This window comes from Falsihalocynthiibacter sp. CO-5D18 (assembly GCF_041205445.1).
GTDB classification, from domain to species: domain Bacteria; phylum Pseudomonadota; class Alphaproteobacteria; order Rhodobacterales; family Rhodobacteraceae; genus Falsihalocynthiibacter; species Falsihalocynthiibacter arcticus.
Genome location: NZ_JBGFCF010000007.1, coordinates 1 through 115,343, shown reverse-complemented (window position 1 = coordinate 115,343; position 115,343 = coordinate 1). Strand labels below are relative to the sequence as shown.

Below are 115,343 nucleotides of genomic sequence, written 5' to 3'. Positions count from 1 at the left end.
ACACCGGGGGTGCTGTCCATATCGGGGAAAGTCACGCCGAGGTCGACGAGAATAAGACGTTCGCGACCCTTGGGGCCGTAACCGTATACATAGGCGTTCATACCGATTTCACCGGCGCCGCCAAGGGGGAGGTAGATCAGACGATCTCTGCTCATTTGGATTGGGTATCCTTGTTGTATTTGTGGATGACAGTCAAACCATGCATGGTGAGATCATCTTCGAAGTGGTCAAAGAGCGCGTGGCCCTGTTGAAATAAGGGGGCGAGTCCGCCAGTCGAGATAACTTTCATCTCACGGCCAAACTCGGCTTTAATCTGTTCGCATATCCCGTTCACCAATCCAACGTAACCCCAAAAAATGCCCGACTGCATGCAAGCAACGGTGTTTGTGCCAATAACTTTGGCGGGTTTGGTCACATCCACGTGAGGGAGGGCGGCGGCGGCTTGGGAAAGCGCCTCAAGGCTCAGGTTTACACCTGGCGAAATAACACCGCCGATATAGGCGCCATCTTGGTCAACCACATCAAAGGTGGTCGCGGTGCCAAAGTCCACGATGATCAGGTCGCCGCCATAAAGGTCAAAGCCGGAAACGGTATTCACAAGCCGATCTGGTCCAACGGCGGTTCCCGCATCAACCCGCACGGCGACCGGCAGGAGGCACTCGGGTTTACCCACCACGATCGGGCGGGTGTTGAAATAACGATCCGTGAACACACGCAGGTTAAAAACCACGCGCGGCACGGTGGAGCTGATGATCACATCGGTGATCTCGACCTCAAGTTTGCGCATTTGCATGAGGGTGGCAAGCCACACGTAATATTGGTCCGCCGTGCGTTGATGTTCTGTGGAACAGCGCCACGTCGCGAGGAATTTCTCCCCGTCCCAAATTGAAAAAACCGTGTTTGTATTGCCGCAATCAATCGCAAGAAGCATTGGGCCTCCTAAAAGAATACATCAGCCGCAGGAATAGCGTGCCGCCCTGAAGAGGTCAGGAGTATAAGTTTACCATCGTCATCAATGGTTTCAAATGTGCCGAAAAACTCGTCGTTTGTAGTGCGGGCGCGAATAGGTTCGCCCAAACGCGCGGCCCGCGCCAGCCATGCTTCGCGGGTCGGGGCAAAACCATAGGTCGTAAAACTGTTTTCCCAGCGGGCATAGCTCACAGCGAGTCGTTCAAGGAATTCTTCAGGGGTCACACGTGCGCCCGTTTCACTCAATAGGTCGACGGGTGCGAGAGCCCCCTCCTCGACTTCATCCTTGCTTGGAGCGGCCACAAGGTTGACGCCGATGCCGATAGAAAGCGGTGTTGTTCCATCGGGCTGGGTTGAGCTTTCAAGGAGGATACCCGCGAGTTTTCCCCCATTGAGCAAAACGTCATTCGGCCATTTGAGGGCAAAAGGTTCGGCCCGACCTGTGCAATCAACTAGGGCGTCAAAAAGGGCGAGCGACGCCACAAAACTGCGTAAAGCCACGATTGCCGGAGGCTCGTTCGGGCGCATGGTGAGGGTGGCGGCGAAGTTGCCTTTTGGCATAGACCACGCGCGTCCGCGACGGCCCCGCGCACCGGTTTGTTCATGGGCGAGAATCCATGTGGGGGCTGCGAGTTTTGACGCAAGCCGCGCCGCCTCGTTGAGCGTGCTGTCCACACTTGCGAGGATGTGTCGGCCATAGCCCGCAGGCCAGGCCGACATGGGAGGCGCCTTACTTGACAAGAGCCGCCGCAGCCGCATTTGCGAGGGGTTCGATGCCAAAAAGGTTGACCATTCCAACAACCATAATCGCCGCCGATGCCATCAACAATCCCCAGAGAACGGGCGAAGATACGCGATCAAGCGGATCTACTTCTTCGCCAAAGTACATGTAATAAACGATGCGCAGGTAATAGAACGCGCCAATCACCGAAGCGATCACACCCGCGATTGCAAGCCACGCCATACCCGACGACACCGCCGCTTGAAGCACGGCCAGTTTACCAAAGAAACCAACCATAGGGGGGACGCCTGCGAGGCTGAACATAAGGACCAAAAGTGCAAGGGCGCGCAGTGGCTCTTGAGTGGCATATCGGTTCAGGCTTTTGATGTCCGTCACGGGTTTGCCATCACGTTGCATCATCAAGATAAAGGCGAATGTTCCGACGTTCATGGTGACATAGATGGTCATATAAATGAGCATCGCCTGAACACCTTCAACCGTTCCAGCCGCCAACCCCATAAGGGCAAAACCCATATGTGCGATGGAACTATACGCCATCAGGCGTTTGATATTGGTTTGGCCAATTGCGGCAATCGCGCCGAGGAACATGGAAAGCACCGAGATCAACGCGATGATCTGGCTCCAATCGCCGATGGTATTGCCAAAAGCATCAAAAACCACGCGGGCGAACAGGCCCATTGCCGCCACTTTCGGCGCCGTGGCAAAAAACGCAGTAACAGGAGTGGGCGAACCTTCATAAACATCAGGGGTCCACATGTGGAACGGCACTGCCGAAACTTTGAACGCCAAACCAGACACGATAAACACGAGACCAATAAGCATGCCAATCGGCAAGTGTTCGCCCTGAACCGACGCGAGAATATCGGAGAAAACTGTTGTCCCTGAGAAGCCGTAAACGAGGGACGAGCCATACAGCAGCAACCCCGAGGAGAGCGCGCCAAGCACGAAATACTTCAAGCCAGCTTCGGTGGATTTAACCGAGTCACGGCGCAGCGAAGCCACCACATAAAGCGACAGCGATTGTAGCTCGAGACCGATGTAAAGCGCCATCAGATCGCCCGCAGACACCATCATCATCATGCCCACAGTCGCAAGCGCAATCAAAACTGGATACTCAAAGCGCAGCAGGTCGTTTTTGGTCATGTAGCCCTGCCCCATCACCAAGATGGCGGCGGCGGACCACAGGATCACAACCTTTGCATAGCGCGAGAATGCGTCATCAATAAAGGCTTCGTTGAAGGCCGTGCTTGCCCCCTCGCCTGCTGAAAAAATCCAGAGGCCAAGAACCACCATAACAATGGCCGTCGCCCAAAGGATAGAGGGGCCGGCCTCGTCTTTTTTGGTGAAGACGCCAAACATCAGCGCCCCCATGGCAAAAACGGCCAAGACGATCTCTGGGAGAACTACGGATATATCTGCAGAAAGCATCGGACCCACCTCTAGTGTGTAACTGCTGCGCCAGCTTCCGCCAAAGCAGGCAGAGCAGCGTGGTAATTGGTGACAAGCGCCTCAACGGAGGGGCCAATGAGATCAAGAACAAGGTTTGGATAAACCCCGAGCAAAATCGTCATGGCAACCAGTGGGGCAAAGATCGATTTCTCAAGGCGCGTCATGTCTGTGATCGACTTGAGGCTCTCCTTGAGCAAATCGCCCATAACGACCCGACGATAGAGCCACAAGGCATAAGCCGCCGAGAAGATCACGCCAGAAGCCGCAATCAAAGCTGCCCATGTGTTGACTTGGAACACGCCCACGAGCACGAGGAATTCCCCGATAAAGCCGGATGTCCCAGGAAGGCCAACGTTCGCCATGGTGAAGAACATGAAGATCAACGCATAGGCAGGCATCCGGTTTACAAGGCCGCCATAGGCCGCGATGTCGCGTGTGTGCATGCGGTCATAAATCACGCCCACACAGAGGAAGAGCGCGCCTGAGATAAAGCCGTGCGAGATCATTTGGAAGATCGCGCCATCAATGCCCTGTTGGTTCGCCGCAAAAATCCCCATCGTCACATACCCCATGTGCGCGACCGAGGAATAAGCAATCAGCTTCTTCATGTCGGTTTGCACGAGGGCCACGAGGCTCGTGTAGACAATCGCGATGGCGGAAAGCGTAAAGACAAAATTTGTCATATGCTCGGCACCAACAGGGAACATCGGAAGGCTAAACCGAAGGAAGCCATAGCCGCCCATTTTCAGCAGGATCGCCGCCAGAACAACAGAACCCGCAGTCGGCGCTTGAACGTGTGCGTCAGGAAGCCAAGTGTGCACAGGCCACATCGGCATTTTCACCGCGAAACTGGCAAAGAAGGCAAGGAACAGAAGCGTTTGCATGCCGCCGACAATGCTAAACCCAAGCACTTGGATGGTTTCTGACGCGAAATCATGGGTCAGAAGCTGCACGATATCCGTTGTGCCTGCATCCAGATACATGGCGATCATCGCGACCAGCATGAGAACAGACCCAAAGAACGTATAGAGGAAGAATTTAAACGCCGCATAAATGCGATCCTTGCCACCCCAAATCCCCACGATTAGGAACATCGGGATAAGACCCGCCTCAAAGAAGACGTAGAACAGGATCAGGTCAAGCGCCATGAACACACCGAGCATCAGCGTTTCAAGGAGCAAGAAAGCGATCATATAGTCTTTAACTTTAGTAGTTACACTCCAGCAGGACAGGATCACCAAAGGCATCAGGAACGTGGTCAGCATCACGAAGAGAAGCGAAATACCATCCACACCCATTTTATAGGATAGGCCCATAATCCATTGAGATTCCTCAACGAATTGGAAACCTGTGTTTGAAGCATCAAATCCAGTCAGGACACCGAGGGACAACAGGAACGTCGCAGTGGTTGTGGCCAGCGCCACCAATTTCGCATTGCGTTGGGCAAAGGCGTCGTCACCCCGAAGGAACAACGCCAAAACGAGCGCGCCCAAAAGCGGAACAAAAGTGACGATGGAAAGAAGGTTTTCCATAATTATTCAGCCCCTCCGCTGATTGTCATCCAAGTAATTAACACCACCAAACCGAGCACCATGGCCAGCGCGTAGTGGAACAGGTAACCCGACTGGGCACGCCCTGCGAGGCGGGTAAAGAAGGGGATGATCCCCATGGCGAGTCCGTTGAGACCCCCGTCGATAATTTTCATATCGCCCACCTTCCAGAAGAAACGGCCAATTGCTTTGCTGCTGCGCACAAAGAGCACGTCGTAAATTTCGTCAAAGTACCATTTGTTGAGCAAGAACAGATAGATAGGCTGGTTTGTTTTTGCCAAACTTACTGGAAGCTTTGGATTTACGATGTAGAACAAATACGCCAATCCAAGGCCGAGCATCATCGCGATAAAGGGCGAAACTTTGACCCATTTAGGTGCGTGGTGTGCGTTGTCCACCACATGATTGTCGGGGCTAACGTAAAGTGCGCCCTGCCCTTTGGTCCAACCTGTCGCAACAACATGTTCAGCTTCAGGAGCAGCCTCGGTTGCGGGTTCTGCATGTGTATCCGCTTCTTCTGCGTGGCCCTCAGTTGCGACAACTTCATGCGTTGGCACACCCCAGAACTTATTGACCTGATCGTGGTCGCCAAAGAAGCTACCAAACCAAATCATCCCCGAGAACACCGCCCCAAGAGCGAGTACACCGAGTGGAATCAACATCACCATCGGGCTTTCATGCGCATGCTCATGCGTGTGGTTGTCGCCACGTGCTTCCCCAAAGAAGGTCATGAACATCAAACGCCAGCTGTAGAAGCTTGTCATAAAGGCCGCAATAACAAGCATCCAGAAGGCATACATGCCAACGCCGTTTTGCGCGCCCCATGCGCTTTCGATGATCGCATCCTTGGACAGGAACCCAGCGAAACCGATAGTAGTAAGGGGAACGCCGACACCGGTAATGGCCAGAGTGCCGATCAACATCGCGTAATAGGTCATCGGGATCTTCTTACGAAGACCGCCAAAGTTGCGCATGTCTTGTTCGTGGTGCATCGCGTGGATCACCGACCCCGCACCAAGGAACAACATCGCTTTAAAGAACGCGTGTGTAAACAAGTGGAACATCGCCGCCGAGTAAGCGCCAACACCCGCCGCCACAAACATATAGCCAAGCTGCGAACAGGTGGAATAAGCGATGACGCGTTTGATATCGTTTTGCACAAGGCCAACGGTCGCCGCAAAGAACGCCGTGGTTGCCCCAATGATAACGATAAATGTGGTGGCGTCGGGTGCAAATTCCATCAACGGAGACATGCGACACACAAGGAAAACACCGGCGGTAACCATCGTCGCCGCGTGGATCAGCGCCGAAACAGGTGTCGGACCTTCCATCGCGTCGGGAAGCCATGTGTGCAGGAACAACTGGGCCGATTTACCCATCGCACCAATGAACAAGAGGAATGCCAACAGGTTAGCAGCGTTCCATTCTGTCCAGAGGAAATGAAGCTGTGTTTCAGCGAGCTTAGGCGCCGCGGTGAAGATTTCGTCAAACGAGATACTATCTGTCAGATAAAACAGACCGAAAATCCCAAGCAGGAAGCCAAAGTCCCCCACTCGGTTGACGATAAAGGCTTTCATCGCCGCCGCATTTGCCGAAGGCTTGCGGTAGTAGAAACCAATAAGCAAATAGGAGGCAACCCCAACGCCTTCCCAACCAAAGAACATTTGGAGAAGGTTGTTGGCTGTCACCAACATGAGCATGGTGAAGGTAAAGAAGCTCAAATAGGCAAAGAACCGTGGCTTGTAGCTTTCGCCAACTTTCCACGCCGGATCATTGTCCATATAGCCAATGGAATAAAGGTGAACGACGCTCGAAACCGTTGTCACAACGATCAACATCAACGCGGTGAGGCGATCCAGACGAATGGCCCAGGCCACATCAAGGCTGCCAGACTGAACCCAGTCGAGAATGTGGATATAGCGCGTTTCGCCATCAAACGTGAAGAAAACGATCCAACTGAGGAAGGCCGCAAGAAACAACAGACCCGTTGTCAAATATTGCGCGCCCTTCTCGCCGATATAACGCCAGCCAAAACCCGCGATTAGCGCGCTGACGAGCGGTGCAAAAAGAATGATTTTTTCCATGATGCGCTAGCCCTTCATCACGTTGACATCTTCGACCGCGATCGTGCCGCGGTTGCGGAAGAAGCAAACAAGGATCGCAAGGCCGATCGCGGCCTCTGCGGCGGCAACCGTCAGGACAAACAGGGTAAACACCTGCCCGACAAGATCGCCCAAATAGCTTGAGAACGCGACAAAGTTGATGTTGACCGCAAGCAGCATAAGCTCAATCGACATCAAAATGACGATGACGTTCTTGCGATTCAGGAAAAGCCCGAAAATACCGATGACGAATAACGCCGCCGCCACCGCGAGATAATGTTCAAGTCCGACCATATTTCAGTCCTCGTCTTTCTCGTTCTTCTTGCGATACCAACGCACCGCCAGTCCAAAGGCAATCATCGCAACACCGATAACCAGCCATAAATTCACAGCAAACCCTGCCCCGGTTTCACGTCGACAACTTTCATTGCCTTCGCCGGATCACGATGCATCTGTTCCAACACGTTTTGGCGTTTCACATCCGGACGATGGCGCATCGTCAGCACAATCGCGCCAATCATCGCCACCAGCAAAATCAGGCCCGAGGCCTGAAACAGGTAGATGTAATCGTCATAGATAAGTTGCCCCAAAGCGGCCGTATTTTGCACGTCGCTTGGGTTGGGCGTCACGGCGGCGCGCGCGGCCTCAGCGGTGTCCGCTGCATTCCAAACGCCAATCGCAAGTCCGAGTTCCATCAACAAAACAACGCCAATCAGCAAAGCAAACGGCACAAACTTGGCCATCCCCCCCCGCAACTCAGCAAAGTCCACATCAAGCATCATCACCACAAAGAGGAACAGCACAGCAACCGCGCCGACGTAAACGATCACCAAAAGCATCGCTACGAATTCCGCGCCAAGGATCACGAAAAGCCCTGCCGTCGACAGGAACGCAAGGATCAGCCAAAGCACCGAGTGCACAGGGTTGCGCGACACAACCACAAACAGCCCCGCCGCAACAGTTGTTATGGCAAAGACATAAAAGGCGAAATCAACAATGCCCATTTTACTGTCCTTCTTCCTGTCCCCATTCGGGACTTTGATGTGCCCTCAAGGGGCGGTGTCGTGGGACGGCCTAGCGGTAAGGCGCGTCAATTTCGAGGTTGCGAGCAATTTCAGCTTCCCAACGGTCCCCATTCGCGAGCAGTTTCTCTTTGTCGTAAAACAGCTCTTCGCGGGTTTCGGTCGAGAATTCGAAATTCGGCCCTTCAACAACCGCATCGACGGGGCACGCCTCTTGGCAGAAGCCGCAATAGATGCATTTGGTCATATCAATGTCATAGCGCGTGGTGCGGCGGCTGCCGTCCTCGCGTGGTTCGGCGTCGATAGTGATCGCTTGCGCGGGACAGACCGCCTCGCATAATTTACACGCGATGCAGCGCTCTTCGCCATTGGGATAGCGGCGCAAAACATGCTCGCCACGAAAACGCGGGCTCAAAGGGCCTTTCTCGTGCGGGTAGTTCAACGTCGCTTTGGGCGCGAAAAAGTATTTCAGGCCAAGGGCCATCCCCTTGGCGAAATCCGCCAAGAAGAAATATTTGACCGCGCGGGTATAATCCATAGCCATCGACTTAGCCCCCTACTGCCCAGCGGGCATACGCGCCGCCAAAGGCTCCAAATTGTGCCAAGAAGGCAACGATTACGACCCAAGCGAGCGACATGGGAAGGAACACTTTCCAGCCAATGCGCATCAATTGGTCATAGCGGTAACGTGGCGTGATCGCCTTCACCATCGCGAAGAGGAAGAAGAAGAACGCCATTTTGCCAACCATCCAAAGCACGCCATCAGGGATGCCAGGGATCGGGGACAACCAGCCGCCAAAGAACAACAGAGTAATCAGCGCGCACATCAAGAAGATCGCGATGTATTCACCCGCCATAAACAAAAGGAACGGTGTCGCGGAATATTCCACTTGATAGCCAGCAACCAGTTCGGATTCCGCTTCGGGAAGGTCGAACGGTGGGCGGTTGGTTTCCGCCAAGGCACTGATGAAGAACAAGAAGACCATCGGGAAGTGTGGCAACCAATACCAGTTGAACAACCCAAGATCGCCAGATTGCGCATTCACGATATCGCTAAAGTTCAAGCTACCGGTCGAGATGATGATGGACATGATGATCAGGCCAAGCGAGACCTCATAGGAAATCATCTGGGCCGCAGACCGCAAACTGCCCAAGAACGGGTATTTGGAGTTCGACGCCCAGCCACCCATGATCACGCCGTAAACCTCAAGCGAGGAGACCGCGAACACAAACAACACCGCGACGTTGATATTGGAAAGCACCCAACCGTCGTTGAACGGGATCACCGCCCAAGCCACCATCGCCAAAACAAAGCTGGTTAGGGGCGCGAGGAAGAAGACCGTTTTATCCGCACCCGCAGGCACAACAACCTCTTTGACCACGTATTTCAACGCATCGGCCACCGATTGCAAAAGGCCAAATGCCCCCACAACATTGGGACCGCGACGCATCTGCACCGCCGCCCAAATTTTCCGGTCGCCATAGACCAAAAACAGCAAGGAAATCATCACGAAAGCCAATACGCCAAGGCATTGTGCTATGATGAGGAGGAAAGTCCCCCAAGGGGTTGATAGAAATTCAGCCATAGATCCTCACACCGTCGGTATCCCAGTTTCTTTGCAGTCCGCAACGACGACTTCAGCGTCGATCGTAATCAGACCATCGGGTAACGCGTTTGAGATGGTGTAAACAGCATCCCCACGCCAAATGCCACCCTCTTCGTTCACGTTTGTGCGCACATGTCGCGCAAAACCATATCCACGGATCACAGCATATTGCGCCGCAGCACATTTTCCATAATCCGCAACGTCTTGGTTGTCGCGCGCGCCCTCCATTTCCACAATAAAGCTCACCAAATCCCCGTCCAAAAGGCGGGTTTCGATGCCATTATATGTGGGCGTGAAAGGCAATTCCGCACGCGGTACGTCATTTCCCTCACACCCCACCAAAACACCGCCCGCAAGAGCGAGGGTCAAGGCCGTTTTATGTGTGAAGAAACCCGTCATTATTCCGCAGCCACCGCAGTTTCATTGCGAGCTTTTGCATTTGCCGAAAGTTCGGCCATCAACTGGCTGGCGCGGGCAATCGGATTGGTCAGGTAGAAATCCTTCACCGCATTGCGCAGATCCGCCTTCGCAGGTTTGCGTAGCGGCACGCGCTTCCACGCATTTTCCGCAACCACGTCGATATTCCCAAGGTGCGGTACGTCCGCAATCAAAGCGGTCCGCAGGGCAGCAAGGCTATCATAGGGCAATGTTGCGCCCAATTCCGCCGACAAAGCCCGCAAGATCGCCCAGTTTTCTTTGGCTTCCCCCGGTGCAAATCCGGCGCGATGGGCCAATTGTGGACGCCCTTCTGTATTCACAAACAGGCCGCCTTCTTCCGTATAGGCCGCACTTGGCAGGATCACATCGGCGCGGTGTGCGCCGCGATCGCCGTGCGAACCTTGGTAGATAACAAAGGCCCCTTTTGCGATTTCAACTTCGTCGGCGCCCAAATTATAAACAGCTTCCGCCCCATCAAGCGCCGCCGTCAGGCCGCCGTCCGTCACAGCCCCCACGTCCATCGCACCCACACGCGCGGCAGCGGTGTGAAGTACCATGAACTTGCTTTCGGTCGCTTCGGCAAATTTCATCGCTTGGGAAAGAACCGCTTCGCCATCCGCTTCCTGCAACGCGCCTTGGCCGATAACCACAATCGATTTGCGGCTCAAAGCGTCAGAATGATCGCCTTCGTTGAGTTTGACCAAATCCGCGCGGCTGGTGCCGAGGTGGAAATATTCATACGTCAGATCAACCGCTTCGCCGATGACGCCAACTTTGGCCCCTGCGGTCCAAGCCTTGCGAATACGTGCGTTCAAAACTGGTGACTCAACACGAGGGTTGGTGCCGATCAACATGATCGCTTCGGCTGTATCCAAGTCCTCAATCGTCGCCGTTCCCACATAACCGGCGCGATTGCCCTCTGGCAATTTCGCATTATCGGTCCGACATTCCATGTTGCCACCAAGTCCGTCCACAATCCCCTTGAGGGCATACACAGCCTCAACAGGCGCAAGATCGCCAACGATACCGGCAATTTTTTTGCCTTTAAGACCCGCCGCGGCGGCCGCAAGGGCCTCACCCCAACTCGCTTTACGCAGCTTGCCGTTTTCACGAATATAAGGCGTATCAAGGCGTTGACGACGCAAACCATCCCACACAAAACGGGTTTTGTCGGAAATCCACTCTTCATTCACGCCATCATGGTTGCGCGGCAAAATGCGCATCACTTCGCGGCCTTTTGTGTCCACGCGGATGTTGCTACCAAGCGCGTCCATCACGTCGATGGTTTCGGTTTTGGTCAACTCCCAAGGCCGGGCAGTAAAGGCATAGGGCTTGGAGGTCAGCGCGCCAACAGGGCACAAATCAATGATGTTACCTTGCAAGTTGCTGTCGAGGGTTTCGTTCAAATAGCTTGTGATTTCAGCATCTTCGCCACGGCCCGTTTGGCCCATCTGCGAGATACCCGCGACTTCGGATGTGAAGCGCACACAACGCGTGCAGGAAATACAACGGGTCATTGTGGTCGCCACAAGCGGCCCCAAGTCCAAGTCATCCGAGGCGCGTTTTGGTTCGTTATAGCGGTTTTGCGAAATGCCATAGGCCATCGCTTGGTCTTGCAAATCGCACTCGCCGCCTTGGTCGCAAATCGGGCAATCCAGCGGGTGGTTGATCAGCATGAATTCCATCACGCCTTCGCGGGCCTTTTTGACCATCGGCGAGTTGGTGCGTACAACGGGCGGCTGACCCTCTGGACCGGGGCGCAAATCTTTAACTTGCATCGCACAAGAGGCGGTTGGTTTGGGCGGACCGCCCACAACTTCCACCAGACACATGCGACAGTTGCCCGCAATCGTCAGGCGCTCGTGATAGCAAAAACGCGGAATTTCCACGCCAGCTTGTTCGCACGCCTGAATGAGCGTCATCGCGGGATCGACTTCAACTTCTGTTTCGTCGATGATGATTTTGCGTAATTCAGTCATGCTCTTACTCCGCCGCCACTGCCGAAACACGGCCGGTTTTTTGGTGTTTGATGCGATCTTCGATCTCGTTGCGGAAGTGGCGCACAAGACCTTGGATCGGCCAAGCGGCCGCATCGCCGAGCGCACAAATCGTGTGACCCTCAACCTGTTTCGTCACATCCAGCAACATGTCGATTTCTTCAATTTCAGCGGTGCCTTTGACCAAGCGATCCATCACACGCATCATCCAGCCCGTGCCTTCACGACAAGGCGTACATTGGCCACAACTTTCGTGTTTGTAGAATTTGCTCAAACGCCAGATCGCTTTGATCACGTCGGTATCTTGGTCCATCACGATGACCGCCGCCGTGCCCAAACCAGACCGTTGCTCACGCAGCCAGTCAAAATCCATCAAGGCTTCACCGGCAACATCTTTTGGCAACAGTGGTACCGAAGATCCACCTGGAATAACCGCCTTAAGATTGTCCCAACCACCGCGCACACCGCCGCAATGCTTTTCAAGCAATTCGCGCAACGGGATCGACATTTCTTCCTCGACCACACAGGGGTTATTCACGTGTCCGGAAATACCAAACAGTTTGGTACCCGCGTTATTCGGACGGCCCATCGAGCTAAACCAATCGGCACCGCGCCGCAGGATCGTCGGGATGACCGCAATCGATTCCACGTTGTTCACCGTTGTCGGGCAGCCATAAAGGCCCGCGCCCGCTGGGAACGGTGGCTTCATCCGTGGCATGCCTTTTTTGCCTTCAAGGCTTTCAAGCAAGGCCGTTTCTTCGCCGCAAATATACGCCCCTGCCCCGTGGTGCAGATACAGGTCAAAATCCCAACCGGATTTCGCCGCATTTTTGCCAAGCAAGCCCGCGTCATAACATTCATCAATCGCGCTTTGCAGTGCTTCACGCTCACGGATAAATTCGCCGCGGATATAGATGTAGCACGCATGAGCACCCATTGCGAAGGAGGCGAGCAGCGCTCCTTCGATCAATGTGTGCGGATCATGGCGCATGATCTCGCGGTCCTTACAGGTTCCGGGCTCGGATTCATCGGCATTAATAACCAGATAGGACGGGCGACCGTCGCTCTCTTTAGGCATGAACGACCACTTAAGACCCGTCGGAAAACCCGCGCCCCCACGCCCCCGAAGGCCAGATGCTTTGGCTTCAGTCACAACCCAATCGCGGCCCTTTTTGATGATACCCGCGGTGCCATCCCAATGGCCGCGCGCCTGAGCGCCCGCAAGGCTGCGATCGTGCATGCCGTATAGGTTGGTAAAGATCCGATCTTGATCCTTGAGCATCCGCATCATCCTTCAATTGCTGTAAAGTCACAGCCGTTATTAACCCTGGCGCGCGCGCCAAATTTGTAGTCCAACAACCAGCCCCCAAAAGAAGCCCGCCATCGCGAAGAGATCAATCAGTAAACGCGTGCTTTGCGTCCAGCCGAGTTTTGTTCCCAACGCTTGCCCCACAACCCAGAAAATTCCCGAACCCGCAATCACCAGCGCCAAGAGACGCGATTTTGCCTGAGAGGAACCCTCTGAATTTGGGGCCTTTTTTACCATTCCTTACGCCTTTTTACCGCGTGTGGAAAATTCTGTTTCCCCGCGGTCCGCGAGGATTTTTGCTTGTTCGATCCAACCGTCGCGCTCAATGCGCCCTTTGAACCGGAGCCGCGCATCGACCCATTCAATTTCTGCATCACTCCACTTAGCGACCTGATCGTAATGAAAAAATCCAAGCTCGTTCAGCGTTTGCTCAAGCTTTGGTCCAACCCCTTTGAGCAGTTTCAAGTCATCTGCTCCTGCCTTGCGGGGCGCCTTCATCGTGCGCGGTTTTGTCTCCGACACGTTTTCAGGCACGACTGTTTTTTGGGCCGCAGGAGTAGCCTTGGCTTTAGGTGCTTTTGGAGTAGGCTTCTCAACGTCGCCTTTCAACGTGGCCTTACTCGTCGCAAGCTTTTCTTCACGCACCAAAGGCGATGGCTTCACGTCAAGTTCCACAACAACCGGCGCTTCCGACGCCGTTGGCGCCTCAGAAACGGGTTGCGGTGTCACGACAGGTTTTGCTGTCGCTGTTTGAGTCGGTGCTTCAGACGCCGAACACAAAACCTTGCCCAAAAGCCAGCCCGCCACAAAAAACACGACGATCCCAACCAGCATCGAGATAAACGCGCCCTGCTCTAGTTTCGACAGTGCAACCATAAAGGCGGCAAAACCGAGAACCACGGCAATCATCCAACAGAGATTGGGACAACTAAACAGGCTCTCTTTGTTTCGATCAGACATAAAACTCTCCCCTAGAATTGACTACAGAACACTTCAAACAACCATACCCTACCCGCGCACCGCCCCGAAGGGCCATGTTGGAAAGGTTTGAATATGCCGTCGTTTTTGTCATTTAATGTCTCTTACCTCAGGAAGTATTCGAAAGTGTTATTTCTTGTCCGCGGCTGCAGCCAAAGTTTTCGCCTGCTCTATCCAGCCATCCCGTTCGATACGTCCTTTAAACTTCAGACGCGCATCGACCCATGACACTTCTTCTGCGCCCCATTTTGCGATTTGGTCAAAGTGGAAAAACCCAAGCTCATTAAGCGTGGTTTCCAGCTTCGGTCCCACACCACTGAGCAGCTTCAAATCATCCGCACCCGCTTTGCGCGGCGCGGTCATGGTGCGCGGTTTTTTCTCAGCGACAACGGCGGGTTCGACATTGGCTTTCTCAGGGGCCGGTGCCGCCTTGGGAGCGTCCGCTTTCTTGGCGGCAGGCTTCTTCGCCGTCGTGGATTTACCCAACCAAGGTGTGAGCAACGGCACTTCGGTTCCGTCGATCCGCTTAATGGTATCGCCATGATCCACCGCAAGCTGCGCGCTGGCGTTATACTGTGTTTTGCCGCTGTCGTATTCCGTCAACGAGGTCAGGCCCGACAAGGGCTCCGCCGCATAACGACCGTTTTGGGGGCCCGGAACAGGAATTTTACCCGCGGCAAAATCCGCCATCAATGCGCGGAATTTATCCGCCGTCAGGTCCTCGTAATAATCCTTGCCGATTTGGGCCATCGGCGCATTCGCGCAGGCTCCAAGGCATTCAACTTCTTCCCACGAAAACTTGCCATCTTCTGAGAGCGCGTGGGGTTTCTCGCTGATAAGTTCCTTGCAAACAGCAACCAAATCCTCGGCGCCGCAAATCATGCAAGACGTGGTGCCACAAATCTGGATATGCGCCAAAGAGCCAACAGGCTGGAGCTGGAACATAAAGTAAAACGACGCCACTTCGAGGCCGCGAATATACGCAAGGCCAAGCATATCCGAGACATATTCAATCGCCGGACGGGTGATCCAGCCTTCTTGCTCTTGGGCACGCCACAAGATTGGAATGATCGCCGACGCCTGACGGCCCTCGGGGAATTTGGTCATCTGTGCTTCGGCCCAAATCTGATTTTCAGGGGTGAAGGCAAAGCTCTCGGGTTGGATTTTATGTAGACGGCGAAGCATTAGCGGTCGATCTCCCCGAACACGACGTCCATCGTGCCGATAATTGCGGCCACATCGGCCAGTTGATGGCCCGTGGCCACATAGTCCATAGCTTGCAGGTGCAAAAAGCCCGGTGCGCGGATTTTGGCGCGATAGGGTTTGTTGCTGCCATCGGCCACAAGGAACACGCCGAATTCGCCTTTTGGCGCTTCAACACAGGCATAGATTTCGCCTGCCGGTACGTGGAAGCCTTCGGTATAAAGTTTAAAGTGGTGAATGAGCGCCTCCATCGAGGTCTTCATATCGCCGCGTTTTGGTGGCGTAATTTTACCGCGCGCCAGCACATCACCCGGCTCATTGCGCAGCTTTTCACAAGCTTGGCGAATGATCTTGATGCTCTCACGCATTTCCTGCATCCGGCACAAGTAGCGATCATAACAATCGCCGTTTTTGCCCACAGGGATGTCGAACTCAAACTCGTCGTAACACTCATAGGGTTGGCTGCGGCGCAAATCCCACGCCATGCCAGACCCGCGTACCATCACCCCAGAGAAACCCCAATCAAGGGCATCCTGTTGGGAGATGACACCGATATCAACGTTGCGCTGTTTAAACACACGGTTTTCCGTCAGCAATCCATCAATATCAGCGAGGACTTGCGGGAAAGTATGCGTCCATGCGTCGATGTCTTCAATGAGGTCAGGGGGCAAATCCACGTGTACGCCACCGGGGCGGAAATAGGCCGCGTGCAGGCGTGCGCCACAGGCCCGTTCGTAAAAAACCATCAGCTTTTCGCGCTCTTCAAAACCCCAAAGTGGCGGCGTAAGGGCGCCAACGTCCATCGCCTGTGTTGTGGTGTTCAACAGGTGGCTAAGGATACGGCCAATTTCGGAATAGAGCACTCGGATCAGGCTGGCGCGACGCGGCACAACCGTGCCCGTCAGCTTCTCGATCGCCAAACACCATGCGTGTTCTTGGTTCATCGGCGCCACATAATCCAACCTGTCGAAATACGGCAGATTTTGCAGATAGGTGCGGCTTTCCATCAGCTTTTCGGTGCCACGATGCAGCAAGCCAATATGGGGATCACAGCGCTCAACAATCTCGCCGTCAAGCTCCAGAACAAGACGCAACACGCCGTGAGCCGCAGGGTGCTGGGGCCCAAAGTTGATGTTGAAGTTGCGGATTTTCTGTTCGCCCGTAAGCGCGTCTTCGAAATTTCCGTCCATATCTTACACCTTCGTCATATTCTGCTGCCAGCGGTCGGGAAGAGCCCCGAAACGCGCTTCTACGGCAGCGTATTGTGGCGCGAGCAGCTCAGCGAGCCCTCGGCGTCGTGCGTCATCAAGTCTTAAAGCAATGCCAACATAGGACGGGCGACCGACCTTCGCAGGATGTTCCGAGATACCCAAAAACTTACAAAAGACATCCATCATGTTTTGCGAGAACATATTCTCAAAAAACATCACCAAGCGATTGCTTTCGGGCACATGCCGCTCAAGCTTATCAAGGGTCGCGGCATAGTTGCTCCGCTCAAGCGTGCCATGACGGCCCTTCACAAGCAGGCGATCAACCGTATTCATGCAAAGCTCGGCAACAGACTCGCCCTCTTTGGCTTTTTTATTGGAATTCATCCGAATGTTGGACCACAAACGATCCACGGGATCCCGCATGACATAAACAAACCGCGTGACAGGCATCGCCGTGACAAGGCGCGCAAACCACGTATCCGACAACATGCCATAGGAAGGCGTGATATCGGTGGCAACCTTGGCCCCCGTGCGTGCGATTTCAGATGCGAAATACCGGCGATAGACCTCAAGCCCCTCGGGGCCGCCCTGAACATATATCGCGCGCAAATCCTCCAAACGGCCAATGCGGCGCAGAATGGGGCGTTTCTTATCGGCGGGGGCTTTGGACAGGCGATCTTGCAACGTTTTAATTTCAGAACCGATGGTTTCCTGCATCCCTTCGAGGGAAAACGCAACTTCCCCCGACAGGCTGTCGAAATAGTGCAGTTCTTTGCGTGGTGGCGTGACAGCTTCTGGATGCGACACAAGATAGTCGTGCAGCCAAGTCGTGCCAGACTTGGTCGCTCCTACCCCGTACAAAAGTGTCGCCTCTTGCGCCATTATTAGCCTTTAGCCTCAGGTGATTTTTCGTCCCCCGGCAGGATGTATTCGGCACCCTCCCACGGTGACATGAAATCAAATTGACGGTATTCCTGCACGAGGCTTACTGGCTCGTAGACAACGCGTTTTTCAACTTCGTCGTACCGCACTTCAGTATAGCCCGTTGTCGGGAAATCCTTGCGAAGCGGAAAGCCGCGAAACCCGTAGTCCGTCAAAATACGGCGCAAATCGGGGTGCCCCGCGAACAGAATGCCGAACATGTCATAGACTTCGCGCTCAAACCAATTCGCCGCAGGATAGACAGGAACGATCGACGGCACCATCTCGTCCTCGCGCACCATCACACGCAAACGGATGCGGTGGTTTTGGTACATCGAGAGGAAATGATACACCATATCAAACCGCTTTTCGCGGCTTGGGTAATCAACGGCCGTGATATCAACCAAGGTCGAAAAACGGCAATTGCGATCTGATTTAAGGTATTCCACCAGACCCACAAGCGCCGCAGGGGCAACATTTACCGTCAATTCGCCGTGCTCAACCGCATAGGAAATGACGCAATCGGGACGGTTTAACTCAAGGAGCGCACCAAGTTCATTCAGAGCTTCAGACATCAGGCCTACCTTACGATCGTGCCAGTACGGCGGATTTTGCGTTGCAATTGCAGGATACCATAGAGCAACGCCTCGGCGGACGGTGGGCATCCCGGAACATAGATATCAACGGGGACAATGCGGTCACATCCGCGCACAACCGAATAGGAATAGTGGTAATAGCCGCCGCCATTCGCACAGGATCCCATCGAGATCACATAGCGGGGTTCGGGCATCTGGTCGTAAACTTTGCGCAATGCAGGGGCCATTTTATTGGTCAACGTCCCCGCAACGATCATCACGTCCGACTGGCGCGGTGAGGCGCGTGGCGCAAATCCATAGCGTTCCACGTCATAGCGCGGCATCGCGGTGTGCATCATCTCAACCGCACAACAGGCTAACCCGAAGGTCATCCAGTGCAGCGAACCTGTGCGGGCCCAATTGATAATATCCTCGGAGGAGGTGAGCAAAAAGCCCTTGTCCTGAAGTTCCGCATTCAGAGCTGCGGCCGCCACGTCTTTATCAACGCCCGCCGTGTTTTCAGATGTACTTAGGCCCATTCCAGCGCCCCCTTCTTCCATTCATAGGCAAAGCCGATGGTCAGAACCCCAAGGAACACCATCATCGACCAAAACCCAACCATCCCGACATCCTTAAACGCCACCGCCCAAGGGAACAGAAACGCAATCTCAAGGTCGAAAATGATGAACAAAATGGCGACAAGATAGAACCGCACATCAAATTTCATCCGCGCGTCGTCAAAGGCATTAAAGCCACATTCATACGCACTCACTTTTTCAGGGTCGGGATTCCTTACCGCAAGGATCACCGCCGCGAGAATCAAAACGATCCCCAACGCAACGGCAATCGCCAAGAAAACAAGGATGGGGAGGTATTCTGAAAGTAGCTCTTCCACGTTTGGCTCCTTTGAAGGCGTGTTGATTTATGCCTTTTAGCTCATGGTGGTTTACTCTTGCCTAATGGCTTGGTCAACCGAGCGTACGGGTTCTTTACCGCTGTTTTTGCGGATTAATTGTCACAGACACTTGAAATCGCCTTCCGACATCCAAGAAGGCAATTACTTTACAAAAAACATCAGGATTGCCCGCGCTAAAACATCGTGTCAACAAATTCGCCGTCGCGCCCACTTTCCGCCTTTAACAATCTGACTTCTAGACCAAGCTCTCGAAGCTCTTCCAAAAGGCGCTTTGCATTTTCGACGCTCTTGTCTTCAACAATCCCAAACAGACATGCCCCAGCGGTAGTTGGTAGATAAACTGGAATTTCAGGCGCATTTCTTAGATCATTCCAAAAGATCACGCCTTGTCCCTTCCGCTTATTGATTGTCGCTTCCACATCAAGAGATTTAACAACAATAGCCAAATTCTCAAACTTAACACAAAAAAATTCTGATCCGTCCTCCATTAAAAGTGCCAACCCAGAATTTACAACACCAAGACCACTAACTTTCAAAAGGCCATATTCTTCAAATCTTGCCTCTTCAGAAAAAGTTATTTTATGGAGGCATTTTGGAACGCTCCCTGAAATTTGAAAACCGCTCAGCTTGTTAAAGTCCATGGCAGTTTCAACATCAACTTCGTCCAAAATCCGCATGACACGATTGTTAAACGTCCCAGGCTGTCGCACTTCCGAGGCTAAAACACTGGCCCATTTTTCCTGAATATTATCAGCCGAAGCATCCTCAGCATGACGCTCAAATCGGTTCAAGAAATCTTCCGACAGGGCTTCTGGTCCATCGTTCTGCTGGGCGTCCGAGGGAGGTGCAATTTTCAACTGCTCCATCGCCGCCAAAACAACACTCTCTTTATTGCTGTGCCGTCTCGCCGCTTGGGAAAGCTCAATCCCAAGGATATCGGCAGCAAGTTCAGGGTTTCCCAATACTTCGGCTGCAAGAGCCGTCACCGCGGCCGATTTGAGGGCAGCCTTTGCTTCGATGTCGCTTTGGTTTTCGCTCACACTTCGTCTAAAATAATTGCCTAAATAGCTTGCCCCATCTCCAATTAACCGGTCAAAAGCACTAACGGCTCTGCTTTTTGCTTTAGCTTCTAAACCAAATCCAGTCAGCTCCTTTGACGCTTTCACCGAGACCGAAATTTCTTCATTCTTGCTATCGTCGTGCACGCAATACCCTCAGAGCAAACTACAATTCGCTCGAACGTATTCATTCAACCTATTGCGGTCCAGAAGAAACACTCAAACAACCCAAGCCGCCGCCCGCTTCTCAAAAAACGCCGCAATCCCCTCAGCACTCTCCGCCCCGTCCCAACAGGCAATCAGCGCATCAATACTCGCGTCAATCGCCGCCGCATCAATCACAGGCCCAAACTGTCGCGCCAAAGCCTTCGCCGCCGCCACCGATTTCGGCCCACAGGCCAAATAGGGCACAACTTCCGCCTCCACCGCCGCGTCCAAATCCTGCACCGCCACCGCCCGCGCCAAAATCCCCAGCGTCACCGCCTCGACCCCTAGGAAAATCCGCGCATTCATAAACACCCGCCGCGCGCGCGCCTCGCCCATCCGCGCCAGCACATAAGGCCCGATCGTCGCGGGGATCAGACCCAGCTTGGTCTCCGTCAGGCCAAACTTCGCCCCCTCCACCCCAATCGCAATATCGCAAACACAGACCATCCCAATGCCGCCCCCCAACGCCGCGCCCTGAATTTTCCCGATCAGCGGTTTGGGCATCGTATTGAGCGCTTGCAACATATAGGCGAGCTTCGCGGCCTCACGTCGGCGGGTCGGCGCGTCAGCGGCGATCTGTTGCTGCATCCAGCCCAAATCCCCCCCCGCACAAAAACTGCGCCCTGCCCCCGTGAGCACCACAACCCGCACCGCGTCATCCGCACCGAGCATGCCTGCGGCCCGCGTGACCTCGTCAATCATCTGCGCCGAAAGCGCGTTGTGTTTATCAGGTCGGTTCAACGTCAGCGTCGCCACCCCCCGCCCATCCGTCTCTATCGTAATGGTTTCAAACATGGCTATCTCCTCGCATCCTATGCGCCATTGCGGCGGCCTCGGTCAAAACATCCATGTTCAAACCCGTCTCATATCCCAACGCCGCCAAATGCCGCGCCAATGCCTCGCTCGCCACATTCCCCGCCGCTCCGGGCGCATAGGGACAACCGCCCAGCCCGCCAACCGCGCCGTCAAAGACCCGCAATCCGCGCTCAAGCGCCACGGTCACATTCTCCAACGCCCGCCCAGACGTATCGTGGAAATGTCCCGCCAAATGCCGCGCATCTGCAACCTCAAGCACCGCCGATAACATCGCATCCACAGCTTCCGGCGCGCCCCGCCCGATGGTATCGCCTAGCGACACCTCATAGCATCCCATCGCCAGCAATTGCGCCACAACCCGCGCCACAGACGCCGGCGCGGTCGCGCCATCATAGGGGCACTCCACCACACAAGACACATACCCCCGCACCGGAATGCCCGCGCCGCGTGCCGCCTCTGAAACATCCGCAAACCGCGCCAAACTCTCCGCAATGGAACAATTGATATTCGCCTGCGAAAACCCCTCAGACGCGCTGCCAAATATCGCAATCTCATCCGCCTTGGCCGCCACAGCCCCCTCAAATCCGCGCATATTGGGCGTCAACGCCGCATAGGAAACGCCCTCTTTGCGCGCAATCCCCGCCAAAACCTCCGCTGAATCCGCCATCTGCGGCACCCATTTCGGACTAACAAAACTCGCAACCTCAATGCGCCGAAACCCCGCACCACTCAGGCAATCCACCAAAGCGATCTTGTCCCGTGTCGAAATCTGCGTCTTCTCGTTCTGCAACCCATCTCGCGGTCCAACTTCAAAAACCTCTGCGCGGTCCATCATGTTCCTTCCTGTACGGGATAAAATTCCTCTGGATACAAAAGCGTCGCGCCCTCTGGCGGTAGACTTGCCCGAAACGCCGCCCGCGCCGTGATCCGTTCATACCAGGCCTGAACGTTTTCAAATCCTTCCAAAGATTTGAAATGCACCGCCATATAAAGCGCCTGCCCCAATGAAATATCCGCTGCAGAAAACCCGCCGTGCAGAACGTATTCCCGTCCCTCCAACCGCGCGTTCAAAGCCTCATAACATTTACCAATACGTGCAGCTTCAAGCTTCATCACAATCCGGCTGCGCATCCAATCCTCAAACAACGCAATATGCTGCTGCGTAAGCGCCGCCGCATGCTGACTTATGGTTTCGCTAAAGTGCACCCAAACCAACCAATCGGCGCGCTCGCCGCTGCCCGCCGCACGTCCAAGCCCCGCCTCTGGAAACACTTCGCACAAATATTCCGTGATCGCCCCCGTTTCAAAAAGGACCCGCCCGTCAATCTCAAGCGCTGGTACCCGCCCCGCCGGGTTGAGCGTCAAATACTCAACCGAACGCAAGTTTTTACCAAACGCATGCTCCACAACCTCAAACTCAACGCCCAACTCGTGCAACAGCCAAAGGCTGCGCATCGAGCGCGTCTGGTGCGCGTGATGAAGGCGGATCATGCCTCACCCGCCTCTTCCACAAGTGCAATCAACGGCGCACCCGCAACAACTTGATCCCCCGAAGCCACAAAAACCTCAGCAATTTCACCGTCCCGCGTCGCCAATAAGGAGTGCTCCATTTTCATCGCTTCCAAAATCGCCAACCGCTCGCCCTGCACGACCTTCGCTCCCGCCTCAACAAAGACAGCTTTCACCAATCCGGGCATTGGTGCAAAAACAATATCCCCCGCAGGCCCCTCCTGACCCCCGCGCGCCAAAGGATCAATCGCTTCAAACACATAGGTATTGCCAAAAAACACACTCAACGCATCCCCAAACCGCATGATCTGCGCTCCGGTTTTCTGACCATCTATCCACCACTGATCGCCCTTTTGCTCAACATTATGGGTTGTATCGGCAATTGAGACATCAAACCGTCCTGCACCCAAGGACGTCACCCGCACCGCCACAATCTCATCACGGTAGGTAAACGCAACCTCCTGCGGAACGCGCTCCCAAAGCGCAAATCCCATCTCGGTGGATGTGTCCTCAGCAAGCCCCGCGAACCCAAGCGCCGCCAGCGAACGCGTGCGCGAACAGGCAATCGGCTCAACCGTCAACGCCGCTAAATCCCGCCCGATCAAGCCCGTATCGACCTCACCGCGCTTGAAACCCGCATGCCGCGTGAGTGCCTTAAGGAACGCCAAATTCGTGACCAACCCCGCCACTTGCGTTGCCGACAACGCCCGCTCCAACTTTGCCAAGGCAATCTCGCGGGTCGCGCCATGCGTGGTCAGCTTGGCAATCATCGGATCATACCACGGCGAAATCTCGTCGCCCCCGCGCACCCCCGTATCCGCCCGCGCAAATTCTGGGAAACTCAGGTGCGCAAGTCGCCCCGTTGCAGGCAAAAATCCAGCGGGTACATCCTCTGCATAAAGCCGCGCTTCGAACGAATGCCCTTGGATCGTCAGTTGCTCTTGCACGGCCGGAAGCCCTTCGCCCGCGGCAACGCGCAGCTGCCATTCCACCAAGTCCACCCCCGTAATCGCCTCGGTCACAGGATGCTCCACCTGAAGGCGCGTGTTCATCTCCATGAACCAAAATCCGTCCGTGCGCAGGCCCCCTGACCCGTCTACGATAAACTCGATCGTCCCCGCACCCGCATAGCCAATCGCCTTGGCCGCCTTGACCGCCGCCGCCCCCATCGCCGCACGCACATCCGCCGTCATTCCGGGCGCAGGCGCTTCCTCAATCACCTTCTGATGCCGCCGCTGCAACGAGCAATCGCGCTCAAACAGATGCACCGCCTCCACCCCGTCGCCAAACACCTGCACCTCGATATGGCGCGGCGCCGTCACGTATTTCTCGATCAACACATCCGCATTGCCAAACGCCGCCAAAGCCTCGCTGCGCGCGCTCTCCAATGCGTCGGAAAAACCCTCGGACGCTTCAACCAGACGCATGCCTTTGCCCCCGCCGCCTGCGACCGCCTTGATCAGAACGGGCCAGCCGATGGCGGCGGCCTCCTTGGCCAAAAACGCTGCGTCCTGATTTTTACCGTGATACCCAGGCACCACCGGCACCCCCGCCTCAATCATCAAAACCTTCGCCGCATCCTTCAGACCCATCGCGCGGATCGCCGCGGCCGACGGCCCGATAAACACAAGCCCCGCCGCCTCCACAGCCTCCACAAACTCTGGATTTTCCGACAAAAACCCGTACCCCGGATGGATCGCCTCGGCCCCCGTCTCCAGCGCCGCCTGAATGATCACATCGCCGCGCAAATAACTCTGCGCTGGGGCGGACCCTCCAATGTGAACCGCCTGATCCGCCAAGGCCACATGCCGCGCGCCCGCATCAGCATCGGAATAAACCGCAACCGTCCGAACACCCATATCGCGGGCCGTTTCCATGACCCGACAGGCGATTTCCCCACGGTTCGCAATCAAAATCTTGCCAAACATTCAGGCCTCCAAAAATGCAGGCCCATGCCCCAAAAGGGTGGCCGCTTCATCTGTTATATTTTCAATTATCTGGGCCGCAGGGCGAATATCGTGAAGCAAACCAACCGCTTGCCCCACAAAAGTGTTCGCCCCCTCCACGTCCCCCGCCTCCCATGCACGCCGCCATTTTTCGGCCTCAACCTGCGCCACCGCAAGCAACCCGTCCAAATCGTCGTGCCACTGGCGGGTAAACGCATTCTTGAGCACCCGCGCGGTAAATCTGGGCGGCCATTTCAAATGCCGCGCCACATCCATCACCGAGGAACGGATCGTATCATCGCCCGTCGCCGCCATCGCCGCCGCATGCATCTTTGGATGCACCATGGCCTCGTCGCTGGCCCAAAACCGCGAGCCAATCACCGCGCCCTGCGCCCCCAACATCAACGCCGCAGCAAGGCCACGCCCGTCAGCAATGCCCCCCGCCGCAACGACAAAAACATGGGGCATATTGCGCGCCACCCAATCGGCAACCTCGGGCACAAGCGTCATCGTCGCGCGGGCCTCGCCGTGGCCTCCCGCCTCGGACCCCTGCGCCACGATCACATCCGCGCCCGCGCCACAGGCCGCCTGTGCATCGGCCAATGTTGTCACCTGCGCAATTAACGCAACGCCCGCACGATGCACGCGATCCACATACGGCGCGATGTCGCCAAAGGATAAAAACACCGCCGCTGGGGAGCGCTCCAACGCTTGCTCCAAAACCTGCGAATGCGCGGCAAGCTTCCATGTGATGAACCCAACTCCAACCTTGGCATCGCCCGCCTTGGCAAACTCCGCGTCCACCCAATCCGGATCGCCATAAGCTCCGCCGATCAATCCAAGCCCACCACCCAGACTCACCGCCCGCGCCAATTCGCCCCCCGCAGCAAAAGCCATGGGCGCCGATATAATGGGCGTGTCCAACTCGAATTTTTCGGTCAATCGTGTTGTAATCCGTGCCATCTGATGTCGTCCCTTCTCTTCAACGCACCCCACAATATCTTGTGGTCGCCCCTCCAGTCCCCCTAAAATAAAACTTTAAACTTTTTAAAAACCGACTGTGTCAGAGTTTAAAAAGTTTAAAATTACATGCGGAAAATGCCAAAACGGGTCTCTTCAATCGGCGCGTTCAACGCCGCCTTCAAACTCAAAAACAACACGTCGCGGGTTTTGCGCGGGTCGATAATTCCGTCATCCCAAAGCCGCGCAGAGGCATACAGCGGATGACTTTGCGCCTCAAACATATCAATCGTCGGCTGTTTGAAATCCGCCTCTTCCTGCGCACTCCATTCCCCGCCCGCCCGCTCAATCGCATCGCGTTTGACCGTCGCCAAAACACCCGCAGCTTGTGGCCCGCCCATCACGGAAATTCGGCTATTGGGCCAACTCCACATAAAGCGCGGCTGATAGGCCCGCCCCGACATACCGTAATTTCCCGCGCCAAAACTGCCGCCCACAACCATCGTTACCTTGGGCACATTCGTGGTCGCCACAGCCGTCACAAGTTTCGCCCCATGACGCGCAATCCCTTCGTTTTCGTACTTTTGTCCCACCATAAATCCGGTGATATTTTGTAGGAAAATCAAGGGGATATTGCGTTTCGAACAGAGTTCAACAAAATGCGCACCCTTTTGCGCGGCCTCCGAAAACAGTACCCCATTGTTGGCAATGATCCCGACCGGACAACCCTTGAGATGGGCAAACCCCGTCACCAATGTCTCGCCAAAGCGCGCCTTGAATTCATCAAACCGACTGCCATCGACAACCCGCGCAATCACTTCGCGAATGTCATAGGGCGTGCGCAAGTCAGCGGGCACAACCGAGAGCAATTCCTCCGGATCATAGGCAGGCTCTTCCGGCGTTTGCCATTTCACAGTGTCGGGCAACCGCATATTCAAATTGCCAACCGCTTGCCGCGCCAGCGCAAGCGCATGGGCGTCATCCTCGGCCAAATAGTCGGCCACCCCCGAAAGGCGCGTGTGCACATCCCCGCCGCCCAAATCTTCCGCCGACACAATCTCCCCCGTCGCCGCCTTCACCAGCGGCGGCCCCGCAAGAAAGATAGTCCCTTGATCCTTAACGATAATACTAACATCCGCCATCGCAGGAACATAGGCCCCGCCCGCCGTACAAGACCCCATAACAACCGCGATTTGCGGAATACCCGCCGCACTCATCCGCGCCTGATTATAGAAAATCCGACCAAAGTGATCGCGATCAGGAAACACTTCATCTTGGTTGGGAAGGTTCGCCCCCCCTGAATCCACCAAGTAAACACAGGGCAAACGACACTCCGCCGCGATCTCTTGCGCCCGCAAATGCTTCTTCACCGTCATCGGATAATAGGTGCCGCCCTTAACCGTGGCGTCATTGCACACAACCATCACGTCTTGCCCCATCACCTGCCCGACCCCCGCAATCACCCCAGCACAGGGCGCCGCGCCATCGTATAACCCATGGGCCGCCGTCGCGCCGACCTCAAGAAACGGACTCCCAGGATCAAGGAGATTGGCCACCCGCTCACGAGGTAGCATTTTACCACGCGAGAGATGGCGGACGCGGGATTTCTCTCCACCGCCTTCCGTCGCAAGCGATGCTGCCGAACGAATAACCTCCAGCGCCTCAAGATGGGCCGCACGGTTGGCCAAGGAAGCCTCGGAGTTAGGAAGAACTAAACTGTTTAACTTCATCGGATCCTCGTTTTGGCCGTTAAAGACCTGTTATTGCGCCAAATTTTTCGAAAGCATGACATCTAGCGCCATGGCTTGCTGGCCAGTCATATTCATCACACAGGACGCATATGCAGGGCCTGCGCCGCTGCCCCCTGCCCATTGAGCGTATTCATACTTGCATGTATTGTCGCGAAAAACGATCCAAGCGCGCTGCATGTCGCGCAAAGCAGTGGCCCGCGCGCCGCCAGAAGCCCCATCGGCCTGTTGATCACTTTCCCGCAATGATTGGTAAGAAAGGTTCAACAATCCGTCCCATAGTTCGATTTCAGCCCCGAAACACGCGTCCATTCCGCGAGTGGAATACCCACCAGACGAGACTTCCATACATTGGTTTGCCGAGAGGCCAATACAGCCGTGGGGCTGGCCCATATCATCGCTTTCATAATAGCAGCTGAGCGACAAATCGGGACTGAATTCAATGTCTTGCGCCTGTGCGCCCCCAGCAATGAAGAGTGTCGCAAGAGATGCAATAACGGAAAATAAGCGGTTCATAAAATGCCTTTCAGGAAATTTGAAACATGAACCTACGTCATAGACGCCATCATTTCACGACCTATTAACATACGACGGATTTCGCTGGTGCCTGCACCGATTTCCATCAATTTTGCATCGCGGAAAAGTCGGCTCACAGTGCTTTCATTCATAAAGCCAGTCCCGCCCATCGCCTGCACGGCTTGGTGGGCCACGACCATCGCTTCCTCCGAAGAATACAGCACACATCCGGCCGCGTCCTGACGGGTAACTTGCCCGCGATCACAGGCCTTCGCGACTTCGTAAACATAGGCACGCGACGAGTTCATTTTGGTATACATATCAGCGATTTTCCCCTGCATAAGCTGGAAATCACCGACGGGTTTACCGAATTGTTTGCGCTGAGAAATATAGGGCATGACCTCATCCAGACAGGCGGCCATGATGCCCGTGTTGATCCCCGAAAGCACTACACGTTCATAGTCCAGCCCACTCATCAAAACGCGTACTCCGCGCCCCTCTTCGCCAAGAACGTTTTCGAACGGAACTTCGACGTTTTCGAAAATCAATTCCGCTGTATTACTGCCCCGCATGCCCAGCTTATCGAAATGCTCGGAGGTAGAGAAACCGACCATGGTTTTCTCAATAATAAAGGCCGTCACACCGCGACTTCCAGCCTCAGGATCGGTCTTGGCATAAACCACAAGCGTGTCCGCATCTGGGCCATTCGTGATCCAGAACTTCGTGCCATTCAATGAATAATAGCCGTTCTTTTTCTCGGCCCGCAGCGACATCGACACAACATCAGAGCCCGCCCCCGCTTCCGACATCGCCAAGGCGCCGACATGTTCGCCCGAGATCAATTTAGGGAGGTATTTTGCCCGCTGTTCCGGCGTACCGTTCAAATTGATTTGGTTCACACACAGGTTGGAATGCGCCCCATAAGACAGGCTGACGCTGGCGCTGGCGCGGGCGATTTCCTCAATCGCGATGACATGGGCCAAATACCCCATATCCGCGCCGCCAAACTCCTCTGGAACAGTAATGCCCAGCAATCCAAGCTCGCCCATTTCCGTCCACAATTCGGCGGGGAATTCATTCTTCGCGTCGACCTGCGCGGCCAATGGCTTGACCCGATCCTGCGCCCAACGGTGCACCATGTCGCGCAACGCATTTACATCTTCGCCTAAATCAAACTGCATTGTCGCGGTGAACATAGCTCTCTCCGAAATTTATTGAACACTTGTTCAGTTAATCAAAGAATACGAGTCGCGTCAAGCGCGCGCTAAGCAATCAAACGATTAACCAAACTGGGCAAATCGACGTAATGCTCCAAAATCGCATCTGGCTCCAACGACGACACCGCATCCCCCGATGGGCCAAAGCCAACAAGCACAATCGGAACCCCCGCGGCGCGCGCGGTATCACGATCTGTGATGGTGTCGCCGATCAAGATGGAACGCTCAACCGCCCCGCCCGCCCGCACAACGGCGGCGTGATACGGGGCGACATCTGGCTTACGCGTTGGCAATGTGTCCGCTCCGATAAGGGCATCAAACGCGCCGCGAATGCCCATGCGTTCCAGCAGGGATTGCGCCAAACCTTCGGGCTTATTTGTGCAAATCGACACTGCATACCCGCCTGATTTCAAAAGTTCTACGGCTTCCATTGCGCCCTCATAAAGGGTGGTATGCGTATCAATATCTTGCCTGTAAGCTTCCAGAAGAACTGGATATTGCACGTCAATCGCCGCATCGAACCCCTCATGTTGCAAGCGCTCAAAACCAAGGCGCAACATCGCGCGCCCACCGTGAAACGCTGTGAGGGAATCCGCAACGGGGTCCAAAACATCGCCAAACCCTAGGCCACGAAAGCAGGAATTTGCCGCCGCAATCAGATCGGCACTGGTGTCCGCCAACGTCCCATCAAGATCGAAAACCACGCATTTTTTATAATCATTTGGCAATTTGTCGCCCATCCTTGTAATAAGCTGCAAGATATATTGAAACCAATTCCCTTGCCCTACTCGACCATAGAGTTATGAACAGGCCAAGACTTGCACAAAGCACAACAGAAAAGAACCAAAATGCCAACAGCCCTCATTATTCTGGCCGCCGGACAAGGCAGCCGCATGAATTCGGACTTGCCTAAAGTTCTCCATAAGATTGCGGGAACAAGCTTGCTCGCGCATGCGATGGGCTCAGCAGACGCCTTGATGCCCCAACGCTGTGTTGTTGTTGCGGGCCATGAGGCAGAATTGGTGCGCGCAGAAGCATTATCGCTTGGCGTTGTAGATGTTGTTTTGCAGGAGGAGCAACTAGGGACCGGCCACGCCGTATTACAAGCGCGTGACGCGTTGGCGGACTTTGACGGCGACGCCCTCGTCCTCTATGGCGACACCCCGTTTATTTCGCCAGAAACACTGGAAAAACTCGCGGAGGCCCGCAAGGATCATGCGGTTGTCGTGCTTGGGTTTGAAGCTGCGGATGCTGGCCGCTATGGGCGCTTGATCACGGAAGGTTCTACTTTAGAGCGCATCGTCGAATTCAAGGACGCAACACCTGAAGAACGGGCGGTAACACTCTGTAATAGCGGCGTCATTGCCGCCGACTCTAAAGTACTTTTCGATCTTCTGGACGCCGTTAAAAATGACAATGCGGCAGGCGAATTTTACCTCCCTGATGTGGTGGCCATTGCATGTGAACGCGGCCTCTCCGCTGGCTTCGTTACCTGCGATGAATCCGAAACCCTTGGCATCAATACACGCTCCGAACTGGCCCGCGCGGAAGGCATTTTCCAATCGATGAAACGCGCAGAAGCGTTGGAAAACGGCGTCACCCTGCTCGCCCCTGAAACCGTCTTTTTCGCCAGCGATACCTTCATTGGCCGCGACGCGGTCATTGAGCAGAATGTGGTTTTCGGCCCCGAAGTGACGATTGAATCCGGCGCGCTAATCCGCGCTTTTAGTCATCTTGAAGGGTGTCACGTGAGCCGTGGTGCGATTATCGGTCCCTATGCGCGTCTGCGCCCCGGAGCGGAAATATCCGAAGATGTGCGCATTGGAAATTTCGTCGAAATCAAAAACGCAACCATCGCCGAAGGGGCCAAAGTCAATCACCTGTCCTATGTCGGCGATGCGTCCGTGGGCTTGCGCAGCAACCTTGGCGCGGGCACCGTCACTTGCAATTACGACGGCGTCATGAAACATCGGACTGAAATCGGCAACGATGTTTTCATCGGCTCGTCAACCATGCTCGTGGCCCCCGTGAGTGTTGGCAATCGGGCAATGACCGCCAGTGGGTCGGTGATAACGACAGATGTTCCCGCCGAAGCCCTCGCAATCGGACGCGCGAAACAAGTTAATAAACTCGGTCTTGCAGAGAAACTCTTCGCGCGGCTGCAAGCCATCAAAGCGAAAAAATCGGCAGGTAAAAGCTAATGTGTGGAATTATTGGTGTTCTCGGGCATCACGAAGTCGCCCCCCTTTTGGTCGAAGCCCTCAAACGGCTTGAATATCGCGGCTATGATAGCGCGGGGATCGCAACCGTTGAAAATGGCGTGTTGGATCGACGCCGTGCGGTTGGTAAATTGGTCAATCTCTCGGATTTACTTGTGCATGAACCACTGGCAGGAAAAGCAGGTATTGGCCACACCCGATGGGCCACCCACGGTGCGCCAACGGTAGGCAATGCCCACCCGCATAAAGCTGGCCCCGTTTGCGTTGTTCACAACGGAATTGTCGAGAACTTTCAAGAGCTTCGCCGCGAGTTATCCGACGCAGGCTATCGCTTTGACAGCGAGACAGACACCGAAACAATCGCCCTGCTTACTCAGTCTTATATGGACGGTGGCATGGACGCGATCACCGCGGCCAAATCCACAATTGGCCGCCTCGAAGGGGCCTTTGGTCTTTGCTTCCTCTTTGAGGGCCAAGGCGACCTGTTGATCGCTGCACGCAAAGGCTCGCCATTGGCGATTGGTCATGGTGACGGTGAAATGTTCATCGGCTCGGACGCAATCGCGCTTGCCCCAATGACAGACCAGATCACCTACCTTGAAGACGGCGACCACGCGATCGTCACGCGCGCTGGTGCCAAAATATTTGGGGCCGATGGCGCTCCCGTTAGCCGCCCGATCAAGACCGTTCACCTCGACGCGACACGCATCGAAAAAGCCGGCCACAAACACTTCATGGCCAAAGAAATCGCCGAACAGCCCATCGTTCTAGCAGAAGCCATGACCCTCTATGTGCAAAATGGCGAAATCACCCTGCCCGAGGCGCTTGATTTCACCAAGTTTGACCGCATCACCATGGTCGCCTGCGGTACGGCGTACCTCGCGTGCCTAACGGCGAAATACTGGTTTGAACAAATCGCCCGTATCCCTGTCGAAGTGGATGTCGCCAGCGAATTCCGCTACCGCGAGCCCCCCATCCCCGCCCGTACATTGGCCATTTTCGTGAGTCAATCAGGTGAGACGGCCGACACTTTGGCGGCACTTCATTACGCCAAAGGCAAAGCCGACATGATCCTCTCGGTTGTGAACGTCACCGAGAGTTCGATGGCCCGTGACAGCGACCTCGCGCTGCCCATTCTGGCGGGCGTTGAAGTGTCGGTTGCATCGACTAAAGCGTTTACCTGCCAACTCTCCCTCCTTAGTTTACTGACCCTCAAAGCCGCCCATCAACGCGGCGAAATCGGCACAGAAACGGCGGCTAAACATCTTGAAAACCTCAAGAAAATCCCAAGCCTCATCAGCCATTCCTTGGCGATCAGCAGCGACGTCAAGAAGATCGCGCGCAAGATTGCAAAAGCAGAAGACGTGCTGTTCCTTGGGCGTGGCGCGATGTTCCCGCTTGCTCTTGAAGGGGCGCTCAAGCTCAAAGAATTGAGCTATATCCACGCTGAAGGCTATGCCAGTGGAGAGCTAAAACACGGCCCCATTGCCCTGATCGACAACAGGGTTCCGGTGGTGGTGATGGCCCCACGGGACGCCCTTTTTGATAAAACCGTTTCCAATATGCAGGAAGTAATGGCGCGCGGCGGCAAAGTCCTGCTGATTTCGGATGCCAAGGGGATTGCCCAGGCGGGACAAGGGGTTTGGGAGACACTTACCATGCCCGAAGTCGACCCCGTTTTTGCGCCCATCCTGTACGCACTTCCCGCACAGCTTTTGGCCTATTACACCGCGATTGCCAAAGGCACTGACGTCGACCAACCCCGCAACCTTGCAAAATCGGTGACTGTAGAATGAATATTGAAACGGCGATGGCCGCGCTTGCGGCGACAGGAAGTGAAATACAGGCCCTCCAGTTGCGCGCCTATCACAAGGCAAACCGCAAGTATCTTGGGGTATCAAACCCAGAGGTTGACGCATGTGTCGCAACATGGCGCGCCGAACTTGACGTGCCGCAACGCGTTGAATTGGCACGCGCATTATGGGCCACAGATTGCCACGAGGCGCGGATCGCGGCGGCAAAACTCCTGACCCAAGCGCGTTTGCGCCCCGACGAGGAAGCATGGGATCTCATCACGAGTTGGGTGCCAGATTTTGACGCATGGGCCATTGCGGATCATGCCTGTATAGCGGGCCAAAAACGGGTGGTCGCCGACCCTTCGCGCCTTGATGAGGTCGAGACATGGATCGACTCAGATCATATGTGGACCCGACGTGCTGCGCTTGTGATCACACTACCTTGGACCAAACAAAACTTCCCGAAACCCGACGACATCGCCACACGCGAACGCGTTTTGGCATGGGCCGCGCGGATGGTCGACGACAAGGAATGGTTCATCCAAAAGGCGATTTCGTGGTGGATTCGCGATCTTTCCAAACACGACGTGCCGCGCGCACAGGCATTTTTGAACGAATTTGGTCCACGCCTCAAACCCTTTGCCCAAAAAGAAGCCACGCGGCACATGAAGGATTACACGGTTCCACACCCGGCCCCAGAAGTCGAAGCCCCAACGTTTTCAGAGGGGTTTTCCGAAAACTAGCGGTTTCGCAGGGCGCGGCGCATGATTTTACCTGTGGCTGTCATCGGCATGGAGTCGATGGCGGTCACGGATTTTGGCGCGACGTGCGGGCTAATGCGTGCTTTCACAAGGGCGATCAACTCCTCCTCAAGCCCGTCCCAAATTGCCCCTTCCCTCAAGACGACATAAGCCGTCACGACTTCCGTGCGCAGCGCGTCGGGTACACCGATCACGGCGGCCATGGCCACAAATGGATGCGACGTCAAACAATTCTCGATTTCACTGGGTCCGATACGATAGCCTGCGGATGTGATCACATCGTCGTCACGCGATGAAAAACGGAAAAATCCCTCCGTGTCGCAGGACCCCAGATCGCCCGTTCGCAGCCAATCACCCGTGAATTTCGCTGCCGTTTCCTCGGGTTTATTCCAATAGCGCAAAAACATCGCGGGATCGGGCGCGTGGATCGCGATTTCGCCAATTTCCCCCGCAGGGACAATATTCCCGTCAGCGTCTATCACCGCAACGATATGCCCCGGCACGGCGCGCCCCATCGATCCGGGGCGATGTGTGTCGAACGACTTGGCCGAACAGACCACCAAATTACATTCCGTTTGCCCGTACAGTTCGTTTACGGGAGCCCCCAGTGTTTTCTCTGCCCACATCAGCAAATCCGCCCCTAAACTTTCCCCGCCTGAGCTAATGGTGCGAATATTCACCCCTTCTGGAACTGGGGTTCCGCGCATCAATTTAAGCGCTGTGGGCGGCATAAAGAGATTGCGAATTTGGTAGCGGGCGATCAGCGCGTAGGCCTCAACGGGGTCAAATTTGCGCATGCGCCGACTGATCAGCGGCACACCGTAAAACAGGCACGGCATCGCCATATCCATCAACCCGCCGATCCATGCCCAATCGGCGGGTGTCCAGCCACAATCGCCTTCGATCGGGAAGCCTTGGTGGTGTAATTCAATCGATGGGAGATGTCCGTAAAGGAACCCGTGTCCGTGCAAAACCCCTTTGGGATCGCCGGTTGTTCCCGAGGTATAGATCAAGACTGCGGGTGTTTCTGGATGGGTCATCTCGCAGTCGAACGCGTCGTCATTTGCGTTGATTTCCTCCCAAAGGGACCGCACATCCCCAATTGCCGCTTCGGTTGAGTAAACCGTTTTCAAGTCCGGCAAACCGTCCTTTATTTTCGCAATCTTCTCAATATTCTCCCCGTCGGTGACCACCACCCTCGCACCGCTATCCTGCAACCGGTATGTCAGGGCATCTTCGCCAAACAACGTAAAAAGTGGCAGGACAACCGCTCCCAATTTGTAAGCTGCAAAATGGGCGAGTAAAACGGCGGGGCCTTGGGGCAAAAGAACCGCAACCCGATCCCCCCGCGTAACACCCTGCACCGCAAACGCCCCTGCCAAACGGTTGGAGGCGCGCATCAAACCGTCATAAGTCCAGCGCTCTTCGCTGCCATCCTCGGCAACATGAATGACTGCCACTTTGTCAGGGTGCGAGCGCGCCCAACTGTCACAACAGGCCTCTGCAATATTGAGGTCCTGCGGGATATCCCAACGGAACGCTTCGCGCAGTTCGTTCCAACTTGGCACCGCATTGCAGGTCACTTCAATCAATCGTCGAGACATGCACCCCTCCCAAGGCAGAGCTTATTCAAACTAAGTAATTGTAATAAAATAACTCTACCTGCCTTTGTCCATATTTTGTCACAACAATTTCTGGGGTGTCTCAAATAAAAGGAACTTATCCAAAAATAGGTAACGGTGAGGCTGCCCGTCCTGTCAGTCACCTATGCCATATTATGATTCGCATCCCTCAAATAGGAGAAATTGAATATGCGATTAACAGAAATTGAATGCGCGGCGCTCTTGTCGCTGCCCCAGGTGCCCCTGAGCGTTTTTTTGTAATGCCGTTGACTTCGCCGTTGAGATATTCCCCCCACTCAAGGGCAACATTGGCAACAAGGCAAAGACTGAAATCAGCATCGCCAGCGCGTGGGATAAATGGTCCGCACAGTGCGGAGTAAAACTGCTGAACGATCACTCTCTTCCGCTGTTTTCGGTCACGGGCACTAGCTGAATTTGGCGCGTAACGCCGATGGAAAGTACTGCGGCTTTAGCACTTGGTGTTCTGGCATCGGGGAACAGCTATGATCCGCATTCATGGAGGTTCGATCAAGGAAAAGCTTCAGATTAATTGAACTAATATTCAGATAATAGTTCAACGATCTGCGGATACCGAAAGAACAGAAACCGCAGTCGACAATCGTAGGGATAATCAACCATACAGGATCACTAGACCCGTCCTCCCCCTCGAGTATTAGCGCCAAAGTCGCAATTAGCATCGCAGAAACAAACCAAAAAAGTAAGGCTAGCCAAAGGGCGAAGCCGTGAATACGACGCCTAAATCATCCACCAACGCGGCGACGATTTCAGATGCCCAATCACCTAAGTTTCTCAGGTTGGTTTCCGAACCTTATCCAATGCGCTGACCTACAGCTTTCAGGGCCGTTTTTAACGTTCCCATATCGTCTTCTGCTTTTCCTTAGGCATAATTTCATAATGCTACTCGAAAGTTTTGACATGATAAAACACCTGCTTGCGGCACTAATCCAAATCCATGGATTTTGACTAAAACGGCGGGGCGTAGATTTCGACATTAGGAGCAGATTGCAGGTATTCGCCGCAAGGTGGGCCAGTTTCCGGATCGGGGCAGTTTTATTCTTTTCTGAAAATACCCCTATGTTTTGCCAGAATTCCTATTTCTTCAATGAGTGCACATTGGCAGGGTATGTAGTTCTAGTCCGTCGTTTTTAATGGGATAGTTGACGAATGCCTCGGCACCCAGATTTTCTTGCAGCCTGCTTTGTACTTTTAGCCACGACGGGTCTCTTTTTCGTGCTCACAGGTGGCGGGTATTCATCAACCCACCGAAAACTCTCTCCCCCTATTCCCAACACGGCCGCGAAAGACTCCTTGCACGTTGATTCAGGGGAATCCGAGTAGTGCCAATTTTTGGTGCAGCCCACCTTGGAGGCCCTAACAGGCCTCTTTTGGTTCGGGCTTGGTTGAGAGAATTGAAGAAGATGGTGCAATGTTCGAATTCTATCCATTTCTCGATGCGAAGCCGTTTCTTTGTGACATCTCCCTCTTTTTCGATTCAAAAAACAGCATTTCAACGCGTTTTTAGAGCACCACAGGAACTTAGAGTCGCTCAAAGGCGTAACTCAAATTGTTCTCAGATCACCACCGCCTTATTGGAAAAAAATAGCTGCAAAAAATAAATCTTTTCGGCAAAACGCCCCAGACAATTATAACGAAGGTCAAGCGAGTGACGCTTACAAAGCAAGAGAAAACGGTAGGCTAAATGATGTGAACATTCGACTGTCCTCTATCGGCGGTACGGAATTCGGACAATCAATTGAAGCAAACTGTGTTGCCTTGAGTTCAATAATTCTTGACGGTTTTTGGTGTCAGATAAATGGAAGAATACCCAGAGGGAAATCTGTTCGTATAAACGTGAGGGTGAACCATTCTTCAACTAGCCCCTGTGTTATATCAGCAAGACATGTATCGACCCCAAAGCCCCAGAGATCACAGTGGCATCACTTCTGAATTGCGAGATTTTCTTAGGCGTCAAGATTTCGGGACGCTCAATCTTCATTTCAACCCAACCCTGACAAGCATTGCCAACCGTCAAGTAGGTTATAATTCCTTACAAAGAAGCTGCTACCGATTGAGCTTTAGAAGGAGCGCCAACCCACGTCATGGTTCCGACGTTTGGCAAATCATCTGCCGTGCCAATGCCTTGCGTGGAGACTTTTCCCGTCGCAGAATCGCGTATTTTACGAGGAAGACCCCAGCAATTCGAACCCGCACCATCGCCAGCCAACAGCCCCCCCTTTGGCAACAGTTGGTTAATGCGGCGTAGCTCTTCGCGCCAAACGCGATCGATTTGATTTGCTATGCAGGTTTGCCATTGCGCACCCCATCGAGCACTTTATACGATCTTTTTCACATTTACAGCTAGTCCTATCCAAACGGTATTGCCGACATTATCAGACCTTTAGCACTTTACCTGAGGATCAAATGGAACGGAAACTTGTTGGAGCGCCAATCGCAATCCATGTTAGACGCGATTTGGAAGCTTGGGACTGCTTCAAATTGAAATTACTCGATTGTGACTTGCTCCCTGTTCGGCACGGGCATAGGCTCGCCACATGACTGACCCCCTTATTGACCCCTTCTTGCGCCCGATCACATATTTGCGCCTTTCTGTCACAGATCGCTGCGATTTTCGGTGCGTTTATTGCATGTCGGAGGTGATGAATTTCCTCCCTAAAAAAGAGCTTCTAACTCTTGAGGAATTGGATCGCTTGTCCTCGGCCTTCATCGGCCTTGGGGTACGTAAATTACGTATCACTGGCGGCGAACCTTTGGTGCGGCGCGGCATCATGAGCTACTTTGCGTCCATGTCACGCCACCTGAAAAGTGGTGCGTTGGACGAGCTTACCCTCACCACAAACGGCTCACAACTATCCAAATACGCGCAGGAATTGGCCGGATATGGGGTTAAGCGGATCAATGTCTCACTCGACACATTGAATGAAGAAAAATTTGCCGAGGTCACCCGCTGGGGGCGCTTAAACCAAGTGCTTGAGGGGATTGAGGCCGCGCTTAACGCGGGGCTAAAGGTCAAACTCAACACCGTGGCCCTCAAGGGGTTCAACGAGAATGAATTGTTTACCCTCACCGAGTTTTGCGCCGCGCGCGACATGGATTTGACCTTTATTGAGGTCATGCCGATGGGCGACATCGGCGAACTGGAACGGATCGGCCAATTCTGGTCGCTGGAGGAGCTGCGCTCCACGCTGGCAACGAAATATACACTGGCCGATTTGCCCGATCGCACAGGCGGCCCCGCGCGGTATGTGCGGATTGGCGAAACGCGGCAACGGGTTGGTTTCATCACGCCCCTAAGCCATAATTTCTGTGAAAGCTGTAACCGCGTGCGCGTCACTTGTACGGGCGAAATTTACACGTGCCTCGGCCAAGAAGGCAAATCCGACCTGCGTGCGCCCCTGCGTGCCAGCGAAGGCGACGATGGCCTTTTGCAAGCCATTCGCGAGGCAATTGCGCTTAAACCCAAAGGCCATGACTTTGACTATTCGCGCCAAAAGCTCGGCGGCCAAATGACCCGCCACATGAGCCACACAGGCGGATAACCCCCCGTTTTCTGCGCCACTTAGATTGAAAAAGGCCGGCCCAACGTTTTTGTTGTGGCCGGCCTTTATTGTATTTTTGCGATAGATTTAAACGGGCATACGGCTTTCTGCCATTTCAACCCACCAGCTACATCCCGCAGGAATCGCGTTGTCGTCGAAATTGTATTTCGGGTGGTGCACGGCTGCCGTGTCGCCATTGCCCATCAAAATATACGCGCCGGGGCGTTCTTCGAGCATGAAGGCGAAATCTTCGCCTCCCATGACCAACGGTGCATCCGCACAAGCCCCAGAGACTTTCTCGGCCGCTTTTACTGCGTATTCGGTTTCAACCTCGTGGTTCACCATCACGGGATAGCCGCGCATGTATTTCACTTCGGCTGTCCCGCCTAAAGCTTGAGCCGTCAGGGGCGCAATCGCTTTGATCCGCTCTTCTGCCAAATCGCGCACGTCTTTTGATAGCGTACGAACCGTGCCTTTAAGGTGCACCTTCTGTGGGATTACATTGAAGGCCTTACTCTCCGTTTCAAAGCTGGTCACCGAAACCACAACCTGCTCCACAGGGTCCACATTACGGCTGGCGATGGTTTGCAGCGAGAGCACGATTTGGCTGGCGAGTACGGTGGTGTCCACAACTTCCTGTGGCTTGGCCGCGTGGCCGCCCTTGCCTTCTACGAAGATTTCGAACTGGTCCGTGGCGGCAAAAAACGCGCCTGGACGGATGGCAAAACTTCCAAGCGCATGGCCGGGCCAGTTGTGCATGCCATAGACCTCGTGGATGTTCCAGCGGTCCATCATGCCGTCTTCACACATCTCGCGCCCACCGCCGCCGCCTTCTTCTGCGGGTTGGAAAATAACGATGGTTGTGCCGTCAAAATTGCGGGTTTCGCACAGGTATTTCGCCGCGCCAAGTAACATCGCCGTATGCCCATCATGGCCACAAGCGTGCATCGCACCGGGAGTTTGGCTGGCGTATTCCACCCCAGTATCCTCAAGGATCGGCAAGGCATCCATATCAGCACGCAGGCCAATGACCTTATTTTTGGTGTCGGACTTGCCCCTGATTACCCCAACAACACCGGTGCGGCCAATGCCTTCGACAACTTCATCACAACCAAATTCCCGCAGAAGTTCGGCAACGCGCGCCGAGGTCCGGTGCGTTTCAAACAGGATTTCAGGGTGGGTGTGAAAGTCACGACGCCATTCTGTAATTTCGGATAAAAGTTCGGAAAAACGGTTCTTTACGGGCATATCTTAATCCTGTGCGAGATGTGTAATAAGTCGTCTCATAAAGGCTTCTCCGGCCTCTAGTTGACGGATTTCTAAAAATTCGTTTGGTTGATGCGCCTGTGCAATATCGCCGGGCCCACAGACAACCGCCGAATGGCCACCCTCCTGAAATTGCCCGGCTTCTGTGGCATAAGAAACCGCATGCGTGGCGTTGTCCCCCGTTAAAGTACGGACGAGAGTTTCGGCGGCACCATTCACCTCAGGGGCCAGAGGAGGAACGCCAAAATCGGGAGAAATATCAATGCCGGTGTCGGGGTGGATGGCCTGCATTTCAGCCTCAATTTCTGAAACCTTCGCGCGCAAACGCTCATTCCACATTCCTGTCGTCTCGCCCGGGACAACCCGAAAGGAGATGTCGAAATAGCAGTCTTTGGCGGTGATGTTATGGGCCGTGCCGCCAGAAATTTTTCCAACGTGCGCCGTCGTATAGGGCGGATCAAATTCTGCGGCCAAGGGGCTGGGCTCTGTCTCGGCGTGCTTTGCATTCACAGCACTGGCCCACTGGATCAAGTCAGCACTAAACATGATTGCGGACACACCTGTGTGGATAAGGGAGCTGTGCACTTCAAACCCGCGCACATGGATTTTAAACCCAATACCGCCCTTATGACTGGTGACCGTTTTCATACTCGACGGCTCGCCAATAATCGCTGCCTGCGCCTTGGGAAGGGACGCCATCGCCGCAATCATCGGCGGGGCCCCAATACAGCCGATTTCCTCGTCGTAGGACAGAGCAATTTGCAACGGGCGCTTGATACCCGCCGCCAGCGCATGCGGAACCGCCCAAAGCGCGAGGGCGTCAAACCCCTTCATATCCGCAGTGCCACGCCCGTAAAGTTTGCCGTCTTTTTCGACCACTTCAAACGGGTCAGTATTCCATGCTTGGCCCGCTACGGGCACAACGTCGGTATGCCCCGAAAGGATCACTCCGCCCGCCACCATTGGGCCGACATTCGCAAAGAGCGAGGCCTTCTCGCCGGTTTCATCATATACGCGAAAAGACTCAACGCCGTGACTGTTCAAATAGGTTTCAACCCATTCAACCAGCGGTAAATTTGACCGATCGCTGACAGTGTTAAAACTCACCAGTTTTTCAAGGATCTCTCGGGCAGTCAGGGATATACCCATGTAAACTCCTTACCTTAAGTGCTTAAGGTAAATTATTGTGAATTAAGTATAAAATGACCTTTTGATACTTCAGTATAGGTCGAAGGCTCTGGCTGATAATCCTTCGGGAAAATGGGCGAAGGAATGGGCTTAAAGGAGACATCCGAACTGATTTTTCTACGCCGTGGATCCGCTACAGGCACCGCAGACATAAGCGACTGGGTATAACTGTGTTGTGGGTTTTGGAACACTTCTTGACGCGGTCCAATCTCGACGATACGTCCCAAATACATGACGGCCGTGTTATGGCTGACACGCTCGACAACGGCCATATCGTGGCTGATGAATAGCATCGCGATGCCGAGGTCGGCTTGCAATTCCATCAACAGATTGAGGACTTGCGCCTGCACTGACACGTCCAACGCGGACACCGCCTCGTCTGCGATCACAAGTTTGGGATTCAACGCAAGGGCACGCGCGATGGCGATGCGTTGGCGTTGGCCGCCCGAAAGCTCATGCGGGAAACGTTTTAGGAAGCTGCGCGGCAATTCCACACGATCAAAAAGGCTTGCGACACGGTCGGTCAACTCACTCCCTGATGCGAGGTTGAAATTGCGCATCGGCTCGGCGACCTGATCAATCAAGCGCACCTGTGGATTGAGGGAGGCAAACGGGTCTTGGAACACCATCTGCATATCCCGACGGGCTTTGCGCAAATCCTTGGTGTTGAGACCAAGAATATCCACCCCGTCCAAATCCACCTCGCCACTCAGGGGTTCCACCAGACGTAAAATCGAGCGGCCACAGGAGGATTTCCCACATCCACTCTCGCCGACAAGCGAAAGCGTTTCACCCGGATTGAGAGTGAACGAAACGTCTTCTACCGCATGCACATTGGCCACGGTGCGGCGCATCAAACCCTTCTTGACGGGGAAACGCGTGGTGAGGTTTTTGACGGTCAGAAGCGGTTTGACGTCCTTTGGGGCCGCAGCATGTTTGGCTTTTGCCTTGGCAACAACGGCGGCGTATTTTTCTTCGTCGCCCATAATGCGCATTGGCTCAGGGGCGGGTTTCCCATCCATTTCACCCAGCCTTGGCACGGCGGCCAAGAGGGCTTTGGTGTAATCATGCTTTGGGGCTTCGAAGATTTGCTCGACGGTGCCCTCTTCCATCATGTTTCCACGATACATCACGATCACACGGTCCGCCATTTGCGCGACGACGGCCATGTCATGGGTGATGAACAAAACCGCGGTTCCGTGCTCACGCTTTAGCCGATCGATAAGCGCCAAAATCTCAGCTTGAATAGTCACATCGAGCGCGGTCGTGGGCTCGTCACAGATAAGCAAGCGCGGCTCGCAGGCCATCGCCATCGCAATGACAACCCGTTGCCGCATGCCGCCAGAAAGCTCATGCGGGTATTGATCCAAGCGGTTTTCAGGCTCCGGAATGCGCACATCTCGCAGTAATTCGATGGCGCGCGTTCGGGCTTGGGATTTGGACATCTTTTTGTGGAGAACCAAACCTTCGGTCAACTGCCGCCCGACCGTAAAGACCGGGTTTAGGGAGGTCATTGGCTCTTGGAAAATCATCCCAATTTCGTTGCCGCGAATGCTGCGCATATCGTTGGCATCAATAGACGCGAGATCGATTTTACCCTTGGCACCCCGATCAAAAACCATCGAGCCGCCGGCGATATCGCCACCGCCAAATTCAACCAATCGCATAATCGAAAGCGATGAAACCGATTTTCCCGATCCCGATTCGCCTACTACACAGAGGGTCTCTCCGGGGTTAATTGTGAAAGAAATATCCTCAACCCCAATAACGATTCCGCTATTAGTTTCAAACTCTACGCGAAGGTTCTTAATGTCGATTAAGGGCTGATCCAGCATGGCTTTGCTTTTCTTTATTTTTGATACCCCCAACGCTAATCTTCGCGTGGGAGCAAAGTCAAACCCCTTTCCGTTTAGAAAGTTTTCGGCAAATAATCCTGCAACAATGCCCGAAAATTGACCATAAAAACCAAACTTTGTGCATATCGACGACTGATTTCGGCAAATAGAGCGTAACTCCACGCACATTCGAAGGTTTTATGATATCGAATACTTGCAATTTTTAGCAAACTAACCTGAACTGCACTGGTAGCGGACCAATAATTGGAGTGAGTCGTTAGTATCGTATGAAACGAAATGATCTTGCCGATTGAAAAAACGTAAACAGGAAAACGCTGAGATAAACTTGGCAAACTGTGGTCCGAACATCCAACAAGGAGAGAAGTATGAAAATTAAAACAGCCCTAATGGGCGCTGCTGCTGCTTTTGCATTGGCCCCAATGGCCCATGCCGAACGTGGCGCAGACGGCCATGTAAACATCATTTATTGGCAGGCGCCGTCGCTTATGAACCCGTATCTTTCCGGCGGGACAAAAGACCTTGAAGCTGGCAGCTTGGTTATTGAACCTCTTGCCCGCTACAACCAAGACGGCACCATTGTTCCTTGGCTCGCCGAAAGCGTTCCAACGGTTGAGAACGGTGGCGTCTCCGAAGATTTGACCACCATCACTTGGAAGCTGAAGACCGGCCTTTTGTGGTCCGACGGCACCCCTCTCACCTCAGAGGACGTTAAATTCAGCTGGGAATATTGCACAGCGGAAGGTGGCGGTTGCGCCCAGTCCGAGAAATACAATAACGTCGCTTCGGTCGATACACCCGACGATCTGACCGTTGTGGTGACGTTTGGCATTTCCAAGCCGTTCCCCTACGGACCCTTTGTCGGAGCGCAAGCGCCGATCATTCAAAAAGCACAATTCGCAGATTGCTTGGGCGCAAAGGCTCCTGAATGCACAGACGCGAACTTTAGCCCTATCGGCACTGGCCCCTTCATGGTCTCCGAGTTCCGCCCAAATGACGTTGTGTCCTTGGTCGCGAACCCGAATTACCGTGACCCAGCCAAACCAGCGTTTGCAACGGCAACGTTGAAAGGTGGCGGCGACGCAACTGCTGCGGGTCGTGCGGTTTTGGAAACAGGCGAATTTGACTATGCTTGGAACCTTCAGTTGGCTCCAGAAGTTCTCGAAGCGATGGCAGCCAAGGGCAAAGGCGAAATTATTTCCGGCTTCGGGACATTGGTTGAACGCATCATGGTCAACCAAACCGACGTTAACCCTGACCTCGGCGATGAACGCGGCACGATTGCGCATCCACACCCTTTCCTTACAGACATCAACGTTCGTAAAGCGCTTTCCATGGCGATCGACCGTGCGTTGCTGACTGAAATCGGCTATGGCGCAGCTGGACGTCCAACATGTAACGTTCTGCCTGCTCCTGCGATCTATGCTTCGACTGCAAACGATGCTTGCCTCGTGCAAGATATCGCTGGAGCAAACGAGATCCTCGAAGCTGCTGGTTGGGTAAAAGGCGCAGATGGTGTGCGTGCGAAAGACGGCGTTCGTCTCTCCATGTTGTTCCAATCCTCCACAAATGCTGTACGTCAAGACTTCCAAGCGCTGATCAAACAGTGGTGGGAAGAAATCGGCGTTGAAACTGAACTGCGCAACATCGACGCCTCCGTGTTCTTTGGTGGTGACCCCGGTTCGCCCGACACCTTCCAGAAGTTCTTTGCGGATGTTGAAATGTACGCCAACAACTTTGACGGCACAGATCCAGAAAGCTACATGGCGAACTGGGAATGTAAGCAAGCTCCTCAACCAGAAAACCAGTGGCAGGGCAACAACATGCAACGCTTCTGTTCTGAAGAGTACGACGCACTCGTGGCCAAAATGGCAACAACAGGCGACATCGAAGATCGTGCGGAAATGGCAAAAGCTATGAACGACATGCTCATGCAAGAATACGTCATCATCCCGCTTGTGGATCGTGGCCGTGTTTCTGCGCACTCCAATACACTTGGTGGTGTGATCTTGAACACATGGGACAGCGAACTGTGGAATGCAGCCGACTGGTACCGCATGTAATCTATGGAATTGGGCGCCTCCCGCAACGGGGGCGCCCTTTCTTCATGGCCCCTTCCTTGGGTAAATTCATAAAAATAGAGCCGACCAACTCGGCCTAGGACTTTCCGTATGCTGACATTCACTATTCGCAGGCTCTTGATTGCGATCCCAACAACGATCCTCATTTCGTTGGTGATCTTCCTTTTGCTTGAACTCGCTCCAGGCGATCCAATGGCCTCCGTGCCATTGACGGTCCCACCAGAAGTCAAAGCGCAAATGCGCGAAGCCCTTGGACTGGGGCAACCGATCCCCGTCCGTTTCGTGAAATGGCTTTACCAATTCTATATCGTAGAGCCGATCTATATTTTTGACGCCATGTTTGGCACCCATTTTTCCCAAGACATGCCGCGTATCATTAGCTGGCAGTGGCGCTCTTCGGTCATGGACGTTGTCGCGCAACGTATTCCGCAAACTCTTTGGGTTGTTGGGCTTTCCTATGTGGTAGGTACGCTGATCGCGCTGCCGATCGGGGTGATTTCAGCTTACAAGCAATACTCCATCTTTGATCAAATCGGGACGTTCATCTCGATGATCGGCTTTTCGGTTCCGACCTTCTTTACCGGCGTGCTGCTCATCGTGGTGTTTTCGGTGAAGCTGCAATGGTTCCCCTCGATTTACGATACGACCCATGTGGTCAACAGTTGGTCCTCGTTCGTTTTCCAAGTGAAGCAAATGATCATGCCGGTCTTTGTGCTCGCGCTCTATAACGCCGCGCAGATCAGCCGGTTTATGCGGGCTTCGATGCTCGACAATCTCAACCAAGACTATGTGCGCACAGCGCGTGCCAAGGGATTGAGCGAGAAAACAGTCGTTCTGGTCCATGTTCTGCGCAACTCGATGATCCCTGTGGTGACCGTGATTGCGCTTGGAGTGCCAACGGTCTTTTCCGGCGCGATTATCACCGAGCAGGTGTTTAAGGTAAACGGCCTTGGCCAACTCCTGATCACCGCGATCCAAGCCAATGACCTTCCCACTGTGCAGACCCTCACTGTGATCTTTGCGATCCTTATTATTCTCTTTAACCTGATCGCGGATGTGCTCTATGGCATCCTCGACCCAAGGATCCGCTATGACTAAACCTGCAGTTCATTCCCTCGATATCGTCGATTTGGAAGCTCCCCGCAGTCAGTGGTGGGACGTTTGGGATCAATTCAAAACACATAAAGGCGCGATGGCGGGGTTGGTTTTCTTTACCTTCATTGTGCTCTTTGTGCTCATCGGTCCGTGGCTCTGGACGATCGACCCGACCTACATCGATATCCGCGCCCGCAATCAAAGCCCGAGTTTCGGACATCCCTTTGGCACCGACCAACTCGGGCGCGACATGCTTGCGCGTATGATGGCAGGTGGCCAAGTGTCGATGGCTGTCGGCCTAACCGCGATGGGGCTGTCGCTTGTTGTGGGAACGTTTGTCGGCGTTGTTTCGGGGTATTTCAAAAGCCTCGATGGCCTCCTGATGCGCTTCACGGACTTATTCCTTGCCCTGCCCTTGTTGCCGCTTCTCTTGGTCACCATCATGCTGTTCAGAGACCCGCTAAGCCGCGTATTTGGTCCAGCGGGTGGTATCTTTGTGCTGATGGTGTTTGCCATTGGGATGACCAGTTGGATGCAAGCCGCGCGGATCGTGCGCGGCGATGTTTTGGCGCTCAAGGAGCGCGAGTTTGTACTGGCGGCTCATTCCATCGGCACGCCTCCGACTAAGATGATCGTACGTCACATCCTGCCCAACGTTATGTCACCTATTATGGTGTCGGCCACGCTTGGAATTGCCAATGCGATCATCACGGAAAGCGCGCTTTCCTTCCTTGGCCTTGGCTTCCCACCCGACTTCCCGACATGGGGGCGTTTGTTGTTTGACGGCGTTGATTACCTGCAACAATACCCCGAACGCGTCATGTGGCCCGGCGTTGCGATCTCGTTCACCGTTCTGGCCGTCAACTACATTGGTGACGGTCTACGCGATGCACTCGACCCACGCATTCGCGGACGTTAGAATACAAAAACAGCGCGCGGATCACTCCACGCGCTGTTTTCGTTTTCAGGATTATCGCTTTAAAAATCGCTCGAATGTCGTTTGGATATCCGCCCTTTTACCCGCCGAACACCCGCCCAAACACAAAGCATAACAATCGGCACAAGCCCTGTCACAAGCCACGCCTTGTTCACCCCATAAGCTGCGGCAAACGGGGCAAGGACATACATCAACAGATTGACCGTGTAATAGCTGACAGCAACGACCGAGAGGCCCTCGACGGTTTCTTGCAGGCGCAATTGAAGGTCGGCGCGTTTGTCCATGCTTTGCAGGATGGCTTGGTTCTGGGCGCTGCGCTCAACATCTACGCGGGTGCGGAGCAGATCGCCCGCACGCAGGGCCCGATCCGACATGCTTTGCAACAATCGCGAGGCCGCTTGGGTGGTACGCATCGCGGGATCAAATCGGCGCATCATGAACTCCGCAAGGGTTTGATGTCCCTTCAAACGCTCTTCGCGCAGGACCGAGATCCGCTGTGTGACAATCGCCTCATAGGCGCGCGTCGCCCCAAACCGATAGCTCACGTCTGCGGTTTCCTGCTCAAGGCGCGCCGCAAGGGGAAGCAGCGCAGCCAAAGTCGCTTCGGGCGCGACCTCCAAGTCCGACATTTCCAGCACAAGTTGGGTCAGCTGGGCGTCCATTCCGCCCAAATCCCGCATCAACCGCTGGGCGCGCAAATACCCCAGTAGTGCTGCCGTCTTATAGGTTTCAACTTCGCAAATGCGCTGCATAATACGGCCAACCCGTTGCACCCCGACATTCGGGGCCACAAACAACGCAAATCGTACATGCCCCGCGCTATCAATCCGAAAATCCGAAGCAATAACGGCCGACTGATCCACGACATAACTCACCGCGAGGCTCTCTGGCACAAACCAGTCTTTGAGGTCGCGGGTCAGGCTCTCAATCTCGGGAGTTTTTGCGACATGGATGAGCATCGATGTGATCCGCTCTCCGGGGGCCGCGTCAAGCCAATCGGGCGGGAAGACATCAAATTCAACGGGGTCGAAGGGACGGAGCGCCTCGCCTTCGGTGATGATTGTGTAGGTGACAAATTCGCTGTGGCTCTCCCACTTCAAGAAATGTCGCCCGATCGCACCAAAATAATGCGTGGCGTCCGGTGCAGGATGCGCTGCACCGTGACGGTCCAACAGCATCAAAAGATGGGCGCGTTCTGCCGACAGGTCGCGGTGCGGTGCGGGACCCGTCAGAAGCGCCAAAAAGGCCACTTGTGAGGGCGCTTGTATCGCTGGAAACGGGCGATCATGGAGCGCATTGGCGAGTTGATAGCGCTGTGAGTGGTCTTTCACCATGGACTGGGCCTTTTCCTGAGTTTTCGATTGAATAATGTACGACGGGCTTCACCGCAAGAAATAGCTGTATGTTTTTCAACATGTTAGAAGTGTGCATTGGTATACAAGCCGCCCCAACGCAAAACGCCCCGCAATTTCTTGCGGGGCGCTCTGTGGTTTTGTAAATGGCTGACTAGCTAATCTTGGTCAACAGCAGATCAAGAGAAGTCTTCGCATCCCCATAGAACATCCGTGTATTCTCTTTATAAAACAGCGGGTTCTCGATACCGGAATAGCCCGTACCTTGACCACGCTTAGACACAAACACTTGCTTGGCTTTCCAACATTCCAACACCGGCATACCGGCAATGGGGCTGTTTGGATCGTCCTGTGCGGCGGGGTTTACGATGTCGTTAGACCCAATCACAATGGCAACATCCGTTTGCGGGAAGTCGGCGTTGATCTCGTCCATCTCCAGAACGATGTCATAGGGCACACGGGCTTCGGCAAGCAAAACGTTCATGTGCCCCGGAAGGCGACCCGCAACAGGGTGGATCGCGAAACGGACGTTCTTCCCCTTGGCGCGCAGACGTTTTGTTAATTCGGAAACCGACTGCTGCGCCTGTGCCACGGCCATGCCGTACCCTGGGATGATGATAATGCTATCCGCATCCTCAAGCGCTGCGGCAACCCCGTCGGCGTCAATGGCGATTTGTTCGCCTTCGACCTCCATTTGAGGCCCACTTGTGCCGCCAAAGCCGCCCAAAATCACACTGACAAAGCTGCGGTTCATCGCCTTACACATGATGTAGGAGAGGATCGCACCCGAGGAGCCAACCAAGGCCCCCACAACGATCAGCAAGTCGTTGCTCAGAGAGAAACCAATCGCCGCCGCCGCCCAGCCAGAGTAGCTGTTGAGCATGGAAACAACGACCGGCATATCCGCGCCACCGATGCCCATAATCAAATGATAGCCGATGAAAAGCGCGGCCAGTGTCATCAAGAACAGTGGAAAGAACCCGCCAGTATTGAAGTACCAAACCAAGCAAATCAGCGAAATACCAGCAGCCGTTGCATTAAGCGTATGGCCGCCCGGAAGTTTCGTTGCGACTGTGCTTACCTTGCCCGCGAGCTTGCCATAAGCAACAACGGAACCTGTAAAGGTGATCGCACCAATAAAGATACCAAGGAACAACTCTACCCGCAGGATTGCGACTTCAACGCCGGTTTTATGCGCCAAAAGGCCTGCAAAACCTTCCAGACCCTGCCGAGTAGTAGCATCCATGCCCAACACGCGGCCAAGCTCGATGTGGGCGGCAAAGCCGACAAACACAGCAGCCAAACCAACGAGCGAGTGCATCGCCGCCACGAGTTGTGGCATCTCAGTCATCTGAACGCGTGTCGCGACCTGATAACCAATAGCACCACCACCCGCGATCAGTAGAACCGAGAGCCACCAAAGGCCAAGCCCCGGTCCAATCAATGTCGCGAAAATGGCCAAACCCATCCCCGCGATACCGTACCAAACAGCGCGTTTCGCACTTTCCTGCCCTGACAATCCGCCTAGCGACAAGATGAAAAGAACAGCCGAGACAACATAGGCTGCGGTTGTAAATCCGTAATCCATCAATCAGCCCCCCTTAAGATTTCTGGAACATGGCAAGCATGCGCCGAGTTACGAGGAAGCCACCAAATATGTTGATCCCAGCCATAAAGACCGAAACCGCAGCAAGGAGGATCACAAGGAAGCTGCCTGATCCGATTTGCATCAGCGCTCCCAGAATGATGATCGACGAGATCGCATTGGTCACCGCCATCAAAGGTGTGTGCAACGAGTGTGCCACGCCCCAAATAACTTGGAAGCCAACAAAAACCGCGAGCACAAACACGATGAAGTGCTGCATGAAGCTCGCGGGGGCGACAAGGCCAACCCCGAGCAGAATCACGGCCCCAACAACGAGCAAAGTCACTTGTTGTTTGGTTTGCGCCTTAAACGCCGCAACTTCCGCCGCACGTTTTTCCTCGGGGGTAAGCTGTGGCGCCACCTCTTTGGGTTTTTGCGCGGCGATCGCTGCGATCTTGGGAGGGGGTGGCGGGAAGGTGATCTCTTTGGCAAAGGTCACGGTCGCGCCACGGATCACGTCATCTTCCATGTTGTGATTGATCTTGCCGTCTTTTTCCGGCGTTAGATCGGTCAACATGTGACGGATGTTTGTCGCATAAAGCGTCGAAGCTTGTGCGGCCATCCGGCTTGGAAAATCGGTGTAGCCAATGATTGTTACGCCGTTTTTAGTGACGATTTTCTCGTCCGCCACGGTGAGCTTACAGTTGCCCCCCTTCTCGGCGGCAAGGTCGACAATCACGGAACCGGGCTTCATTGCGGCGACCATATCTTCGGTCCACAACTCAGGCGCTTCACGGTTCGGGATCAACGCGGTTGTAATAACGATGTCGATTTCTGGCGCTAACTCACGGAATTTTGCCAATTGCGCTTCGCGGAACTCAGGGGAAGAAACAGCAGCATAGCCACCGGTTGCCGCGCCATCCGCTTGGGCTTCTTCAAAATCGAGGAAGACAAACTGTGCGCCCATGGATTCGACTTGCTCGGCCACTTCGGGCCTCACATCAAACGCATAGGTGATCGCGCCAAGGCTTGTCGCTGTGCCAATAGCGGCCAATCCGGCCACACCCGCACCCACAACCAAAACCTTCGCTGGGGGAACTTTGCCCGCGGCGGTGATCTGGCCGGTAAAGAAGCGTCCAAAGTTGTTGCCAGCTTCGATAACAGCGCGGTAGCCCGCGATATTTGCCATAGACGACAAGGCGTCCATTTTCTGGGCGCGACTAATGCGCGGCACCATTTCCATGGCAATCACATTTGCGCCTTGCGCCCGTGCCGCTTCCATTCCGTCCGCATTCGCGGCAGGATTAAAGAAGGAAATCAACGTTTGCCCTTGGGTCAATCGTTTGGTTTCCGCCGCACTGGGCTGACGTACTTTGACTACAATGTCAGAAGCTTTCCAAAGCGCGGCTGCGCTCTTGAGAACTTCGACACCCGCGTCTTTGTACAAGGCGTCGGCAAAGCCCGCTGCTTTACCAGCACCTGCTTCAATTGCGCACTCATACCCCAGTTTTTGCAACTGGAGAGCGCTATCGGGTGTCATCGCAACGCGATTTTCGCCCTCAAAAGTCTCCTTCGGTGCTCCGATTTTCACAGCACATTTCCCCTTTTTCACATTCTTTGCCTGAAATTGAAACTTCTGGCGTTGTATCTCATATCTTGCGCAAGATTGTTTCTCAACACTTGTTCATAGGTTTAGCGCTAACATGAAACATTTAGGAACCGCGTTCCCCTTGCAATCCCCATTCGCGAACGTCAGCATCGCAAAAAACAAGGAGCGCACCATGACTGACTTTGCCCATACCAAATCCCTTTTTGTCCTTCCGGAGGGCGTAATCTATTTGGATGGGAATTCCTTGGGGCCGCTCCCAAAGGCCGCAGCAGCGCGGGTTCAGAAAACCGTGGAGAGCGAATGGGGTAACATGCTTATCTCGGGATGGAACAAAGCCGGCTGGATGGCGCAACCAAGCCACCTTGGGGACCGCATCGCGCGCCTGATCGGAGCCCCAGATGGGACTGTCACCTTGGGCGACACCCTTTCTGTAAAAGTCTATCAAGCCCTCGCCGCAGCCCTTGCCCTGCGTCCGGATCGCAAAAAAATTGTCTCCGATAATGGCAACTTCCCGACTGACCTTTATATGGCACGCGGCTTGATCGAAAGCCTGAACGCGGGTCACGTTCTTTGTACGCCCGCCCCCGAGGATGTTGCGGATGAAATTGATACCGACCTCGCGGTCTTGATGCTCACCGAAGTTGATTATCGCACAGGCCGTCGCCACGATATGAAAGCCCTCACTCAAGCGGCACACGCGGTGGGCGCGATCGTGATCTGGGATTTGGCGCATTCGGCGGGCGCGTTTCCCGTCGATGTCGCGGGTTGCAACGCGGATTTCGCCGTAGGTTGCACCTATAAATACCTCAATGGCGGCCCCGGAGCGCCGGCCTTCATCTATGTCGCGCCAGAACATATCGAAAATGTGCAACCCGCGCTGGCGGGTTGGCTTGGCCATGACGCGCCGTTTGAGTTTGATCTAAAATATCGCGCTGGAACGGGGATTGAGCGTATGCGGGTTGGCACACCCCCCGTTTTGCAAATGGCCGCGCTTGAGACCGCGCTGGATATTTGGGATTTAGCCGATTTGAAGGACGTTCAAGCTAAATCAATTGATCTAACCCAAGCCTTTATTGCGGAAATTGAGGCGACCTGTCCTAGCCTCACCCTCGCCTCGCCGCGCGATCCCAACACGCGTGGCAGCCAAGTTTCTTTCGCACATCCGGAGGGTTACGCGATTATGCAGGCGCTGATTGCGCGTGGTGTTATCGGCGACTTTCGGGCGCCCAATATTCTTCGGTTTGGCTTTACACCGCTCTATATCGATATGGCGGATGTTCAAGGGGCCGTCGCGATTATCGCAGATATCATGACGAACGACCTCTGGGATCGACCAGAATACAAAACCCGCGCGCGTGTCACATGACACCATTTCTTCGGCGTTATCGTGATTTCGACGCCCCAGCCTGTTACGAAATTTTTTGTCGAGCGGTTCACGTTGGGGCCGCTCAATACTATTCCGAACCGCAGCGAAACGCTTGGGCACCGCATACAAAAATGCCCGAAAGCTGGCCATTGGAACTAGCGGAGCAAGCCTGCTGGGTGGCCTCGGTGGAGCAAAAACTCGTCGGCTTCTTTTCGCTCGAGTCTGACGGCCATTTAAGTTTGGCATATGTCGCCCCCGAGTTTCGACGTACGGCGGTGGCTGCCGAACTCTATAAAAAAATCACAGAAGATGCGCAACGTTTGGTGTTAGCGCGTCTTTTTACCGAAGCGAGCCACCTTGCGCGGCCTTTCTTCGAAAAACGCGGATGGCACGTAACAGCTCCAGAAGTCGTCATGCGAAACGGCGTGGAAATTGAACGCTTTCAGATGGCAAAAGACTTGAAGTAACGATCAGACAGCCTTGCGAAATGTCAGGTTTAGACGGCGCGGGCCTAGATCGGGATGCACACCAGATTGAATGGCATTGACAGCGTGAAAACACAGGCGCGAGGGACCACCCCAAACCACAACATCCCCATGTTCCAAAAGGACTTTCCGCGTTGGATCTGTGCGCTCCAACCCGCCAAAAAGAAAGGTCGCAGGAAGGCCCAAAGACACTGAGACAATCGGCTGCTCCAGCCCCCCTTCGTCGCGATCCTGATGCATCGAAAGCTTGGCGCCAACGCGGTACTGATTGATCAAACAGGCGTCCGTTTCAAATTGCGCATATCCAGCCGCTGCGGCAGCGGATTGCGCCAATTCCAAAAAACAATCCGGCAGATTTGGCCACTGATTTCCCGTCATCGGATCCTGCTTTGAATACCGATAGCCCGAAGCGTCGCTCACCCACCCAGCAGACCCACAATTTGTCATTCCGACCGACATTTTATGGCCACCGGGGGTGATTAAATGGCGAAAGGGCGCAGCGGTGACCACCTCTTTGAGCGCGCGATAGAGGCTCGGCATCGCGTCGCCCACAAACCGTGGCAAAACGACCGCCCCTTGGGCGAGTTGAATCGGCAATTGTGGAATGTCATCAAAGAAACTGGATTGCATTCCACAAATCTATGCGCAGATTTGTGGAATTACACCCCGTTTGTTGCGAAAAGCTTTACGCGAGCCATTTTTCGTAGTCCGACACCAAAAGATGCGTTGGGGCCACGTCTTCTTCGATCTGTGCAAACCGCCCAATCGGCGCGCGGAAAATATTGTCTGTGAGGTCGTCATTAACGGTTGAAACCTCGCCGATCAAAACCGCGCCGCCCTCGCCCCAAAACGCATGCCAATCACCAGGCATTAAGGTCACGCTCTCGCCGGGGGCAAATTTCAGAATTTCACCCGGTGTGAATTGGCGCTCAATCCCGTCGCAATAAACGGTTCCACCTGCGGTCTCGTCAAAGTTGCCATCCGCATCCGACCCAAACAATTCAATCGCCAAAGTGGCACCACCGCGGTTGATAATATCCTCGGCCTTTAGAACATGGGTGTGCATGGGACTGATTTGGTTTTCTTCGGAAATCAACAGCTTCTCAGCATAACACATACCGCCGCCGCGCTGCAGATCACTCAAACGGCCATTGCGCAATGTGAACAGAAACAAGCCAAGCGCATCAAAATCACCCTCGCCATAGTCGGTGATGTCCCACCCCGCGCGCGCAGAAATAACTGCTTTTGCACGGTCTTTATTACTGACGAATTCCTCGGGCGACCAATAGGCGAATGGCGGCAAAGTAAACCCGTGCGAACGGATCATTTCATCCGCCTCAGACATAATTTCATTGATGCGCGAACGTTTCATATTGGCCTCCAAACCAGACTTTATTCGGGTTTTACAGACCGACACGCCTCAGGCAAGACATTTATGCAGTTTTGGAGAACATCACGTTTTTGTTCTGCGCCCATTTATGCACCGCAGTACCAAAAGCTTCAAACAATGGGCGGGACACAAGATCGGCGTCCGCGTTCCATTCGGGGTGCCACTGAACCGACATCGTAAATCCGGGAGCATCCTTAATGTAAATCGCTTCGGGGGTCCCATCGGGCGCATATCCATCAATAACGACCCGTTTTCCAGCGGTCTTGATCCCCTGCCCGTGCAGCGTATTCGTCAATACTTTATGTGTGCCAAAAACGGCGGCGAAGGGTCCGTCGGGTGTGAGGGTCACGTCGTGGCGTAACTCGAACTTTTCTTCCAAGGTTCCGTCGGGCGGCATGCGGTGATTGTCACGCCCCTCAAGGTCACGGATTTCGGGAAACAAGCTTCCGCCCATAGCAACGTTGACCTCCTGAAACCCACGGCAAATGCCGAAAATGGGCTGGCCACGTTCAACACAGGCCCGCACGAGGGGTAAAGTAACGGCATCCCGCGCCCGATCAAAATCGCCATGCGCTAGGGTTTCAATTTCGCCGTATTCCTCAGGATGCACATTCGCCCGAGCGCCCGTAAATAGAAACCCGTCACAACTTTCTAGCAAATCTTCAACCGAAACATAGCGAGGGTCAGCAGGGACAATCAAAGGCGTACATCCGGACACGTTTGAAATTGCACAGCAATTCATTGTTCCTGCCGACTGCGCCGGATATTGATCATTAATTAGAAAGTGATTGCCAATGATGCCTACAATAGGGCGCGCCATAACGTCTCCGAAACATGAGTAACAGATATACTATAGCGCGTTTATTTGCTGAAAGGTGAGCCAAATCAACATAAAAATGTGCCCCAACGCACAAGCGCCTGTGCAGATTTGTACGTAAATACAGGCTTTTCCAACCAAACCAGTGCCGTCACTTAAAATGCTGGCAGTTAGGGGCTTGAACGCCTTTTCTTTACGCGTTTTTGGACTTTACGAACTCTTTTCTTTCAGCTCCAAACGGCGAGCATGAAGAACGGGTTCCGTATAACCAGAAGGCTGAACGCGCCCTTTGAACACCAAATCACACGCCGCCTGAAAAGCGATACCAGCAAAGCTAGGAGCCATGGGAATGTAGGTTGGGTCAGAGGCATTTTGTCCATCAACGACTGCCGCCATTTTCTGCATGGCACGCATGACTTGTGCTTCGGACACAACGCCATGATGTAACCAATTCGCCAAAGCTTGGCTTGAAATACGGCAGGTCGCACGGTCTTCCATCAGGCCAACGTCATTGATATCAGGAACCTTGGAACATCCGATCCCCGCATCAATCCAGCGCACTACATATCCGAGAATTCCCTGCGCGTTGTTCTCAATTTCGGCCGCAATTTCTTCATCACTCCAGTTGACCCCATTTGCGACAGGAATGGTCAACAAGTCGGCCAAAGAGCCGCGAGGTCCGCCCGCCGCGATCGCGCGTTGACGCTCAAACACGTCGATGGTGTGGTAATGCGTTGCATGCAGCGTGGCTGCAGTGGGGCTTGGAACCCACGCGCAATTGGCCCCCGCCATCGGATGGCTAGATTTCGCGACCAACATATCCGCCATCAAATCGGGCATCGCCCACATGCCCTTGCCGATTTGTGCCTTGCCAGACAACCCACAAGCCAAGCCAATATCGACGTTACGATCCTCATAGGAAAGAATCCAAGGCATTGATTTCATGTCGCCTTTTTTCTGGAACGGTCCTGCTTCCATAGAAGTATGGATCTCGTCGCCCGTGCGATCGAGGAAGCCTGTATTGATAAAGGCCACCCGTTTTTTGGCGGCACGAATACACTCTTTCAAGTTCGCAGACGTGCGCCGTTCCTCGTCCATAATCCCCAGTTTGACGGTGTTCGCAGGCAAGCCGAGGGCGTCCTCAACCCGTGTGAAAATCTCATCCGCAAAAGCCACTTCTTGGGGGCCGTGCATCTTGGGTTTCACAACGTAAACACTGCCCTCAATGGAATTTCCGCTCTCGCGCTTAAGGTCATGCATTGCGATAAGCGTGGTCACCATGGCATCCATTAAGCCTTCGCCGATTTCCAGTCCATCTCGGTCCAAAATAGCGGGGTTGGACATCAAATGCCCCACATTGCGCACGAGCATGAGCGAGCGCCCCTTCAAGCTTTGCGTCGATCCATCCGCTGCAGTGAAAACCACGTCCTGCGCGAGCACACGATCAAAGGTCTTACCGCCTTTTGAGACCGTTTCCGAAAGGTTGCCTTGCATCAATCCAAGCCAATTGGAATAAGCCAAAACTTTATCCTCGGCATCGACAGCGGCCACGGAATCCTCGCAATCCATGATCGTTGAAACGGCACTTTCAAGGATAACATCCGCAAGGCCAGCGGGATCAGTGGCACCAATTTGATGTGCCTTATCAATGATCAAACGAATATGAAGACCGTTTTTCGCCAGCAAAACTTCGGAGTCTGCATAGCCCACGTATTGCGCAGGGTCAGCCAATTCAAAATCACCCAGATCAAGCCCCTTTGGCCCTGCAGCAATAGAACTAACTTCCGCCCACGTTCCACTTTTCAATGGAATGGCTTTGTCCAAATGCGCCTTTGCGGCCGCAACAACGCGGGCGCCACGCGCAGCATCATACGCGCGTCCGGTAGGCAAATCACCAAGGGCATCCGTGCCATAATACGCATCATAAAGGCTGCCCCAACGGGCATTCGCCGCATTGAGCGCAAACCGAGCATTGGTAATCGGAACAACCAATTGAGGGCCCGGTATCGTCGCAATCTCTGGATCAACATTGGCGGTTTCAATAACAAAATCGGCGCCTTCGGGAACCAAATACCCGATATCCTTAAGAAACTGAGTATACTCAGCCGCGTCATGGAGTTTGCCACGACGTTTTACGTGCCATGCGTCAATTTCGGACTGGAGCCGCTCACGTGTCTCTAGCAGCGCCCGATTTTTTGGACCCAAATCATGCACAATTCCAGACAGGCCCGCCCAAAAAGCATCAGCAGAAACGCCTGTCCCTTCAAGGGCGCGCTCCTCGATAAATTGCACCATTTCTGGGGCAACCTGCAGGCCATTTCGTTCCAGATATTGCGTCATGGTCGTCTCTCCGATTGTCATTTGGCCGCAAATTACGGGCAACACGGGAGAAACGCAAGCTGCTGGTAAGGTCTTATTACCAATTGAACTCGAACGCCTCACAAAAGAATACTCTGGGCCTATCACGCGATATTTTTCATCAAAATTCGTATGTCTTCTCCACGAAGAAATGCCCTTGCAGCCCTCAAGCGAAACTGTTCAACTTTGGGCAACCAAAAGGATTGACGACATGACAAGCACCACCGAACAAACGATTTACCTGTCCGATTACAAAGAGTTTTCGCATTTTATTGACGGGGTAGAACTGACGTTTCAGCTGTCTCCGACAAAAACACGTGTTAAAAGCAAAATTCACTTTCGTCCCAATCCAAAAGCACCAGAGCAAGCATTTTTCCTCCACGGCGAGCACTTAAAGCTCATTTCGGCGCATATTGACGGCGTCAAAATTTCCCCTACCCTGACCGAGACTGGCCTCACGGCCGAGGTTCCAACTGGCCCTTTCATATTCGAAGCAGAAGTCGAAATTTCGCCCGAAACCAACACGGCCCTTGAAGGGCTTTATATGTCGAACGGCATGTATTGTACGCAGTGCGAGGCCGAAGGGTTTCGCAAAATCACCTATTATCCCGACCGCCCTGATGTGATGGCGACCTTTAAAGTGCGGGTCGAAAGCGCGCTACCTGTTTTACTCTCGAACGGCAATTCGGGTACGTCAGACGAAGGCTTTGCCGAGTGGCACGACCCTTGGCCGAAACCCGCGTATTTATTCGCGTTGGTGGCGGGCGACCTCATCGCGCACACCGATAGTTTCACAACAAAATCGGGCAAAGATGTCGCGCTGAATATCTACGTCCGTCCGGGCGATGAAGATAAATGCGCTTTTGGTATGGGCGCGCTAAAACGCTCCATGAGGTGGGACGAGGACGTTTATGGCCGTGAATACGACTTGGACATATTCAACATTGTTGCCGTGGACGACTTCAATATGGGCGCAATGGAGAACAAGGGCTTGAACATTTTCAACTCTTCCTGCGTTCTCGCCTCGCCCGAGACATCAACCGACGCAAACTTCGAGCGCATCGAAGGTATCATCGCCCATGAGTATTTTCACAACTGGACGGGCAACCGAATTACCTGTCGCGACTGGTTCCAATTGTGCCTCAAAGAAGGCCTCACGGTTTTCCGCGATCAACAGTTCACTGGCGACATGCGCAGCCACGCCGTGAAGCGGATTGACGACGTTATTACCCTGCGTGCTCGTCAATTCCGCGAAGACAACGGCCCCCTCGCCCACCCCGTGCGCCCAGAAAGTTTTGTTGAGATTAACAATTTTTATACGGCAACCGTGTATGACAAAGGCGCCGAAGTTATCGGCATGTTGAAGCGCCTTGTCGGAGATGAGAATTATAAACGGGCGCTGGACCTTTATTTCGAGCGCCATGACGGTGACGCGGCAACCATTGAAGATTGGCTCAAGATTTTTGAGGATACAACAGGCCGCGACCTAACACAGTTCTCGAAATGGTATTCCCAAGCGGGGACACCGCGCCTTTCGGTGACGGATGAATTTTCGGATGGCACCTATATCTTGCACTTCAAGCAAGCGACGCCGCCAACGCCGGGGCAACCCGTCAAAGATCCACGCGTCATTCCCATTGCAGTCGGGCTTTTGAACCCCAATGGTGATGAGGTGCGCGAGACCTGCATTCTTGAGATGACAGAGGCGGAGCAGAGCTTTCGCTTCACTGGTCTCAGTACAAAGCCCATCCCCTCAATTTTACGCACTTTTTCAGCGCCTGTGATCCTTGAGCGCCAAAGCAGCACAAAAGAACGCGCGTTTCTTTTGGCCCATGACACCGATCCGTTCAACAAATGGGAAGCGGGTCGCGCGTTGGCCAAAGAAACCCTTGTGGCGATGCTGACTGCGGATGCGCCCGTGAATTCTGACTTTCTTGATGCACTCGCGGCGGTCTTGCGGGACGAAAACCTTGATCCTGCATTTCAAGCTTTGGCGCTCGCGTTGCCAAGCCAAGATGACATCGCGCAAACCTTGTTCGATGTCGGAGTTACACCTGATCCGATGGCAATCTATACCGCCCTTGAAACGCTGTCTCAGTCGATTGCACAACATCTTCAAGACCTCTTGCCACGCATTTACGCGGCCAATCATGTCGATGGGCCGTTTAGCTCAGAGGCCGCCCCCGCTGGAAAGCGCGCGTTACAAGGCGCAGTTCTTGGCCTAATCTCGCGCCTTGACGGTGGCGACCAAGCCCGTGCGCAATATACGGCCGCAGATAATATGACTCAGCAATTACAGGCGCTCGCGTGCCTTTTGCGCATTGATCGCGGCCAAACAGAACTTGCAGCATTTGAGACCCAATGGGCGCAGGATCGCCTTGTTATGGACAAATGGTTCGGCCTTCAAAGCGGCCTCGCAGCACCTCAGAAAGCAGCGGCGATCACAAAGACTCTCACCAAACACGCGGCCTTCGATTGGAAAAATCCAAACAGATTTCGCGCGGCCCTCGGCGGTCTTACAGCCAATACCGCTGGCTTCCACGCTGCCGACGGAGCTGGGTATAAGCTGGTGGCCGACTGGTTGATCAAACTAGACGCGGCGAACCCCCAAACAACGGCTCGTATGAGCACCGCTTTCGACAGCTGGCGTCGGTATGATGCGGGGCGCCAAGGGCAGATGATAGAGCAACTCAAACGCATCCAAGCCACGCCAAATCTATCGCGCGACACCCATGAAATGGTGACCCGTATCTTGGGAAGCGATGCATGACCGAACGCAAATCAGTTTTGATCACGGGGGCAAGTGCGGGCATTGGTGCGGCCACCGCCGTACTTGCTGCGGCGCAGGGCTATAATGTCGGCATCGGATACCGCAGCGACGAAAAAGGCGCACGGGAGGTGGCCAAACGGGCGCACGCCTTGGGTGCGAAAACCGTTCTTCTTCAAGGCGATATGGCGGTTGAGGCAGATATTCTTCGGATTTTCACTCAATGCGACACAGCCCTCGGCCCCCTCTATGGGCTTGTAAACAACGCGGGAATTGTCGACACGACACAGCGTGTGGAGGACATGTCGCGCGCCCGTTTAGAGCAAATGTTCATGGTCAACACTGTTGGCGTGATACAATGCGCCCAACAAGCCGTGAAGCGCATGGCAAAAAGATACGGTGGGGTTGGCGGCTGCATTGTGAATATCTCGTCCGTCGCTGCGCGCACCGGAAGTGCGGGGCAATATGTGGACTATGCGGCATCAAAAGCTGCGGTCGATATTTTCACCACGGGATTGGCACAAGAGAACGCACGCGATGACATTCGCGTCAATGCCGTTCGTCCGGGAATAACGCGCACGCAAATCCACGCGAAAGGCGGCGAACCTGGCCGCGAAGATGCACTGGCTCATTTGATCCCAATGGGACGCGCAGGCGAGGCCACCGAAATCGCCGAAGCGATCCTGTTTTTGCTCTCGGAGAAGGCGTCCTATATGACGGGCGCCATTCTAGATGTAGGAGGCGGACGCTAATTTAAGTCGTGCAATAGCTCTGGGCGTTGGTCCATGCGCGCATGTCCTCGCGTTTTTTGCGATTGTGAAATGGGCCCCAATCGGCGGCAACTCCGCGGAAATTATCTGCAACAACTCCATCGCGTGATACTGTCGTAGACCAAATTTTCATCGCACAGGAGAGGTTACTTTTGCCAACTTTGAGGTCGGCAACACTGGTCGCATTACAGCCATAGTTTCGCGCCGTTGCGGGGGCGATTTGCACCAAACCGATCCATCGGCCACCGCCACCCACAGCTTTTGGATTCCACGTGCTTTCGTGCTTTGCCAAAGCTGAGGCCAAACCTGACCAAAACAACGCACGTTGCTCTTGATCGTTTTCAATGTAAGCAGGACACCATTTTTCAATATCTCGGGGTGTTAGCTCTGTGAGAACCGATCCGTTGTCCGAAATCGCCTTCAGCGTGGCCTTGGTCCAAATATCAGATTCGGGGCGATGATCCCACCGCATCACAACATCAGAAGACGGATCAATGTCCGCATTTGCGTTGTTTCCATTGCCACAGGCGCTAACTGCTAGGACCGCCACGACGGCAACCGCAAACTTACTAAATACAACCATTAGGTTTTCTTTCTGAGGAATCTTGCGCCATCTAGGTCATTTTTATCCCGCTTGGCAAACTCGGTATAAATTTTGGGCCAATTCGCGCGGTTTTTTGCCACCGTGTTCCTTTCCCGCCCCCTTGCCTCGGCTCATGGTCTGATTTACAGATGCGTGCACAACTTGATCCAAAGACCCAAGGGAATAGACCATGCTGGACCTGACCTACGAAGCGCCAAAAGTAAAAACCATCGCTGGCGCAAAGCACGACTGGGAACTTGTGATCGGGATGGAAATCCACGCACAGGTCGCAAGCAACGCGAAACTCTTTTCGGGCGCCAGCACCAAATTCGGCAATGCACCCAACAGCAATGTCGCCATGGTTGACGCGGCCATGCCCGGAATGTTGCCTGTGATTAACGAATTTTGTGTCGAGCAAGCGGTGCGTACGGGTCTTGGCTTGAAGGCAGCGATCAACCTCTATTCCGCCTTTGACCGCAAGAACTATTTCTACCCCGATTTGCCGCAAGGATATCAAATCAGCCAGCTGTACCACCCCATCGTGGGCGAAGGCGAAGTGCTGGTGGAAATGTCAGAAGGAATTGCACGCGAAGTGCGGGTTGAGCGCATTCACCTTGAACAAGACGCCGGCAAATCCATCCACGATATGGATCCGACGATGAGTTTTGTCGACCTGAACCGCACGGGCGTGGCCTTGATGGAAATCGTCAGCCGCCCCGATATTCGTGGCCCTGAAGAGGCCGCCGCCTATGTGACCAAGATGCGCCAGATTCTGCGCTATCTCGGCACATGTGACGGCAATATGCAAAACGGCAGCATGCGCGCAGACGTGAACGTTTCGGTATGTTTGCCCGGCCAGTACGAAAAATACCGCGCCACGGAAGATTTCGGCCATCTGGGAACGCGCTGCGAAATCAAGAACATGAACTCGATGCGGTTCATCCAAATGGCGATTGATTATGAAGCCAAACGCCAAATCGCGATTCTCGAAGCGGGCGGCTCTATCGATCAAGAAACCCGTCTGTATGACGCGGACAAAAACGAAACCCGCTCCATGCGTTCCAAAGAAGAAGCGCATGATTATCGGTATTTCCCCTGCCCTGATTTGCTCCCGCTTGAGATTGAGCAAGACTGGGTTGATGACATTGCGAAAACGCTTCCCGAGCTTCCAGATGCGAAAAAAGCGCGGTTCATCAAGGACTTTGGGCTATCCGATTATGACGCGACTGTTCTGACGGCTGAAGCCGAGAACGCGACATATTTCGAACAGGTCGCCGAAGGGCGCGATGGGAAACTGGCCGCGAACTGGGTCATCAACGAACTCTTTGGTCGCCTCAAAAAAGACGACAAAGACATCGGTGCCTGCCCTGTTACACCCGCCCAATTGAGCGGCGTTATCGCCTTAATTGCCAACGGCGATATCTCGGGCAAGATCGCCAAAGACCTCTTCGAGATCGTCTATACCGAAGGCGGCGACCCCGCCGAGATCGTCGAAGCGCGCGGCATGAAGCAAGTCACCGATACTGGTGCCATTGAGGCCGCTGTGGCCAAAGTCATTGCCGACAACCCAGACCAAGTCGCAAAAGCGCGCGCCAATCCGAAATTGGCCGGTTGGTTCGTGGGCCAAGTGATGAAAGCGACGGGTGGCAAAGCCAACCCGCAAGCGGTCAACGAAATCGTTGCACGCCTGTTGGCGGAATAGCGCGCAGACCAGTGAAGATTGAGGACGGAACGCGCAACTTTAAGAGCGTTCCGTTTGGTTTAACTTGAGTTTTCCTGAATTTTCTTTAGGGAACATCCGTGGATGAATTTCAGGGGGCAGTATGCCAACGTACCAATACAAAGTCGTACCCGCGCCAATTAAGGGCCTCAAAGCCAAGGGCGCACGCACGACGGACGAGCGGTTTGCAAACGCTTTCGCCTCTTTGATGAATGAGTTGGGCCGCGAAGGTTGGGAATATTTGCGGGCCGAAACGCTCCCTTGTGAGGAGCGCTCGACCTTCGGGTCCAAAACCACGAGCTATCAGAATTTACTCGTGTTTCGCCGCCTGCTGCAAGACGACACTATAAGTGCGCGGTTACTGGATGTAGAAAAAACAGCGCGGGTGCGCGCTCCGATCATTGCAAACGAAAAACTGTCAGCGCCTCCCCCCTTGAAGCTGTTTGGGGCAAAGGGAGATATCTCTCCCAAGGCGCCCGAACTTGAGCCAATCGTCGTCGCGAAAGCCAACGACGATTAAGGCTTATGCCACGGGGGTTATATCCAGTGACAAAGCGTGAATGCGTGCGACCAAATCTTTGCCAAGGGCGGTATGCACCGCGCGATGACGCGCCACGCGCGACATTGGCGTGAAAGCCGCAGACTGAATAACCACCCTGAAATGGCTCTCGCCAGAGCCATCATCGCCCGAGTGACCGGCATGTAGATGGCTCTCGTTTATCACTTCAAGCTCCACTGGCGCAAATTCCGCTGCTAGTTTTGCGGTTATTTCGTTCTCAATAGACATTTTTGGTATGTTTCCTCTTCACCTTACTGCTCAATTCTCTATGCTGGTTTGCTCCGACTCAGAGACGAAGAAGTTTTGAGCCTAACGTCAAATTTACGACATGCACATACAGGACGCCACCATGAAAAAAGACGATCCCTTCGGGTTTGACATGAGCGTGTCTACGGACAAAAAGAAACGCACAAAAGGACGGCGCGGCATGTCTGGCGCGTTTGAAACCTCGACTCGCAAATGTGAGCATGCTGGTTGTGAGGAAGGCGGTAAATATCGCGCGCCCCGCTCCCCTGATCACTTGGACGAATACCTATGGTTTTGCAAAGACCACGTGCGCGAGTTCAATTTGAAATGGAATTTCTTCAACGGGGCGACCGAAGAAGAAATCGACGAACAGCTAGAAAGTGACCGCGTCTGGAATCGCGATACCAAGCCATTGGGCAAGAAAACCCCAGAACAGCGCGCGTGGGAACGCCTTGGCGTGGATGATCCGCATCAAGTTTTGGGCGAGAATGCGACCCGTAATCCCGGAAAATCGATCACCGGTACACGGCGCCTCCCCCCCACGGAGCGCAAAGCGGTGGAAATTCTGGAAGCCAAGGATCACTGGACCAAAGCGGAAATCCGCAAGACGTATAAAAAGCTGATCAAAATCCTGCACCCCGATATGAATGGCGGGGATCGTTCCGACGAGGAACGGCTGCAAGAAGTTGTTTGGGCTTGGGACCAGATCAAGGAAAGCCGCGCGTTTAAAGACGGATAGACCTTTGCGCGGTAAAGGCTCTGCAAACCTAAGATTATTACAGAACGCAACGGCACTGCAGTAATGCACGTGCCGTTTTTGCGTTTGCCCACTGGAACAGCCCTCAGGAGAGAGGAAATTACCCCGCCCCCCTTGCGTATCGGGCCGCGATAAGGCACCAACAACATCAAAGAGCGTTGCGATGTTTTCTCATGGCTGCACGAACGAAAACCGACAGATAGAAGGCACTTGGCACGATGAATGACATTGTCAAACCAACCGAAGAAATTTCAGTACGCGACGTTTTTGGCATCGACAGCGATATGGTCGTAAAGGGGTTCGCCGAGCGCTCAGATCGCGTTCCCGATATCGACAACACCTATAAATTCGACCCCGATACGACCCTCGCGATCCTTGCTGGCTTTGTTTACAATCGCCGTGTCATGATCCAAGGCTACCATGGAACGGGAAAATCGACCCACATCGAACAAGTCGCCGCACGCCTGAACTGGCCCACCGTTCGCGTCAATCTCGACAGCCATATTTCGCGGATTGACCTGATTGGTAAAGACGCAATCAAGCTCAAAGACGGCAAGCAAATCACAGAATTCCAAGAAGGCATTTTGCCTTGGGCCTTGCGCACCAACACGGCCATCGTTTTCGACGAATACGATGCGGGCCGTGCTGACGTTATGTTCGTGATCCAACGCGTTTTGGAAACAGACGGCAAACTTACCCTACTTGACCAAAACAAAGTGATCACCCCGCACCCATATTTCCGGATTTTCGCCACCGCGAACACCGTCGGCCTTGGCGACACAACGGGCCTTTATCACGGCACACAACAAATAAACCAAGGTCAAATGGACCGTTGGAGCCTTGTCGCGACGCTCAACTATTTAAGCCACGATGCGGAAACCGCCATCGTGATCGGCAAAAACCCATCTTATAATAACAAAACTGGGCGCCAAACTATTGGCCAAATGGTGACTGTTGCTGACCTTACCCGTACAGCCTTTATGAATGGTGAACTTTCAACGGTTATGTCGCCTCGTACGGTCCTCGCATGGGCGCAAAATGCACAGATTTTCCGCAACGTCGGATATGCCTTCCGTCTGTCCTTCCTCAACAAATGCGACGAACTTGAGCGCCAAACGGTTGCTGAATTCTATCAACGTTGCTTTGATGAAGAACTGCCAGAAAGTGCTGCAAGCATGAGCTTGGGATAAAAATGAGGTCGTTGTTAGGACAAAACCTATGAATTCTAAGTCCGACAATCCCGCTGACCCGTTCAAAAAGGCCCTCGCAGACGCGACTCGTGTTTTGGCGAATGATCCTGAGCTTTCGGTCACCTTCACTGTCGATCCGGCCGGTAAAACCGCCGATTCCGTGCGCTTGCCACAAGTAAGCCGCCGCATGACCCGCGAAGAAGTGATGCTTGCGCGGGGCACCGCCGATGCTCTGGCACTGCGGCATAGGTTTCACAATCCAGAGACCCACAACCGTTATTTGCCCGAAGGGCAAATGGCGCGGGATCTCTATGTTGCGATGGAAAATGCTCGCTGCGAGGCCGTCGGTGGCCGCGAAATGCCTGGCGCTCTGAGCAACATTGACGCGAAAATTGACGCGGAATCCGTGCGTCGCGGGTTCGACAATATCACGGCTCAAGCCGACGCGCCCCTTGCCGATGCGGCTGGCTTTTTGATCCGCCATTTGGCGACCAAACGCCCTCTCCCTGCTGGGGCGCAAAACGTGATGGAACTTTGGCGTCCCTTTATTGAGGACCAAGCTGGCGGCACCCTTGACGACCTTGAGGCACAACTCGCTGATCAGGCAGGGTTTGCAAAATTCGCGCGCAAAATTATCCAAGACCTCGGATATGGCGACCAGCTCGGCGAAGACCCAGATGCTCAAGATGACGACTCCAGCGACGAGGCGGAACCCGAAGCCGAGGACGCCGAAGACCCCGATTCCACAGGTGATGATCAGGAAGACGACGAATCCGACGCTTCCCCCGAACAAAGCCAGGACGACAGCCAAGACCAGAGCCAAGCGCAGGTTTCCTCTGATGATATGGCCGACCAAGAAGAGGGCGACGAGGCCGAAATGCCAGAGGGCGACGCCCCGATGGACCCGCCTCCCCCCGCTGGGCATTCGGACGCCGACCCCGAATATCTCGTGTTTTCCACCGAAAATGACGAAGAAATCCGCGCCGAAGACCTTGCAGAACCTGCCGAGCTTGAGCGCCTGCGCGCCTATCTCGACCAGCAACTCGACCCCCTCAAAGGGGCCGTTTCGCGCCTTGCCAATAAGTTGCAGCGCCGCCTTCAAGCGCAGCAAAACCGCAGTTGGGATTTCGACCAAGAAGAGGGTATGCTGGACGCGGGCCGCCTTGCGCGCGTGATCGCAAACCCCACCACGCCGCTCTCCTTCAAGGTCGAGCAAGACACCGAATTCCGTGATACCTGTGTGACGCTTTTGATCGACAACTCTGGCTCCATGCGCGGGCGCCCGATCTCGATTGCGGCGATCTGTGCCGACGTTCTTGCGCGGACTTTGGAGCGCTGCTCAGTCAAAGTGGAAATCCTCGGCTTTACCACACGCGCGTGGAAAGGCGGCCAAGCCCGTGAAAGCTGGCTCGCCCAAGGACGCCCACAACAACCCGGTCGCCTCAATGACTTGCGCCACATCATCTATAAATCCGCCGACGCCCCGTGGCGCCGTACCCGCCCCAATTTGGGGTTGATGATGAAAGAAGGATTACTGAAGGAAAACATCGATGGCGAGGCACTCGAATGGGCCCACCGCCGTATGATTTCCCGCCCCGAAGCCCGCAAAATCCTGATGGTTATCAGCGACGGAGCCCCCGTGGACGACAGCACCCTTTCGGTAAATCCTCCAAATTACCTTGAAAAACACCTTCGGGACGTGATCGCGATGGTTGAAAAGCGTAAAATGGTCGAGCTTTTGGCCATCGGAATCGGCCATGACGTGACGCGTTATTATGACCGCGCGGTGACGATCACGGATGTAGAGCAACTTGCAGGCGCGATGACGGAACAACTCGCCGCGCTCTTTGACAATGATCCTCGTGCACGCGCTCGGATATTGGGAATTAGCAAAGTCCGCAAATAGGCGAACGTCGACCAAACCAACAAAAAGGACGCCCCATGTTTCAATCCTTCGAGAACACCTCGCACCCCGAACATGGCCCCGCGCGTTTGGCCGCCTTACGGGAGCGTATGGCCACTGAGGGGGTAAGCGGCTACCTTGTGCCACGCGCTGACCGGTTTCAGGGCGAATACGTTGCCGATTGCGATGCGCGCCTTTCTTGGCTGACTGGGTTTACAGGCTCCGCTGGCTTTTGCGCTGCCCTCAAGGATCGCGCGGGCGTATTCATTGACGGGCGCTATCGCACGCAAGTTAAATCCCAAGTCGACTTGGCCCATTTTACCCCCGTTTCGTGGCCCGAAACTTCCCTCGGCGCGTGGCTTGCAGAACATGCACCAACGGGTAGCCGGATTGGGTTTGATACTTGGCTACACACGGTAAAACAAATTGCCGATTTGAAACGCACTATCGATGGTTCGAACGTGCAAATGTGGCCTCTGGAAAACAATTTAGTCAACGATATTTGGAGCGACCGCCCCGCCCCGCCAAGCGCCGCCGCCATCGCCCACCCCCTTAAATTTTCTGGCGAAAAAAGCGAAAGTAAACGTTTGCGTCTGGTCGAGATCATGACCGAGAACGGGATTGAACACCTCGTCATCACGCAACCGGACAGTTTGTGCTGGCTGCTCAATATTCGTGGTTCCGACATTGCGCGCAATCCCGTTGTCCAAGGCATGTGTATATTACACGCCGACGCCAGCGTAGACGTCTTTGCCGCCCCTGAGAAGTTTGTTGAACTGGAGGTCCATCTGGGAACGGGTGTCCGAATTCATCCCGAAGCCAGCCTCGGAACTGTCCTAGGGACCCTCACGGGAGCCACCCAAATCGACCCTGCAACAGCGCCCTATGCTATTGAAAAACTGTTAAAAACCGCAAAGATTGTACATGACGATGATCCTTGTGCGCTTGCCAAAGCTTGTAAGAACTCCGTCGAAATTTCTGGCGCGGATGCGGCACAGGTGCGGGATGGCATCGCGATGGCGGAATTCCTCGCGTGGCTCGACGCCGAAGCACCCAACGGTGAGTTGACGGAAATCGATGTAACCAAAAAGCTTGAGGGCTTTCGTACATCCAGCAATGAGTTGCGTGAGATCAGCTTCGAGACAATTACCGGCGCCGGCCCACATGGGGCGATCATGCATTATCGAGTCTCAAATGAGACAAATCGCGCGGCAAATCTGGGCGAACTCCTTTTGGTGGACAGTGGCGGCCAGTACCAAGACGGGACCACCGATATCACCCGCACCATCGCGATTGGCGACGTCGGAAAAAACGAAAAAACTTGCTATACCCGCGTCTTGCAAGGCCTTATCGCCATCAGCCAAGTGCAATTTCCACGCGGAACCTCCGGCAGCGACCTCGACCCGCTTGCACGGGTTGCTCTTTGGGCCGCAGGGCAGGATTTCAACCACGGAACCGGACATGGCGTAGGCAGTTATCTTTCGGTTCACGAAGGCCCACAACGCTTGTCAAAAACAGGAAAAGTGCCGCTTGAAGAGGGCATGATCCTTTCAAATGAACCGGGATACTATCGCGAAGGTTCTTTTGGCATTCGGTTGGAAAACTTGGTCGTTGTTGAGGCTGCGCCCACGCGCCCTTCTGGAGATCCTGAGCGTGAGTTTTTGAAATTCCGCACCCAAACTTTTACCCCCTTTGATCGCCGTTTAATTTTGGTCGATATGCTGACAAAATCTGAACGCGCGTGGGTGGACTATTATCATTATGACGTTCTTCAACGCCTCCAAGACAAGGTTTCGCCGACTACACTTACGTGGCTTCAAACTGCTTGCGCGCCCCTTCCCAACACGGGCAAGGCGCCAAATATTTCTGTTAAACCCGCCAAATCACTTTGTGTGGTCCGTGCCGGGGGAGCCGTTTTGGGCGAGAGCCATAACGCTCTTTTCTTGACCGAGGGCGACTATCCACCTGTCATCTATTTCCCGAAACAAGACGTGGCAATGGCGATGCTTGAAGCGAGTGAACGCACCACGATTTGCCCACATAAAGGCGTGGCGACCTATTACTCAATCCACACGAAAAGCACGGTGATCCAAGATGCTGTTTGGTGTTATGAAACGCCCAACTTGGGTGTAAGAGACATCGCTGGATATCTGGCCTTTTCGGGGGAAAATGTGGCGGTTGAACAGCTTTAGGAATGCTCCTCAATGGCGGTGCTGAGCAAAATTTCATTGTAGGCCGTGATAGCATCGATATGGAAAACGGCTCCTATCGCCGTGCCTTCCGCGTTTCGAACAGGTAAAAATTCATAGTTTTTCATTTTGAACATCGGTAAAATGTCTTCCAATGTTGCGTCGAAACGCACCGACTTCCCCTCCTCCACCATGGCGGCGCAGACGTCAATATCAGCTGCACGCGGGTGGTCATTCGTGCGAATAATTGAAGAAACGCCGATTTTTGACAGTAAATATTCACCTGAACCCGACGCAATATGAACCTCACGACGTTCCAGCAAGGTAAGGAAAAAGCTCTTGTCTACGAAGCGACTCGACAGAGCCGTCGACATGGAAACGGCAACCATCACGGCAAGTCCCGTTTGCCAGTCACCCGTCAGTTCAAACACAATCAACGTTGTGGAAATTGGCGCGCCGAGAACTGCGGCCGCAACCGCCCCCATGCCTGCCAAAGCGTAAATAGTTTCCGAACCGCTCACGTTTGGAAAAATGCTTGTCGCTAAGATCCCAAAGGCAAGTCCAGTCAACGCGCCAACCATCAATGCAGGCGAAAAAACACCACCGCCCATGCGCCCTGCCATAGTGATTGATACGGCAATAGTTTTGATAACGGCGAACATAATCGCCGTTTGAAAAACGAGGTTTCCTGTCAGCGCCGCCGAGGTCGTTTGATATCCAACGCCGATAATATGCGGAAACCAAATTGCGATAACACCCAGCATTGCCCCTGCAATTGCGGGGCGAAACCAACGCGGTATCCGGAGGTTCTCCTGAACAACGGTACCAATATCATCGGCCCAGAAGATTGATTTCATTAGCACAACAGAGACGATGCCACAAATCAAACCAAGGATTAGGAACGCGGGTAATTCAACGTAGAATGCCAATTCTCCCTGGCGCAGCAAGGTGAATTCTGTGACATTTCCAAACTCAAGCCTGCTCACCACCGTTCCAGCGACCGATGCAATAACGATCGGGGCGAAGGCGTGGACTGCAAAATGCCTTAAAATCACTTCGAGGGCAAAGAGGGCACCCGCGATGGGCGCGTTAAAGCTCGCGGAAACGGCCCCAGCGACGGCACATCCCAGCAAATCGCGTGCTGTAATTCCGTCAGCGCTAATCCGATTGGACACCCATGTCGAAACCACTCCGGCGAGGTGAACCACAGGCCCTTCGCGTCCGGACGATCCACCGGAAGATAGCGTGATCAAAGAAGCGAGCCCGCTCGCAAGGCCCTCTTTGATCTCAACACGCCCATTGTGCAGAGCCGCTCCCTCGATGACATCCGCCACAGAACGTACGCGCCCGTCCGCGGTAAAGTGATTTAGAATTAGCCCAACAAGGAGGCCGCCGATGGTCGGAATAAGGAGAATCCAGTACCACGGTAAATCGGTGACAAACGCATATTGGCTGCCAAGATCATCGCTAGCATAAAAGTAATTCTGGAGTTTTGTAATTGATTTTCGAAAATAGAGCGCCGTCGTCCCAGCAACCACGCCTATCACCAAAGCAATAAACCAAAACTGAATTTGCGAAGGACCCTGATGACGCACATGGCGCGCCGCATCAATAAGGCTCTGCAGAATCTGTGAAGTATAGGATTTAATCATTGACGACATAGACGGTTTTCTTTGCTCTTTCTGCGCGTTTTCCCTCGATAGGGTTTCCCCAGCGTATAACATCGCCTAGGCTCATGCGTGGTGTAAATAGAGGGGCCGCGATGACCATTCATTCCGCTTTAACCAAGCTATCTTTACTGTTAGGCGATCGCCTCTCTCGTTCCAAGTCCGATCTGAACAACCACGGGCAGAGCGAAACATATTTCCCACTCACCCCGCCTGATGCTGTAGCCTATCCTGATACCACCCTAGAGGTTTCAGAGATCCTAAAAATTTGTCATGCTGAGGATTGCCCAGTCGTGGCGTGGGGCGCAGGCACTTCTCTTGAGGGGCACGCGCTGGCGACACAGGGCGGTATTTGCCTTGATATGATCCGGATGAGCCAAATAGGCGACCTTCGGATCGAAGATTTTGCCGTGACCGTTGGACCGGGAATAACGCGCGAGTCTCTTAACCAAGAGCTTCGCACAACGGGTTTGTTTTTTCCCGTCGATCCAGGGGCAAATGCGTCGCTTGGAGGCATGGCCGCCACCCGCGCCAGCGGCACGACCAGCGTGCGTTATGGAACCATGCGCGACAATGTCCTTGGCTTAACCGTGGTTCTGGCTGACGGACGGATTGTCAAAACGGGTGGCCCAGTGCGTAAATCATCCTCGGGCTACGACCTCACGGCGCTGTTTTTGGGCAGTGAGGGGACACTTGGAATCATCACCTCGCTGACCCTGCGCTTGCAAAGCCAACCCGAGGCCATTTCCGCCGCTTCATGCGCATTTGAGAATATGGATGCCGCTATTGAAACGGTGATTACGACCATCCAGTATGGCATTCCAATGGCTCGTATAGAATTCGTCGATGCGGCCACCGCAGGGGCATTCAACGCCTACGCAGGCACAAAATTGCCCGAGACTCCACATTTACTGGTGGAGTTTCACGGCTCCGAGCGCGCCGTCGCCGAGGATGCCAAAAGGTTTGGAGAGATCGTTGAGGAAATGGGGGGCACTGGTTTTGACTGGTCCGACAAACCCGAAGACCGCACTGCTCTTTGGCGCATTCGCCACAATGCCTACTATGCGTGTTTGGCATTGCGACCGGGCGCTTTCGCCCTCGTCACCGATGTTTGCGTTCCGATTTCTCAACTTGCAAAAGCCGTACGCGAAACCCGCGCGGATATTGATGCCTCACCGCTCATTGGTCCAATCTTGGGGCACGTGGGCGACGGCAACTTCCACGCCATCCTGCTAATCGACCGCGAGAATGAAGGCGAAGTGGCCGAGGCAAAACGCCTCGCTCAGGCCATGGCCGAACGCGCTATATCCTTGGGTGGCACCATCACGGGCGAGCACGGAATCGGCCTTGGGAAGCGGCACCTCATGGCGCAGGAACACGGTCAGGAGGCGTGGGATTTGATGGGCCAAATCAAAAATGCACTTGATCCAACGGGCATCCTCAATCCGGGAAAAATCGTGCCCTAATGCTAGAATAGGTCAAAGAACACGCGTTCAAAGCCAAAAATTAAGCAAAAAATGTGTGAAATATGCTATCCGGCAAGCAGAGTTTTTGCGGCCGCGCGGGCCTGATCTGTGATCCTATCGCCTGACAGCATCCGTGCCACTTCATCCACACGTTCATCTGTCCCCAAAGCAACAACCGTGGAAAGAGTCATGCCATCCTCGACCGATTTCTGAACCCGCCAGTGATGCGCGCCAAGGGCCGCGACTTGCGGCGAGTGAGTCACAACAAGGATTTGCCCCAGCGTCGCCAACTCAGCCAAACGGCGCCCAACGGCATCTGCCGTCGCCCCACCGACCCCGCGGTCGATTTCGTCAAAAATCATTGTGGTTCCGCGCGTTTCGGAAGTGAGACAAACCTTCAACGCCAGAAGAAACCGAGAAAGCTCCCCGCCAGATGCAATTTTATTGAGTGGCCCCGACGGCGCACCGGGATTGGTGGCAACGGTAAAAATCGCTTCATCTTGCCCTTCTGGACCCGGCTCTGTGGCGGAAATTTCGGTGGCAAAAACAGCCCGCTCCATTTTGAGCGGCGCAAGTTCCTTGGCCATAGCCGCATCCAGTTTACGGGCGGCGTCAACGCGCTTTTCTGACAGGTCTTGGGCCGCGAGATCATATGCAGATTGAGCGGTGACCACGGCCCGCTTCAAACCTGCCATATTGCCCACACTTTGGTCTAACGTCTCAAGCCGAAGGCGCAGGGAATCCGCATGGGCGCCCAACTCATCAGGCAATACTTCGTACTTGCGCGCCAACCCGCGAATGGCGAAAAGACGCTCTTCGGTTTCCTCCAAATCAATGGGGTTAAACCGCAGATGCTCAACCGTGCTATCGACAGCCTGAATGGCATCCGAAAGTTCAGCCATTGCGCGCCCCAACGCGGCAATTGCTTCGTCAAGTTGGCCGTCAATTTGTAGGGCGGAATCCTCCAACCAGTTCATAGCATTGGAAATTTGCGCCTCCGCTCCGTGGCCGCCCAAGGCCATATTCGCCTTATTGATGTCGTCCAAAACCCGTTCTGCGGCCTGTAATTGACGGCGCAAAGTATCGAGTTCTGGTTCTTCTCCGGCCATGGGAGCGAGCAAATCCAGCTCCTCTACAGCATGACGTAGGAAGTCTTCTTCTTTGCGAATTTCGGCCAAATGTGCCTCAGCCTTCTCCAATTCTTTTGTGGCGTCGTTTAACCCACGCCACTTCAAACGCACGTCGGAAAGTTCGCCATCCAAGGTGGCGTAGGTGTCCAAAATCTGACGATGACCGCGCGGGTTGAGCAAGCCACGATCATCGTGCTGGCCGTGCAATTCGACGAGGGTTTCCGACAAGGCTCGTAGCACTTCTCCCGAACAGCGCCGATCATTGATCCACGCCGTTTTACGCCCTTCATTGGTATTTATCCGCCGTAGGATGAGTTCTCCGTCAGCGGTTGGAAACCCAGCGTCGCGCAGGACACCCCATGCGGCATGATCGTCCTGCAATTCAAAGCTCGCGGTCACTTCCCCTTGCTCGGCCCCGGCGCGAACAAGCTCCGCACGCCCGCGCCAACCAAGAACAAAACCGAGTGAATCCAATAGGATAGATTTTCCCGCACCCGTTTCTCCCGTCAATACATTTAACCCCGGCTGGAACTCAAGTTCCAACCGGTCAATGATTAACATGTCTCGAATTTCTAAGCCGCGCAGCACAGCAAATCTCGCAGAATTACAGCCATTCGCCACGAATAGCTTGGCGATAGAATTTACCCATCCAATTCGCGCCAAACAACCCAGGTTCAAGGCCTTGCCCTTTTAGCAATTCATAGCTGTCTTGGTACCAAACCGTGGATCGGAAGTTATATCCAAGAATGGCGGCAGCCGTTTGAGCTTCTTCGACAAACCCCAAGGCCAAGTAGCTCTCAACGAGGCGCATCAAGGCCTCTGGAGTGTGACTTGTGGTTTGGAAGTCCTCGATCACAACACGGAATCGATTGATCGCCGCAGCGTAGTGTCCTTTTTTGAGGTAGTAGCGCCCAATTTCCATTTCTTTGGCCGCAAGATGATCAAACGCGAGATCAAACATCAGAATCGCTGACCGCGCATATTCGCTGTCTGGATGACGTTCGATTACCAGTCGCAATTGCTGCAACGCTTGATACGTGAGGCCCTGATCGCGGCCAACGTCATCAATTTGGTCGTAGTAGGACAGCGCCAAAAGGAATTGCGCGTAAGCAACATCCTCCTCAGCGGGGTAGAAATCAATGAAACGTTGTGCCGCGATACGGCTATTTTCATAGTCCTGATCGCGATGATAGGAGAACGCTTGCATGATCAATGCGCGTTTTGCCCATTCGGAATAGGGGTAAAGGCGTTCAACTTCGCCAAACAGCCGCGCGGCTTCTTCGGGGTCACCCGCCTCAAGATCAAATTCCGCACGAGTATAAATCTCCTCGGGAGTAAACGTCTCGAGGGGGATATCTTTGCTGGAATTGCCGCCGCAGGCCATCAACAACGTGAGACCGCAAAGCAAAGTAATTCGAGTTGGCCAAGCCGCTGCGCGTCTCATTCAGCGCCACCTTTAAAATCTGTTCGAAGGGGAAAACCCCAAACCTCACGCCGTTCTAGCACAGAAAAATCCTAGGCAAAACGTCTTTACGTTACATTAGGAAGGGATTTATTCGGCCGCAATCGGGATATCGGTGGCGTGCAGGCCAGCGCCGGGCAAACGCGCAGAGACGCGGGCGTCGCATTTCACCCATTCCCAAGCATTGGCGTCTGCAAAAATTGCTCTGAGGAGTTTGTTGGTGAGGGCATGCCCCGCGCGAATCCCTGTGTAGCGCCCCAAAATGGGTCCGCCAGCGAGGGCAAGATCGCCTAACGCGTCGAGCATTTTGTGGCGCACAGCCTCGTCGCGGTGACGTAGGCCACCAGGCGTCAAGACGTCATCACCATCAATCACAACGGCATTCTTCACAGAACCGCCCAAAGCAAGCCCTGCGGCACGCATCGCATCGACATCAGATTGTCGACAAAAAGTCCGGCTATCGCAAAGTTCGCGCACAAAAGCGCCATTTGCCATGCTAAGTTTCTTATCTTGTTTGCCAATGGCAGCGTCATTGAAACGAATGTGGAAATCGATATGCAAAGTTTCTGCGGGCTCGATACGGGCGATTGCGTCGCCGTCACGTACTTCCACAGTTTTCAAAATCTTCAACGCTCGGATTGGTGCTTTAAGATCCTTGCGCCCGACCATTAAAATAGCGGTCACAAATTCGGCGGAACTTCCGTCGAGAACGGGGATTTCTGGGCCGTCTACGTCGATCACAGCGTTTTGTACGCCACACCCTGCGAGCGCGGCCATGATATGTTCGATCGTTGAAACGGAAGCGCCAGAGGCATTTGCGACACGGGTGCAAAGCTGCGCAGGCGTCGTCGCATCATATAACGCGGGGATACGGTTATCCCCTTCAAGGTCGCTCCTGACAAACCAAATTCCGCTATCCACTGCCGCCGGTTTTACAACCATGCGAACAGGGGCCCCAGAGTGGAGACCTATTCCGCGAAATGTAATTGGCTTGTTCAAAGTAGTTTGCAATGGATGCTCCATAACGGCCTCGGAACGTTCTTTGCTCCGACACAGGAGAGATAAGCTCCCACTGTGTTATGTACAATTCAATCTTTGTAACTGAATGAAACATGCGCTTTTCACCTAGGCGGTTGTTTGCGCAAAAATACGCAACACATTGTAATTAAACAAAAAAGGGCCACCCCGAGGGGCAGCCCAATTGTTACAACTGTTGAAATATTTAGTTAGCTTGGCGGCGCAAAAACGCTGGAATGTCGATACGCTCTTGCTCAGGATCCGGCTCATGTTCGGTTTCAGCAACGGGGGCCTGCACCTGTGGTTGCTGGCGTGCAGTGGCTGTACGCGCGCCCTCCTCGGCTGCGTGGCCTGTCATTCGGTTGATCAAAGAGTTGATCCCAAAGCGTGGTTTTTCAGGTTCAGCTTGTGGCTGAGGAGCAGGTTTTGCTGCAGTTTGACCATAGCCAGCCGGAGCATGCGGAACCTTCGAAGCCGCGGCGCGAAGACGATCCAACGCTTCAGGAGAAGGCGTTCCCGGTGTCCTGGGTTTAGGAGCGACAAAACCTTCGGCTTCGTTCTCAAACCGTACTGGCTCTTCAGCAAACTGAGGCGAAGGAGCCGCTTGTTGTTGCGGTTGGTATGCCGGAGCAGGAACTTCTTCCTTGGCCCGTGGAGTTGGCGCAAAGAAAGAAGGCGTTTCTTTTTTAGCTTCCGGCTCCGCAAACAAGGAAGGCTCTTTGCCTTGTGCTTCTGCGGCTTGGCTCAATTCTTGAGCAACTTCATCGGCAAGTGAGGAATGCTTCAACGGTTCTGCGAGGGAACGACGCGCTACGGGAACTTCTCCGGCGCCGACACGGGCGTCAATTCCAGTGGCCACTACGGAAACGCGCATGACGCCTTCCATTTCAGTGTCCAAAGTCGAGCCAACGATGATGTTCGCCTCTGGATCGACTTCCTCGCGAATGCGGTTGGCCGCTTCGTCGAGTTCGAACAATGTGAGGTCGTAGCCACCTGTAATATTGATAAGAACGCCGCGTGCGCCGCGCAGGCTAATTTCGTCAAGCAAGGGGTTCGCGATGGCTTTTTCGGCGGCTTGAACGGCGCGATCTTCGCCTGTGGCTTCGCCCGTTCCCATCATCGCTTTGCCCATTTCGTCCATCACGGAACGCACATCTGCAAAGTCGAGGTTGATGATGCCGGGGCGAACCATAAGGTCGGTTACACCTTTGACACCTTGATACAGAACGTCGTCCGCAAGACTAAAGGCTTCGGTAAATGTTGTTTTTTCATTCGCCAAACGGAATAGGTTTTGGTTCGGAATGATGATCAGGGTATCGACAACTTTTTGCAGCGCTTCAACGCCCTCTTCGGCTTGACGCATCCGTTTCGCGCCCTCGAATTGGAACGGTTTGGTCACAACGCCTACGGTCAAAACACCCAACTCGCGCGCGGCCTGCGCGATGATTGGCGCCGCGCCGGTTCCGGTACCGCCCCCCATACCTGCGGTAATGAAGCACATGTGCGCGCCCGCGAGGTGGTCAACGATCTGTTCGATGCTTTCTTCAGCAGCGGCGGAACCTACGGAAGGCCGTGCCCCCGCGCCCAGACCTTCAGTGACCTTGATGCCCATTTGAATGCGTGCTGTGGATTTGCTCTGCTGCAACGCTTGGGCGTCGGTATTCGCGACCACAAACTCAACACCATCGAGTTGTTTGTCGATCATGTTGTTTACGGCGTTACCGCCGGCTCCACCAACACCGAAAACGGTGATCCGTGGTTTGAGATCGTCTTGCTCGTGAATACTAAGATTTAAAGTCATCGACTGGTCCGCCTGTGATACAGTGCCACCCGTCCCGGGGCGACAAATTTGCCTGATTTGCACCGATTTTATCGAGAAATTTGTCAAACGTCACGAAAAAAACGCGTTAATGACACAAAATATAGTCCGTCAGGCCGAAAAGTTTGGCGATATCTTGCCGAAACTACCATATTTTGCGTTTACCAATTATCTTTGAACCATTTCACGGCGCGTTTTACCGACCGTGCTGGATACCGTTCTGTGGGAATATCGAAGTCCCACCACTCATCTTGCGGGTTTGCAGCAAACAAACACAGCCCAACCGAGGAGGCAAAAGCCGCCCCCGTAGCCGATTGAGGCAAGCCCTGAACCCGTAGCGGACGCCCCATCCGCACGCGCTGTCCTAGGATGCGCGTGGCCAAACCATCAAGGCCGGGAATTTGGCTTCCACCGCCGGTCAGAACAATTTGCTGGCTTGGCAGGTGATCAAATCCGGCGGCCTCAAGACGCGCCCGCGTCTCCTCAAGAATTTCCTCGACCCGTGGTCGCATAATCCCGATCAATTCAGCGCGACTAACGGTACGACGGTCTTTTTCCCAATCGCCGCAGTCCCCACCAACTTCAATTTTTTCGCGGTCGTCCATTCCCGTGGCGACAACGCCACCAAACAGGGTTTTGATCCGTTCCGCAGTTGCCATCGGCACTTGAAGGCCTTTGGAAATATCGTTGGTGATGTGATCGCCCCCCAGTCGAACCGAGTCAGAATAGATCATGTGTTTTTTCATGAAAATCGACAGCCCCGTAGAACCGCCACCCAAATCGATACAGGCCGCGCCAAGCTCTTGCTCGTCCTCAACCAAGGCCGAAATCGCCGAAGCATATGAACTCGAGGCCATACCCGCGAGTTCGAGATCGCACCGTTTGATACAATAAATCAGATTTTGAATGGCATTCGCGTCAACGGTCAAAACATGCATATCCGCTGCCAAACGATTGCCTATTTGCCCGCGTGGATCGCCAAGACCCGTGCGGTGGTCCAGCGCAAAATTCACCGGTTGGGCATGTAAAACTTCGCGCCCTGCCCCGAACTCCGGCACTTCACAGGCCGCCAAAACACGTGCGACATCCTGTTCGCTGACGGTCCGTTCCTGAACATCGATGCTACCCGCCAACCCATAGGACCGTGGCCGTGCGCCCGAAAAACACGCGATCACGTGATCGACCCGCAGATTGGCCATTTTTTGTGCGGCTTGAACAGCGGTGCGAATGGCACGCTCTGTTTCGGCCATTGCGTCAATTTCCCCGAAACTCACTCCACGCGACCGCGTGGTCGCCGCTCCAATAACCCGAAAACTGCTCTGCCCTGCCATCGAGCCAACACCATCAAAATCGTGGGGTTTTTCCGGTCCGTCAAAGCGCAATATCAAACAGGCGATTTTCGACGTTCCCACATCCAAAATTGCCACAACACCGCGCTGCATGGCGGCTTCTCTCATGTTGCGCATCGCTCGTTGGCTTTGGTAAAGATCGGTCATGGATACTGGGCTCCGCTATTAATAATGGGGGCATCTTCGGGCGAGACATCTGGAACAGGCTCTTTAAGGCGAAGGGTTGGGCGCTTTTCAAGCCGCATATCAATGACGGCCACGTTGCGCGCCAACAAATCCCTGACTGTATTCAGCGCAATCACGCGGTGCAGCGCTTGGCGGGGATTTGTTTCGGGCAAAAGAACCCGTTGGCCATTGTCCAATACAAGGTCCCACCGACGCTCGCCCACCCGCACAAGACCGCGCACGTGATCGTAAATCGGAGCCGCAGAGGCCAACAGTTCAATGGCTTCTGGAATGGCTTTATCGGCACCAAATCCCGTCACCAACGGCAAATCAGGGCGCGATGCCCGCGCGGGCACCTGTACAACCCGATGCCCTTCGGCATCTAACAATTCAACCGCGTCCGTGCCGCGCCAAACAATTACCGGCACGCGCTCATCGACGCTCACCTGCAATACGCCGCCAACGCGCACCTGCACATTCACCGAGGCCACCGCATCAAGTTCGGAAATAGCCGCGTGCATTTGCTGCAAATCCAGATCAAACGAACTCATCGGAAAATCCAGAGGGAAAACTTCGCGAATATCTTCGGCAAGCTCAATCGAAGCCCCGTCCACGGCCATCATATGCACCATAAATGCGGGGCGATGCTCAATATCCTCGCGCAATTGCAGCGACCAATCCACAATCGCCTGCCGACGATCGGCACTCGCCAATAGGCCCCCAGTAATCATACTGACAACCAAAACGGGCAAGCCAACACGCACAATTTTACGAAACGTCGGTGTGAGCCAAAGCCGCTGGGCGCGATAGGCGACACGGCTTGGGGCGGGGTCACGTTTAGGGGATTGGGTGCGACGCGAAGAGAGACCTGCGACCTGACGCGCGCCAGAATTAAAGCCTACCTCTGACATGATGCATCCTCCACCAGCCAACGACACAACCCGCCAAACCCGATGCCAAACACATCTGCCTGTTCAGGTGTCAGTGACGTTGGAGTCATTCCGGGCTGGGTATTGGTTTCCAACAGGATCAACCCGTCAAGGCCACGCACTTCATCCCAGCGGAAATCTGTACGCGTCACGCCGCGACATCCCAAGGCCACATGGGCCCGGCGGGCATAGTCCAGGCACGCTGCGGTGATCTCGGGCGGAAGATCGGCAGGCACCACATGACGAGAGCCGCCGGGCACATATTTCGCATCGTAATCGTACCAGCCATCGGTCAGGATATCCGTCACTCCAAGGGCACGGTCGCCAACGACCGTTGTGGTTAATTCACGGCCCGGCGCGAAGGCCTCGACCATGACGATTTCGGGCATATCATCAGAAAGGGTTGGCGGGGTATTCGCACCCTCGGCCACCAGATAAACGCCAACGGAGGAGCCTTCGTTATTTGGCTTCACCACGTAGGGAGGTGCCATCACGTGGCGCGCGGAAACTTCGGATTTTGCAAAAAGACCGCTCTCGCAAACGGGCAAACCCGCCGCGCGAAACATTTCCTTGGAGCGTTCCTTATCCATCGCGAGAGCCGAAGCCAAAACGCCGGAATGTGTATAGGGGATTTTGAGCCATTCGAGCAAACCTTGGACGCATCCATCCTCGCCCCAACGCCCATGCAACGCGTTGAAAACAACTTCTGGGGCGATCTCAAGAAGACGTGCAGCTAGGTCCGGACCCGCGTCCAGTTCAACTACCTCAAATCCTTCGTCCCTAAGTACAGCTGCGCAACCGCGCCCACTTGAGAGAGAAACTTCGCGTTCCGCAGAAGGTCCTCCCAGCAATACTGCCACTTTTTGGGATGCCCTGCTCGACATGCCCGCCTCTTATCATTTGCGACCCTTCTATGAGGATCTTGGTGCGCCCGATTTTGGGCATCTGATTCTACTCAAGATTTCAAACGCAGAACGCCCGAATCCAGATAGTTCGTTTTATGTTTTTGATGCGTAGCTTGGCTTTTCCTGTGCCAGAATCTACGCGGATCTGCCGCTAGTTCTTCATTTGCGCGTCTGTTTTAACCGGTTTGCCAGAAAATATTCGAAATTTACGGGGCCGTCGGTTCGCCGATGCGCTTAATTTCCCATACTAACTCTATTGAACTGTTTTTGAAAACCTTTTTTCGTACTTCTTCGCCCAATTCTTCCAAATCAGCAGCCGTCGCGCCCCCCGCATTGGTCAAGAAGTTGCTGTGCATCTCGTTCATAACCGCCCCGCCCCGTCGCGCACCGCGCATTCCGGCGTCATCAATAACCTTCCAAGCCTTCAAATCATGCACATCATCGGCCTGACCAGTGGAACTAAAACCAGCTGGATTTCGAAAGGTACTTCCAGCCGTGAGGTCTTTGGTGGGCTGGGTTTCGTCGCGTTTTTTGAGTTGCGCCGCCATTAAGGTCTCAAGCGTTGTCGAATCCCCTCGCTCGCCACACAAAATTGCATCAACCAAAACCGCGCCCTCCGGCAGAGCAGAATTGCGATAGGCAAACGTCAACTCCGCGTTTGAGAGCGTTTTGACTTCGCCCTCCCGCGTCACAATCCGTGCCGACTGAAATACATCCGCCATGTAGCGCCCATAGCATCCCGCGTTCATCGCAACAGCACCGCCAATTGCACCCGGGATAGTGCGCAAGAACGTGAGATCAACGCCCTCGGCCGCCGCTTTTCGCGCGACATGCGCATCCAACGCCGCCGCCCCCGCGGTCACATTTTGGCCGTCAATTTCAATCCCATTGAAGCCACGCCCAAGACGGATCACCACACCGCGAATACCCCCGTCGCGCACAATCAGATTGCTACCGACTCCCATCGGAAATACAGGGATATCGCGCGGCAATTCGCGCAGAAAATGTTGCAAATCTTCAATGTCCGCAGGCTGAAATAAAACATCCGCAGGCCCGCCTACACGCAACCACGTCAACCCCGAGAGGTCCTTGTCAAAAGTCAGAACACCGCGCACCTGCGGCAAGGAATTGGGATCAAGAGTCATGTTATGCGCCCGTTATAATTTCGGTGGTTATAGCGCGAAACAGAGGCGTTTCCAGCCCTAAGACGGGGCTTTCAGAAGACCAAGGCGACGGAGGAGAAAAATCAATGGCCATCTAAAAATCGAGCCCGCAGCAATTAGGAAAAGCACCCCTATCCAGAATCCGCTTTCATAAAACAGATAAATTGTTACAGGCAGACCGATGCTCATAAGGATATAAGCTGCGGGCCAATGTTTCTTTTTGCTCGGAAAAAAGCCAACGACGTTGGCAATCAGAAGCCATAGCAGCGCTAGAAATCCTGAGACCGGCATTCCTAAATCCATGTTCTTGCCCCTGTGTTACCTAGTCTTTCATGAGGTTTGGAAGATTATTTGCCCAAGCCGAAATCGTCCCCGCCCCCAAACACACCACCATATCGCCGGGTTTGGTTTGCTCACGCACAAGACGCACCAAATCCTCTTCGCTGGTGACGGCGCGCGCGTGGCGGTGGCCGTGACGAATAAGGCCCGCAATCAGATCATCACGGGTCGCGCCCTCAATCACGTCTTCACCCGCCGAGAAAACATCGGAAATGCCGACTACATCCGCGTCGTTGAAGCAGGTACAGAAATCCTCAAACAAAGTATGCAAGCGGCTGTAACGGTGCGGTTGATGCACCGCAATAACGCGCGCGCCTTCGGTATGGGATGTGGCCTGCCGCGCCGCTTTAAGCACCGCCGCAATCTCCACGGGGTGGTGCCCATAATCGTCGATGATTGTGACCCCATTCACTTCACCAACCTTGGTAAAACGACGGTTCACGCCGGCAAAGTTTTTCAAAGCCGTTTTGATGTCTGCGGGCGAAACACCCAAATGATGCGCGACCGCGACAGCCGAAAGCGCGTTGGACACATTGTGGTCCCCCGGCATTGGCAAGGAGCAATCCTCAATCACCAGATTTTCGGCCTTCAACGCGATGTCGAAATGCGCCACGCCCTCTTTATATTTCAGGTTGGTCGCCCGTACATCCGCTTGGGCGTTGAACCCAAATGTGATCACGCGGCGGTCGGTTATTTTGCCCACAAGGGACTGAACTTCCGGGTGATCCGTGCAACAAACCGCAACGCCGTAGAAGGGAATATTTGACACGAAATCAAGGAAACCTTGGCGCAGAGTATCGAAATCACCCCAATGCTCCATGTGCTCGGGATCGATATTTGTGACGATCGCAATGGTGGCCGGAAGACGGTTAAAAGTTCCGTCACTCTCGTCGGCCTCGACCACCATCCACTCGCCCGTACCCATGCGCGCGTTGGACCCGTAGGCGTGAATAATACCGCCATTGATCACCGTCGGGTCAAGGCCGCCCGCATCCAGCAACGTGGCCACCATAGTCGTCGTTGTTGTTTTGCCATGCGTTCCCGCAACGGCGATATTGGATTTCAGCCGCATCAATTCGGCCAACATTTCTGCACGGCGCACAACGGGAAGCCCCGTGGCGCGAGCGGCATCCAACTCCGGATTACCCGCCTTGATCGCGCTTGAAATAACCACCACTTCGGCGTTTTCGAGATTTTCGGCCTTTTGCCCAAAAAATACTGTCGCCCCAAGGCCGACCAAACGGTCAGTGATCTTGCTGGCTTTTAAGTCACTGCCCTGAACCTGATAACCTTGATCCAAAAGCATTTCTGCAATGCCCGACATCCCAATGCCACCAATCCCGACAAAATGAATGGCACCCATTTCGATGGGAAGTTTGGTCGCTTGACGGTTCATGTGTGAGCCTCGGTGCTTAGGGGATGTTCGCGGAGCGAGTCGACGAGCGCAACAAGGCGCTGAGTCGCGTCGGGCTTGCCACAGCCAAGGGCTGCGCGCGCCATTGAATTTGCTTTATCGGGATGAGTGATCACCCCTAAGATCAATGCGGTTAAATTCTCGACTGTGAAATCGGCTTCCTGCAAGAGTTTTGCAGCCTGCGCATCCACCAAACCTTGGGCATTCACCGTCTGGTGATCCCCCGTCGCGGCAGCATAAGGCACCAAAATGGAGGGGCGACCAATGATCGAAATATCAGCAACCGTACTGGCGCCCGAACGCGCAATGACTAATTGGCATTCCGACATTCTGCGCGGCACGTCTTTGAAAAACGGCTTTACGTCCGCCTTGATTTCGGCCTCACGATAAAACGCGGTGACCCGCTCTAAATCTTCTTCGCGCGCCTGTTGATCTACACGGATGTTGCGGCGCAAGCTATCTGGCAAGGCGGCAATGGCTGCGGGGACAATATCCGAAAGAATGCGCGCGCCTTGGCTTCCGCCCATCACAAGGATCGACATCGGATAATCACCCGGTTCTATGTACCCAGCCCCCGCGCGATCCAAAATCTCGCTGCGCACCGGATTGCCAACTTCGTGCCCCTCAACCCCCTCAGGAAGATCCGTCGGCCACGTACCACAGGCCACGGCATCCACGTGTTTGGCAAAAAGTTTATTCACACGTCCAAGGACGCCATTCTGTTCGTGCAACGCCCGAGGGCGACGCAAAATCCATGCTGCAGCAACAGCCGGAATCGACGGATATCCGCCAAAGCCCACGACAACAGCAGGCTTATCACGATACATCTTCCAAACCGCCGCGAGGACTCCGCCGAACACACGAAATGGCACAATCGCCTTTGCCAACAATCCGCCCCGCGCGAACGTCGCGCTCGAGAGCGTTTCGATCTCGACGTCTGGTGGAAATCCGCCCGCATATCGCGCGCCGCGCGCATCGGTCGAAAGTTTTACAGACCAACCTTTGGCCAACATCGCTTCGGCTAAAGCCTGTGCGGGGAACATGTGCCCGCCCGTTCCGCCCGCAGCGATGATTAAAAGTGGTCCTGACATTAACCTTGATCCGTCCCTAAAGTTCCGCGTCCACGCCCAACGAAATGGTCGCCAATAACGCCCTGTGGTCGACTGCGTGTTAGCGCAAGCAACATGCCAAGTGCAATCCCACCTGCGACCAAAGAACTGCCGCCATAACTCACAAACGGAAGCGTCATCCCCTTAGCGGGCAAAAGCCGCACCGCAACCCCCATATTCACAAAGGCTTGGATGCCAAACATACAGGCCAAACCTGTGCCAGCCAGTCGCGTAAACTGATCGCGTTCGCGCATTAACCGCAGGAGAGAGCGCACTGTAATTACAAGAAAAAGCATAATGATCGCCAGAACAAGCAACAGACCATACTCTTCCGCCGCAACGGCGATAATAAAATCGGTGTGCGCATCAGGCAGTGACCATTTCACTTGCCCCTCGCCAACACCAACTCCAAAGAATCCGCCCTCTTGAATGGCGTTGGTGGCGTAACCGATCTGTGTTGTCGGATCAATTTCTGGATTTAAAAATCCATCGATACGGCGGGCAAAGTGTTCGGAATTATTATAGGCAAACGAGCCGCCCAAAACCACCAAAGCCGCCATGCCGATAAGCAATAAAAACGGCGCGCCAGCCACAAAATACATCACACCCCAGCCAAACAAAACCAGCGCCGCTTGCCCAAAATCAGGCTGCAATGCAAGCAAACCAACGATAAAAACCAGAAAAGCGAACGAAAGGGTTTTACCAGGAGGGCCGTTAATTTCCTGACTTGCCGCCATCAACCACGCAGTCACAATCACAAAACCAGGTTTGAGAAACTCGCTCGGCTGAACCGAGGCAAAACCGAGGGAATACCAACGCACCGCCCCCTTGCCAAAATCCGTCCCCAAAAAGGGCAAAAACAACAGGGCAACAAAGGCACAAACGAAGCCCAAAACGCCAAGGCGGCGCACCATAACGGGCGACATCATCGAAATGAAAATCATCACCACAAGGGCGACCATCCCGAAAAACGCTTGGCGTTGAACATAGTGAAACGGGGCAAACCCGTTCTTTTCGGCCAAAGGCGGAGAAGCAGCCAACCCAAGAAGGATGCCAATTGCAAAGAGCAATAGAATAAAGACTGCTGTCCATTTATCAATTGTGCGCCACCAACGTGGGAGCACGGGTTCACCGCCCGAATGGGGGAGAGAACCATATACCATCTCGGTCATGGGGTACCGCCTTTACTGCCTCTGATCGCCCGTTTGCCGGGTCTGGGGAAAAGTCTACGCAAAAACCGCAGATTAATCCAGCAAAAAGACCCACCCAAAGGATGGATTTAGTGGGTCTTTTCTGTGTCGCGACAGTGCTTAAAGCGCCGCAACGCAATCGGCAAAATCATCGCCGCGTTTCTCAAAACTGTCGTATTGATCAAAACTTGCAGCGGCGGGTGCCAAAAGGACCGTATCCCCTTCTTGGGCTTCGGCGGTAGAACGCGCCACGGCGACGGCCATGGTTTCGCAAATTTCGACCTCAAGCCCTTCAAGCCCAAGCGCAAAATTGGCGGCGTCGCGTCCAATCACATAGGCCTTTTTCACGTTGGCAAAATGCGATGTCAGCGCGCCAAGGCCACCTTCCTTCTCGAGGCCGCCACAAATCCAGCGGATATTCTCAAACGCGTCCAGCGCACAGGCGGCACTGTCGACGTTGGTTGCTTTACTGTCATTCACAAAACGCACGCCGTTTTTGGTGGCAATCGTTTGGGAGCGATGCGGCAGACCTTCAAAGCTGTGGAACGCCGCCTCAATAACGCGGGGCGCCAGTCCGAGCGAGCGCGCGACGGCATAGGCGGCACAGGCGTTTTGATGATTATGAACGCCGGGAAGCCCCTGAATCGCCCGCAAATCAATGGAGCCCGTTTGACGCCCTTTGCGGTACTCCGAAAGGAACCCCTTGCGCACAAAAACATTCCAACCCGGCCCCGTTAATTTAGCTTTCGTCGACACACGGATCACGCGATCATCCGCCTTCCCCGTCGCCAGCTGATTGGCAAGATACCGCCCCTCGTCCTCATCTACACCGATCACTGCGCGATCAGGACCGCCTTCGGCAAAGAGCCGTCGTTTCGCGGCAAAGTATCCGCCAAGCCCGCCGTGGCGATCTAAGTGATCCGGTGAAAGATTGGTGAAGACGGCGATATCGGGCGTCAGGTTACGCGCAAGGTCGGTTTGATAGGAAGAAAGCTCCAATACCACGACCTCGCCATCAATGGCGGGATCGACATCCAAGGCACCGCGCCCGATATTCCCCGCAAGTTGGGTTGGGCGATTGACGTGTTGCAACACGTGATGAAGAAGCGCGCTGGTGGTGGATTTTCCGTTGCTGCCCGTCACGGTGACGACGCGCGGCATGGTCACGAATTCGTCCCATTCCGTCGTGGCAAACCCCGCGAAAAACAGCGAAATATCGTTATCGACAGGAATGCCCACGTCCCACGCCATGGACACATATTTGTTAGGCGTTGGGTAGAGATGCGGAATACCTGGCGAAAGGATCAACGCGGCCACGCCTTCCCAAGCGCTCGTTTTACCCAAATCAACGGGGTCAAAACCTTCGGCTTGCGCACGCTCCCGCGCTTCGGCGTTATCGTCCCAAACGACAGGGATTGCGCCGCCTTCGCGCAAGGCGCGCGCAGTTGCGATTCCTGAGCGCCCAAGCCCTAGAACGGCTACTTTTTGGTCGGTATATCCTTGGACTGGGATCATGGGAGGCTCCTTGCGCGACGTTGCTTTTCCCGTTCATGCCTTGTCAAAGCGACTTTAGCAATCCACCGGAAACAAAAATGGGCGCGCCCATGATTGGACACGCCCGCATTGAAATAGTCTTGCGAATTAACGCAGTTTAAGCGTCGCCAGTCCGATAAGCGCCAAAACAAGCGAAATAATCCAAAACCGGATCACGATTTGCGGCTCGGCCCAGCCCTTTTTCTCAAAGTGGTGGTGGATCGGCGCCATCAGGAAAACCCGCTTCCCTGTGCGCTTGAAATACAGAACTTGGATGATGACGGACAGCGCTTCGGCCACAAACAGACCGCCAACTATGGCCAAAACGATCTCGTGTTTAGTAGCCACGGCAATCGCGCCAAGAGCGCCGCCAAGCGCGAGCGACCCTGTGTCGCCCATAAACACCGCCGCTGGCGGAGCATTATACCAAAGAAAGCCCAGACCGCCGCCAATAAGTGCCGACGAAAAAATCAGTATCTCACCGGTTCCTGGCACGTAATGCACATCAAGGTAGTCGGTAAAATCAACCCGTCCGACGGTGTAGGCGATCACCCCAAGGGCTGCCGCTGCGATCATAACGGGCATAATTGCAAGCCCATCGAGACCATCCGTCAAATTGACCGCGTTGGCCGCCCCAACGATCACGATCATCGAGAACGGCACAAAGAAAATCCCCAGATTCAGGAGTGTATCTTTGAATACGGGAACCGCGAGTTGGTAGGCCAAACCGTCAGGATGATAGCAGGACGCCCAATAGGACGCGATCGCAGCGACCAATAATCCAAGCCCCATGCGGATCTTTCCAGACACGCCTTTGGTGTTATTCTTGCTCACTTTTGCGTAGTCATCCGCGAACCCAATGGCCCCAAAGCTAAGTGTCACGAACAAGATCATCAGCACATAGGGGTTATCAATGCGCGCCCAGAGGAGCGTTGAAAAGACCAAGGCAGAAAGGATCAAAAGCCCGCCCATTGTTGGCGTGCCTGCCTTTGCGAAATGCGATTCTGGTCCGTCATCGCGAATAGGTTGGCCGCGTCCTTGTTTGGCACGCAGCAGGTTAATCAGCGGCTGACCAAAGATAAAACCAAAGATGAGCGCCGTGAAGAATGCGCCGCCTGCGCGAAACGAAATATAGCGAAAGAGGTTAAAGAAATCCCCCCCGTCCGATAAATCAGTGAGCCAATACAGCAATAAACTGCCCCTTATTCAAGTGTTGGGGCTGGATGGCCCAGTTTTCGGATAGCGTCAACAACGAGTGCCGTTTTGCTTCCCTTTGAGCCTTTTACCAAGATCACATCGCCCGCGTCGATGAGATCTTTGGCTTTGGCCACGAGTTCCTGCGAAGTTGCGACCCATAGGCCGCGCTTTTGGTCTGGGATTTCGTCAAACAGCGCCCGCATCATCGGGCCAACACAGTGGATTTTATCGATCTGCGCGACACTTTCCAGCGTTGCAATTTTGCGGTGCTGCTCGATTGCGTCGTCCCCCAACTCCAACATATCGCCAAGGATCGCCATACGTCGCCCAATTCGGACGCGCCCGACATCATTGCGTGGCTTGGCCGCCGCGAGCACTTCAAGCGCGGCCGCAAGAGACGTGGGGTTGGCATTAAAGGCATCGTCAATCAGCTCCAGACTCACTTCAGCTGCATAGCGATCAAGGTAAATCGTCTCGCGGGTACCCCGCCCCAAAGGGGGGCGCCACTGTGCCAAATCACAAGCCGCAAGGCCAATATCCGCGCCGACTGCCTGCACACAGGCCAAAACGCCAACCGCATTCATCGCAAAATGCCGCCCTGCAGAGGACAGTTTAAATAGGGCGGGTTCGCCGTTCAACGTCGCGGAAATCACCGTAACATTATCGGAAAGCTTGACCTCCTCAAGAAAGAAGTCAGCGCTGGTGTCTGTTCCGAAACCTACCTTCTTTTCTGGCGTCGCGTCCCACAAGATTTTAGAGGTCTCAAGGTCAACATTGATGATCGCCGTCCCGCCGTGAACCAACCCCGAAAAGATCGCCGCTTTTTCATGCGCGATTCCGGATATATCATCGAAGGCCTCCAAATGCGCAGCGGCGACATTGGTAATCATCGCCACATTAGGCGCCGCGATTTTAGCAAGCGGCGCGATTTCACCTGGATGGCTCATCCCGATCTCGATGATCGCAAAATCCGTATCAACCGGCATCCGCGCCAGTGTCAGCGGCACGCCCCAATGATTATTGTAACTCGCTTCGGCCGCATGAACGCGCCCCTGATGTGCCAAAACAACGCGCAACATTTCTTTGGTTGAGGTCTTGCCAACCGATCCGGTAACGGCGATCACTTTCCCCTCGGTCCGTGCCCGTGCGGCACGCGCCAAATCCTCAAGCGCGCCTAAAACGTCTGGCACTATTAACAGGGGCGCATCCGGTGAAACGCCCTCCGGTAAATGCGTGACCAATGCGGCAGCAGCCCCCTTTTCAAGGGCTTGTGCGACGAAATCATGGCCGTCGCGCACGTCTTTAAGGGCAACAAAAAGATCGCCTTTTTGCAAGGTCCGCGTGTCGATGGATAGCCCCGAGGCCTGCCACTCCTGCGTGGATTCGCCTCCCGTTGCAGCTTGCGCATCCTGTGAAGTCCAAAGCGCGGTCATGCCAAACGCCCCTCAAGGGCGGCCACGACAACGCTGGCTTGTTCGGCGTCATTAAACGGCAATGTCACATCCCCAATCGTTTGGCCCGTTTCATGCCCTTTTCCAGCAATCAACAGCGCATCCCCCGCCCCCAATGCATCCACCGCGCGTAAAATCGCTTCGGCCCGATCGCCAACATTATAGGCTTGCGGACACCCCTCCATCACCATGTCGCGGATCGCGGCGGGATCTTCGCTGCGTGGGTTGTCATCCGTCACGAAAACAACATCCGCGTGCTGTGATGCGGCCCGCCCCATCAGGGCGCGCTTGCTGGCATCGCGATCGCCGCCCGCGCCCAAAACCACAACAATTCGCCCCATCACGTGGGGTCGCAAAGCCGTAAGTGCGGTCGACAATGCGTCTGGAGTATGGGCGAAATCAACAAAAACCGTCGCGCCATTCTCGCGCGTCGCCGCGTGCTGCATGCGCCCGGGAACGGTGACCATTTCTGGCAAAACCTCAAACACGCGTTCGGGTTTCTCGCCGCAGGCAATCACAAGTCCAGCGGCAAGCAACACATTCTCGGCCTGAAATCCACCAATCAATGGAAGGCGCAGGCCATTTTGGCCCCCTTCGAATGTGAACAAAACCTCTTGACCTTGCGCATCAAAACGTTGCCCTACAAGACACATATCCGCGCCCGCAGTGCGCCCAACCGACAACACGCGCTGACCGCGACTGCGAGCTATCTCTGCCATCTGAAGGCCACGCGGGCTGTCGATATTGATAACAGCACGCCCTTCAGCTGAGAGCACCCGCTCAAAAAGACCCGCCTTCGCATTGAAATAATCGTCAAAATCCTTGTGATAATCCAAATGGTCCTGCGAGAAATTGGTAAAACCCGCAGCCATCAAACGGACCGCATCCAGTCGCCGCTGGGCCAGCCCGTGGCTCGAGGCCTCCATTGCGGCATGCGTTACACCAGCTTTGGCCATTTTAGCGAGTAATCGATGTAGGGTAATCGGCTCAGGCGTGGTGTGAGAAAGCGGAACTTGAAACGCCCCTTCTACTCCCGTCGTGCCGATATTCGCCGCAGGAAACCCCAAGGCAATCCATATTTGGCGGGTGAAGGTCGCAACCGACGTCTTTCCGTTTGTTCCTGTAATCGCAACCATATGGGCGGGCTGGCCTTTAAAAAACAACGCCGCGGCAAACGACAACGCCATGCGCGGATCTTCCGCCACAACAAGCGCCACTCCATATTTCTCTAGGACCGTGCGCGCGATCTGCGCCCCCACAGCATCCGTCAAAATCGAGGTGGCCCCCATGCGCAGAGCATATTCAATGAAGGTTGCACCGTGGATTTTCGCCCCCGGAAGGGCGGCAAAAAGATGGCCCTCCTCCACAGTTCGGCTATCCACACTTAATCCCGTAACCGGCACATTCGCGAGGCCGCGCGCGGTCAAACCAAGGTCGGCCAATCGTTTTTCTTTAACTTTTCGTGTCATGGCATTACCCCGTTATTCCAAATCATCGCATCCTTGCCCCTAAGGGTTTTAGTTGCTTGTCAGAGTAATCGCCACAGGTGTTTCGGTGTCAAGCTCTGGTCGCAGGCCCAACAAGGGCGCGATGCGCGTGATCAACTCTGCCGCCACAGGAACAGCAGTCCAACCCGCCGTGCGGCGATCCTCGCCCATTGTAAAAATGGAAGGTTCGTCCAGCGTCACGATCAACACATATTTTGGGTCATGCGCAGGGAAGACACTCGCAAAAGTCGCGATAACTTTGTCTTTATAATAGCCGCCACGTGGTTTTGGCTTGTCCGCCGAACCTGTTTTCCCGCCGACCGCATAGCCTTCAACTTCACCAAAACTCGCAGTTCCGCGCGACACAACTTGGCGCAACATACTGCGCGATTCCTTAGAGGTCGCCACTGAAACAACTCGGGGCCCCGTAACTGCAGCCGTTTTTTGCTTCAACAAAGTAGGCTTAACGCGCGTTCCCCCATTGAGGAGACTCGCATAGGCCGTCGCAAGGTGCAGCGGGCTGGCCGACAAACCATGCCCATAGGAAATGGTCATCGCCGACAATTCGCTCCAGTTGTGAGGCAACAATGGCTTTGCGCCAGCCGCTTCGGTCAATTCAACGGGGGTTGCATCAAAGAACCCAAGCGAGCGCAAAAACTCTTGTTGGCGCGCGGCCCCGATTTGCATTGCAATCCGAGCGGTCCCGATGTTTGAGCTTTCAACAATCACGTCCGTAACAGAAAGCGTCGGGCCATAATTGTGGAAATCCCGAATTGAGAATTTCCCCCATCTTAGGGGACCACTTGTGTTGATGGGGGTGCTGGGGTTCACCAGCTGCGTCTCGAGGGCTTGCGCCACAGTGAAAATCTTGAAGGTCGATCCCAATTCATAAACGCCCTGAACCGCACGGTTAAACAAGGGGCTATCGGAAGCGTCGCCCTCCGTGAGAACTTGTGGGCGTGTATTGGGGTCAAAATCTGGCAGGGAAACCATCGAAACGATGGCACCAGTCGAAGCCTCCATCAAGACCGCCGTCGCGCCTTTTGCATTCATCAAACGCATGCCGCCATAAAGGACTTCACGTGTGGCGGCCTGAACCGAAAGATCAATCGATAGCTCAAGTGGCGCGCCACGGTTGGCAGGATCGCGCAAATAATCGTCGAAGTATTTCTCGACACCGGCCGTTCCGATGACCTCCGCAGACCGCACCCCTTCGCGACCAAAACTGGCACCGCCAAGGATATGTGCTGCCAATTGACCGTTAGGATATAAGCGCATTTCGCGCGGACCAAACTCAAGGCCAGGGTCGCCAATTTCATGGACCGCTTGCATTTGCTCAGGTGATAACCGTTTGCGAATCCACAAAAACTTCCGCTTCCCTGTGAAATCTTTGATTAACCGCTCTTCTTTGAGTTCTGGAAAAATGCCGACCAATTCCTTGGCCACCCGTTCTTTGTCTACAATGATTTGCGGATTGGCATAGAGCGAATAGGTAGAGATATTTGTAGCAAGGATACGCCCTTCGCGATCCACGATATTCGCGCGTTGGGCAGTAATGCCAACGCCCGTAGTCGAACCGCGAGGCTCAACAGGATCTGTAGCACTTAAGTGCCCCATCCGCACGCCAACGGTCGCAAACGCGATGACAAAGAACGCGCCCAAAACAAGCAAGCGCCCCTCGGCACGGTTGCGCGCCTTGTCTCGCATATCTTCATGACGGCGGCGAATATTTTCACGCTCGATTTGGTCAGGATTTTCCCCTTTGGCACGCGCCTCCAAGATGCGAGCAAGGGGACGAAGTGGTGTGCGGATCATTGATCTTCCCCGTCGATTGGGGAGGAAACTTCGATGCCGCCCTCAAAAACAGGGAACCCTTTTACAAACATCTCGACGTCGTAATCAATTTGATCGACGTGGCCAAATTGCTCGGGGAGCAGCGGCAAAAGGCCAAGACTGTCGAAATTAATCTCGGCAAGTTGGCGCAAGCGCATCGGGCGGTTCTGATAGGCCCATTCGGCTTGCAAAATTGCCAGATGCTCGCGTTTTAACCCGATCTCAGTTTGAACGTTTGCCATTTCTTTGAGGGTCGTTTGAGTTTTATAATTTTCATTATATGCCCAAAACGCAAGTCCCAAAACAAATAAGGCTGTTATGGCAATAAACATAGAACGCATTAATTTCGCCCCTGTGTGACGAGTTTCGGCAAGCCCAATCCGGCGCGCCCTGCCCCTTCCGCGGGGGCATCTGTTCGTGTTGCAACGCGCAAAATCGCACTCCGTGACCGTGGATTTTCCAACAATTCTTCGGTGTCGGGCCCGATAGCTTTGCGGGGAGTCAATTTAAACGCTGGCTGCATCTCAACGTCGGCAGGTGCATAGCGATTGGCGTTCCCGCCGCCGCCTGAGCGTGCTTGCAAGAACTTCTTGGCGATACGATCTTCAAGCGAGTGAAACGTTACTACTGCAAGTTTCCCACCCGGTTTAAGCGCCCGTTCGGCAGCCTCAAGCCCTTCAATCAATTGCCCAAATTCGTCATTAACCGCGATGCGGATCGCTTGGAAACTGCGTGTCGCGGGATGGCTTTGCCCCGGTTTCCCGCGACCCAGTACCTTCTCAATCAAACTGGCCAACGCAAGTGTCGTGGTAAAAGGCTCAACCTCGCGCGCAGCAACGATTGCCTTCGCGATACGCCAGCTTGCCCGCTCTTCGCCGTATTGAAACAAAATATCCGCAAGCTCTGCTTCACTGCAGCCATTGACCAAATCGGCAGCAGAAACACCCGATTGACTCATGCGCATGTCAAGCGGCCCGTCGCGCATGAACGAAAATCCGCGCTCAGCCTGATCGAGTTGCATTGAGCTGACACCAAGATCCAAAACCACGCCATCGAGACCCGAGGCATAGTCATCCATTTGGCCAAATGTCCCTTCGACCAGCTTCAGCCGATCACCGTAGGGCTCAGCCCAATCCTTGGCCATTTCAAACACGGCCGGATCGCGATCTACGCCGTAAACAACATCCGCACCCGCCTCAAGCAATCCGCGCGTATAACCACCCGCGCCGAACGTTCCATCAAGCCAAGCACCAGAAACAGGCGCAACAGCCTTTAATAAGGGACGCAGCAAAACAGGAGTGTGAGGTTTTTTTTGGTCCGTGGCAGCGGTCATTGGTTAGCCCTCTCCCAGCGCGTCTAAATAGACGCTCGGATCAACATCCGGATCAAAATCATCATCTCCATCCAGCCCTTCGGACATGGAAGCGTCGTAGGCATCGGGCGTCCAAATTTCGAACGTATCGCCATTACCGATAAAGTAAGCCTCTCCGTCGAGGCCGATCTTGTTGCGCAATTTAGCGGGCAAAACGAGGCGCCCCGTTTCATCCACGGTTGTTGGATGCGCCTGCGCACTATAAAGACGCTGCAAGGCTTTGCGCTTACTGGAACCACGGGGGAGCTTTGCTATCAAAGCGTCGACCTCATCAATGGCTTCTTGGGGAAAACATTCGAGCTGCTTGCGTTTCTCATCACCGTAAACAATGACGACACGCGGCTGAAGACCTTCGCGCCACTCTGGATCAGCGCCCTCAAGAACACGGCGAAAAAGAGCGGGAATAGACACCCGACCCTTCGCATCAACCTTATGGTTGCTTTCGCCTCTAAATGTTCTCGCCACTGTCCCCGCGGCTCCTTGTGATCTTGGGGGGGTCATCGACCCCTTGAATGGAAAACGGCGGATTGAACGAGCTGCCACTGTTCAATCCGCCGTCCGTGTCCCGTTGCCGGGATGTCCAGCTGCGCGCGCCACCTGGGGGGATGTCTGCTCGCTCGCGCGCCGGATCTCAATTATGATGAATGGCGGGCGCCTGTATGAAACCTATTTGGTTCTTTTTGTTTGGGGTTCTTAATCTGCCCCTGATCCCGTCCTCATCTTGATACTAGGAATGACATGGGAAATCATGGGAATCAAGTGTTTTTTATGGCACTTCCGCAACACGCGCCTCCGAAGGAGAGAACAAAAAGTGTACAAATTAGACTGGGAGTTTCGATTCTTGGCACCCATGGTGCAATATGGGAGATAAAAACACCACATATAGTGCAAATAAGAAAAATGCAAAAAAGACCATGAATTCCCATAAATTTACCAAATATGGGCCCTAAAGCCCTCAACCTCGCGCAAATCTACGGTAAACACTTCATAAAATTCGGCGATTCGCCCTTTATCCATCCCGTGAATAAGAAAAACGCCCATGGTTTCCCATGGACGCTCCGCAGTCATCACTCTTTGGGGCTTAGGTGCTACGCCATTCCGCCATCAACAAGACGCTTGGCAATATTTGCATAGGCCTGCGCCATAGGTCCGTCCCCAAGTGCAATCGGCGTCCCGTTATCTCCTGCGAGACGCACATCAATATCCAGCGGCAAGGCTCCAAGGAACGGCAGGTCCAACTTTTTAGCCTCGGCCTCAACGCCACCATGCCCGAATAACTGGGTCTCATGATCGCAGTTTGGGCAAATGAAGGTGCTCATGTTTTCAATCAACCCCAGAACCGGTGTGCCGAGCTGTTCAAACATATTGAGCGCTTTTTTCGCATCCAACATCGCCACGTCTTGTGGGGTCGAGACAACAATCGCGCCCGTGAGGTCCGATTTCTGGCACAGGGTCAGTTGCACATCCCCCGTTCCCGGCGGCAAATCGACGATCAAAACATCGAGTTCACCCCATTCAACCTGTCCCAGCATTTGCTGCAACGCGCCCATTAACATAGGACCGCGCCAAATGACTGCCTTTTCGGGGTCTACCATCAAGCCAATCGACATCATCGTGACGCCATGCGCCTGTAGAGGAATGATAGTTTTGCCATCTGGCGACGCGGGGCGTTTACTCACGCCCATCATTCGTGGCTGGCTCGGACCATATATATCCGCATCCAACAGGCCAACCCGACGTCCCTGTTTCGCAAGCGCTACCGCAAGGTTTGACGATACCGTCGACTTCCCCACACCGCCCTTCCCTGACCCCACGGCCAAAATACGCGCAACACCCGAAGGTTTCGTTGGACCAGCCTGCGGCGCTGGATGACGTCCAATTTTCAAATCTGGTGGCGCGGCCTTTTTGGCGGCTGGGCCATGGGCTGTTAAAACAACAGAAACAGATTGAACCCCCGGCATCGCCTTCACCGCAGCTTCGGCTTCATCGCGCGATTGGGTCAGCATACGTGCCTCATCTGCAGAAGCCGCCTCGATCACGAATTTCACCGCCCCGCCGTCGACATCCAAGGCCCGCACCAAATCCCGCGCAATTAGATTCGCACCATCGCTTGTTTTGATTCGCGCTAAAACCTCAAGAATCTCTTGTTTTGTAACAGCCATGTAACGACTCCTTATGAACTTCGACGCGGGAGCATTGTTCCGCTTTCCCCCTAAACACAAGAGTTCGCGTTAATTTAGACCTTAAATTAAAGGCGAATGACGGAAAATCGGCCTAAATTTAGGGCAGCCTTACTTATGCATTTTCTGCATAGCAGCATTGACGACAAGCCGGATTGTGCATCTGCAGCACAGCCCCTAAATTGATCTCATGTTAGCGCAATCCGGCGCAGCAGAAAATTAAAGTGAGATATGCAAATGGCATTCGCTACAGACATCCGCGCCGCAGAAGCTGGCATTCAAGACCGTATCATCGCAGCCTATAAAGGGTTGGTCGAAAAGTTCGAACGTTACAACGTGTACCGCACAACTTTCAACGAGCTGAACGCTCTTTCGAACCGTGACCTTGCCGACTTGGGCATGCACCGTTCCATGATCAAACGTATCGCAATCGAAGCGGCGTATAACTAAGAATTCTTAATCAGACCTTCTCCTCCTCCCTAGGTCTGAGCAAAGAGCGGTGACATCTACCTCCTCCCAGATGTCGCCGCACCTACACGGAGCGAAGCTCCAAAACGAACGGCTGATGACCCTCTCCTCCTCCCTGGGTCGGACGCAATAGACCTTAGGCACTTATCCTCCTCCCAAGTGCTAGAGGTCGCATACACGGGGCTTCGGCCTCAACTATTGCGAAGGATCTCTCTCCTCCTCCCTGAGATCCGACGTAACCTGCGCCGACCCACTCTCCTCCTCCCAGAGGCTTGGCGAGGCGCACACATAAGACGGCGATGTTCACCTCCTCCCGAACATCGCCGTTTTTTTATGTCCAGAATTCCCTCTCCAGACACGAAAAAATCTGGTGCCCCATCACAGGGCCCAGCTTTACAAAGCAACCAAAACTTACAACTTAAAAGGGCACGTCTCCGGCCTTATCCGCAGGCACGACAAAGCTGGCCAAGACCTTCTTGTCTCCCGCCTTGTCAAAGGAAATCCCCAGTTTGTCGTTATCGACTTCGACAATCACTCCGTAGCCGTATTTCTGATTAAACACGCGCTCCCCTTCGGTAAAGGAACTGATTGCCGATGCGTCAATCGTCAAATGGCGGCTTGAGCGGGGATTACCAGTGGGACGTTCGTTCGCGCGCGCCTGCATTCTCTTCCATCCCGGTGAATTATATGCGTCTGCTTTGGTTGCACGAGCCTCCATTTGCGGCGCCCCGCCTGCCGCCGCACCGTAGCCGCCGCCATAAAGACCCGGTGGTGTGAGGACATCAACGTGCTCCTCAGGCAATTCATCAATAAACCGACTCGGCAAGGCATTCTGCCATTGGCCATAGACTCGCCGATTGGCCGCGAATGAAATAGTGCAAAGTCGCTCGGCGCGGGTGATGCCCACATAGGCCAGCCGTCGTTCTTCCTCTTCACCCTTCACGCCGCTTTCATCCATCGATCTTTGACTCGGGAATAACCCATCTTCCCAACCCGGTAAAAATACGTTCGGAAACTCAAGTCCCTTGGCCCCGTGCAGGGTCATAATCGTGACCTTTTCCTCGGACTCTTCATTTTCGTTGTCCATAATAAGGGAAACGTGCTCCAGAAAACCTTGAAGATTTTCGAACTGTTCCAAGGCTTTGACCAGTTCTTTCAGGTTCTCAAGCCGACCAGGACCTTCGGGTGTTTTATCATTCTGCCAATGGCCTGTGTAGCCGCTTTCATCCAAGATGATTTCGGCCAACTCCATGTGTGATAAGCGTTCCGACCTTGCCTCAGCGATCCAGCGATCAAAACCTTCGACAAGCTTGCGCAACTCTGTGCCGCCCTTGCCGCCGATGCCGTTTTCCGCCAACAAATGCTTTGCCCCTTCGAGCAAAGATACCTCGTGTTTACGCGCGCAAAGCTGGATTTTCTGCTGCGCCACATTTCCCAACCCACGCTTTGGTGTGTTGACGATGCGTTCAAACGCGAGATCGTCGTCGGGACTGGTAACAACACGGAAATAGGCCATCGCATCGCGAATTTCGAGTCGCTCATAAAAGCGCGGACCGCCGATAACGCGGTAGGGCAATCCAATAGTCAGGAAGCGATCCTCAAAGGCGCGCATTTGGTGACTTGCGCGCACTAAAATCGCCATAGTTTCAAGGCTTTGCCCTTTTTCTGTCCGACGTCCACGCTGAAGGGTTTCAAGCTCTTCACCGATCCAACGCGCCTCTTCTTCGCCATCCCAATGACCGATCAGTCGCACTTTTTCGCCATCTGGCAAATCCGTCCACAGCTCTTTTCCAAGCCGTCCAGCATTGCCGGAAATAACTCCAGAAGCCGCCGCCAGAATATGGGGCGTACTGCGATAGTTTTGCTCAAGGCGCACCACATGCGCTCCGGGGAAGTCTTGCTCAAACCGCAGGATATTGCCGACTTCAGCGCCACGCCAACCGTAAATCGATTGGTCGTCATCCCCAACGCAACATATGTTTTTATGTCCACTGGCCAACAGCCGCAGCCACAAATACTGCGCGACGTTCGTGTCTTGGTATTCGTCCACAAGGATGTATTTGAACCACCGCTGGTACTGTTCCAAAATATCCGAATGCTTTTGAAAAATCGTCACCACATGCATCAAAAGATCGCCAAAATCGCAAGCATTCAACTCGCGCAGGCGCGTTTGATACTGGGCGTAAAGCTCAATCCCTTTACCATCAAACGCCCCCGCTTCAGCACTTGGAACTTGCTTTGGGGTCCACGCGCGGTTTTTCCAACCATCAATGATGCCCGCGAGTTGCCGCGCGGGCCAACGCTTATCGTCAATCTTTGCGGCGGTAAGCAACTGTTTTAACAGGCGAATTTGATCATCCGTATCAAGGATCGTAAAATTGCTTTTGAGACCAACAAGTTCAGCGTGACGACGTAGAAGCTTCACACACACCGAATGGAAGGTCCCAAGCCACGGCATCCCTTCGATGGTTTGCCCCAACATGCGTCCAACCCGCAATTTCATCTCGCGAGCGGCCTTGTTGGTAAAGGTTACCGCCAAAATCTCGTTCGGACGTGCGCGGCCCGTATTGAGAAGATGAACAATCCGGCTGGTCAAGGCTTTGGTTTTGCCCGTCCCTGCCCCCGCGAGCATCAAAACGGGGCCATCCATCGTCTCGACGGCTTCGCGCTGTGCGGGATTTAGCTCATCCAAATAGGGTGTAGGCCGCGAAGCCATTGCGCGGGCGGCGAGGGACGGGCGGGATGCGGCCTCAAAGGCGTCATTTTCATCAAAACTGCTCATGCGGGCAATCTAGCCGTTTTTGTTGCAAAGGAAAAGAGGGTGTTCTCAATATGTTCCAAGTGAATTTTGGGATGCATTTGATAGCGGCACCTTAAAACAGCACGGATAATCGCCTGCTATCCACAAGGGAGGTTCCGGCGTGGATTCGAAAAGTAGGTCAGCACACAGGACCCAAATCGATCTACTTTCAGACACTTCTTCCAAATACTACGCCCAAATTGGAATAATAGCACTAATTGGTAAACAATCGTGACCGAAAATTGCTGCAACAGCGAAGAAAGCTTTACGGCGACGCAGAAAATTCTTAAAAGATACTCCCGAGAGCTATCGGGGAATTCAAAATGTCAGACTTCAAGAAAATTCTAATCGCCAATCGCGGTGAGATTGCTATTCGCATCATGCGAGCCGCAAACGAAATGGGCAAGAAAACTGTTGCCGTCTATGCCGAAGAAGACAAACTCGGCCTGCACCGCTTCAAAGCCGACGAAGCCTATCGCATTGGCGAAGGCCTTGGTCCCGTGGCCGCCTATTTAAGCATCGAAGAAATTATTCGGGTTGCCCTGATGGCGGGCGCGGACGCGATCCACCCAGGCTACGGCCTCCTCTCTGAAAACCCCGATTTTGTAGACGCCTGTGACGCTGCGGGCATCGCCTTTATTGGCCCCAAAGCCGAGACAATGCGCGCCCTAGGCGACAAAGCCAGCGCGCGCCGTGTTGCGATTGAGGCGGGTGTGCCCGTCATTCCCGCAACCGAAGTCCTTGGCGATGATATGGACAAGGTACGCCGCGAAGCCGCAGAAGTTGGCTACCCCCTCATGCTCAAAGCGAGCTGGGGTGGCGGTGGCCGTGGCATGCGTCCGATTTACGGCCCAGAAGAAGTTGAAGAAAAAGTCCTCGAAGGGCGTCGCGAAGCCGAGTCTGCGTTTGGCAATGGCGAGGGATACCTCGAGAGAATGATCCAACGCGCCCGCCACGTTGAGGTCCAAATCCTTGGCGACAAACACGGCGGCATGTATCACCTGTTTGAACGCGACTGCTCGGTACAACGTCGCAACCAAAAAGTTGTCGAACGCGCCCCTGCCCCATATCTATCTGATAAACAGCGCGCCGACATCTGCGCCTTAGGTCGCAAAATTTGCGCCCATGTTGGATATGAATGTGCGGGAACCGTCGAGTTCCTGATGGATATGGACACCGAGGAGTTCTACTTCATCGAAGTAAATCCCCGCGTTCAAGTCGAGCATACAGTCACCGAAGAGGTCACAGGCATCGACATCGTGCAGGCGCAAATCCTGATTGCTGAAGGTAAAACCATTGCTCAAGCGACCGGAAAAGCCAGCCAAGAAGATATCGTCCTAACGGGCCACGCGCTTCAATGTCGCGTGACAACAGAAGATCCGCAAAACAACTTCATTCCAGACTATGGCCGCATCACTGCCTATCGCAGCGCAACAGGCATGGGCATCCGTCTTGACGGCGGCACGGCCTATTCTGGCGGCGTCATCACCCGTTATTATGATAGTTTGCTGGTAAAAGTGACCGCCAAAGGCCCAACACCCGAGGCGGCGATTGCGCGTATGGACCGCGCCTTGCGCGAGTTCCGCATCCGTGGCGTGAGCACCAACATTGCCTTTGTTGAGAACCTTCTCAAGCACCCGACCTTCCTAGACAACAGCTACACCACGACGTTTATCGACAACACACCAGAGCTGTTCACATTCAAAAAACGACGTGATCGGGCCACCAAAATTCTGACCTATGTTGCGGAAATTACAGTCAACGGCCATCCAGAAACCGCTGGAAGACCAAAGCCTTCGGCGGACCAACGTTCGCTCGCTCCCCCCGCACTCAAAGGCACGCCCGTCATTGGAACGCGCAACCTGCTAGAAGCCGAGGGCCCACAGGCTGTGGCCGATTGGATGACCGCGCAAACGAAACTTTTGATCACTGACACGTCCATGCGCGACGGGCATCAAAGCTTACTTGCCACGCGGATGCGCTCGATTGATATGATCCGTGTTGCACCGACCTATGCGGCAAATCTTGGATCGCTTTTCTCTGTTGAATGCTGGGGCGGCGCGACATTTGATGTGGCCTATCGGTACTTGCAAGAATGCCCATGGCAACGGTTGCGTGACCTGCGGGCCGCGATGCCGAACGTGATGACGCAAATGCTTTTGCGTGCGTCGAACGGGGTGGGTTACACCAACTATCCTGATAATGTTGTACAATCCTTTGTCAAACAAGCCGCCGAAACTGGTGTCGATGTCTTCCGCGTCTTTGACAGCCTCAACTGGGTCGAAAACATGCGCGTAGCGATGGATGCTGTTCAGGAAGAGAACAAGGTCTGCGAAGGCACGATTTGCTACACGGGCGACATTCTCGATCCCGACCGCGCAAAATATAACCTTAAGTATTACGTGGAAATGGGCAAGGACCTCAAATCGGCGGGTGCCCATGTACTCGGCCTAAAAGATATGGCTGGCCTCCTCAAACCAACCGCTGCAGGCGCTTTGATTAAAGCTCTCAAAGAAGAAGTCGGCCTGCCGATTCACTTCCACACACATGATACCTCCGGCATCGCAGGCGCCACAATCCTTGCGGCAAGCGAAGCAGGCGTTGACGCCGTCGATGCGGCAATGGATGCATTTTCGGGCGGCACCAGCCAACCTTGTCTTGGCTCCATCGTCGAAAGCTTGCGTCACACACCGCGCGAAACTGGCCTCGATATCGGCTCAATCCGCGAAGTCTCAAACTATTGGGAAGCGGTGCGCGCACAATATACGGCCTTCGAGAGCGGCCTCGCAGCCCCCGCCAGCGAAGTCTATTTGCACGAAATGCCCGGAGGCCAGTTCACCAACCTAAAAGCACAGGCGCGCAGCCTTGGCCTTGAGGAGAGATGGCACGAAGTTGCGCAAACTTATGCGGATGTGAACCAGATGTTTGGTGACATTGTGAAGGTCACGCCCTCGTCCAAAGTTGTTGGCGACATGGCGCTTATGATGGTTTCTCAGGGACTTAGCCGTGCCGAGGTCGAGAACCCCGAGGTGGATCTATCTTTCCCCGAGAGTGTCGTCGACATGATGCGCGGGAATTTGGGCCAACCTCCAGGTGGCTTTCCAACAGGCATCCAAAGCAAAGTCCTCAAGGGCGAGGCTCCTAACCTGACGCGCCCAGGTGCCGCGATGGAACCCACAGACCTAGAAGCAACGCGGGCCGAACTTAGCGCGCTTTTGGATGGGTTCACCGTGGATAACGAAGACCTCAATGGCTACCTCATGTATCCTAAAGTGTTCTTGGATTACATGGGCCGTCACCGCCTCTATGGACCCGTGCGGGCGCTTCCGACACGGACGTTCTTTTATGGAATGGAACCTGCTGAAGAGATCACAGCAGAGATCGGACCGGGCAAAAAGCTTGAAATTCGCCTTCAAGCCGTTGGCGAAACAACAGAAGATGGCGAAGTTAAGGTCTTTTTCGAACTAAACGGCCAGCCGCGCGTTATCCGTGTTCCAAATCGTCTGGTGAAAGCAAAAACCGCCGCGCGGCCAAAAGCCGTGGATGGCAATACCGACCATATCGGAGCACCAATGCCAGGTGTTGTGGCAACACTCGCGGTAACGGTCGGCCAAGTGGTCCATCAGGGTGACCTGCTCTTGACGATTGAAGCGATGAAAATGGAAACCGGCATTCATGCTGAGCGCGACGCGACCGTCAAAGCTGTCCATGTTACGCCGGGCAGCCAAATCGACGCAAAAGACCTGCTTGTTGAGCTGGAATAGAACCTAACGAGAGAAACATTGCCCGTCGCAAGAGATTGCGGCGGGTATTTTTATGCGCATTCCGCGTCAATCAAACTTACTTTTCAGTATATTCACAATTCACTACGGCAGACAATTCGTTCATATCTACGACCATAGAGCCATCTGACAGCGTAGATTCCAACCAACGCGATTTGGAGGTCCCGCCAAGGTGACTCCGAAAAACGCTTTCCATTAGTTTGGCATGGCTCCGACTCGCGAAAACTTTTGTTTCTCCCCCTTTTTTAAAACAGAGAGTCACGAGTCGATCTTGAGACATAGTCACAGGCTGTCCTCTTCTTTTCTTGAGTGCCACAACGCGGGCAATCTTGTTCCGGTTTGCGCCGAATCCAGTCGGCCCTATTCGAGGTATATTGAACCAACCTTTGTAAAGAGCGCGTAAACAAGAGGTATTTTGTTACGCAGCCCCAAAGACCAAAGTCATGGCACAAAGGCCTATTTCTTGAGCTGAAGCCGCAAACATAGGCACAACCGTCATAAGGCGTGCAAGAAATGCGATCCCGATGGCAATTGTGAGAATTGCCCCGCGGATGGCCCCCGTCCCTCCCGTCAACCCTCTGCGTGACTTGCAAAGACAGTCAATGAGGCGGATATCGCGTCGCATGATAGGGTCGTTTTCCATTAAAAACTTCTCACTTTCTATAAGAGACACACGCGCGAGCGGGCAGTTTCCGTCGCTTAGAAAATAATTTAAATTTTCTGCCAAATTCCCCTTGCGGCCCCCAATCGTTCGGACTAAACCCCTCCTCACCAGACGGTGCGGGCGTAGCTCAGGGGTAGAGCATAACCTTGCCAAGGTTAGGGTCGAGAGTTCGAATCTCTTCGCCCGCTCCATCTGGTCAAACTAAAAACGGCCTTGGGTTTCCGCCCTAGGCCGTTTTTGTTTTTGGTGCCCTATCGTCTTGTCGCAGATTAACGCACTGCGTTTGCCAACGAAAGATTTACCATGTCCAAAATGAAAGCAGTCGTCATACATGAAGCGGGCGGACCCGACGCTTTAAAGATCGAAACCCGCGAGATCCCCACACCCAAAGCGGGTTGGGTTTTGATCCGTGTGAAATCTTTTGGCCTCAACCGTTCTGAATTATTTACCCGCCAAGGGCATTCCCCCAACGTTCCCTTCCCACGCATTTTGGGGATTGAGGCCGTGGGCGTCGTTGCGCAATCCGTAGATGGCGTTTTCACCGAGGGCGAAACCGTGGCCACAGCGATGGGGGGATTGGGGCGGATGTTTGATGGCAGTTATGCCGAGTACACATTGGTGCCAAATGCCCAAGTTATGCGCCTGAAAACGACTTTGGCGTGGGATGTTTTGGGTGCCCTGCCCGAGATGCTCCAAACGGCCAATGGCTCGCTTCAGACGGCTTTAAAGGCGCAGGCGGGCGAAACCCTCCTCGTACGGGGCGGCACTACATCAGTGGGTCTGTGTGCTGCCATCCTAGCCAAACGCATGGGGCTCACGGTGATCGCAACCACGCGGCGCGAAGATCGTCGCCAAAGCCTTTTGGACAACGGCGCGGATGATGTCGTCATAGATACAGGTGCAATCGCCCAAGACGTAAAAAAGCGCTATCCTGAGGGCGTGAACAAGGTGCTTGAACTGGTCGGCACAACCACATTGCTCGATTCCTTGGCCTGCACGGCCCGTGGGGGATCGGTTTGCATGACGGGCATGGTTGGAAATGCATGGGAACTGGCTGCCTTTAGCCCGATGGGCGCCATTCCAACGGCGGTAAATCTGACCACTTATGCGGGGGGCAACGAAGACTTTTTGGCAACTCCGTTGCAAGACATCGCTGATTTGGTTGTCGCCGGAAAGTTCAATGTTCCAATTGGAAAAGTCTTCAAAATTGACGACATCGTTGCCGCACATACCGCAATGGAGAACAACACGGCGGGCGGTAAAATTGTGGTCGTGACCTAGAACCTCTACTGCAAGATTTGGAGACGTTTTCTGCCCGTTTTTCTATTGACGGTTGTTGGTTCAAGTCATTCACGCCAAACTGCTCACATCGTCCCCTCAACGCGAAAACGGTGATTTCATGTCGAAACTTAAAACATCAGTGGCCGAAATGGTTGCGACTGCACGCGCGCGCATCCAAGAGATTGAAACCAAAGACGCGATAGCATTGGTCAACGACCCAAACGTCGTGATCGTCGACCTTCGAGATGTGCGTGAACGTCAACACTCGGGCTTCATCCCCGGCAGCTTTCACTGTCCGCGCGGGATGCTTGAATTCTGGATCGATCCAGAAAGCCCTTATTTCAAAGAGATATTTGCCGAGGACAAGAGATTCATCTTTCATTGCGCATCGGGGTGGCGCTCTGCCCTTTCGGTGTCCATGCTCAAGGATATGGGGTTTGAAGCCGCCCACCTAAAAGAAGGATTTTCGACGTGGGAAAAGCAGGGGGGACCTGTGGAATTTGCTCAAAGAAAACCTTAGACTATTCCCTAAAAAGACCGCCCAAGGCTATTTCCCCCTGAGCGGTCTGTCTTCATGAAATCGGGCCTATTCGGCAGCGATTTTATCCTGTGTGGACGTCGTAAAATCGCTCGCGTCATGCCGCTCTAGCAATTGTTCCGAAGGCTCACCCCACGCACGGTTAACCATTTTGCCACGCTGGAACGCGGGACGATCATAAATCTCGTTTGTCCAACGGTTGAGGTTCTTGTAGCTTTCAACGTCAAGGAATTCCGCAGCGTCATACACGAGCCCCTTAACCAACGCGCCATACCACGGAGCCGTCGCGATATCCGCAATGGTGTATTCGTCGCCCGCAAGAAATTGTCGATCGGCAAGGTTTTTGTCAAGAACATCCAATTGGCGCTTGGTTTCCATAGCAAAACGATTGATCGGATACTCAAACTTTTCAGGAGCGTAAGCATAGAAATGCCCGAAACCGCCGCCGAGATAGGGTGCGGAGCCTTGTAGCCAGAACAGCCAATTCAAGGCTTCAGCCCGTCCGGCGGGATCTTTGGGCAGGAATGCTCCGAATTTTTCAGCGAGATAGAGCAGAATTGCGCCACTCTCAAACACGCGTGTCCCCGTGGCTGTATCCAACAAAGCGGGAATTTTGGAGTTGGGGTTGATGTCGACAAACCCGCTTCCGAATTGATCGCCCTCTTGAATATTGATTAACCACGCGTCGTATTCCGCGCCTGTAAAGCCCGCCTCAAGAAGCTCCTCGAACATCACCGTGACTTTGACGCCATTAGGTGTCGCAAGCGAGTAAAGTTGGAACGGATGTTTCCCCACTCTAAGCTCTTTGTCATGGGTTGCCCCAGAAATCGGACGGTTGATACTTGCGAACTTTCCGCCATTTTCAGTGTCCGGCGTCCAAACTTGGGGGGGGGTATATGTCATTTCATTCTCCGCTAACGTTGACGGTGACACGTAATACTTCATCGCCAAAGTACAAGAACCTTGGAGTGCATTATGAGGGGAAGCCGATGATAAAGCAGTATTATTGTGCTAAATCGCGGCCAACACGCCGTGCGCCCTAATTTTTTGAAGGTGTTGCGTGACGTTTTTCGCAAATGTTTCGGATTTTGCGACAGCGGCTGGAAGTAAATTTGGCAGTGCAAAGATATCTTTCACCAAGGACTCGGCATTTTGGCCATGCGCTGCATAAACATCTGCCAACTCTTCCTCACGAGGGTCACGCAAGGCGTACTCTGTGCCACTATCATGGCGTCCCGAAGCGTATCTGATCCAACATGCGGTCGCAAAAGCAAACGTATCTATGTCGCCCCCCTTTGCCAAGACTTCCGCTGCAGGTTCGAATATCCGCTGGCGCATTTTCTGGGTTCCATCCATCGCAATTTGATAGGTTTCATGCGCGATGTTGGGATTGCCAAATCGTTTTATCAGCTCCGTCGCGTAGTTGTTAAAATCAACACCTTCGAGGGGAGTTAGGGTCTCGCTCGCAGCCTGCAAATGCGCGGCAACCTTCTTGGCAAGCCTTGGATTATCCATGACATCGCGCACATAAGTACAGCCCGACAAATAGCCCGCATAGGCCAGCATTGAGTGGGCACCATTGAGCATACGAAGCTTCATTTTCTCAAAAGGCTCAACATCTTGAACCAAGATAGCCCCCGCATCTTCCCATGCGGGGCGGCCATTACAGAAATCATCTTCGATCACCCACTGGCTAAACGGTTCCGTTTCAACAGCGGCGAGATCGGGATGGCCCAAAGCCTGCTCCACCTCGGCAAAAAAACTGTCCGAACTGGCGGGTGTAATCCGGTCTACCATTGTCGATGGAAACCGTACATGAACCGAAATCCACGAGGCCAAATCTGGGTCCACGCGGTGGGCAAACTCCAGAACCCCTGCCCGGACCAGAGCGCCATTATTGGGCAAGTTATCGCACGAAAGGACCGTGAACGGGGCCGTCCCCGAGGCACGACGCACAGCAAGGGCGCGGGTGATGAGGCCGATGGCCCCCGTGGGCAATTCGGGGTTTGCCAAATCCTTTGCGATCTGCGGATCGGCAAGGTTCAGTTGCCCAGTCGAAAGATCGACACCATAGGCTTTCTCGGTAATCGTCAAACTGACAATACGGGTCTGAGGCCGCGTCATCGCATCTAAGATCGGTGCCACGCCCCGTTGGCCCGCGAGAACACTGGCGACACTGCCAATTTCGCGAAAAACCGGCGGCTCGCCACGCTGATCGGAGCGAACAACAAGGGTATAACGCCCCTCTTGAGCGTTCATTGCGTCAGCGACCTCTGTGCTGCGCAAACTGACCCCCAGAATGCGCCAATCGCCGCCATTTTTAGCGAGAACACTGTCTGTATAGACCGCTTGGTGCGCACGATGGAACGCGCCAATCCCGATATGAACAATCCCGACATCCGACGCGCTTGGATCATACGCGCAAGGTTCGCTATGCATTATTGTCACGCGCATCTGTAGAGACATTTGCGAAATCCGAGGACAATGCAGCAATCACCCCGCGCAATTCCGCCAACCCGCGCAGGCGCCCCGTAACGGGATAACCTGGCTGTTGAGGGCGCTTAAAATCATCGACCATCTCGTGACCGTGGTCAGGGCGCATGGGGATATTCCAATCTTCACGGCCTTCCGCTCGACGGCGTTTTTCTTCAGACAGGACCGCCGCAATCAAGGCGACCATATCGGTGCTCCCGCCCAAATGTTCTGCTTCGTAAAAAGAACCGGGAAACATGTCGCTCTCACGTTGAACGTTGCGCAGATGCAGGAAATGCACGTGAGGGCCGAGCCGACGCATCATCCCCGCCAAATCGTTCTGCGGGTGCACGCCAAGCGAGCCACTACACAAGGTGATACCATTCGCAGGGCTATCCACAGCGGCAATCAATTCGGCATAATCCTGTTCCGTCGACATGACGCGCGGCAAGCCAAGCAGCGAGAACGGCGGATCATCCGGATGGCAGCAAAGCCGCATTCCAAGGCGCTCGGCTGTAGGCAGAACTTCCCTGAGGAAGGTGTATTGATTGGACTTCAAACGCTCGGATGTAATGTCGGAATAGGAGCCAAGCAGGGCTTTAAAATCGTTAAAAGTCAGTTCTTGGTTTGCCCCAGGAAGGCCCATCACAATATTCGCCATGAGCGCCTGTTTGTCTGCATCCACCATAGAGGCATGGCGCGCGGTTGCGGCCTCAACCACTTCGGCGGGGAAATCGCTTGCCGCGTCGGCACGATTGAGAATGAAGATGTCAAATGCCGCGAAATCAATCAGATCAAACCGCATACAGGTTGCAGTATTATCTAGACGCCACGCCAAATCGGTGCGGGTCCAATCTAATATCGGCATAAAGTTGTAACAAACCGTTTTGATGCCCGCCTCCGCGAGATTTTCGAGACTGGTTTTGTAAGCTTCAAGATGGGCGCGCCATGCTCCGTCTTGTTTTTTAATATCCTCGGATACAGGCAGGCTTTCAACGACATCCCACTTGAGGGACGACGGCGTGCCATCACTGCGGGTCGCAATTTCAGCTTGTCGTTTCTCTATTTCCGCACGGGTCCAAACTTCGCCGTTTGATACGTGGTGCAAGCCGCTGACAACGCCCGTTGCCCCCGCTTGCTCGATTTCTTCGATCAGGGTGCAATCCTTTGGCCCAAACCATCTCCACGTCTGCTTCATGCCAAATCCTCATATCCATATGTTCGTTTTGCCAATCGATACGCGAGATCAATCGCCACTTCGACAGCTTCATCTTCCAGTAAACGGTGCTCGGCAACTTGGGTCGCTAAAAATGCACAATCCACACGGCGGGCCATATCGTGACGCGCAGGAATGGACGGGAACGCACGCGTGTCATCGTTAAATCCCACGGTGTTATAGTATCCCGCAGTTTCCGTCGTAAGATTTCGGTAGCGCATCATGCCGTCTGGACTGTCCGAAAACCACCACGCCGGCCCAAGCTTGAGGCAAGGATAGGCAGCCGCAAGAGGCGCCAGTTCCCGCGCATAGGTTGATTCATCCAAGGTAAACAGGATAATACTCAGGTTCTTTTCGTGTCCCAAGATATTGAGCAACGGTTTGAGAGCTTCTACAAAATTCACCCGCTTCGGTATATCAAACCCCTTATCCGACCCGTATCGCTTAAAGACATGCGGGCTGTGATTTCTGTCAGATCCGGGATGAATTTGCATAACCAACCCGTCTTCAACACTCAGCCTTGCCATCTCGGTTAGCATCTGGCCGCGGAACATCTCTTTTTGATCTTCGGTCGCAGTTTGCGCAAGGATTTCCGCATATAGATCGCGGCAGGCTTGTTGAGTGAAATCGCAGGTTGTCGCACTGGGGTGACCATGGTCGGTGGCCGTTGCCCCCGCCTTGATAAAATCCTGTCGACGTTTTTGATGTGCGCGCAGAAGCCCGCCCCATGTTGCGGTGTTTTCACCGGTAATTTTTCCAAAACGCTCAATGTTTTCAACAAAGCCAGAGATATCGGGATTTGTCACAGCGTCTGGTCGATAGGTGGGTACAACCCGCCCGCTCCATGCACTCTCTGCGATACTTTTGTGATGTGCTAGGTCATCAAGACAGGAATCCGTTGTGGCAAGAACTTCAATATTGAAAGCCTCATAAAGGGCTCTCGGGCGGTAGGCTTCTTGGTTCAACTTCTCGGAAATTTGATCATAAGCAGAGTCGGCGATTTCAGGACGCAAAGGCGCTTCAATGCCAAATTGATTTTCCAACGTATAGTCCATCCAATGGCGCACGGGCGTCGAGCGAAACAGAGTATAATTTTCTGCAAATAGACGCCAAATTTTGCGGCCATCCATTTCAAATGCTGCGCCATCCAACGTGGGAACGCCCATATCGGAATGGGGTATCCCCTGTGAAACCATCATGCGGACGATATAGTGATCCGGAACGATCAAAAGCAGTGCAGGATTCGCAAAAGGCGCATTGCCCGAAAACCAACTCGGGTCCGTGTGGCCATGTGGGCAAATGAGAGGCAATGCCTCTATTTCATGGAACAACCGCTGTGCTATCGCGCGTGTCGTTGCCTCAACGGGGAAAAAACGATTTTCATTGAGCACTGTTGTCTCCTACTGCTTCAAAGGCTGAATTGATGTGTCTGTTGATTAAGGCCTGCGCCAGCTCGCTATCTTTGACGCGTAAAGCTTTGATGATTTCCAAATGCTCGCCAAAAGCAACGTTAATCCGCAGCGGCAAATTTGCGGTAAGCATGATACGCGCACGATCGGTGTGGGCCTTGACGGAATGAGCAAGACGCCACGCGGACGGGATGCCTGCCAACTCCGCAAGGGCCTCGTGAAATTCCTCGTCGCGTTTAAAAAATTCGATGTGGTCGTCATGGGAAACCGCAACCCGCTGCAACGCAACACTAGCATCCAACGTCCGCAAATCCACGTCTCTTTCGCAGATTTGTTTGACGACCTCGCGCTCTAGCGACCGACGGATAATAATCCCTTCGCGCACCCGTGCGGCATCAATAGGAGCGACGATTGTGCCAACCTTGCTTTTTGCGTGGATTAATCCTTCGTCGATCAACCGCAAGTAGGCTTCGCGCACAGGTGTCCGGCTGACACCAAACCAATGGCTAAGATCGGTTTCGTTGATGGGAGTCGAAGGTTTTAAACTCTCTACGATAATATTAAGGCGCACAATATCATAGATCTGTGCGCCGATTGGACGCGACCGATCAATCTCGGAGTCCAACAGCCTCTCTGGCGAACGGTTATGAATACTTTGGGACATACGACCTCACTTCGCCCCTTCTTAGCACTCATGTATACATGAACACAAGCGGCACAAGATACCCACATCCGCAAACCCCGCCCACGTACATTTATAGGATATTTCCGCTTTTTAGTGCTCTAGAAGACAAAATCATTTGCGTCTAGCTCTGCTGGAAGAACGTCGCGCAATGTTATAGTCGTATTGGAAAATTGTACGATGGTGTCGTCACCAAACCGCGTAAGTGTCAGATCGCTGAATTGACGCGCGCCCGCACCAATTGCGACAATGTCGACATTGATAGAGAAGTCGGAAATGGTATCAGAGCCTGTACCCGTGGCAAACACAAAGGTGTCAACACCAGCGCCGCCGTGCAATGTGTCATTTCCCAGGTTACCCGACAAAGTATCGTCACCAAGACCACCAAAGAGAAAGTCGTCTCCACTGCGCCCATAGAGGGTATCATGCCCCGCTCCCCCCCAAAGACTGTTGGCAATGTTGTCGCCCAGCAAAAGGTCGTTAAAGGCAGTCCCCATTATATTCTCGACCGAAGAATAAGTGTCACCCGTAGCCTCGCCAGTGTTGGCAATTTCATAATAGAGGTCCGCGCGCAGGCCGCTAGATGCGCTCGAATAGTCCGCTATATCAACTCCCCAGCCACCAATAAGCGCATCCGCCCCGAGGCCGCCATTCAGACTGTCATTACCCATATTACCCGACAAAGTATCGTTACCAAGGCCACCAAAGAGATGGTCATCCCCATCGCGCCCATAGAGGGTATCATGCCCCGCTCCCCCCCAAAGACTGTTGGCAATGTTGTCGCCCAGCAAAAGGTCGTTAAAGGCAGTCCCCATTATATTCTCGACCGAAGAATAAGTGTCACCC

97 protein-coding genes, 1 tRNA gene and 1 pseudogene (1 of these 99 running past the window's edge) are annotated in these 115,343 nt (G+C 54.1%); 24 read left to right on the top strand and 75 right to left on the bottom strand.

Features of this window, described 5'->3' with window-relative positions:
• The 32 genes from AB9F27_RS11175 to AB9F27_RS11020 all read right to left on the bottom strand — a co-directional run.
• Positions 1-155: the 5' end (the start) of a ribonuclease J gene (locus AB9F27_RS11175; protein ID WP_335586308.1), read on the bottom strand. Its footprint begins 1,522 nt before the window's first position; the window shows 155 of its 1,677 coding nt (coding positions 1-155); it begins with the start codon at positions 153-155; the stop codon falls past the left edge of the window.
• A complete protein-coding gene (locus tag AB9F27_RS11170) occupies positions 152-931 on the bottom strand; it encodes a type III pantothenate kinase (protein WP_039000527.1) in 780 nt (259 codons plus the stop codon). Before AB9F27_RS11170 ends, AB9F27_RS11175 begins: the two co-directional genes overlap by 4 nt.
• 8 nt (positions 932-939) lie before the next feature.
• Positions 940-1,689 (bottom strand): biotin--[acetyl-CoA-carboxylase] ligase, encoded by a 750-nt coding sequence (locus AB9F27_RS11165; RefSeq protein ID WP_335586307.1) that lies wholly within the window; start codon positions 1,687-1,689, stop codon positions 940-942.
• 10 nt (positions 1,690-1,699) lie between these two features.
• The gene (nuoN, locus tag AB9F27_RS11160) at positions 1,700-3,139 is read right to left on the bottom strand and encodes an NADH-quinone oxidoreductase subunit NuoN (protein WP_335586306.1); all 1,440 of its coding nucleotides are present in this window, start codon (positions 3,137-3,139) and stop codon (positions 1,700-1,702) included.
• Positions 3,140-3,150: 11 nt separating this feature from the next.
• Positions 3,151-4,692 carry an NADH-quinone oxidoreductase subunit M gene (locus AB9F27_RS11155; RefSeq protein WP_335586305.1) on the bottom strand — a complete coding sequence of 514 codons (1,542 nt, stop codon included), beginning with the start codon at positions 4,690-4,692 and terminating at the stop codon, positions 3,151-3,153.
• Between the two features lie 2 nt (positions 4,693-4,694).
• Entirely contained in the window at positions 4,695-6,794 is a 2,100-nt protein-coding gene (nuoL, locus tag AB9F27_RS11150) for an NADH-quinone oxidoreductase subunit L (protein WP_335586304.1), read from the bottom strand.
• Positions 6,795-6,800: 6 nt separating this feature from the next.
• The gene (gene nuoK, locus AB9F27_RS11145) at positions 6,801-7,106 is read right to left on the bottom strand and encodes an NADH-quinone oxidoreductase subunit NuoK (RefSeq protein WP_039000533.1); all 306 of its coding nucleotides are present in this window, start codon (positions 7,104-7,106) and stop codon (positions 6,801-6,803) included.
• A 3-nt stretch (positions 7,107-7,109) separates the two neighbouring features.
• Positions 7,110-7,202, bottom strand: a complete 93-nt coding sequence (locus AB9F27_RS11140) for an LPXTG cell wall anchor domain-containing protein (protein WP_156477532.1) — start codon at positions 7,200-7,202, stop codon at positions 7,110-7,112.
• The gene (locus tag AB9F27_RS11135; protein ID WP_039000535.1) at positions 7,199-7,816 is read right to left on the bottom strand and encodes an NADH-quinone oxidoreductase subunit J; all 618 of its coding nucleotides are present in this window, start codon (positions 7,814-7,816) and stop codon (positions 7,199-7,201) included. The genes AB9F27_RS11140 and AB9F27_RS11135 overlap by 4 nt, the downstream gene beginning before the upstream one ends.
• Positions 7,817-7,886: 70 nt before the next feature.
• Entirely contained in the window at positions 7,887-8,378 is a 492-nt protein-coding gene (gene nuoI, locus AB9F27_RS11130) for an NADH-quinone oxidoreductase subunit NuoI (protein ID WP_039000536.1), read from the bottom strand.
• 4 nt (positions 8,379-8,382) lie between these two features.
• Positions 8,383-9,420, bottom strand: a complete 1,038-nt coding sequence (gene nuoH / locus AB9F27_RS11125; RefSeq protein WP_039000537.1) for an NADH-quinone oxidoreductase subunit NuoH — start codon at positions 9,418-9,420, stop codon at positions 8,383-8,385.
• A gap of 6 nt (positions 9,421-9,426) precedes the next feature.
• The gene (locus AB9F27_RS11120; protein ID WP_335586303.1) at positions 9,427-9,840 is read right to left on the bottom strand and encodes a hypothetical protein; all 414 of its coding nucleotides are present in this window, start codon (positions 9,838-9,840) and stop codon (positions 9,427-9,429) included.
• Positions 9,840-11,858: an NADH-quinone oxidoreductase subunit NuoG gene (nuoG, locus tag AB9F27_RS11115; RefSeq protein ID WP_335586302.1), complete on the bottom strand. Its 2,019-nt coding sequence runs from the start codon at positions 11,856-11,858 to the stop codon at positions 9,840-9,842. Before nuoG ends, AB9F27_RS11120 begins: the two co-directional genes overlap by 1 nt.
• Positions 11,859-11,862: 4 nt before the next feature.
• The gene (nuoF, locus tag AB9F27_RS11110; protein WP_335586301.1) at positions 11,863-13,158 is read right to left on the bottom strand and encodes an NADH-quinone oxidoreductase subunit NuoF; all 1,296 of its coding nucleotides are present in this window, start codon (positions 13,156-13,158) and stop codon (positions 11,863-11,865) included.
• 39 nt (positions 13,159-13,197) lie between these two features.
• Positions 13,198-13,422 (bottom strand): DUF5337 domain-containing protein, encoded by a 225-nt coding sequence (locus AB9F27_RS11105; protein WP_039000540.1) that lies wholly within the window; start codon positions 13,420-13,422, stop codon positions 13,198-13,200.
• Positions 13,423-13,425: 3 nt separating this feature from the next.
• Positions 13,426-14,145, bottom strand: coding sequence for a hypothetical protein (locus tag AB9F27_RS11100; RefSeq protein WP_369757720.1), 720 nt, complete (start codon positions 14,143-14,145; stop codon positions 13,426-13,428).
• Between the two features lie 147 nt (positions 14,146-14,292).
• Positions 14,293-15,348: an NADH-quinone oxidoreductase subunit NuoE gene (gene nuoE, locus AB9F27_RS11095; protein WP_335586300.1), complete on the bottom strand. Its 1,056-nt coding sequence runs from the start codon at positions 15,346-15,348 to the stop codon at positions 14,293-14,295.
• Entirely contained in the window at positions 15,348-16,556 is a 1,209-nt protein-coding gene (locus tag AB9F27_RS11090; protein ID WP_039000543.1) for an NADH-quinone oxidoreductase subunit D, read from the bottom strand. Before AB9F27_RS11090 ends, nuoE begins: the two co-directional genes overlap by 1 nt.
• A 3-nt stretch (positions 16,557-16,559) precedes the next feature.
• Positions 16,560-17,459 (bottom strand): sulfotransferase, encoded by a 900-nt coding sequence (locus AB9F27_RS11085; protein WP_335586299.1) that lies wholly within the window; start codon positions 17,457-17,459, stop codon positions 16,560-16,562.
• Between the two features lie 2 nt (positions 17,460-17,461).
• Positions 17,462-18,073 carry an NADH-quinone oxidoreductase subunit C gene (locus AB9F27_RS11080; RefSeq protein WP_039000545.1) on the bottom strand — a complete coding sequence of 204 codons (612 nt, stop codon included), beginning with the start codon at positions 18,071-18,073 and terminating at the stop codon, positions 17,462-17,464.
• Positions 18,074-18,078: 5 nt separating this feature from the next.
• Positions 18,079-18,612 carry an NADH-quinone oxidoreductase subunit B family protein gene (locus AB9F27_RS11075; RefSeq protein ID WP_335586298.1) on the bottom strand — a complete coding sequence of 178 codons (534 nt, stop codon included), beginning with the start codon at positions 18,610-18,612 and terminating at the stop codon, positions 18,079-18,081.
• Positions 18,603-18,968 (bottom strand): NADH-quinone oxidoreductase subunit A, encoded by a 366-nt coding sequence (locus AB9F27_RS11070; protein ID WP_039000547.1) that lies wholly within the window; start codon positions 18,966-18,968, stop codon positions 18,603-18,605. Before AB9F27_RS11070 ends, AB9F27_RS11075 begins: the two co-directional genes overlap by 10 nt.
• A 194-nt stretch (positions 18,969-19,162) precedes the next feature.
• Positions 19,163-20,194 (bottom strand): DUF2806 domain-containing protein, encoded by a 1,032-nt coding sequence (locus AB9F27_RS11065; RefSeq protein WP_335586297.1) that lies wholly within the window; start codon positions 20,192-20,194, stop codon positions 19,163-19,165.
• 72 nt (positions 20,195-20,266) lie between these two features.
• Complete coding sequence (locus tag AB9F27_RS11060; RefSeq protein WP_335586296.1) at positions 20,267-21,049, bottom strand: crotonase/enoyl-CoA hydratase family protein; 783 nt, start codon at positions 21,047-21,049, stop codon at positions 20,267-20,269.
• Positions 21,042-21,905: a hydroxymethylglutaryl-CoA lyase gene (locus tag AB9F27_RS11055; protein ID WP_335586295.1), complete on the bottom strand. Its 864-nt coding sequence runs from the start codon at positions 21,903-21,905 to the stop codon at positions 21,042-21,044. The genes AB9F27_RS11060 and AB9F27_RS11055 overlap by 8 nt, the downstream gene beginning before the upstream one ends.
• A complete protein-coding gene (locus AB9F27_RS11050; RefSeq protein WP_335586294.1) occupies positions 21,902-22,561 on the bottom strand; it encodes a glutathione S-transferase family protein in 660 nt (219 codons plus the stop codon). Before AB9F27_RS11050 ends, AB9F27_RS11055 begins: the two co-directional genes overlap by 4 nt.
• Positions 22,558-24,507, bottom strand: coding sequence for a biotin carboxylase N-terminal domain-containing protein (locus tag AB9F27_RS11045; protein WP_369757719.1), 1,950 nt, complete (start codon positions 24,505-24,507; stop codon positions 22,558-22,560). The genes AB9F27_RS11050 and AB9F27_RS11045 overlap by 4 nt, the downstream gene beginning before the upstream one ends.
• Positions 24,508-25,488: a nitronate monooxygenase gene (locus AB9F27_RS11040; protein ID WP_335586409.1), complete on the bottom strand. Its 981-nt coding sequence runs from the start codon at positions 25,486-25,488 to the stop codon at positions 24,508-24,510.
• 122 nt (positions 25,489-25,610) lie between these two features.
• Positions 25,611-27,215: a carboxyl transferase domain-containing protein gene (locus tag AB9F27_RS11035; protein WP_335586410.1), complete on the bottom strand. Its 1,605-nt coding sequence runs from the start codon at positions 27,213-27,215 to the stop codon at positions 25,611-25,613.
• Between the two features lie 30 nt (positions 27,216-27,245).
• Positions 27,246-27,749, bottom strand: a complete 504-nt coding sequence (locus AB9F27_RS11030) for a lysozyme inhibitor LprI family protein (protein ID WP_335586411.1) — start codon at positions 27,747-27,749, stop codon at positions 27,246-27,248.
• A 32-nt stretch (positions 27,750-27,781) separates the two neighbouring features.
• Positions 27,782-28,945: an isovaleryl-CoA dehydrogenase gene (locus AB9F27_RS11025; RefSeq protein ID WP_335586412.1), complete on the bottom strand. Its 1,164-nt coding sequence runs from the start codon at positions 28,943-28,945 to the stop codon at positions 27,782-27,784.
• A 68-nt stretch (positions 28,946-29,013) separates the two neighbouring features.
• Complete coding sequence (locus tag AB9F27_RS11020) at positions 29,014-29,694, bottom strand: HAD-IA family hydrolase (protein WP_335586413.1); 681 nt, start codon at positions 29,692-29,694, stop codon at positions 29,014-29,016.
• Positions 29,695-29,814: 120 nt separating this feature from the next.
• On the opposite strand from AB9F27_RS11020, the gene glmU reads away from it, so the two are divergent.
• Genes glmU through AB9F27_RS11005 form a run of 3 tightly spaced genes read left to right on the top strand, consistent with a single transcriptional unit; the run spans position 29,815 to position 33,724 of the window.
• Positions 29,815-31,167 carry a bifunctional UDP-N-acetylglucosamine diphosphorylase/glucosamine-1-phosphate N-acetyltransferase GlmU gene (gene glmU / locus AB9F27_RS11015; RefSeq protein WP_335586414.1) on the top strand — a complete coding sequence of 451 codons (1,353 nt, stop codon included), beginning with the start codon at positions 29,815-29,817 and terminating at the stop codon, positions 31,165-31,167.
• Positions 31,167-32,981, top strand: coding sequence for a glutamine--fructose-6-phosphate transaminase (isomerizing) (gene glmS / locus AB9F27_RS11010; protein ID WP_335586415.1), 1,815 nt, complete (start codon positions 31,167-31,169; stop codon positions 32,979-32,981). Before glmU ends, glmS begins: the two co-directional genes overlap by 1 nt.
• Positions 32,978-33,724 (top strand): DNA alkylation repair protein, encoded by a 747-nt coding sequence (locus tag AB9F27_RS11005; RefSeq protein WP_335586416.1) that lies wholly within the window; start codon positions 32,978-32,980, stop codon positions 33,722-33,724. The genes glmS and AB9F27_RS11005 overlap by 4 nt, the downstream gene beginning before the upstream one ends.
• Here AB9F27_RS11005 and AB9F27_RS11000 read toward each other — a convergent pair.
• Positions 33,721-35,346 (bottom strand): AMP-binding protein, encoded by a 1,626-nt coding sequence (locus tag AB9F27_RS11000; protein WP_335586417.1) that lies wholly within the window; start codon positions 35,344-35,346, stop codon positions 33,721-33,723. The genes AB9F27_RS11005 and AB9F27_RS11000 overlap by 4 nt on opposite strands.
• A gap of 2,591 nt (positions 35,347-37,937) precedes the next feature.
• On the opposite strand from AB9F27_RS11000, the gene moaA reads away from it, so the two are divergent.
• Positions 37,938-38,942 (top strand): GTP 3',8-cyclase MoaA, encoded by a 1,005-nt coding sequence (gene moaA / locus AB9F27_RS10995; protein ID WP_335586418.1) that lies wholly within the window; start codon positions 37,938-37,940, stop codon positions 38,940-38,942.
• An 87-nt stretch (positions 38,943-39,029) separates the two neighbouring features.
• Here moaA and AB9F27_RS10990 read toward each other — a convergent pair whose 3' ends face one another.
• From AB9F27_RS10990 to AB9F27_RS10980, 3 genes are read right to left on the bottom strand one after another with little or no spacing between them, the layout of a single operon-like run.
• Entirely contained in the window at positions 39,030-40,190 is a 1,161-nt protein-coding gene (locus AB9F27_RS10990; protein ID WP_335586419.1) for a M20 aminoacylase family protein, read from the bottom strand.
• A 3-nt stretch (positions 40,191-40,193) separates the two neighbouring features.
• Positions 40,194-41,357 carry an acetylornithine deacetylase gene (argE, locus tag AB9F27_RS10985; protein WP_335586420.1) on the bottom strand — a complete coding sequence of 388 codons (1,164 nt, stop codon included), beginning with the start codon at positions 41,355-41,357 and terminating at the stop codon, positions 40,194-40,196.
• Between the two features lie 32 nt (positions 41,358-41,389).
• Positions 41,390-43,231, bottom strand: a complete 1,842-nt coding sequence (locus AB9F27_RS10980) for an ABC transporter ATP-binding protein (protein WP_335586421.1) — start codon at positions 43,229-43,231, stop codon at positions 41,390-41,392.
• A gap of 386 nt (positions 43,232-43,617) precedes the next feature.
• Between AB9F27_RS10980 and AB9F27_RS10975 the strand changes: the two genes are divergently transcribed.
• The 3 genes from AB9F27_RS10975 (at position 43,618) to AB9F27_RS10965 (ending at position 47,344) form a co-directional block, all read left to right on the top strand.
• Positions 43,618-45,312 (top strand): peptide ABC transporter substrate-binding protein, encoded by a 1,695-nt coding sequence (locus tag AB9F27_RS10975; protein ID WP_369757718.1) that lies wholly within the window; start codon positions 43,618-43,620, stop codon positions 45,310-45,312.
• A gap of 108 nt (positions 45,313-45,420) precedes the next feature.
• Positions 45,421-46,428: an ABC transporter permease gene (locus tag AB9F27_RS10970; protein ID WP_369754615.1), complete on the top strand. Its 1,008-nt coding sequence runs from the start codon at positions 45,421-45,423 to the stop codon at positions 46,426-46,428.
• A complete protein-coding gene (locus AB9F27_RS10965; RefSeq protein ID WP_038999823.1) occupies positions 46,421-47,344 on the top strand; it encodes an ABC transporter permease in 924 nt (307 codons plus the stop codon). The genes AB9F27_RS10970 and AB9F27_RS10965 overlap by 8 nt, the downstream gene beginning before the upstream one ends.
• A 59-nt stretch (positions 47,345-47,403) precedes the next feature.
• Here the strand turns inward: AB9F27_RS10965 and AB9F27_RS10960 are convergent, their stop codons facing one another.
• The 3 genes from AB9F27_RS10960 to AB9F27_RS10950 form a co-directional block, all read right to left on the bottom strand.
• Positions 47,404-48,696, bottom strand: coding sequence for a DUF3422 domain-containing protein (locus AB9F27_RS10960; protein ID WP_335586424.1), 1,293 nt, complete (start codon positions 48,694-48,696; stop codon positions 47,404-47,406).
• 172 nt (positions 48,697-48,868) lie between these two features.
• The gene (locus AB9F27_RS10955) at positions 48,869-50,302 is read right to left on the bottom strand and encodes an NAD(P)(+) transhydrogenase (Re/Si-specific) subunit beta (RefSeq protein ID WP_335586425.1); all 1,434 of its coding nucleotides are present in this window, start codon (positions 50,300-50,302) and stop codon (positions 48,869-48,871) included.
• A gap of 13 nt (positions 50,303-50,315) precedes the next feature.
• Positions 50,316-51,890, bottom strand: a complete 1,575-nt coding sequence (locus AB9F27_RS10950) for a Re/Si-specific NAD(P)(+) transhydrogenase subunit alpha (protein ID WP_369757717.1) — start codon at positions 51,888-51,890, stop codon at positions 50,316-50,318.
• 190 nt (positions 51,891-52,080) lie between these two features.
• Here AB9F27_RS10950 and kynU point away from each other — a divergent pair, with 190 nt between their 5' ends.
• A complete protein-coding gene (gene kynU, locus AB9F27_RS10945) occupies positions 52,081-53,274 on the top strand; it encodes a kynureninase (protein WP_369754619.1) in 1,194 nt (397 codons plus the stop codon).
• Complete coding sequence (locus tag AB9F27_RS10940; RefSeq protein WP_335586428.1) at positions 53,271-53,741, top strand: GNAT family N-acetyltransferase; 471 nt, start codon at positions 53,271-53,273, stop codon at positions 53,739-53,741. Before kynU ends, AB9F27_RS10940 begins: the two co-directional genes overlap by 4 nt.
• A 3-nt stretch (positions 53,742-53,744) precedes the next feature.
• Here the strand turns inward: AB9F27_RS10940 and alkB are convergent, their stop codons facing one another.
• The 4 genes from alkB to AB9F27_RS10920 all read right to left on the bottom strand — a co-directional run bounded on the left by alkB (position 53,745) and on the right by AB9F27_RS10920 (position 58,306).
• Positions 53,745-54,389 carry a DNA oxidative demethylase AlkB gene (alkB, locus tag AB9F27_RS10935; protein ID WP_369757716.1) on the bottom strand — a complete coding sequence of 215 codons (645 nt, stop codon included), beginning with the start codon at positions 54,387-54,389 and terminating at the stop codon, positions 53,745-53,747.
• 55 nt (positions 54,390-54,444) lie between these two features.
• Positions 54,445-55,131 carry a D-lyxose/D-mannose family sugar isomerase gene (locus AB9F27_RS10930; protein WP_335585889.1) on the bottom strand — a complete coding sequence of 229 codons (687 nt, stop codon included), beginning with the start codon at positions 55,129-55,131 and terminating at the stop codon, positions 54,445-54,447.
• Between the two features lie 61 nt (positions 55,132-55,192).
• A complete protein-coding gene (locus tag AB9F27_RS10925) occupies positions 55,193-55,969 on the bottom strand; it encodes a gamma-glutamyl-gamma-aminobutyrate hydrolase family protein (RefSeq protein WP_038999812.1) in 777 nt (258 codons plus the stop codon).
• A gap of 207 nt (positions 55,970-56,176) precedes the next feature.
• Complete coding sequence (locus AB9F27_RS10920) at positions 56,177-58,306, bottom strand: malate synthase G (RefSeq protein ID WP_335585888.1); 2,130 nt, start codon at positions 58,304-58,306, stop codon at positions 56,177-56,179.
• 229 nt (positions 58,307-58,535) lie between these two features.
• Between AB9F27_RS10920 and pepN the strand changes: the two genes are divergently transcribed.
• Both pepN and AB9F27_RS10910 read left to right on the top strand, forming a co-directional pair.
• Positions 58,536-61,094, top strand: a complete 2,559-nt coding sequence (gene pepN / locus AB9F27_RS10915) for an aminopeptidase N (RefSeq protein WP_335585887.1) — start codon at positions 58,536-58,538, stop codon at positions 61,092-61,094.
• Complete coding sequence (locus AB9F27_RS10910) at positions 61,091-61,843, top strand: SDR family oxidoreductase (protein ID WP_335585886.1); 753 nt, start codon at positions 61,091-61,093, stop codon at positions 61,841-61,843. The genes pepN and AB9F27_RS10910 overlap by 4 nt, the downstream gene beginning before the upstream one ends.
• Before the next feature lies 1 nt (position 61,844).
• Here AB9F27_RS10910 and AB9F27_RS10905 read toward each other — a convergent pair whose 3' ends face one another.
• Positions 61,845-62,444: a transglycosylase SLT domain-containing protein gene (locus tag AB9F27_RS10905; RefSeq protein WP_335585885.1), complete on the bottom strand. Its 600-nt coding sequence runs from the start codon at positions 62,442-62,444 to the stop codon at positions 61,845-61,847.
• Positions 62,445-62,634: 190 nt separating this feature from the next.
• Between AB9F27_RS10905 and gatB the strand changes: the two genes are divergently transcribed.
• Entirely contained in the window at positions 62,635-64,146 is a 1,512-nt protein-coding gene (gene gatB / locus AB9F27_RS10900) for an Asp-tRNA(Asn)/Glu-tRNA(Gln) amidotransferase subunit GatB (protein ID WP_335585884.1), read from the top strand.
• Positions 64,147-64,267: 121 nt separating this feature from the next.
• Positions 64,268-64,684, top strand: coding sequence for a DUF4177 domain-containing protein (locus AB9F27_RS10895; protein WP_335585883.1), 417 nt, complete (start codon positions 64,268-64,270; stop codon positions 64,682-64,684).
• 3 nt (positions 64,685-64,687) lie between these two features.
• On the opposite strand, the gene AB9F27_RS10890 is transcribed toward AB9F27_RS10895, so the two are convergent.
• Positions 64,688-64,951, bottom strand: a complete 264-nt coding sequence (locus tag AB9F27_RS10890) for a BolA family protein (RefSeq protein ID WP_335585882.1) — start codon at positions 64,949-64,951, stop codon at positions 64,688-64,690.
• 121 nt (positions 64,952-65,072) lie between these two features.
• Between AB9F27_RS10890 and AB9F27_RS10885 the strand changes: the two genes are divergently transcribed.
• From AB9F27_RS10885 to AB9F27_RS10865, 5 genes and pseudogenes are all read left to right on the top strand, one after another.
• Positions 65,073-65,708, top strand: a complete 636-nt coding sequence (locus AB9F27_RS10885) for a DnaJ domain-containing protein (protein WP_039001333.1) — start codon at positions 65,073-65,075, stop codon at positions 65,706-65,708.
• A 236-nt stretch (positions 65,709-65,944) separates the two neighbouring features.
• Entirely contained in the window at positions 65,945-66,916 is a 972-nt protein-coding gene (gene cobS, locus AB9F27_RS10880) for a cobaltochelatase subunit CobS (RefSeq protein ID WP_335585881.1), read from the top strand.
• 28 nt (positions 66,917-66,944) lie between these two features.
• A complete protein-coding gene (gene cobT / locus AB9F27_RS10875; RefSeq protein WP_335585880.1) occupies positions 66,945-68,822 on the top strand; it encodes a cobaltochelatase subunit CobT in 1,878 nt (625 codons plus the stop codon).
• 35 nt (positions 68,823-68,857) lie between these two features.
• Positions 68,858-70,657 (top strand): annotated as a pseudogene (locus AB9F27_RS10870) (aminopeptidase P family protein); the annotation flags it as partial.
• Positions 70,658-70,711: 54 nt separating this feature from the next.
• The gene (locus tag AB9F27_RS10865) at positions 70,712-71,011 is read left to right on the top strand and encodes a DUF427 domain-containing protein (RefSeq protein ID WP_236940094.1); all 300 of its coding nucleotides are present in this window, start codon (positions 70,712-70,714) and stop codon (positions 71,009-71,011) included.
• On the opposite strand, the gene AB9F27_RS10860 is transcribed toward AB9F27_RS10865, so the two are convergent.
• A complete protein-coding gene (locus tag AB9F27_RS10860; RefSeq protein ID WP_335585879.1) occupies positions 71,008-72,669 on the bottom strand; it encodes a chloride channel protein in 1,662 nt (553 codons plus the stop codon). The genes AB9F27_RS10865 and AB9F27_RS10860 overlap by 4 nt on opposite strands.
• Before the next feature lie 101 nt (positions 72,670-72,770).
• Between AB9F27_RS10860 and AB9F27_RS10855 the strand changes: the two genes are divergently transcribed.
• Positions 72,771-74,141: an FAD-linked oxidase C-terminal domain-containing protein gene (locus AB9F27_RS10855; RefSeq protein ID WP_335585878.1), complete on the top strand. Its 1,371-nt coding sequence runs from the start codon at positions 72,771-72,773 to the stop codon at positions 74,139-74,141.
• Between the two features lie 65 nt (positions 74,142-74,206).
• Here AB9F27_RS10855 and recN read toward each other — a convergent pair whose 3' ends face one another.
• From recN to AB9F27_RS10750, 21 genes are all read right to left on the bottom strand, one after another.
• Positions 74,207-75,859: a DNA repair protein RecN gene (gene recN / locus AB9F27_RS10850; protein WP_335585877.1), complete on the bottom strand. Its 1,653-nt coding sequence runs from the start codon at positions 75,857-75,859 to the stop codon at positions 74,207-74,209.
• Positions 75,860-75,875: 16 nt separating this feature from the next.
• The gene (locus AB9F27_RS10845) at positions 75,876-76,715 is read right to left on the bottom strand and encodes an outer membrane protein assembly factor BamD (protein WP_335585876.1); all 840 of its coding nucleotides are present in this window, start codon (positions 76,713-76,715) and stop codon (positions 75,876-75,878) included.
• Positions 76,716-76,823: 108 nt separating this feature from the next.
• The gene (gene lpxC / locus AB9F27_RS10840; protein ID WP_335585875.1) at positions 76,824-77,744 is read right to left on the bottom strand and encodes a UDP-3-O-acyl-N-acetylglucosamine deacetylase; all 921 of its coding nucleotides are present in this window, start codon (positions 77,742-77,744) and stop codon (positions 76,824-76,826) included.
• Positions 77,745-77,955: 211 nt separating this feature from the next.
• Positions 77,956-79,551 (bottom strand): cell division protein FtsZ, encoded by a 1,596-nt coding sequence (gene ftsZ / locus AB9F27_RS10835; RefSeq protein ID WP_369757715.1) that lies wholly within the window; start codon positions 79,549-79,551, stop codon positions 77,956-77,958.
• A 179-nt stretch (positions 79,552-79,730) separates the two neighbouring features.
• Positions 79,731-81,065, bottom strand: a complete 1,335-nt coding sequence (ftsA, locus tag AB9F27_RS10830; RefSeq protein ID WP_335585873.1) for a cell division protein FtsA — start codon at positions 81,063-81,065, stop codon at positions 79,731-79,733.
• On the bottom strand, positions 81,062-81,994 hold the full coding sequence (locus AB9F27_RS10825; protein WP_369757714.1) for a cell division protein FtsQ/DivIB: 933 nt from the start codon (positions 81,992-81,994) through the stop codon (positions 81,062-81,064). Before AB9F27_RS10825 ends, ftsA begins: the two co-directional genes overlap by 4 nt.
• On the bottom strand, positions 81,982-82,896 hold the full coding sequence (locus AB9F27_RS10820) for a D-alanine--D-alanine ligase (RefSeq protein ID WP_335585871.1): 915 nt from the start codon (positions 82,894-82,896) through the stop codon (positions 81,982-81,984). The genes AB9F27_RS10825 and AB9F27_RS10820 overlap by 13 nt, the downstream gene beginning before the upstream one ends.
• Before the next feature lie 227 nt (positions 82,897-83,123).
• Positions 83,124-84,062, bottom strand: a complete 939-nt coding sequence (murB, locus tag AB9F27_RS10815) for a UDP-N-acetylmuramate dehydrogenase (protein ID WP_335585870.1) — start codon at positions 84,060-84,062, stop codon at positions 83,124-83,126.
• Positions 84,063-84,119: 57 nt separating this feature from the next.
• Positions 84,120-84,371: a DUF2484 family protein gene (locus tag AB9F27_RS10810; RefSeq protein ID WP_335585890.1), complete on the bottom strand. Its 252-nt coding sequence runs from the start codon at positions 84,369-84,371 to the stop codon at positions 84,120-84,122.
• Between the two features lie 31 nt (positions 84,372-84,402).
• Positions 84,403-85,815: a UDP-N-acetylmuramate--L-alanine ligase gene (gene murC / locus AB9F27_RS10805; protein WP_335585869.1), complete on the bottom strand. Its 1,413-nt coding sequence runs from the start codon at positions 85,813-85,815 to the stop codon at positions 84,403-84,405.
• Positions 85,812-86,924, bottom strand: a complete 1,113-nt coding sequence (locus tag AB9F27_RS10800) for a UDP-N-acetylglucosamine--N-acetylmuramyl-(pentapeptide) pyrophosphoryl-undecaprenol N-acetylglucosamine transferase (RefSeq protein ID WP_335585868.1) — start codon at positions 86,922-86,924, stop codon at positions 85,812-85,814. The genes murC and AB9F27_RS10800 overlap by 4 nt, the downstream gene beginning before the upstream one ends.
• Positions 86,924-88,114 (bottom strand): putative lipid II flippase FtsW, encoded by a 1,191-nt coding sequence (ftsW, locus tag AB9F27_RS10795; protein ID WP_335585867.1) that lies wholly within the window; start codon positions 88,112-88,114, stop codon positions 86,924-86,926. The genes AB9F27_RS10800 and ftsW overlap by 1 nt, the downstream gene beginning before the upstream one ends.
• Before the next feature lie 138 nt (positions 88,115-88,252).
• Positions 88,253-89,647, bottom strand: coding sequence for a UDP-N-acetylmuramoyl-L-alanine--D-glutamate ligase (gene murD / locus AB9F27_RS10790; RefSeq protein WP_335585866.1), 1,395 nt, complete (start codon positions 89,645-89,647; stop codon positions 88,253-88,255).
• Positions 89,648-89,773: 126 nt separating this feature from the next.
• Complete coding sequence (gene mraY / locus AB9F27_RS10785) at positions 89,774-90,856, bottom strand: phospho-N-acetylmuramoyl-pentapeptide-transferase (RefSeq protein WP_039001319.1); 1,083 nt, start codon at positions 90,854-90,856, stop codon at positions 89,774-89,776.
• Between the two features lie 11 nt (positions 90,857-90,867).
• Positions 90,868-92,295 (bottom strand): UDP-N-acetylmuramoyl-tripeptide--D-alanyl-D-alanine ligase, encoded by a 1,428-nt coding sequence (murF, locus tag AB9F27_RS10780; RefSeq protein WP_335585865.1) that lies wholly within the window; start codon positions 92,293-92,295, stop codon positions 90,868-90,870.
• A complete protein-coding gene (locus AB9F27_RS10775) occupies positions 92,292-93,782 on the bottom strand; it encodes a UDP-N-acetylmuramoyl-L-alanyl-D-glutamate--2,6-diaminopimelate ligase (protein ID WP_335585864.1) in 1,491 nt (496 codons plus the stop codon). Before AB9F27_RS10775 ends, murF begins: the two co-directional genes overlap by 4 nt.
• Before the next feature lie 48 nt (positions 93,783-93,830).
• Positions 93,831-95,615 (bottom strand): penicillin-binding protein 2, encoded by a 1,785-nt coding sequence (locus AB9F27_RS10770; RefSeq protein ID WP_335585863.1) that lies wholly within the window; start codon positions 95,613-95,615, stop codon positions 93,831-93,833.
• On the bottom strand, positions 95,612-95,974 hold the full coding sequence (locus tag AB9F27_RS10765) for a cell division protein FtsL (RefSeq protein WP_335585862.1): 363 nt from the start codon (positions 95,972-95,974) through the stop codon (positions 95,612-95,614). The genes AB9F27_RS10770 and AB9F27_RS10765 overlap by 4 nt, the downstream gene beginning before the upstream one ends.
• Positions 95,974-96,966 carry a 16S rRNA (cytosine(1402)-N(4))-methyltransferase RsmH gene (gene rsmH / locus AB9F27_RS10760; protein WP_335585861.1) on the bottom strand — a complete coding sequence of 331 codons (993 nt, stop codon included), beginning with the start codon at positions 96,964-96,966 and terminating at the stop codon, positions 95,974-95,976. Before rsmH ends, AB9F27_RS10765 begins: the two co-directional genes overlap by 1 nt.
• A 3-nt stretch (positions 96,967-96,969) precedes the next feature.
• Positions 96,970-97,470 (bottom strand): division/cell wall cluster transcriptional repressor MraZ, encoded by a 501-nt coding sequence (gene mraZ / locus AB9F27_RS10755; protein ID WP_062628378.1) that lies wholly within the window; start codon positions 97,468-97,470, stop codon positions 96,970-96,972.
• A 623-nt stretch (positions 97,471-98,093) separates the two neighbouring features.
• Positions 98,094-99,167, bottom strand: a complete 1,074-nt coding sequence (locus AB9F27_RS10750) for an Mrp/NBP35 family ATP-binding protein (protein WP_335585860.1) — start codon at positions 99,165-99,167, stop codon at positions 98,094-98,096.
• Between the two features lie 255 nt (positions 99,168-99,422).
• On the opposite strand from AB9F27_RS10750, the gene AB9F27_RS10745 reads away from it, so the two are divergent.
• The gene (locus tag AB9F27_RS10745; RefSeq protein WP_335585859.1) at positions 99,423-99,635 is read left to right on the top strand and encodes a DUF1127 domain-containing protein; all 213 of its coding nucleotides are present in this window, start codon (positions 99,423-99,425) and stop codon (positions 99,633-99,635) included.
• Between the two features lie 436 nt (positions 99,636-100,071).
• On the opposite strand, the gene AB9F27_RS10740 is transcribed toward AB9F27_RS10745, so the two are convergent.
• On the bottom strand, positions 100,072-102,435 hold the full coding sequence (locus AB9F27_RS10740; RefSeq protein ID WP_335585858.1) for a UvrD-helicase domain-containing protein: 2,364 nt from the start codon (positions 102,433-102,435) through the stop codon (positions 100,072-100,074).
• Between the two features lie 341 nt (positions 102,436-102,776).
• Between AB9F27_RS10740 and AB9F27_RS10735 the strand changes: the two genes are divergently transcribed.
• On the top strand, positions 102,777-106,217 hold the full coding sequence (locus tag AB9F27_RS10735; protein ID WP_335585857.1) for a pyruvate carboxylase: 3,441 nt from the start codon (positions 102,777-102,779) through the stop codon (positions 106,215-106,217).
• 436 nt (positions 106,218-106,653) lie between these two features.
• On the opposite strand, the gene AB9F27_RS10730 is transcribed toward AB9F27_RS10735, so the two are convergent.
• The gene (locus AB9F27_RS10730) at positions 106,654-106,878 is read right to left on the bottom strand and encodes a hypothetical protein (RefSeq protein WP_335585856.1); all 225 of its coding nucleotides are present in this window, start codon (positions 106,876-106,878) and stop codon (positions 106,654-106,656) included.
• Between the two features lie 137 nt (positions 106,879-107,015).
• Between AB9F27_RS10730 and AB9F27_RS10725 the strand changes: the two genes are divergently transcribed.
• The 3 genes from AB9F27_RS10725 (at position 107,016) to AB9F27_RS10715 (ending at position 108,700) form a co-directional block, all read left to right on the top strand.
• Positions 107,016-107,090: transfer RNA gene (locus AB9F27_RS10725), tRNA-Gly, on the top strand.
• Positions 107,091-107,202: 112 nt separating this feature from the next.
• Positions 107,203-108,180 (top strand): zinc-binding alcohol dehydrogenase family protein, encoded by a 978-nt coding sequence (locus AB9F27_RS10720; RefSeq protein ID WP_335585855.1) that lies wholly within the window; start codon positions 107,203-107,205, stop codon positions 108,178-108,180.
• A gap of 118 nt (positions 108,181-108,298) precedes the next feature.
• A complete protein-coding gene (locus AB9F27_RS10715) occupies positions 108,299-108,700 on the top strand; it encodes a rhodanese-like domain-containing protein (protein ID WP_335585854.1) in 402 nt (133 codons plus the stop codon).
• A 66-nt stretch (positions 108,701-108,766) separates the two neighbouring features.
• On the opposite strand, the gene yghU is transcribed toward AB9F27_RS10715, so the two are convergent.
• The 6 genes from yghU to AB9F27_RS10685 form a co-directional block, all read right to left on the bottom strand.
• The gene (gene yghU, locus AB9F27_RS10710; RefSeq protein ID WP_335585853.1) at positions 108,767-109,621 is read right to left on the bottom strand and encodes a glutathione-dependent disulfide-bond oxidoreductase; all 855 of its coding nucleotides are present in this window, start codon (positions 109,619-109,621) and stop codon (positions 108,767-108,769) included.
• 108 nt (positions 109,622-109,729) lie between these two features.
• Positions 109,730-111,184, bottom strand: a complete 1,455-nt coding sequence (locus tag AB9F27_RS10705) for a mannitol dehydrogenase family protein (protein WP_335585852.1) — start codon at positions 111,182-111,184, stop codon at positions 109,730-109,732.
• Positions 111,150-112,388 (bottom strand): mannonate dehydratase, encoded by a 1,239-nt coding sequence (uxuA, locus tag AB9F27_RS10700; protein ID WP_335585851.1) that lies wholly within the window; start codon positions 112,386-112,388, stop codon positions 111,150-111,152. Before uxuA ends, AB9F27_RS10705 begins: the two co-directional genes overlap by 35 nt.
• Positions 112,385-113,797: a glucuronate isomerase gene (gene uxaC / locus AB9F27_RS10695; protein ID WP_335585850.1), complete on the bottom strand. Its 1,413-nt coding sequence runs from the start codon at positions 113,795-113,797 to the stop codon at positions 112,385-112,387. Before uxaC ends, uxuA begins: the two co-directional genes overlap by 4 nt.
• Positions 113,787-114,479: a GntR family transcriptional regulator gene (locus AB9F27_RS10690; protein WP_335585849.1), complete on the bottom strand. Its 693-nt coding sequence runs from the start codon at positions 114,477-114,479 to the stop codon at positions 113,787-113,789. Before AB9F27_RS10690 ends, uxaC begins: the two co-directional genes overlap by 11 nt.
• A 119-nt stretch (positions 114,480-114,598) precedes the next feature.
• Positions 114,599-115,343 (bottom strand): calcium-binding protein (locus AB9F27_RS10685; RefSeq protein WP_369757713.1); only part of this gene is annotated, 745 nt, incomplete at its 5' end.

Coding starts and splice junctions, on each gene's coding strand:
- AB9F27_RS11170 (WP_039000527.1), bottom strand. CDS start 931: ATGCTTCTTGCGATTGATTGCGGCAATACAAACACGGTTTTTTCAATT.
- AB9F27_RS11165 (WP_335586307.1), bottom strand. CDS start 1,689: ATGTCGGCCTGGCCTGCGGGCTATGGCCGACACATCCTCGCAAGTGTG.
- nuoN (WP_335586306.1), bottom strand. CDS start 3,139: ATGCTTTCTGCAGATATATCCGTAGTTCTCCCAGAGATCGTCTTGGCC.
- AB9F27_RS11155 (WP_335586305.1), bottom strand. CDS start 4,692: ATGGAAAACCTTCTTTCCATCGTCACTTTTGTTCCGCTTTTGGGCGCG.
- nuoL (WP_335586304.1), bottom strand. CDS start 6,794: ATGGAAAAAATCATTCTTTTTGCACCGCTCGTCAGCGCGCTAATCGCG.
- nuoK (WP_039000533.1), bottom strand. CDS start 7,106: ATGGTCGGACTTGAACATTATCTCGCGGTGGCGGCGGCGTTATTCGTC.
- AB9F27_RS11135 (WP_039000535.1), bottom strand. CDS start 7,816: ATGGGCATTGTTGATTTCGCCTTTTATGTCTTTGCCATAACAACTGTT.
- nuoI (WP_039000536.1), bottom strand. CDS start 8,378: ATGGCTATGGATTATACCCGCGCGGTCAAATATTTCTTCTTGGCGGAT.
- nuoH (WP_039000537.1), bottom strand. CDS start 9,420: ATGGCTGAATTTCTATCAACCCCTTGGGGGACTTTCCTCCTCATCATA.
- AB9F27_RS11120 (WP_335586303.1), bottom strand. CDS start 9,840: ATGACGGGTTTCTTCACACATAAAACGGCCTTGACCCTCGCTCTTGCG.
- nuoG (WP_335586302.1), bottom strand. CDS start 11,858: ATGACTGAATTACGCAAAATCATCATCGACGAAACAGAAGTTGAAGTC.
- nuoF (WP_335586301.1), bottom strand. CDS start 13,158: ATGCTCAAGGATCAAGATCGGATCTTTACCAACCTATACGGCATGCAC.
- AB9F27_RS11105 (WP_039000540.1), bottom strand. CDS start 13,422: ATGGTAAAAAAGGCCCCAAATTCAGAGGGTTCCTCTCAGGCAAAATCG.
- AB9F27_RS11100 (WP_369757720.1), bottom strand. CDS start 14,145: ATGTCTGATCGAAACAAAGAGAGCCTGTTTAGTTGTCCCAATCTCTGT.
- nuoE (WP_335586300.1), bottom strand. CDS start 15,348: ATGCTTCGCCGTCTACATAAAATCCAACCCGAGAGCTTTGCCTTCACC.
- AB9F27_RS11090 (WP_039000543.1), bottom strand. CDS start 16,556: ATGGACGGAAATTTCGAAGACGCGCTTACGGGCGAACAGAAAATCCGC.
- AB9F27_RS11085 (WP_335586299.1), bottom strand. CDS start 17,459: ATGGCGCAAGAGGCGACACTTTTGTACGGGGTAGGAGCGACCAAGTCT.
- AB9F27_RS11080 (WP_039000545.1), bottom strand. CDS start 18,073: ATGTCTGAAGCTCTGAATGAACTTGGTGCGCTCCTTGAGTTAAACCGT.
- AB9F27_RS11075 (WP_335586298.1), bottom strand. CDS start 18,612: ATGGGCCTAAGTACATCTGAAAACACGGCGGGCGTTGATAAAGACGTG.
- AB9F27_RS11060 (WP_335586296.1), bottom strand. CDS start 21,049: ATGTTTGAAACCATTACGATAGAGACGGATGGGCGGGGGGTGGCGACG.
- AB9F27_RS11055 (WP_335586295.1), bottom strand. CDS start 21,905: ATGATGGACCGCGCAGAGGTTTTTGAAGTTGGACCGCGAGATGGGTTG.
- AB9F27_RS11050 (WP_335586294.1), bottom strand. CDS start 22,561: ATGATCCGCCTTCATCACGCGCACCAGACGCGCTCGATGCGCAGCCTT.
- AB9F27_RS11045 (WP_369757719.1), bottom strand. CDS start 24,507: ATGTTTGGCAAGATTTTGATTGCGAACCGTGGGGAAATCGCCTGTCGG.
- AB9F27_RS11040 (WP_335586409.1), bottom strand. CDS start 25,488: ATGGCACGGATTACAACACGATTGACCGAAAAATTCGAGTTGGACACG.
- AB9F27_RS11035 (WP_335586410.1), bottom strand. CDS start 27,215: ATGAAGTTAAACAGTTTAGTTCTTCCTAACTCCGAGGCTTCCTTGGCC.
- AB9F27_RS11030 (WP_335586411.1), bottom strand. CDS start 27,749: ATGAACCGCTTATTTTCCGTTATTGCATCTCTTGCGACACTCTTCATT.
- AB9F27_RS11025 (WP_335586412.1), bottom strand. CDS start 28,945: ATGTTCACCGCGACAATGCAGTTTGATTTAGGCGAAGATGTAAATGCG.
- glmU (WP_335586414.1), top strand. CDS start 29,815: ATGCCAACAGCCCTCATTATTCTGGCCGCCGGACAAGGCAGCCGCATG.
- glmS (WP_335586415.1), top strand. CDS start 31,167: ATGTGTGGAATTATTGGTGTTCTCGGGCATCACGAAGTCGCCCCCCTT.
- AB9F27_RS11005 (WP_335586416.1), top strand. CDS start 32,978: ATGAATATTGAAACGGCGATGGCCGCGCTTGCGGCGACAGGAAGTGAA.
- AB9F27_RS11000 (WP_335586417.1), bottom strand. CDS start 35,346: ATGTCTCGACGATTGATTGAAGTGACCTGCAATGCGGTGCCAAGTTGG.
- moaA (WP_335586418.1), top strand. CDS start 37,938: ATGACTGACCCCCTTATTGACCCCTTCTTGCGCCCGATCACATATTTG.
- AB9F27_RS10990 (WP_335586419.1), bottom strand. CDS start 40,190: ATGCCCGTAAAGAACCGTTTTTCCGAACTTTTATCCGAAATTACAGAA.
- argE (WP_335586420.1), bottom strand. CDS start 41,357: ATGGGTATATCCCTGACTGCCCGAGAGATCCTTGAAAAACTGGTGAGT.
- AB9F27_RS10980 (WP_335586421.1), bottom strand. CDS start 43,231: ATGCTGGATCAGCCCTTAATCGACATTAAGAACCTTCGCGTAGAGTTT.
- AB9F27_RS10975 (WP_369757718.1), top strand. CDS start 43,618: ATGAAAATTAAAACAGCCCTAATGGGCGCTGCTGCTGCTTTTGCATTG.
- AB9F27_RS10970 (WP_369754615.1), top strand. CDS start 45,421: ATGCTGACATTCACTATTCGCAGGCTCTTGATTGCGATCCCAACAACG.
- AB9F27_RS10965 (WP_038999823.1), top strand. CDS start 46,421: ATGACTAAACCTGCAGTTCATTCCCTCGATATCGTCGATTTGGAAGCT.
- AB9F27_RS10960 (WP_335586424.1), bottom strand. CDS start 48,696: ATGGTGAAAGACCACTCACAGCGCTATCAACTCGCCAATGCGCTCCAT.
- AB9F27_RS10955 (WP_335586425.1), bottom strand. CDS start 50,302: ATGGATTACGGATTTACAACCGCAGCCTATGTTGTCTCGGCTGTTCTT.
- kynU (WP_369754619.1), top strand. CDS start 52,081: ATGACTGACTTTGCCCATACCAAATCCCTTTTTGTCCTTCCGGAGGGC.
- AB9F27_RS10940 (WP_335586428.1), top strand. CDS start 53,271: ATGACACCATTTCTTCGGCGTTATCGTGATTTCGACGCCCCAGCCTGT.
- alkB (WP_369757716.1), bottom strand. CDS start 54,389: ATGCAATCCAGTTTCTTTGATGACATTCCACAATTGCCGATTCAACTC.
- AB9F27_RS10930 (WP_335585889.1), bottom strand. CDS start 55,131: ATGAAACGTTCGCGCATCAATGAAATTATGTCTGAGGCGGATGAAATG.
- AB9F27_RS10925 (WP_038999812.1), bottom strand. CDS start 55,969: ATGGCGCGCCCTATTGTAGGCATCATTGGCAATCACTTTCTAATTAAT.
- AB9F27_RS10920 (WP_335585888.1), bottom strand. CDS start 58,306: ATGACGCAATATCTGGAACGAAATGGCCTGCAGGTTGCCCCAGAAATG.
- pepN (WP_335585887.1), top strand. CDS start 58,536: ATGACAAGCACCACCGAACAAACGATTTACCTGTCCGATTACAAAGAG.
- AB9F27_RS10910 (WP_335585886.1), top strand. CDS start 61,091: ATGACCGAACGCAAATCAGTTTTGATCACGGGGGCAAGTGCGGGCATT.
- AB9F27_RS10905 (WP_335585885.1), bottom strand. CDS start 62,444: ATGGTTGTATTTAGTAAGTTTGCGGTTGCCGTCGTGGCGGTCCTAGCA.
- gatB (WP_335585884.1), top strand. CDS start 62,635: ATGCTGGACCTGACCTACGAAGCGCCAAAAGTAAAAACCATCGCTGGC.
- AB9F27_RS10895 (WP_335585883.1), top strand. CDS start 64,268: ATGCCAACGTACCAATACAAAGTCGTACCCGCGCCAATTAAGGGCCTC.
- AB9F27_RS10890 (WP_335585882.1), bottom strand. CDS start 64,951: ATGTCTATTGAGAACGAAATAACCGCAAAACTAGCAGCGGAATTTGCG.
- AB9F27_RS10885 (WP_039001333.1), top strand. CDS start 65,073: ATGAAAAAAGACGATCCCTTCGGGTTTGACATGAGCGTGTCTACGGAC.
- cobS (WP_335585881.1), top strand. CDS start 65,945: ATGAATGACATTGTCAAACCAACCGAAGAAATTTCAGTACGCGACGTT.
- cobT (WP_335585880.1), top strand. CDS start 66,945: ATGAATTCTAAGTCCGACAATCCCGCTGACCCGTTCAAAAAGGCCCTC.
- AB9F27_RS10860 (WP_335585879.1), bottom strand. CDS start 72,669: ATGTCGTCAATGATTAAATCCTATACTTCACAGATTCTGCAGAGCCTT.
- AB9F27_RS10855 (WP_335585878.1), top strand. CDS start 72,771: ATGACCATTCATTCCGCTTTAACCAAGCTATCTTTACTGTTAGGCGAT.
- AB9F27_RS10845 (WP_335585876.1), bottom strand. CDS start 76,715: ATGAGACGCGCAGCGGCTTGGCCAACTCGAATTACTTTGCTTTGCGGT.
- ftsZ (WP_369757715.1), bottom strand. CDS start 79,551: ATGACTTTAAATCTTAGTATTCACGAGCAAGACGATCTCAAACCACGG.
- ftsA (WP_335585873.1), bottom strand. CDS start 81,065: ATGACCGATCTTTACCAAAGCCAACGAGCGATGCGCAACATGAGAGAA.
- AB9F27_RS10825 (WP_369757714.1), bottom strand. CDS start 81,994: ATGTCAGAGGTAGGCTTTAATTCTGGCGCGCGTCAGGTCGCAGGTCTC.
- AB9F27_RS10820 (WP_335585871.1), bottom strand. CDS start 82,896: ATGTCGAGCAGGGCATCCCAAAAAGTGGCAGTATTGCTGGGAGGACCT.
- murB (WP_335585870.1), bottom strand. CDS start 84,062: ATGACTCTTGATCCCAATTCCTTGCCGCAGGTGCGCGGTGTTCTGACT.
- AB9F27_RS10810 (WP_335585890.1), bottom strand. CDS start 84,371: ATGCCGGTCTCAGGATTTCTAGCGCTGCTATGGCTTCTGATTGCCAAC.
- murC (WP_335585869.1), bottom strand. CDS start 85,815: ATGAACCGTCAAGCGACCAAACTTCCCATCGAAATGGGTGCCATTCAT.
- AB9F27_RS10800 (WP_335585868.1), bottom strand. CDS start 86,924: ATGTCAGGACCACTTTTAATCATCGCTGCGGGCGGAACGGGCGGGCAC.
- ftsW (WP_335585867.1), bottom strand. CDS start 88,114: ATGACCGAGATGGTATATGGTTCTCTCCCCCATTCGGGCGGTGAACCC.
- murD (WP_335585866.1), bottom strand. CDS start 89,647: ATGATCCCAGTCCAAGGATATACCGACCAAAAAGTAGCCGTTCTAGGG.
- murF (WP_335585865.1), bottom strand. CDS start 92,295: ATGACCGCGCTTTGGACTTCACAGGATGCGCAAGCTGCAACGGGAGGC.
- AB9F27_RS10775 (WP_335585864.1), bottom strand. CDS start 93,782: ATGACACGAAAAGTTAAAGAAAAACGATTGGCCGACCTTGGTTTGACC.
- AB9F27_RS10770 (WP_335585863.1), bottom strand. CDS start 95,615: ATGATCCGCACACCACTTCGTCCCCTTGCTCGCATCTTGGAGGCGCGT.
- AB9F27_RS10765 (WP_335585862.1), bottom strand. CDS start 95,974: ATGCGTTCTATGTTTATTGCCATAACAGCCTTATTTGTTTTGGGACTT.
- rsmH (WP_335585861.1), bottom strand. CDS start 96,966: ATGACCGCTGCCACGGACCAAAAAAAACCTCACACTCCTGTTTTGCTG.
- AB9F27_RS10750 (WP_335585860.1), bottom strand. CDS start 99,167: ATGGCTGTTACAAAACAAGAGATTCTTGAGGTTTTAGCGCGAATCAAA.
- AB9F27_RS10745 (WP_335585859.1), top strand. CDS start 99,423: ATGGCATTCGCTACAGACATCCGCGCCGCAGAAGCTGGCATTCAAGAC.
- AB9F27_RS10740 (WP_335585858.1), bottom strand. CDS start 102,435: ATGAGCAGTTTTGATGAAAATGACGCCTTTGAGGCCGCATCCCGCCCG.
- AB9F27_RS10735 (WP_335585857.1), top strand. CDS start 102,777: ATGTCAGACTTCAAGAAAATTCTAATCGCCAATCGCGGTGAGATTGCT.
- AB9F27_RS10730 (WP_335585856.1), bottom strand. CDS start 106,878: ATGGAAAACGACCCTATCATGCGACGCGATATCCGCCTCATTGACTGT.
- AB9F27_RS10720 (WP_335585855.1), top strand. CDS start 107,203: ATGTCCAAAATGAAAGCAGTCGTCATACATGAAGCGGGCGGACCCGAC.
- AB9F27_RS10715 (WP_335585854.1), top strand. CDS start 108,299: ATGTCGAAACTTAAAACATCAGTGGCCGAAATGGTTGCGACTGCACGC.
- yghU (WP_335585853.1), bottom strand. CDS start 109,621: ATGACATATACCCCCCCCCAAGTTTGGACGCCGGACACTGAAAATGGC.
- AB9F27_RS10705 (WP_335585852.1), bottom strand. CDS start 111,184: ATGTCTCTACAGATGCGCGTGACAATAATGCATAGCGAACCTTGCGCG.
- uxuA (WP_335585851.1), bottom strand. CDS start 112,388: ATGAAGCAGACGTGGAGATGGTTTGGGCCAAAGGATTGCACCCTGATC.
- AB9F27_RS10690 (WP_335585849.1), bottom strand. CDS start 114,479: ATGTCCCAAAGTATTCATAACCGTTCGCCAGAGAGGCTGTTGGACTCC.